General features: G+C 59.8%; 91 protein-coding genes (1 of these 91 cut by a window edge). 42 read left to right on the top strand and 49 right to left on the bottom strand.

Translation table 11 applies throughout. The features are described from left to right. Both BMZ66_RS02890 and BMZ66_RS02885 read left to right on the top strand, forming a co-directional pair. Positions 1 to 1,715, top strand: the 3' portion of a protein-coding gene (locus tag BMZ66_RS02890) for a TonB-dependent receptor (protein ID WP_092670232.1). It extends 640 nt beyond the left edge of the window; the window shows 1,715 of its 2,355 coding nt (coding positions 641-2,355); its start codon lies off the left edge, out of view; the stop codon is at positions 1,713 to 1,715. Between the two features lie 10 nt (positions 1,716 to 1,725). After that, entirely contained in the window at positions 1,726 to 2,634 is a 909-nt protein-coding gene (locus tag BMZ66_RS02885; RefSeq protein WP_177204570.1) for a DUF4249 family protein, read from the top strand. Between the two features lie 73 nt (positions 2,635 to 2,707). On the opposite strand, the gene BMZ66_RS02880 is transcribed toward BMZ66_RS02885, so the two are convergent. Beyond that, entirely contained in the window at positions 2,708 to 3,943 is a 1,236-nt protein-coding gene (locus tag BMZ66_RS02880; protein ID WP_092668771.1) for a PQQ-dependent sugar dehydrogenase, read from the bottom strand. A 324-nt stretch (positions 3,944 to 4,267) separates the two neighbouring features. Continuing rightward, positions 4,268 to 4,972 (bottom strand): RibD family protein, encoded by a 705-nt coding sequence (locus BMZ66_RS02875; RefSeq protein ID WP_092668769.1) that lies wholly within the window; start codon positions 4,970 to 4,972, stop codon positions 4,268 to 4,270. A gap of 160 nt (positions 4,973 to 5,132) precedes the next feature. On the opposite strand from BMZ66_RS02875, the gene map reads away from it, so the two are divergent. Further along, positions 5,133 to 5,897, top strand: a complete 765-nt coding sequence (gene map, locus BMZ66_RS02870) for a type I methionyl aminopeptidase (RefSeq protein WP_092668767.1) — start codon at positions 5,133 to 5,135, stop codon at positions 5,895 to 5,897. Between the two features lie 75 nt (positions 5,898 to 5,972). Here the strand turns inward: map and BMZ66_RS02865 are convergent, their stop codons facing one another. After that, complete coding sequence (locus BMZ66_RS02865; protein WP_092668765.1) at positions 5,973 to 7,415, bottom strand: OmpA family protein; 1,443 nt, start codon at positions 7,413 to 7,415, stop codon at positions 5,973 to 5,975. 682 nt (positions 7,416 to 8,097) lie between these two features. On the opposite strand from BMZ66_RS02865, the gene BMZ66_RS26390 reads away from it, so the two are divergent. Next, the gene (locus BMZ66_RS26390; protein ID WP_369407583.1) at positions 8,098 to 8,247 is read left to right on the top strand and encodes a DUF2264 domain-containing protein; all 150 of its coding nucleotides are present in this window, start codon (positions 8,098 to 8,100) and stop codon (positions 8,245 to 8,247) included. Between the two features lie 67 nt (positions 8,248 to 8,314). Here the strand turns inward: BMZ66_RS26390 and BMZ66_RS02860 are convergent, their stop codons facing one another. Both BMZ66_RS02860 and BMZ66_RS25000 read right to left on the bottom strand, forming a co-directional pair. After that, entirely contained in the window at positions 8,315 to 9,103 is a 789-nt protein-coding gene (locus BMZ66_RS02860) for an MBL fold metallo-hydrolase (RefSeq protein WP_092668763.1), read from the bottom strand. 14 nt (positions 9,104 to 9,117) lie between these two features. Continuing rightward, complete coding sequence (locus BMZ66_RS25000; protein WP_143080024.1) at positions 9,118 to 9,372, bottom strand: hypothetical protein; 255 nt, start codon at positions 9,370 to 9,372, stop codon at positions 9,118 to 9,120. A gap of 121 nt (positions 9,373 to 9,493) precedes the next feature. On the opposite strand from BMZ66_RS25000, the gene BMZ66_RS02850 reads away from it, so the two are divergent. The 6 genes from BMZ66_RS02850 to BMZ66_RS02825 all read left to right on the top strand — a co-directional run bounded on the left by BMZ66_RS02850 (position 9,494) and on the right by BMZ66_RS02825 (position 17,600). Continuing rightward, positions 9,494 to 10,207 (top strand): GAF domain-containing protein, encoded by a 714-nt coding sequence (locus tag BMZ66_RS02850; RefSeq protein ID WP_143080023.1) that lies wholly within the window; start codon positions 9,494 to 9,496, stop codon positions 10,205 to 10,207. 146 nt (positions 10,208 to 10,353) lie between these two features. Continuing rightward, the gene (locus tag BMZ66_RS02845; RefSeq protein WP_092668757.1) at positions 10,354 to 10,944 is read left to right on the top strand and encodes a DUF4269 domain-containing protein; all 591 of its coding nucleotides are present in this window, start codon (positions 10,354 to 10,356) and stop codon (positions 10,942 to 10,944) included. 312 nt (positions 10,945 to 11,256) lie between these two features. Beyond that, a complete protein-coding gene (susR, locus tag BMZ66_RS02840; protein WP_092668755.1) occupies positions 11,257 to 12,831 on the top strand; it encodes a SusR family glycan utilization regulator in 1,575 nt (524 codons plus the stop codon). A gap of 451 nt (positions 12,832 to 13,282) precedes the next feature. Beyond that, entirely contained in the window at positions 13,283 to 15,481 is a 2,199-nt protein-coding gene (locus BMZ66_RS02835) for a glycoside hydrolase family 97 protein (protein ID WP_092668753.1), read from the top strand. Positions 15,482 to 15,541: 60 nt separating this feature from the next. Then, positions 15,542 to 16,972, top strand: coding sequence for an alpha-amylase family glycosyl hydrolase (locus tag BMZ66_RS02830; RefSeq protein ID WP_092668751.1), 1,431 nt, complete (start codon positions 15,542 to 15,544; stop codon positions 16,970 to 16,972). A gap of 337 nt (positions 16,973 to 17,309) precedes the next feature. After that, positions 17,310 to 17,600, top strand: a complete 291-nt coding sequence (locus tag BMZ66_RS02825) for a hypothetical protein (protein ID WP_092668749.1) — start codon at positions 17,310 to 17,312, stop codon at positions 17,598 to 17,600. A 26-nt stretch (positions 17,601 to 17,626) separates the two neighbouring features. On the opposite strand, the gene BMZ66_RS02820 is transcribed toward BMZ66_RS02825, so the two are convergent. After that, complete coding sequence (locus BMZ66_RS02820) at positions 17,627 to 18,640, bottom strand: alkaline phosphatase D family protein (RefSeq protein ID WP_092668747.1); 1,014 nt, start codon at positions 18,638 to 18,640, stop codon at positions 17,627 to 17,629. Positions 18,641 to 19,085: 445 nt separating this feature from the next. Between BMZ66_RS02820 and BMZ66_RS02815 the strand changes: the two genes are divergently transcribed. From BMZ66_RS02815 to BMZ66_RS02800, 4 genes are all read left to right on the top strand, one after another. Beyond that, positions 19,086 to 20,180, top strand: a complete 1,095-nt coding sequence (locus tag BMZ66_RS02815) for an OmpA family protein (RefSeq protein WP_092668745.1) — start codon at positions 19,086 to 19,088, stop codon at positions 20,178 to 20,180. Between the two features lie 76 nt (positions 20,181 to 20,256). Continuing rightward, positions 20,257 to 21,072 (top strand): polysaccharide deacetylase family protein, encoded by an 816-nt coding sequence (locus tag BMZ66_RS02810; RefSeq protein ID WP_092668743.1) that lies wholly within the window; start codon positions 20,257 to 20,259, stop codon positions 21,070 to 21,072. Positions 21,073 to 21,307: 235 nt separating this feature from the next. Beyond that, positions 21,308 to 22,591: a M20/M25/M40 family metallo-hydrolase gene (locus tag BMZ66_RS02805; RefSeq protein WP_092668741.1), complete on the top strand. Its 1,284-nt coding sequence runs from the start codon at positions 21,308 to 21,310 to the stop codon at positions 22,589 to 22,591. Between the two features lie 44 nt (positions 22,592 to 22,635). Beyond that, a complete protein-coding gene (locus BMZ66_RS02800) occupies positions 22,636 to 23,220 on the top strand; it encodes a pseudouridine synthase (protein WP_092668739.1) in 585 nt (194 codons plus the stop codon). Positions 23,221 to 23,320: 100 nt separating this feature from the next. Here the strand turns inward: BMZ66_RS02800 and BMZ66_RS02795 are convergent, their stop codons facing one another. Both BMZ66_RS02795 and BMZ66_RS02790 read right to left on the bottom strand, forming a co-directional pair. Continuing rightward, positions 23,321 to 26,992: an ABC transporter permease/M1 family aminopeptidase gene (locus BMZ66_RS02795; protein WP_143080022.1), complete on the bottom strand. Its 3,672-nt coding sequence runs from the start codon at positions 26,990 to 26,992 to the stop codon at positions 23,321 to 23,323. 78 nt (positions 26,993 to 27,070) lie between these two features. Then, positions 27,071 to 27,964 carry an ABC transporter ATP-binding protein gene (locus tag BMZ66_RS02790; protein WP_092668735.1) on the bottom strand — a complete coding sequence of 298 codons (894 nt, stop codon included), beginning with the start codon at positions 27,962 to 27,964 and terminating at the stop codon, positions 27,071 to 27,073. A 176-nt stretch (positions 27,965 to 28,140) separates the two neighbouring features. Here BMZ66_RS02790 and BMZ66_RS26230 point away from each other — a divergent pair, with 176 nt between their 5' ends. The 4 genes from BMZ66_RS26230 (at position 28,141) to BMZ66_RS02775 (ending at position 31,958) form a co-directional block, all read left to right on the top strand. Next, the gene (locus BMZ66_RS26230; protein WP_262507565.1) at positions 28,141 to 28,275 is read left to right on the top strand and encodes a hypothetical protein; all 135 of its coding nucleotides are present in this window, start codon (positions 28,141 to 28,143) and stop codon (positions 28,273 to 28,275) included. A gap of 231 nt (positions 28,276 to 28,506) precedes the next feature. Further along, on the top strand, positions 28,507 to 29,139 hold the full coding sequence (bamJ, locus tag BMZ66_RS02785) for a BamJ family beta-barrel-assembly machinery protein (protein WP_177204568.1): 633 nt from the start codon (positions 28,507 to 28,509) through the stop codon (positions 29,137 to 29,139). Between the two features lie 84 nt (positions 29,140 to 29,223). Beyond that, positions 29,224 to 29,883: a hypothetical protein gene (locus tag BMZ66_RS02780; RefSeq protein WP_143080021.1), complete on the top strand. Its 660-nt coding sequence runs from the start codon at positions 29,224 to 29,226 to the stop codon at positions 29,881 to 29,883. 140 nt (positions 29,884 to 30,023) lie between these two features. Then, entirely contained in the window at positions 30,024 to 31,958 is a 1,935-nt protein-coding gene (locus tag BMZ66_RS02775) for a KUP/HAK/KT family potassium transporter (RefSeq protein WP_092668729.1), read from the top strand. A 268-nt stretch (positions 31,959 to 32,226) separates the two neighbouring features. Here the strand turns inward: BMZ66_RS02775 and BMZ66_RS02770 are convergent, their stop codons facing one another. Then, on the bottom strand, positions 32,227 to 34,047 hold the full coding sequence (locus BMZ66_RS02770; protein WP_234794951.1) for a M61 family metallopeptidase: 1,821 nt from the start codon (positions 34,045 to 34,047) through the stop codon (positions 32,227 to 32,229). A 129-nt stretch (positions 34,048 to 34,176) separates the two neighbouring features. Here BMZ66_RS02770 and BMZ66_RS02765 point away from each other — a divergent pair, with 129 nt between their 5' ends. From BMZ66_RS02765 to BMZ66_RS02755, 3 genes are all read left to right on the top strand, one after another. Next, complete coding sequence (locus BMZ66_RS02765; protein ID WP_092668727.1) at positions 34,177 to 35,061, top strand: C40 family peptidase; 885 nt, start codon at positions 34,177 to 34,179, stop codon at positions 35,059 to 35,061. A 702-nt stretch (positions 35,062 to 35,763) separates the two neighbouring features. Beyond that, positions 35,764 to 36,204, top strand: a complete 441-nt coding sequence (locus BMZ66_RS02760) for a DUF2147 domain-containing protein (RefSeq protein ID WP_092668725.1) — start codon at positions 35,764 to 35,766, stop codon at positions 36,202 to 36,204. Between the two features lie 326 nt (positions 36,205 to 36,530). Continuing rightward, positions 36,531 to 37,103, top strand: a complete 573-nt coding sequence (locus BMZ66_RS02755) for a hypothetical protein (protein WP_143080020.1) — start codon at positions 36,531 to 36,533, stop codon at positions 37,101 to 37,103. A 93-nt stretch (positions 37,104 to 37,196) separates the two neighbouring features. Here the strand turns inward: BMZ66_RS02755 and BMZ66_RS02750 are convergent, their stop codons facing one another. Next, complete coding sequence (locus BMZ66_RS02750) at positions 37,197 to 39,281, bottom strand: M1 family metallopeptidase (RefSeq protein ID WP_092668701.1); 2,085 nt, start codon at positions 39,279 to 39,281, stop codon at positions 37,197 to 37,199. Positions 39,282 to 39,489: 208 nt separating this feature from the next. Between BMZ66_RS02750 and BMZ66_RS02745 the strand changes: the two genes are divergently transcribed. Further along, complete coding sequence (locus BMZ66_RS02745; protein WP_092668699.1) at positions 39,490 to 41,796, top strand: T9SS type B sorting domain-containing protein; 2,307 nt, start codon at positions 39,490 to 39,492, stop codon at positions 41,794 to 41,796. 22 nt (positions 41,797 to 41,818) lie between these two features. On the opposite strand, the gene BMZ66_RS02740 is transcribed toward BMZ66_RS02745, so the two are convergent. The 3 genes from BMZ66_RS02740 to BMZ66_RS02730 form a co-directional block, all read right to left on the bottom strand. Then, entirely contained in the window at positions 41,819 to 42,472 is a 654-nt protein-coding gene (locus tag BMZ66_RS02740) for a cytochrome c oxidase subunit 3 (RefSeq protein WP_092668697.1), read from the bottom strand. Positions 42,473 to 42,554: 82 nt separating this feature from the next. Continuing rightward, positions 42,555 to 42,893 (bottom strand): hypothetical protein, encoded by a 339-nt coding sequence (locus tag BMZ66_RS02735; RefSeq protein WP_092668695.1) that lies wholly within the window; start codon positions 42,891 to 42,893, stop codon positions 42,555 to 42,557. Next, positions 42,886 to 43,149: a hypothetical protein gene (locus BMZ66_RS02730; protein WP_092668693.1), complete on the bottom strand. Its 264-nt coding sequence runs from the start codon at positions 43,147 to 43,149 to the stop codon at positions 42,886 to 42,888. The genes BMZ66_RS02735 and BMZ66_RS02730 overlap by 8 nt, the downstream gene beginning before the upstream one ends. A 165-nt stretch (positions 43,150 to 43,314) precedes the next feature. On the opposite strand from BMZ66_RS02730, the gene BMZ66_RS02725 reads away from it, so the two are divergent. Then, on the top strand, positions 43,315 to 44,127 hold the full coding sequence (locus BMZ66_RS02725; protein ID WP_092668691.1) for a TapB family protein: 813 nt from the start codon (positions 43,315 to 43,317) through the stop codon (positions 44,125 to 44,127). A gap of 51 nt (positions 44,128 to 44,178) precedes the next feature. Here the strand turns inward: BMZ66_RS02725 and BMZ66_RS02720 are convergent, their stop codons facing one another. Then, positions 44,179 to 45,555: a M23 family metallopeptidase gene (locus BMZ66_RS02720; RefSeq protein ID WP_177204567.1), complete on the bottom strand. Its 1,377-nt coding sequence runs from the start codon at positions 45,553 to 45,555 to the stop codon at positions 44,179 to 44,181. Positions 45,556 to 45,701: 146 nt separating this feature from the next. On the opposite strand from BMZ66_RS02720, the gene BMZ66_RS02715 reads away from it, so the two are divergent. Further along, the gene (locus BMZ66_RS02715) at positions 45,702 to 46,553 is read left to right on the top strand and encodes a hydroxymethylglutaryl-CoA lyase (RefSeq protein WP_092668687.1); all 852 of its coding nucleotides are present in this window, start codon (positions 45,702 to 45,704) and stop codon (positions 46,551 to 46,553) included. Positions 46,554 to 46,564: 11 nt separating this feature from the next. After that, positions 46,565 to 47,323 (top strand): (Fe-S)-binding protein, encoded by a 759-nt coding sequence (locus BMZ66_RS02710; protein WP_214606943.1) that lies wholly within the window; start codon positions 46,565 to 46,567, stop codon positions 47,321 to 47,323. 277 nt (positions 47,324 to 47,600) lie between these two features. On the opposite strand, the gene BMZ66_RS02705 is transcribed toward BMZ66_RS02710, so the two are convergent. Together BMZ66_RS02705 and dapA are read right to left on the bottom strand one after the other, a co-directional pair. Then, the gene (locus tag BMZ66_RS02705) at positions 47,601 to 49,328 is read right to left on the bottom strand and encodes a T9SS type A sorting domain-containing protein (RefSeq protein WP_177204566.1); all 1,728 of its coding nucleotides are present in this window, start codon (positions 49,326 to 49,328) and stop codon (positions 47,601 to 47,603) included. Between the two features lie 879 nt (positions 49,329 to 50,207). Then, positions 50,208 to 51,092 (bottom strand): 4-hydroxy-tetrahydrodipicolinate synthase, encoded by an 885-nt coding sequence (gene dapA, locus BMZ66_RS02700; RefSeq protein ID WP_092668681.1) that lies wholly within the window; start codon positions 51,090 to 51,092, stop codon positions 50,208 to 50,210. Between the two features lie 131 nt (positions 51,093 to 51,223). Here dapA and BMZ66_RS02695 point away from each other — a divergent pair, with 131 nt between their 5' ends. After that, a complete protein-coding gene (locus BMZ66_RS02695; protein WP_092670228.1) occupies positions 51,224 to 52,150 on the top strand; it encodes a polysaccharide deacetylase family protein in 927 nt (308 codons plus the stop codon). Between the two features lie 106 nt (positions 52,151 to 52,256). Here BMZ66_RS02695 and BMZ66_RS02690 read toward each other — a convergent pair whose 3' ends face one another. Beyond that, entirely contained in the window at positions 52,257 to 52,460 is a 204-nt protein-coding gene (locus BMZ66_RS02690; RefSeq protein ID WP_092668679.1) for a hypothetical protein, read from the bottom strand. 338 nt (positions 52,461 to 52,798) lie between these two features. On the opposite strand from BMZ66_RS02690, the gene BMZ66_RS02685 reads away from it, so the two are divergent. Next, the gene (locus BMZ66_RS02685) at positions 52,799 to 54,973 is read left to right on the top strand and encodes a bifunctional alpha,alpha-trehalose-phosphate synthase (UDP-forming)/trehalose-phosphatase (protein ID WP_092668677.1); all 2,175 of its coding nucleotides are present in this window, start codon (positions 52,799 to 52,801) and stop codon (positions 54,971 to 54,973) included. Positions 54,974 to 54,998: 25 nt separating this feature from the next. Here BMZ66_RS02685 and BMZ66_RS02680 read toward each other — a convergent pair whose 3' ends face one another. From BMZ66_RS02680 to BMZ66_RS02660, 5 genes are all read right to left on the bottom strand, one after another. Beyond that, positions 54,999 to 56,780, bottom strand: a complete 1,782-nt coding sequence (locus tag BMZ66_RS02680; protein ID WP_143080019.1) for a serine hydrolase domain-containing protein — start codon at positions 56,778 to 56,780, stop codon at positions 54,999 to 55,001. Positions 56,781 to 57,318: 538 nt separating this feature from the next. Next, positions 57,319 to 59,136 carry a glycoside hydrolase family 15 protein gene (locus tag BMZ66_RS02675; RefSeq protein WP_092668673.1) on the bottom strand — a complete coding sequence of 606 codons (1,818 nt, stop codon included), beginning with the start codon at positions 59,134 to 59,136 and terminating at the stop codon, positions 57,319 to 57,321. 186 nt (positions 59,137 to 59,322) lie between these two features. After that, positions 59,323 to 60,030 (bottom strand): rhodanese-like domain-containing protein, encoded by a 708-nt coding sequence (locus tag BMZ66_RS25945; protein ID WP_234794950.1) that lies wholly within the window; start codon positions 60,028 to 60,030, stop codon positions 59,323 to 59,325. A gap of 308 nt (positions 60,031 to 60,338) precedes the next feature. Then, positions 60,339 to 62,099, bottom strand: a complete 1,761-nt coding sequence (locus BMZ66_RS02665; RefSeq protein WP_092668671.1) for a right-handed parallel beta-helix repeat-containing protein — start codon at positions 62,097 to 62,099, stop codon at positions 60,339 to 60,341. 729 nt (positions 62,100 to 62,828) lie between these two features. Further along, positions 62,829 to 65,228: a glycosyltransferase family 2 protein gene (locus BMZ66_RS02660; RefSeq protein ID WP_234794949.1), complete on the bottom strand. Its 2,400-nt coding sequence runs from the start codon at positions 65,226 to 65,228 to the stop codon at positions 62,829 to 62,831. A gap of 382 nt (positions 65,229 to 65,610) precedes the next feature. On the opposite strand from BMZ66_RS02660, the gene BMZ66_RS02655 reads away from it, so the two are divergent. Further along, a complete protein-coding gene (locus BMZ66_RS02655) occupies positions 65,611 to 66,948 on the top strand; it encodes a glycoside hydrolase family 2 TIM barrel-domain containing protein (RefSeq protein WP_092668669.1) in 1,338 nt (445 codons plus the stop codon). A 40-nt stretch (positions 66,949 to 66,988) separates the two neighbouring features. Here BMZ66_RS02655 and ligA read toward each other — a convergent pair whose 3' ends face one another. The 8 genes from ligA to surE form a co-directional block, all read right to left on the bottom strand. Then, positions 66,989 to 69,094 carry an NAD-dependent DNA ligase LigA gene (gene ligA, locus BMZ66_RS02650; protein WP_092668667.1) on the bottom strand — a complete coding sequence of 702 codons (2,106 nt, stop codon included), beginning with the start codon at positions 69,092 to 69,094 and terminating at the stop codon, positions 66,989 to 66,991. A 141-nt stretch (positions 69,095 to 69,235) separates the two neighbouring features. Beyond that, the gene (locus tag BMZ66_RS02645) at positions 69,236 to 69,859 is read right to left on the bottom strand and encodes a DUF4920 domain-containing protein (RefSeq protein WP_092668665.1); all 624 of its coding nucleotides are present in this window, start codon (positions 69,857 to 69,859) and stop codon (positions 69,236 to 69,238) included. Positions 69,860 to 69,952: 93 nt separating this feature from the next. After that, the gene (locus tag BMZ66_RS02640; protein ID WP_143080017.1) at positions 69,953 to 70,573 is read right to left on the bottom strand and encodes a hypothetical protein; all 621 of its coding nucleotides are present in this window, start codon (positions 70,571 to 70,573) and stop codon (positions 69,953 to 69,955) included. Positions 70,574 to 70,734: 161 nt separating this feature from the next. Then, positions 70,735 to 71,460, bottom strand: a complete 726-nt coding sequence (locus BMZ66_RS02635) for a hypothetical protein (protein ID WP_143080016.1) — start codon at positions 71,458 to 71,460, stop codon at positions 70,735 to 70,737. A 41-nt stretch (positions 71,461 to 71,501) separates the two neighbouring features. After that, positions 71,502 to 73,337, bottom strand: a complete 1,836-nt coding sequence (locus BMZ66_RS02630) for a S8 family serine peptidase (protein WP_177204565.1) — start codon at positions 73,335 to 73,337, stop codon at positions 71,502 to 71,504. A 148-nt stretch (positions 73,338 to 73,485) separates the two neighbouring features. Next, complete coding sequence (locus BMZ66_RS02625) at positions 73,486 to 74,949, bottom strand: M20/M25/M40 family metallo-hydrolase (RefSeq protein ID WP_092668657.1); 1,464 nt, start codon at positions 74,947 to 74,949, stop codon at positions 73,486 to 73,488. Between the two features lie 221 nt (positions 74,950 to 75,170). Then, the gene (locus tag BMZ66_RS02620) at positions 75,171 to 75,698 is read right to left on the bottom strand and encodes a SixA phosphatase family protein (protein ID WP_092668655.1); all 528 of its coding nucleotides are present in this window, start codon (positions 75,696 to 75,698) and stop codon (positions 75,171 to 75,173) included. Positions 75,699 to 75,759: 61 nt separating this feature from the next. Beyond that, a complete protein-coding gene (gene surE / locus BMZ66_RS02615; RefSeq protein ID WP_092668653.1) occupies positions 75,760 to 76,617 on the bottom strand; it encodes a 5'/3'-nucleotidase SurE in 858 nt (285 codons plus the stop codon). Between the two features lie 161 nt (positions 76,618 to 76,778). Here surE and BMZ66_RS02610 point away from each other — a divergent pair, with 161 nt between their 5' ends. Together BMZ66_RS02610 and BMZ66_RS02605 are read left to right on the top strand one after the other, a co-directional pair. Then, on the top strand, positions 76,779 to 77,204 hold the full coding sequence (locus tag BMZ66_RS02610; RefSeq protein WP_092668651.1) for a DoxX family protein: 426 nt from the start codon (positions 76,779 to 76,781) through the stop codon (positions 77,202 to 77,204). A 222-nt stretch (positions 77,205 to 77,426) separates the two neighbouring features. Further along, positions 77,427 to 79,193 (top strand): M14 family metallopeptidase, encoded by a 1,767-nt coding sequence (locus tag BMZ66_RS02605; RefSeq protein WP_092668649.1) that lies wholly within the window; start codon positions 77,427 to 77,429, stop codon positions 79,191 to 79,193. A 61-nt stretch (positions 79,194 to 79,254) separates the two neighbouring features. Here BMZ66_RS02605 and BMZ66_RS02600 read toward each other — a convergent pair whose 3' ends face one another. Beyond that, positions 79,255 to 79,674 carry an STAS/SEC14 domain-containing protein gene (locus tag BMZ66_RS02600; protein ID WP_092668647.1) on the bottom strand — a complete coding sequence of 140 codons (420 nt, stop codon included), beginning with the start codon at positions 79,672 to 79,674 and terminating at the stop codon, positions 79,255 to 79,257. Between the two features lie 267 nt (positions 79,675 to 79,941). Next, positions 79,942 to 81,462, bottom strand: coding sequence for a sigma 54-interacting transcriptional regulator (locus BMZ66_RS02595; RefSeq protein ID WP_092668645.1), 1,521 nt, complete (start codon positions 81,460 to 81,462; stop codon positions 79,942 to 79,944). A gap of 296 nt (positions 81,463 to 81,758) precedes the next feature. Between BMZ66_RS02595 and BMZ66_RS02590 the strand changes: the two genes are divergently transcribed. Continuing rightward, positions 81,759 to 82,727 carry a c-type cytochrome gene (locus tag BMZ66_RS02590; RefSeq protein WP_092668643.1) on the top strand — a complete coding sequence of 323 codons (969 nt, stop codon included), beginning with the start codon at positions 81,759 to 81,761 and terminating at the stop codon, positions 82,725 to 82,727. 50 nt (positions 82,728 to 82,777) lie between these two features. On the opposite strand, the gene BMZ66_RS02585 is transcribed toward BMZ66_RS02590, so the two are convergent. Next, positions 82,778 to 83,884, bottom strand: a complete 1,107-nt coding sequence (locus BMZ66_RS02585; RefSeq protein WP_092668641.1) for a vWA domain-containing protein — start codon at positions 83,882 to 83,884, stop codon at positions 82,778 to 82,780. Positions 83,885 to 84,088: 204 nt separating this feature from the next. On the opposite strand from BMZ66_RS02585, the gene BMZ66_RS02580 reads away from it, so the two are divergent. Then, positions 84,089 to 84,367 (top strand): DUF427 domain-containing protein, encoded by a 279-nt coding sequence (locus BMZ66_RS02580; RefSeq protein ID WP_092668638.1) that lies wholly within the window; start codon positions 84,089 to 84,091, stop codon positions 84,365 to 84,367. A gap of 92 nt (positions 84,368 to 84,459) precedes the next feature. Here BMZ66_RS02580 and BMZ66_RS02575 read toward each other — a convergent pair whose 3' ends face one another. The 5 genes from BMZ66_RS02575 to BMZ66_RS02555 all read right to left on the bottom strand — a co-directional run bounded on the left by BMZ66_RS02575 (position 84,460) and on the right by BMZ66_RS02555 (position 90,848). After that, the gene (locus BMZ66_RS02575) at positions 84,460 to 85,440 is read right to left on the bottom strand and encodes an acyl-ACP desaturase (RefSeq protein ID WP_092668636.1); all 981 of its coding nucleotides are present in this window, start codon (positions 85,438 to 85,440) and stop codon (positions 84,460 to 84,462) included. A 175-nt stretch (positions 85,441 to 85,615) separates the two neighbouring features. Beyond that, positions 85,616 to 87,325 (bottom strand): hypothetical protein, encoded by a 1,710-nt coding sequence (locus tag BMZ66_RS02570; RefSeq protein WP_143080015.1) that lies wholly within the window; start codon positions 87,323 to 87,325, stop codon positions 85,616 to 85,618. Positions 87,326 to 87,434: 109 nt separating this feature from the next. Next, positions 87,435 to 88,379: a glycosyltransferase family 2 protein gene (locus tag BMZ66_RS02565; RefSeq protein WP_177204564.1), complete on the bottom strand. Its 945-nt coding sequence runs from the start codon at positions 88,377 to 88,379 to the stop codon at positions 87,435 to 87,437. A gap of 64 nt (positions 88,380 to 88,443) precedes the next feature. Beyond that, complete coding sequence (locus tag BMZ66_RS02560; protein ID WP_143080014.1) at positions 88,444 to 89,736, bottom strand: MATE family efflux transporter; 1,293 nt, start codon at positions 89,734 to 89,736, stop codon at positions 88,444 to 88,446. A 98-nt stretch (positions 89,737 to 89,834) separates the two neighbouring features. Next, the gene (locus BMZ66_RS02555; RefSeq protein WP_092668627.1) at positions 89,835 to 90,848 is read right to left on the bottom strand and encodes a hypothetical protein; all 1,014 of its coding nucleotides are present in this window, start codon (positions 90,846 to 90,848) and stop codon (positions 89,835 to 89,837) included. A 209-nt stretch (positions 90,849 to 91,057) separates the two neighbouring features. Here BMZ66_RS02555 and corA point away from each other — a divergent pair, with 209 nt between their 5' ends. Next, positions 91,058 to 92,230 (top strand): magnesium/cobalt transporter CorA, encoded by a 1,173-nt coding sequence (gene corA, locus BMZ66_RS02550; protein ID WP_234794948.1) that lies wholly within the window; start codon positions 91,058 to 91,060, stop codon positions 92,228 to 92,230. An 88-nt stretch (positions 92,231 to 92,318) separates the two neighbouring features. Here the strand turns inward: corA and BMZ66_RS02545 are convergent, their stop codons facing one another. Next, on the bottom strand, positions 92,319 to 93,365 hold the full coding sequence (locus BMZ66_RS02545) for an AAA family ATPase (RefSeq protein WP_092668622.1): 1,047 nt from the start codon (positions 93,363 to 93,365) through the stop codon (positions 92,319 to 92,321). 120 nt (positions 93,366 to 93,485) lie between these two features. Then, a complete protein-coding gene (locus BMZ66_RS02540; protein WP_092668620.1) occupies positions 93,486 to 96,254 on the bottom strand; it encodes a hypothetical protein in 2,769 nt (922 codons plus the stop codon). 432 nt (positions 96,255 to 96,686) lie between these two features. Between BMZ66_RS02540 and BMZ66_RS02535 the strand changes: the two genes are divergently transcribed. Beyond that, positions 96,687 to 98,171 (top strand): APC family permease, encoded by a 1,485-nt coding sequence (locus BMZ66_RS02535; protein ID WP_092668618.1) that lies wholly within the window; start codon positions 96,687 to 96,689, stop codon positions 98,169 to 98,171. A 132-nt stretch (positions 98,172 to 98,303) separates the two neighbouring features. On the opposite strand, the gene BMZ66_RS02530 is transcribed toward BMZ66_RS02535, so the two are convergent. The 3 genes from BMZ66_RS02530 to BMZ66_RS02520 form a co-directional block, all read right to left on the bottom strand. Continuing rightward, on the bottom strand, positions 98,304 to 99,029 hold the full coding sequence (locus BMZ66_RS02530; protein ID WP_092668616.1) for a carboxypeptidase-like regulatory domain-containing protein: 726 nt from the start codon (positions 99,027 to 99,029) through the stop codon (positions 98,304 to 98,306). 436 nt (positions 99,030 to 99,465) lie between these two features. Next, the gene (locus tag BMZ66_RS02525) at positions 99,466 to 99,894 is read right to left on the bottom strand and encodes a hypothetical protein (protein WP_092668614.1); all 429 of its coding nucleotides are present in this window, start codon (positions 99,892 to 99,894) and stop codon (positions 99,466 to 99,468) included. Positions 99,895 to 100,172: 278 nt separating this feature from the next. Then, a complete protein-coding gene (locus BMZ66_RS02520) occupies positions 100,173 to 100,928 on the bottom strand; it encodes a DUF547 domain-containing protein (protein WP_092668612.1) in 756 nt (251 codons plus the stop codon). A gap of 174 nt (positions 100,929 to 101,102) precedes the next feature. Between BMZ66_RS02520 and BMZ66_RS02515 the strand changes: the two genes are divergently transcribed. From BMZ66_RS02515 to BMZ66_RS02500, 4 genes are all read left to right on the top strand, one after another. Continuing rightward, a complete protein-coding gene (locus BMZ66_RS02515) occupies positions 101,103 to 102,440 on the top strand; it encodes an NAD(P)/FAD-dependent oxidoreductase (protein WP_092668610.1) in 1,338 nt (445 codons plus the stop codon). 10 nt (positions 102,441 to 102,450) lie between these two features. Beyond that, positions 102,451 to 102,684, top strand: coding sequence for a hypothetical protein (locus tag BMZ66_RS02510; RefSeq protein ID WP_092668608.1), 234 nt, complete (start codon positions 102,451 to 102,453; stop codon positions 102,682 to 102,684). 219 nt (positions 102,685 to 102,903) lie between these two features. Next, a complete protein-coding gene (locus BMZ66_RS02505) occupies positions 102,904 to 104,265 on the top strand; it encodes a 4Fe-4S binding protein (protein ID WP_092668606.1) in 1,362 nt (453 codons plus the stop codon). A 95-nt stretch (positions 104,266 to 104,360) separates the two neighbouring features. Beyond that, a complete protein-coding gene (locus tag BMZ66_RS02500; protein ID WP_092668604.1) occupies positions 104,361 to 104,672 on the top strand; it encodes a hypothetical protein in 312 nt (103 codons plus the stop codon). A gap of 194 nt (positions 104,673 to 104,866) precedes the next feature. Here the strand turns inward: BMZ66_RS02500 and BMZ66_RS02495 are convergent, their stop codons facing one another. Continuing rightward, complete coding sequence (locus BMZ66_RS02495; protein WP_092668602.1) at positions 104,867 to 105,787, bottom strand: DUF808 domain-containing protein; 921 nt, start codon at positions 105,785 to 105,787, stop codon at positions 104,867 to 104,869. A 555-nt stretch (positions 105,788 to 106,342) separates the two neighbouring features. Between BMZ66_RS02495 and BMZ66_RS02490 the strand changes: the two genes are divergently transcribed. After that, the gene (locus tag BMZ66_RS02490) at positions 106,343 to 107,419 is read left to right on the top strand and encodes an adenylate/guanylate cyclase domain-containing protein (RefSeq protein ID WP_092668600.1); all 1,077 of its coding nucleotides are present in this window, start codon (positions 106,343 to 106,345) and stop codon (positions 107,417 to 107,419) included. A 111-nt stretch (positions 107,420 to 107,530) separates the two neighbouring features. Here the strand turns inward: BMZ66_RS02490 and BMZ66_RS02485 are convergent, their stop codons facing one another. The 4 genes from BMZ66_RS02485 to BMZ66_RS02470 all read right to left on the bottom strand — a co-directional run bounded on the left by BMZ66_RS02485 (position 107,531) and on the right by BMZ66_RS02470 (position 110,595). Next, complete coding sequence (locus BMZ66_RS02485; protein WP_092668598.1) at positions 107,531 to 108,109, bottom strand: Crp/Fnr family transcriptional regulator; 579 nt, start codon at positions 108,107 to 108,109, stop codon at positions 107,531 to 107,533. Beyond that, positions 108,106 to 108,669 (bottom strand): SRPBCC family protein, encoded by a 564-nt coding sequence (locus tag BMZ66_RS02480; RefSeq protein ID WP_092668596.1) that lies wholly within the window; start codon positions 108,667 to 108,669, stop codon positions 108,106 to 108,108. The genes BMZ66_RS02485 and BMZ66_RS02480 overlap by 4 nt, the downstream gene beginning before the upstream one ends. A 164-nt stretch (positions 108,670 to 108,833) precedes the next feature. Beyond that, the gene (locus BMZ66_RS02475; protein ID WP_092668594.1) at positions 108,834 to 109,532 is read right to left on the bottom strand and encodes a hypothetical protein; all 699 of its coding nucleotides are present in this window, start codon (positions 109,530 to 109,532) and stop codon (positions 108,834 to 108,836) included. A gap of 130 nt (positions 109,533 to 109,662) precedes the next feature. Continuing rightward, on the bottom strand, positions 109,663 to 110,595 hold the full coding sequence (locus BMZ66_RS02470) for an NAD-dependent epimerase/dehydratase family protein (RefSeq protein ID WP_177204563.1): 933 nt from the start codon (positions 110,593 to 110,595) through the stop codon (positions 109,663 to 109,665). Positions 110,596 to 110,733: 138 nt separating this feature from the next. Between BMZ66_RS02470 and BMZ66_RS02465 the strand changes: the two genes are divergently transcribed. From BMZ66_RS02465 to BMZ66_RS02455, 3 genes are all read left to right on the top strand, one after another. Continuing rightward, positions 110,734 to 111,336: a Crp/Fnr family transcriptional regulator gene (locus tag BMZ66_RS02465; protein WP_092668590.1), complete on the top strand. Its 603-nt coding sequence runs from the start codon at positions 110,734 to 110,736 to the stop codon at positions 111,334 to 111,336. 101 nt (positions 111,337 to 111,437) lie between these two features. After that, positions 111,438 to 112,397, top strand: a complete 960-nt coding sequence (locus BMZ66_RS02460) for a TIGR01777 family oxidoreductase (RefSeq protein ID WP_234794947.1) — start codon at positions 111,438 to 111,440, stop codon at positions 112,395 to 112,397. A 79-nt stretch (positions 112,398 to 112,476) separates the two neighbouring features. Further along, positions 112,477 to 113,700, top strand: a complete 1,224-nt coding sequence (locus tag BMZ66_RS02455; RefSeq protein ID WP_092668588.1) for a putative sensor domain DACNV-containing protein — start codon at positions 112,477 to 112,479, stop codon at positions 113,698 to 113,700. A 501-nt stretch (positions 113,701 to 114,201) separates the two neighbouring features. On the opposite strand, the gene BMZ66_RS02445 is transcribed toward BMZ66_RS02455, so the two are convergent. Next, positions 114,202 to 115,215: a M28 family peptidase gene (locus tag BMZ66_RS02445; protein ID WP_092668586.1), complete on the bottom strand. Its 1,014-nt coding sequence runs from the start codon at positions 115,213 to 115,215 to the stop codon at positions 114,202 to 114,204. Positions 115,216 to 115,343: the final 128 nt, after the last annotated feature.

Below are 115,343 nucleotides of genomic sequence, written 5' to 3'. Positions count from 1 at the left end.
TAGACTTGTATAAATCGGGCTTTCCGGCGCAGTTTGGCGGGCGCCTTTCCTCCGTGATTGACGTGAAGATGCGTGAAGGCAGCCGCGAGAAGTTTACGGTGAACGGCGGCATTGGGCTTATTGCTTCGCGCCTGAGCCTGGAAGGGCCCATTAACAATGGCAAAGGCTCGTTCCTTGTGAGCGGACGGCGCACCTACTTCGACATTTTTACCCGCGCCCTCAACCGGGCTAATGCCTCTGACGAAAGCTGGCGGCCTATCCCCGACTACTATTTTCACGATTTCAACGCCAAGGCCAACTACACCTTGGGCGAGAAAGACCAGGTATTTGCTACCGCTTACTTGGGGCGCGACGTATTCGGGTTCAACTCGTTTGGCAACCTGTCGGCCAACTTTTCCTGGGGCAATACCCTGGGCACACTGCGCTGGCAGCACACGTTCTCGCCCCAGCTCACGGCCAATACCCAGGTGGGCGTGACCAGCTACCGCTACAAGCTAGGCAGTGCCTTTGACATTGCCTCCTTTGGTCTGACCTCCACCATTCGAGACTACAACGCCCGCGTTGATTTTGACTATGCCCCGCACCCGGCGCACCAGGTCCGCTTCGGGGGCAGCGTCACGCATCACACCTTTGGCGTGGGCCGCCTGCAGGTGGAAACGGGCGACAATTCTCTGAACATCGACGACGACATTTCCTACCCCGCATTGGAAGGAGGCCTCTACGCCAGCGACAGCTGGAAGGTGAGCGACAAGCTGCAGGCCGAGGTGGGGCTGCGCCTGAGCGGCTTCAGCAGCGAGGGGCGCGTGTATGGCGGGATAGAGCCCCGGGCGGCGGTGCGCTACTCGCTCTCGGACAATCTGGCGTTAAAGGCCAACTACGCCTTGATGTACCAATACGCCCACCTCGTGAGCAACACGGGGGCCTCGCTGCCGACTGATATTTGGTACCCCACCCGCCTGAGTGTGAAGCCGCAACGCTCGCAGCAGGTAAGCACGGGATTTAGCCTGCTGCTGTTTGGCGGCAAGTTTTTGCTCACAGATGAGGTGTACTACAAGTGGGCTGCCAACCAGGTGGACTTCCGCGACGGGGCCCAGATTTTTGCCAACCCCAACCTCGACCAGGAGTTTCTGTTCGGCCGGGGCTGGAGCTACGGCAACGAGCTGTACCTGGAAAAGAAGGAAGGCAAAACCACCGGCTGGATAGGCTACACGCTGGCCTGGGCGTGGCGGCGGTTTCCGCCCCAGCGCGGCACCGACGGCATCAACGACGGCCGCGATTACTACCCCAGCTACGACCGTCGCCACAACCTCAACGTGGTGGTGCTCCACCAACTGAATACCCGCCTCAGTCTGACGTCCAGCTTTGTGTACACCAGCGGCGCGCCGGCCACGCTGCCGGCCGGCCGCTTTCCGCTGCAAAACGTGCCGGGGGGCGACCTGCTGGCCGTGCCCGTGTACCCCGACCGCAACACCTACCGCCTCATCCCCTACCACCGCCTCGACCTGGGCGTGGTGTGGAAACTCCGGCCCGTGCGCTTCGGCACCGAGCGCGACCTCACCTTCAGCGTGTACAACGCCTACGACCGGCGCAACGCCTACTTCGTGTACTTCGAAGTGTCGCGCGACCAGACAACCGACGTAATCAATGGCTTCACGGCGCAGCAAGTGTCTCTGTTCCCCATCATTCCGTCGGTTACCTACAACTTCAAATTCTAATCCTGACCGCATGAAAGCCAAACAGCTAGTCGCCGCCATTGGCTTGGGAAGCCTGCTGCTTGCCGCCGCCGGGTGCAACCTGGAAAAGGAAGTCGACGTCGTCCTGCCCGCCTACACGCCCGAGCTCGTGGTGGAGTGCTACTTGCAGGCGGGCCAGGTGCCGCGCCTCACGGTGGTGGAGTCCGGCGCGTACCTGCCCACACGGGTGGACACCGGCCAGCCCACCATCACGCTGCCGACGGCCACCACGCCCACGCTGGGGCTAGGCCTGCCCAACGGCATCACCATTCAGCTGCCCGTAGACGTTACGGCCCGTCTCACGCTGCCCAGCGGCCAAGTGGTGCCCCTGCGGTTCGCGCCGGGCATCGACCCGGTTACGCGCAAGGTATTCACTCACATCGGCACCACGCCCTTGGCGATGCAGCCCGGGCAGCGGTTCGCTCTGGACGTGCGCGACACCCGCGGCCACAACGTCACGGGCACGGCTAGCGTGCCTACTTTCATTCCGATTGACACGGTGCGCTACGGGTTCAACGGCCTGAGCGGCGGCGACCGACGGGCCAATGTGGTTACCCGCTGGACCGACCCGGCTGCTACGGCTAATTTCTACTACTTGCTCCTGAACAACTCCCGCGAGCCCAACGACGACGCGGGCGACTACTTGCTCAACGACCAGCTGTTCAACGGGCAGACCTACACGGCCCTGACCACCTTCCGCTTCATGCCCGGCGACACCATGACCGCCACGCTCTTCCACATGGAGCCTCAGTATTACAACTTCCTGCAGAGTGTGGAAGGGGCCGTCCGGGCCAACGGCAACCCTTTCGCGCAGCCGGCCCGCATCCGCAGCACGGTGCAGGGCGGCCTCGGCGTGTTCACGGTGCTCGTGAGCGACCGCCGGACGGTGATATTGGAGTAGCCCAGGAAGCTCGCCGCAGCTGCCGGGGCCGCCGAATCTTACTTGGTCCGTGGCAGCTGCGGCGAGAAAAGAGTTACGGCCGGTCGATGCGGTAGAGGCGGCCCTGGTCCGTGATGGCGTAGAGGGCGCCATCAGTGCCCTGGGTTACGTCCCGAAAGCGCTGGGCTTCGCTGGCCAGCAGCCGCTCTTCCCCCACCACTTGGTTGTTGTCGATGACCAGGCGAATAATGTGCGTGCCGCTAAGGGCGCCGATAAACAGGTTATTTTGCCATTCCGGCACCCGGTTGCCCGCGTAAAAAGTCATGCCGCTCGGCGACACCACGGGGTCCCAGTAGTAGACGGGTTGCGTCAGGCCGGTGCCTTGCTGAATGCCGCTGCCTATGGGCTGGCCGCCGTATTCGATGCCGTAACTAACGGTCGGCCAGCCGTAGTTGGCACCCGCCTGGATGCGGTTGAGTTCATCGCCTCCCCGGGGGCCGTGTTCGCTTTGCCAGACCTCCCCCGTTACCGGATGGATGGCCAGGCCCTGCGGGTTGCGGTGGCCGATGGAATATAGTTCGGGCCGGGCACCCGCCTGCGTAAACACGGGGTTGCCGGGGGCGGGTTGCCCGTCTCGGGTGATGCGCATGAGCTTGCCCAAGCCGGAAGCCACCGACTGCGCCTGAGGCCGCGTGGCCAAATCCGAACGTTCGCCGGTGCTCACCACCAGGTGACCCGTGCGGTCGAACACCACCCGGCCCCCGTAGTGCAGCGTGCCCCCGTACGCAGGGTCGGCTCGGTAAATAACAGTAGCGCCTTCGATGGTGCGCTCGTTATCGGCCAGCCGGCCCTTGGCTATGGCCGTTAGGTTGCCGCCCGGGCGGGCTTCCGCGAACGACCAGTACACCATGCGGTTGGTAGCAAAATCGGGGTCGAGGCACACGCCTAGCAGGCCGCCCTGCCCACCCGCATTCACCGCCGGCAAGCCCGTAATGGGCTCGCTGACCGCGCCGGAGGAAGTTACAATCCGCATCCGGCCGGTTTTTTCGGTTACCAGCAAGCGGCCGCCGGGCAGTGTCACGACGCCCCAGGGGCTGCTTAGCGAAGAGGCAATAACCGCCGAGCGGTAGCTGCTGGCGGGCGTCGTGACACTGCCAACACGGGTCTGGCCCGCAAAAGCCGGACGATAATCCGCATTGGGGGCGTTGGTTTCCACCGGGGCCCCGGTTGGGGCGGGCGTAGTCGTTGTATCAGGCACCGCTGGCGCATCGCGGGTGCACGAGAGCACGGCCGCAGAGCAACCAAGGAGGAGAAGGAGGTGCTGTTTCATAGAGTTTGTGTTGGTAGGAGGATGAGGGTGTGCGCGGCTGAGATACGCCTCTGGCAGAAGCAGTGGCTTACAGATAGCGAAGGGGCTTAGTGTTTAGTTCCAAGCTGTTGCTTTTATGGAGGAGCAGTTGAAAGTGGCTGATGGTGGCCAAATCAGTTGGGAAAGTCTAAGAGGTTGTTTAAGTTAATTCCGATGGCGCGGGGCTGTGCCCCGCGCAAGTTGGGGGGTGTCAGGCGGTCTTATTCAACGACCACAGGCCAGAGGCTTGCTAATAGCCCGTCACGGGGCACAGCTCCGCGCCATCACAATTAGCTTAAACAGCCTTTAAGAATGAGCAAACCGGTATTTCAACCAGACCACGTCGTCATCCAGGCGCTGCACTTCGGTCAGGTTTAGCCGCGTTGCTGGGCCTTTGGTTAGGTAGTCGCTGACCTCAAAGGTGGTCGGCGACTTGGGGGTGCCGTCGGCAATGGGCAGCAGCAACAGGCTCAGCTCATCGATGAGTCCGGCGTTCAGCAGTGAGCCGTTTAGGTGGCCGCCGCCTTCCAGCATGAGGGTTTCAATGGGAAACAACTCGGCGAGCTGTTGCAGGGCCGATGCAAAGTCGACCTCGGTCTTGCCAGCAAACAAGTAGGAAATGTTTTGCCGCTGCAGGTAGTAGAGGTATTCGTCGCTGACTTGCTCGGTCAGGACTTCAATAAGGTGGTCGCCTCCCGTCTCGTTGCTGTCCCAGCCCAGCTTGCCGTGGGCATCGACGGCAATGGCAAAGGAAGTGGCGTTCTTGTCCCCGATGAAGGGTTCGCGGGCAATGGGGTGTGGGACCGCGCGCAACTCTGGCTGTACGCCATCGGAGAAGTCGCGCTCCATAGTAATGCGTCCGCACATCCAGGCTTGGCTGGTGAACGTGACGTGGTACTTCTCAAAATAACCGGCGAAAGTGCGGGTCAACTCCTCGTCCTGCCAGTTGGAAGAGAGGATTTTGCCGTCCACTGAGGACATCATGTGGCAGATGATATAGGGTCGTTTCATGCGCCGTTATACGGCCTGGACAGCCGTGCGGCGAAAGCAGCGGCAAGGCAACGGAAGCGGTATGCAGTAACCGGCAAGCGTTATCTTTCGCCCCGACCCTGCGCATCTGCTCAAGATGCTGGGTTATGGCGTTGCCGCTCACCCTTACTCCTCTCTTCTTATGTCCATCACATCCCAAGCGGAGTTCATCGGGCTCCAACGTATTAGCCAGGCCGTTGGCATCACGCTTCGTAAAATGCGGGAATACGCTCGTCCGGGCATGAACACCCAGGAATTGGACGAGTACGGCGGGGGCTTGCTGGCCGAGCTGGGCGCCAAATCAGCCCCGAAGCTTACCTATGGCTTTCCCGGCTGGACGTGCATCAGCGTCAACAACGAGGTGGCGCATGGCATTCCGTCGCCGCTGCGAACGCTGCAGGAAGGCGACCTGGTCAACATCGATGTGTCGGCGGAGCTGAACGGCTACTGGGCCGATAACGGCGGTTCGTTTGTGCTGGGCGCCGACGTGCACCACCACCAGCCCCTGGTTGATGCCTCCCGGCAAATCCTGCGCACGGCCCTCGACCAGATTAAAGGCGGGGTGCGCATTGCCGAAATCGGACGCCTGATTCAAAGCGAAGCCCGCAAGGCTGGCTATCAGGTTATCCGGAATCTGGTGGGGCACGGCGTGGGGCGCAGCCTGCACGAAGAGCCGAAGGAAATCCCCTGTTTCTACGACCCCTACAACCGGAAGCGCTTCCAGAAGAATTCGGTGGTGGCCGTCGAAACCTTCATCTCCACCCGCGCCAAAATTGCCCATCAAACCAGCGACGGCTGGACGTTGGTGACCAAGGACGGCAGCTTCGTGGCCCAGCACGAGCACACCATTGTGATTACCGACGGCCGGCCCATCATCCTCACGGAAGCCAACAACATCTGGGCGTAGGTGAAAGCCAAAGCAGCTGAGCGAAACGTTGAAATCAGCGTTTCGCTCAGCTGCTAGCCGTATGCGTCAGGTTCTTTATTTCTTCACCACCCGAATACTCACGCGCCGGTTGAGCGACCGGTTGACGGGGGTGTTGTTGGGCATCACGAAGTAGCGGGGGCCATAGCCCTTGGCTTGCAGGCGGATGGGGTTTACGCCGCGCTTGGCCAAGGCGAGCATGGCCGTGTGGGCGCGCTCATCGCTCAACCGGTAGTTGAGTTCGGCATCGCCGGTGCTATCGGTGTAGCCGCCAATCTTGACCATGGAATTCGGGAAGGAATTTAGAATCACCGCCATGTTGCCGAGCTGCTCCGCCGACTCGGGCGTAAGCACGGCCTTGCCCGCTTCGAAGTTGACGCGGTCGAAGTTAATCCAACCCTTGGTGCGGTTCACCGAATCGACTTCCTCCGAGGAGCTCAGGAAAGTATACAGGCGGTTTTCGGTAGAGTTGGAGCCCACTTGCTGGCGGGTGCCGTTGGGCAGGGTGAGCGTAATGGGCTGGCCGGTGTCGTAGATGTAGCGGTCGCTGGCTTTGTCGTAGCGGCCCGCCTGCATCACGGGTGCCGGCGAGGCTTCCCGGCTGGCCGTGCTTGGTGCGGCCGAACGGCTCGCGTCGGCGTCGGGGCCAACGGGGCCGGTGCTGCCACTGCCGGTTCGGGAGCCGGGGGTCAGGCCGGCCAGGCGCTGGCTGCCGCCCGTGGCCGTGGTCTCGTCCTGAATGAAAGCTTCATCAGATAATTTTTTGCTGGCTTGCCCGGTGCCGAAAATATACCCCAGACACACTGCCAGCAGAATCAGCGCGCCCCACTGCCACCGAAAGGACGAAGAATCGGCCGGGGCGGGCTCGGCGGCTTGGGGGGCCCAGGGGGCAGCCGCCTGCAGGGCTGGCACGCCCGCGATGGGCTGCCGGACCACCGCGCGCTCGGGCTCAACCTCGGGCACCTGACGCGCGCCGGGCGGCGACACCAAGGCGGATTCGATGGCATCTTTCAGCAGGGCCGACCCAACGGTGGAGCTCTGCTCGCGCAGCCACCCCGCGAGCTCGGTGGGGCCAAACTCGTTTTCCGCAGCGGTTTTGCCCAGCACGCCCAGCACAGCCGTGGCCACTGCCTGCAGGAGTGCGCCGCTGGCCGAGGGCCGAATGCTGGTGCCCACGGCAATCTGGCTGACGTTGGCCCGATAGGAATCGCCGAGCAGGTCGGGCAGCAGGTTAGTGCCCGACTCGCTCCAGACCGTGTTATGGGCGGTGGCCAGCTGTTTGAGAACATCGGCGGCGTGGGCGGCCTGCCCCAGCTCAAACAGAACCTCGGGCGCAAACCCGCGGTCCAGTCTGTTCAACAAGCCTTTTAAGACCAGCGGCACCGATTTGTTAGTGGCTTTTCGTACGTTGGGCTCCGTCTCGTCGACCTGGATGCTGAGCTGCGCGATTACATTACTGGTAAAGCACGCTTTGACCGTTTCAACGACGTCGTTTTTCATAACTATAGAGTGATAATAACGGCCAACGAACCATTGCGCCGCACACACAGGGTAAAGAAAGAATTAGGCAGCTGCTTGCCAGGCAGTAATTCCGCTTCCTACCATACGTGCACGCCTGGAGCAGGGAGGCCGGTTTTGAATATATAATTTTCTAATTTTCGCGCAAGATTATTACAAGAATAATACACGAATCGGGATTCGGACCTTATACTCTAATTTACGCTTTAGGATGCTGAGTTGCTACTGATGCTAATTGCCAACAAGAAGATTCCACGGTTTTCGCTGCCTAAATAGTAGGTAGGCAACTCTATGATTGGCTACGCTACGTTCGTCCTTTCGGCCGTTTCGCCTCTTGGCGGGTAGCCAGATGAACCCGGCAGGCTAAACTAAATCGAACTCCTGGACCTGTAGAAATCGCAGGATGTAGAAACCGCGGAATGAGCCGAGCGTGCACCCACTAAACATACACCATCGGAAAGGCGGCTTGGCCCGCAGGCCCTGCACCATGTTAATTTCCCACTAGCTGCCCCCGCGTAGAGGCCCCGAAAAGTGTCTGCTTTGAAAAAATACTCCTGGTTGAAGATGAAGTAAGCTTAGTCTCTTTTATCCGCCAGGGCATAGAAAGCGAGGGCTATGAGTTGGAAGTGGCTTACGATGGCCAGATGGGGCAGCGGCTGTTTGAATTTTCATCGGTGGCCTCTACCTCTGCACCACCGCGTTTCTGCCGCTGGGGTTGCCTGCCAGCGACGCCTTTTGGGCTCCCCCTGCCCAGGATTGGACCGCCCGCCAGATTTGGTCGGGCCAGAATGTAAAATCTGACCACGCCTTATGAAGGCGAGGCGCATTCCTGTAGTATAGTTATTCCCCCTCGGCGCTAACTGCTTCAGCCAGTTATCAGCCTATTTGGCCGCCGGATACCAGTTGCGCAGCCGCACGTCAATTTTCTTGTTGGCTGTGTTCACCGTTTTCTTGAAGGCGCCTACGTCGCTCAGGCCGCTTTGGCCGCGGTAGTGGTACGGGTACACAATGCCCGGCTTAAAGGCCAATACTCCCTGCGCGGCCTGGTTCACGTCCATAGTATAAGGCAGGTTCATGCACACAAACGCCACGTCGATGCCCTTGAGGGCGCGCATCTCGGCAATGTCTTCGGTGTCGCCGGACAGGTATACGGTTTTACCGCCCAGGGTCAGCACATAGCCGTTGCCCCGGCCTTTGGGGTGTCGGGCGTCGGCCGCTTCGGGCAGGTTGTACATCGGAATGGCCGAAACCACCATGCCCAACGTGTCGAGCCGCTGACCATTGTTGAGGATGCGCACCTGCGCTTTATACTCCGCCGGCAGCTCATTGGCCACGGCTTGGGGCACCACCATCAGGGCCTTGCCCACGGAGAGGCCCGCCAGCGTCTTGGGGTCCATATGGTCGCCGTGAATGTCGGTGATAAGGATAACATCGGGTGCGGCCAGCCCGGCGTAGGCCTCCGCACCGCCGTAGGGGTCCACGTAAATGGTTTTGCCGTTCCAGGTAAATACCACGCTGCCGTGCGTGATGGGCTGCATCGTGAGAGGACCTTTTTTGGTGGCAATTTGGTCGGCGGCCGCGCGTGGCGCGGCGGCAGTAGAGGTGGTTTGGGCCTGCGCCGGAATTGCAAAAGCAGCTAGCACAGCCGCGAGAAGAAGGGTCGATTTCATCAGTTTACTGCCTGTTAATTAAACGTTTTTACCAGCTGTTTCCAGCAGCATGCCTCCCCATAAGTGGAGCCGCCGAAAACCGTGACCATAACCCAGTCGCCCCGCACAAGTTCAGCCCTGCTACCAACCATGCGCAATGGCGGCACCAGCGCAACCCGCGTGGCCCAGATGCGCTGGCAGGCAAGTTCGGGCTTCATGCCCAACTTCTTCAATACTCTGGGCAAGCGGGGAAGGTTGGCCAGGTGCGGAAGCAGGAGGCTCAATTCCATAAGGGCAAGCGAGTACGGCCACCTGCCGGCAACCAAGTCGGCAAACTCCCGGTACAACCGGGTTGCTTGGAACCAGTGCGCTGTTATGCACTGACTTTCCTGCGTTACTACTCCTTCCTCTATGTCTGACTCTGCCAATCCCCTGTTGCCCGACGAAGAATCGGAGCGCCTGCGCAGCTTGCGGGCCCACGACGTGCTGCCAACCCTTATCGAGCCCCTGTTCGATGAGTTCGTGGCCCTGACGGCTCAGGTGTTTAGTCTGCCCATTTCCCTTATCGCAGTGGTCGAAGAAAGCGAGGTGCTCTACCCCGCCAACTTTGGTATGCCCGGCAACGACCGCCAGCCCCGCATGGAGGCCCTATGCGCCACGGCCGTTGAGAAGGCCCGCGCCGTGGTTTACCACGACCTGGCCGTCGAAACCAGTGCCACGCTCCCGACCGAAGCGCTCCACGCGGCCGAAAGCAACGAACTGCGCTTTTATGCCGGGGCCCTGCTGCGCCTGCCCGACCAGCGCCCCCTGGGCACGCTCTGCATCATCGACCGCCAGCCCCGCACCTTCAGCGCCGCCGAGCAGCAGGGCCTAGACCACCTGGCCGCGCTGGTGAGCCAAGCCATTGGCGTGCGCCTTGCCTGCCAGGCCCAGCCCCCGGCCGGCTTAGAGCGCTGGGAGCAGCTGCGCACCCATCTTCACGACGAGCTGCGCGAGCTCACGGCCCTGGTGCGCTACCTCTTCACCCGAAACGGCGTGCAGATTCCCGTGCCCGCCGACTTGCTGGCCCAGGTAGAGCGCCGCCTGCTCGACATGAGCCGTTATCTAAAGGAACAGCAGTGCTAAATCCCGCGCTTACGAGGGGTGCGAGTCAACGTCGTTTGTCCGAGCGCCATCAGGTACTATTCTTTATAGGACAACCTGGTTCCCTGATTGAGTCACGGAGTAAACGGCAGCGGATTCTAGCATGTAAAGCTCTAACCCTGATGTAAATGCAAGACTGGAAGAACCCGCATTACTTGCAAAAGGGCAATTGTCGACAACAGCACGCTTACCAAGTTCTGGAAGAGCTTGCGGTTTGGTCTAGGCTACTCCCCTTCGACCCGGTATTGGCTGGCACCATTCCACTAGCTGTTGATGTGCCAGACAGTGATTTAGATATCATCTGCGAAGTGAGTCTCTCAAGCCAAGCTAGCTTCACAATCTTGCTACAAAACCTCTACGGCCACTTAGACAATTTTCACATAAAACACACTACAAGTAGAGGTTATGAGTCCATTGTGAGCAGTTTTCGCTACGACGGTGTAGCAATAGAAGTATTTGGCCAGGCCCTTCCCACGAATCAGCAATACGCCTTCCGCCATTTGGTAGTGGAAGCAGCCATTTTGGAGGTAGGCGGCGAAGCTTGGCGCACGGCAATACACCGCCTCAAGCAGCAAGGATTGAAAACTGAGCCCGCGTTTGCGCGCCTGCTCAACTTACCGGGCGACCCTTACGAAGCTTTGTTAGCCTTAGAAGGGTTGTCTCCTTCTGAGCTAGCGGCACAGTTGGCTCAGTGTCCACTTTCGCCAACAGGATATTAAGAATTCAGGTCAGGACAGCCAAGTGAGAATAATCTGCTTAGCCACTCATCGAGCTAGCGCGTGTGGACCGTGTAAATAAGGAAGTCATGCAGAGCGCAAACAACTACTTATTCGCTCACTGTTCACACGCACCTGTTAGTGTAGCCAAGATTACGATTCGCTCGCTCTTGCAGTAAGCAGGCACGTACCCAGCCAGTCCTCCCCAATTCATTAGTTTTGTTGAGTGCCCGCTTCCATGATGGGTGCTCTCCCTTGGTGAAGTGTTTTTTTGTTCTGTGTTGCCTTCTGCTCAGTGCCTTGCCAGCTTATGCAGTGTCCAAAGAAGCATCCACCGACAGCTTATTAACGGAGTTAAACCAAGCCCTGACGCACAAAGGAGAATACGATGGGCAACGCTTTAACCGCATTGCAGTGCTCACGGCCGATTTTGCGGCGTCGGAAGTAAACGACAACACGAAGTTCGACCTAGGCTTGCGCATCTATGAGGAATACAAGGCGTTCAAGTACGATTCGGCATTCGTGTACAGCCAGAAAATAGCCCTGCTGGCCGAGCAACTCCAAGACCCACAGAAAGTTGAGCTAGCCAAGCTGAAGCTGGCTTTCGTGCTGCTCTCCTCCGGGCTGTTCAAAGAAACCTTCGACGTTCTGGAGCGCCTGAGCCCCAGCCAGCTCACCGCCGCCGACCGGTACAGCTACTATTTTCTGAAAGCCCGCGCCTACAGCGACCTGGGCGCTTTCAACGGCGACTTGACCTACCGCCCCATCTATAACCGCCGGGCGCTGGCGTACGCCGATACCGCCCTGCAATTTAGCCGGCCGGGCACCTACGACTACTTGTCTGTGCAGGCGTTTCGGGCCCAGAAAACCAACAACCTGGCGGGTGGGACGGCCGTGTTCAAGCAAATCCGGCGCCTGCCGCACCTCACCCTGCACCAACTGGCCGTGAGCGCCAGCACCACGGCCTACCTCTACGAGCTGGCGGGCCAGCCCGAAAAGGCTTTGGAGCTGCTGCTAATCTCGGCCATTGCCGACCTGAAATCGGCGACCAAGGAAACAACCGCCATTTACAAGGTTTCCGACTACTGCTACCGGCGGGGCGATTTGAAAAACGCCTACGCCTTCATCAAAGAAGCCCGCGAAGCGGCCACGTTTTACAACGCCCGGCAGCGCCAGATTGCAATGAGCCAGCTCTCCTCCGTGATTGAAGGACAGAAAATCAACATCATTGAACAACAGCGCAAGTCCTTGCAAACCTTTGCCATCATCATGTCGGCGCTTGCGGTGGTGGTCATTGGGTTTGCAGTGGTTAGCTTCCGGCAGCTGCGGCAGCTGCGTCGGGCGGGCCGGCTCATTGCGGCCACCAACGGGGAGCTGCGCGAGCGCAACGACGAGTTGCGCCAGCTTGTTCAGGGCCTGAACGAAGCCAACAAGATTAAGGAAGAATACATCGGGTATTACTTCCACAACAACTCCCAATACATCGACAAGCTGGAGTCGCTGAAAAAGCGGGTCGACGGCCTGCTCGGTAGCAAGCAATACGCCGCCGTGCAGAAGCTGGCCGACGGCATCAACATCAAGACCGAGCGCAACGAGCTGCTCAAGGGGTTCGACACGGTTTTCCTGCGGCTGTTTCCTCAGTTCATTGCCCAGTTCAACGCCCTGTTTCGCGAAGAAGACCGCATCCGCCTGCCCGACGACCAGCTCCTGACCACGGAGCTGCGCATCTTCGCCCTCATCCGGCTCGGCATCGACGACAGCGAGCAAATCAGCCGGATGCTGGGTTACTCCATCAACACGATTTACACCTACAAAACCCGGGTCAAGAACCGGTCCCTCCTGCCCAACGAGGAGTTCGAAGCGCGCATCCAAGCCATTCAGGCGGTTTGATAAATGCCTCCCATGGCGGTGCATCTTGTGCCTATTTACGCTGTGTTATAATCGGACTCGGAAGTAGAGCTGAAACGCTCACGATGCGCCTGGCGCCAAAGGCACGGCGCCGGTTGGCACACTGCCTGAACTGTGACAATCAATGAAGGTTTTGGGGTGACAGGCAGCAGGCCTGGGTCACTGTTTTTGGCAAATATTACGCCCCGCTCAGCCATATTGACTTCATATTTCGACGCATAATTCTTATCATAACTATCTATAATTCATGGTAATAATGGGCTTATTGGTTAATATTTTTCATACTCCGCTTTGACAAGTATGCCTGCGCGGGCAGGACCCATACTTTTGCTGATAACAGCGCCGCAAACGATTGATGGAAGCCGCCATAATCGCGAACATCGGGTTCCGGCAGCCGTTACGACACCACGCATTCTTCTCTAAAATCCCGCCCATGCTGCCTCGTTTGCTGCCGCTTTTTCGCTTCCCTTTTCTCCCGAGCAAAGCGCTGATTCAATCTTCGCCCCTGCCCACCCACGGCATAAACTTCCTGCTGGTGCTGCTACTGCTGGCGGCTGGTTACGGCGCCTGGGCGCAGGCTCCTACCGCCCTCACGGCCCGTCTGGACAAGGTGAGTCTGACGTTTGCCCTAGGGCCCACTGGCCAGCCCACTTACTCCATCACTTACGGCGGCAAGCCTGCCATCAACCCTTCGCGGCTGGGAGTTGCCTTCGCCGATGGCCAGGGCTTCGATGGGCCATTAACCGTGGTGAGCAGCGAAACCAAGGACGTGGACGAAACCTGGCAGCCGGTGTGGGGCGAGGTGAAAAACATTCGCAACCACTACCAGCAGCTCACGGTGCACTTGCGCCAGCCAACACCCAACGGCCGCCTGCTAGACGTGGTGTTTCGGGTGTTTGCCGACGGCGTGGGCTTTCGCTACGAGTTTCCCCGGCAGCCCAACTTGGCGTATTTCACAGTGCAGGACGAGCAAACGGAGTTCAACCTGCCCGCCAACCACAAAGCTTTCTGGATTCCAGGCGACTATGATTCCAACGAGTACGCCTACACCACCAGCCGGGTGAGCGAGGTGAATACCACGCCCATTGAGGCCATTCAGCTGAAAGCCGCCCCCCTCCGAATACAGACGCCATTGATGTTGAAGTCGGACGACGGGCTGTACCTCAACATTCACGAGGCGGCGCTGGTCAACTACCCGGCCCTGATGCTGGACGTGAACCCCCAAACCTTCGGCCTGCGGAGCCACCTCGTGCCCGGCGCCACCGGCGCCAAGGCCTACCTGCAAACGCCCGAGCACACGCCCTGGCGCACGGTGGTGGTAGCCGACAACGCCCCCGCCATCCTGGCCTCCAAGCTGATTCTGAACCTGAACGAGCCGAGCACCATTGCCGAAACGGGTTGGATTCAGCCCCAAAAATTCGTAGGCGTGTGGTGGGAAATGCACGTCAACAAAGCCAGCTGGAACTACTCCGACGCCAGCAACCTCAAGCTCCGCGGCACCGACTGGGCCGCCCTCAAGCCCAACGGCCGCCACGGCGCCAACACCGCCAACGTGAAGCGCTACATCGACTTTGCCGCCCAGCACGGCCTGCAAAGCGTGCTGGTTGAAGGCTGGAACGTGGGCTGGGAAGACTGGGCCGGCAACTGGAAAGAGGAAGTATTTGACTTCGTGACGCCCTACCCAGACTTCGACGTGCAGGAGCTGCAGCGCTACGCCGCCAGCAAAAACGTGAAGCTGATGATGCACCACGAAACTTCGGCTTCGGTCACCAACTACGAGCGGCGCATGGACGCCGCCTACCGCTTCATGAAGCAGTACGGCTACGACGCGGCCAAAACCGGCTACGTGGGCCGCATCGTGCCGCGCGGCGAGCACCACGACGGGCAGTGGATGGTGAATCACTACGTGCACGTAGCCGACCAAATGGCTCAAAACCAACTCATGGTGGACATGCACGAATCCGTGCGCCCCACTGGCCTGCACCGCACCTACCCCAACTGGCTGGCCAACGAAGCCGCCCGCGGCAACGAGTTCAACGCCTGGAGCACCGGCAACCCGCCCGAGCATGAAACCATCCTGCCCTTCACCCGCCTCATGGGCGGCCCCATGGACTACACGCCCGGCATCTTCCAAATCAAGCTCGAAAGCTGGAACCCCGCCCAGAACAAGGGCCGGCAGGTGCACACCACCCTGGCCAAGCAGCTGGCCCTGTACGTGACCATGTACTCGCCCCTGCAAATGGCCGCCGACCTGCCCGAAGCCTACGAGCAGCGCCTCGACGCCTTCCAGTTCATCAAGGACGTGCCCGTGGATTGGGACGACACCCGCATTCTGGCCGCCGAGCCCGGCGACTACCTCACCATCGCCCGCAAAGCCAAGGGCAAGGACGAGTGGTACCTCGGCGCCATCACCGACGAGCAGGCCCGCCGGCAGCCCGTGCAGCTGGACTTCCTCACGCCCGGCACGCGCTACGCAGCCACCATCTACGCAGACGGCAAAGGGGCTGATTGGGAGAAGAACCCCACGGCCTATCAGATTCGGAAGGTCACGGTGACCAGCAAGTCGGCGCTGCAGCTGCAGCTCGCAGCCGGCGGCGGCGCGGCTGTGAGCTTCAAGCCTTTGAAAAAATAATGCGTCGGCCCGCTTTTGCGGCCCGCTTAGTCTTCCTTGAACGAGTTTATTCGTCTTATTATGAGCAATAATAGCCTGGTGCTGTTGCTGGCCGCCACGCTGCTGGGTGGCTGTAAAAAAGAGTTGCCAACGGTCGTGGTCCCGGTTGTCGTCCCGCCAACTACCGGCACGCCTACGCCGCCTCAGTACGGCACGCCCTTCGCCGGCGTACCCAACCGCGAAGACGCTGTGATGTACCAGGTAAACATGCGGGCTTTTAGCCAGGCCGGTAATTTTACGGGCGTCACGGCCCGGCTCGATTCCATTCGGGCCCTGGGCGTGAACGTGCTGTATTTGATGCCCATTTACCCGGTTGGCAGCCCGGTCACTTACGCAAGCGGCCCCGCCGCCGGCCCCCACCCCGCGTTCAATTCGCCCTACGCCGTGAAGGACTACCGCGCGGTAGGCGCAGAATTCGGCACCCTGGCCGACTTGCGCACGCTGGTCGACGGCGCGCACGCCCGCGGCATGGCCGTGATGCTGGACTGGGTGGCTAACCACACCGCCTGGGACCATCCCTGGGTGAGCACCCACCCGGAGTGGTACCAGAAGAACGCGGCGGGTGCCATCGTGCCCCCTTCCAACAACGGCACCACCTACAACGACGTGGCTCAACTGAATTTCACAGTGCCAGCCATGCGCCTGGAGATGATTTCGGCCCTCAAATCCTGGGTTTACACCGCCAACGTCGACGGCTTCCGCTTCGACTACGCCGACTTCCAGCCCGCTGATTTTTGGAAGCAGGCCACTGACACCCTGCGCAACGTGCGGACCCACAAGCTGCTGTTGCTGGCCGAAAGCACCCGCAGCGCCAACTTTGCCGCAGGCTTCGACTACAACTTTGGCTTCAACTTCTACGGCGGCATCTACAACGTGTACCGCAACGGCCAGCCTGCCACGGCGTTCGACGCCCTCAACACTAGCGAATACGTGGGCGCTACGGGCACCCAGGGCGTGGTGCGCTACACCACCAACCACGACGTAAACGGCTCGGATGGCACGCCCCACACCTTGTTTGGGGGCGAGGCGGGCGCCATGTCGGCCTTCGTCATCGCGGCCTTATATAAAGGAGTGCCGATGGTGTACAACGGCCAGGAAGCCGGCATGACCCAGGCCATTCCCTTCCCCTTCACCTCGGTGAAAGTGGCCTGGGGCGCCAACCCCGGCGTGACGCGGGCCTACAAGCAGCTGCTAGCCGCCCGCGCTGCCAGCGCGGCACTGCGCGTGGGCACGCCCACCCCCTACAGCACCGCCAACGTGTGCGCCTTCACCAAAACGGCCGGCGCCGAGCAAGCCCTCGTGCTGGTGAACGTGCGCAACTCGCCCACGACCTACCCGGTGCCCGCCGCCCTGGTCGGCACTACTTGGACCAACGCCCTGCAGAGTGGCTCCGTCGCGGTGGGCACATCGGTGTCGCTGCCGGCTTATGGCTACCTCGTGCTGAAGAAGTAGAAGGAGCAGCGGAAAGCCGCAGGCGGCGGTTTCTGCTGGCCCTGTTAGCACCGGCCCCATGCCCCTGATTGGTGCACGGGACCGGTGCTTTTGGTTGGTTAATCGTCCTACCCTTTCAGGTGGCGCTAGGTATGTACATACGCAGGGGCAACAGCTTGTTATGGCGTTTTTCTACGACTCATTAACATTATATCTGGTTGCTGCTGAACAGGGAGTTAGCGAAGGAATACATCGGAAAAATATATAGTGAATACGCGGTATAAAACGGGTCGATTTATTGCATCGATGAGCGGGAGCCACTTACCTTTACCCTGTTTTATCGCTATACTTTGTTTTCGTGCAAACTCTTACTTTACCTGCTCTTTATAACCGGGCCGCAAAGGTCCAGCAAAACCTGATTCTTCGCCACGACCTGCCGGCCAATGCCCAGCGCGTGGTGCTGGAGTCCCGGCGCGTGGAGAGCGTGCTGGGCGTGTGGTACGTGGGGATACTCACCTGGGAAATGCACCGAGTGGTAACGAATTTCAACGAACGCACGTGGACCTCCGAGCAGCAGGTAGAGATAACCCCCTACACCCGGAACCTCGGTGTATCGGCGGTAGACTGGCGGCACGAGGCCTTGGCCTAAATTCGGAGCTGTGGGGCCGTTAGGCCTCACTTCGGCCCGATGTTTTCAACTACCAGTTCCTGGCCCGCTGCGCCCTTAATGGCCGCCGTGACAACCAAGTGCCCCCCGCGCTGGCGAAAGCGCAACAGGGCGTAGTGCATCTGATTGACGAGCGGGCCCACGCGCAGGGCGTTGGGTTCGCCGGTGTTGTGAGTAGCAGGGTGCGTCAGGCCACTGGAGGTAATCTCATAGACCGGGTAGGCCACGCCGGGCACGCGCAGCCGGGAAATCTCGCCGATGTGTCGGTCGCCGCTGAGCAGCACCACACCCTTGGCCTGCGTGCGGGCCAGCAGGGCCAATAGCCGCTGCCGGGCCGCAGGAAAGTTGGCCCATTTCTCAAAGGCGTGCTCCTGCGGCAGGAACTGAATGCCCCCGGCAATGATGTGGGCGTCGGCGGTGCTGCCCTGCAGGTGCTGCTCCAGCCACTGCCACTGCTCCTCGCCCAGCACGTCGCCGGTGGCGTTAGGCTGGTAGCGCTGCTGCGCGTCGCGCGAGAGGGTATCCTGGAAATAGCGGCCGTCGAGCAGCAGCACTTTCACGGTTTTCTTGCCCACGGCGTACTCGTAGGCGGTGTAGAGGCCCTCTTGCTGGCGCCGGGCACTGGCCGCGGGCTCCTGCAAAAAATCCAGGGCTGCTTGCTGGCTCTGACGCTTGAATGGGTAGGTTTTGTTGCCGTCGTTGCGGCCGTAGTCGTGGTCGTCCCAGGTGCCAATGATGGTGGGAATCTGCGCCCGAAACTGGGCGTAGCCCGGTAGGTTGAACTGCGTATCGTACTGCCGGCGCAGCACGGCCATGTCGTCGGTGTCGCCGTACACGTTATCGCCGAGCCATAGCCAGACGTCCGGCTGGTCGCGGGCAATCACGGGCCAGAGTGGCTGCGGCAAATCCACGCGGTTGCACGAGCCGAACGCTAGCGTCAGCTCTTTTTGGGCCTGGGCCTGCGCTGCCGGGCCCCACAGCCATAACCAGCTGAGCAGCGCGAGCAACAGAGATTTTTTCATCCTGCAAATATGGGCGAGCGGCCGCCGGCATTCTTCAGTACAGACAAGATGGTTAGGGTCGGAAAAGTATCGGCAATGGGATGTTTTACTATGCAGCCAGCTGCCTTACTCGTACTATGCAAAGGTTGGTGACGGCTACTAAGCGGGATAGTTCCCTTCCTACTGCCCCCCTTGCCAAAGGACGTCTTGGCCTATGTAAGCACTATGAAGGGGGCCGTGTAGCCGAAATTTAGCTGAGCGCCCAGGACATAGCATAGTTGGGGTAGCAGGCTTTGCGCCGTCTGCCATGCTGAGCCAGCGAAGCATCTTATTGCTGCAGAACAATTCGTTAGGGCATGATAAGGTGCTTCGCCAGCTCAGCATGACAGACGAATGATAGAAATAATCACAACCCAAAACAGGCTCGACTCTGGCCTTTTTCAGGTTAGGATATAATTTTGGTAGCATGAAGAGCAGCTTTTGGTTTGGCGTATTGGCTCTGCTGTTGGCGGGCCCCGGGCAAGCCCAATCCCTGACGGGCGTATGGCAGGGCGTGGAGGCCGACACCGGCGAGGAAGAAGACTACTGGCCGGCGGTACTTCGCCTGCAAAAGAGCAAGAGCGATGCGCTCTTTGGAGTGCTCTACCAAGAGGTAGGCGGCAATCCGGATGTATCCGTCACATTCCAGGTGCGGGGCACCCAAACGGGGGCCGCGATGCGACTGGAGCATCTGCGGAAGCTCAACGAAACCGGGCGCACTCCCACCAGCCACTGGTGCGATGGCGCCATCTCGTTTACCTACGACGCCAAGCTGGAGAAGCTAACCGGCCGGGCCACCTACCGCCCCGTGGGCACCTGCGACCTGGGCACCTTCACGTTTTACCGCATTAAGCTCAAATCGGCGGCTACCGTGAAAGCCGGAGCCCAAACCACCATCCGGGTGTCGGGCCGCAACGTAATGTGGTACGCCGACGCCGAGAGGAAAGAACTAGTGGCCACCGGCAACACGTACCCCACCAGGCTTCGCAAAACCACCACCTTCTACCTCACCCAGGGCTACTACCCCACCAACGAGAGCCCGGTGGTGCCCATCACCATTCAGGTAACGGGCAAGGCACCGGCTCTTAAGCCAGCGCCTCCCAAAGCGGTGCCGAATCCGCCTCGCCCCGCGCCGCCCGTTGCCGCCCGACCAGATACCGCAAAGCCGGCACGTCCGGCACCTATTATCGCTCCTACCCCGGTGGTACTGCCCACCGTGCTTTTCAAGCTGGGCACGGCTGAGCTCTTGGCGGAAGCGCTGCCCGCGCTCGACCAGCTGGCCACTGAGCTCAAAGCCCGGCCCACTTTGAAGCTGCGCGTGGCCGGGCACACCGATAAGATTGGAGAACCCCAGAAAAATCTGGTTTTGTCGGAGCAACGAGCCGAGGCGTTGAAAACCTACCTAGTGAATGCAGGAATTGTCGCTGACCGGATTGTCACCGTTGGCTACGGCGATGCGCGCCCGCTCTACCCCTCGCCCGATGCCCGCAACCGCCGCGTAGAAGTTGAAGAGGTGAAATAAACCGCCTTACTTCGCCAAGGGCTTGGCCGCGGTGTTTGCCCTTGTGATGTTGACAACTCAATAAGCCCATCCTTTCATGAACTACCCCCGCAGGCTGCTAGCGCTGGCCGCTGCTTACTCTCTCTTGTTCGTTGCTGGGGCACACGCCCAAGCTGGCGGCCCCTGGAACAACAAGCAGTGCGCCGTGGTGCTGACCTACGACGATGCCATCGACGTGGACCTCGACAACGCCGTGCCCGCGCTCGACTCCCTGCAGCTGCGCGGCACGTTCTACCTGATTGGGTCGTCGCCGGTGGTGGCGCGCCGGCTTCCGGAATGGCGACAGGCCGCCAAGCGTGGGCACGAATTGGGCAATCACGCCTTGTTTCACCCCTGCGACGGCAGCCTGCCGGGCCGCAGCTTCGTCACGCCCGACAACGACCTGAGTAAGTACACCGTCAGCCGGGCCGTGAGCGAGATTCGCACCAACAACACCCTTCTCACGGCCATCGATGGCAAGACCAAGCGCACGTTTGCCTACCCCTGCGGCGACCTGAAAATTGGGAACGTGGCCTTTTACGACCAGCTGCAAAATGATTTCGTGGCTGCGCGGGGCGTGAGCGCGGGCCTGCAGACGCCCGCGCAGGTCAACCTGGCCAACATCAACAGCTACATGATAAACGGCCAGTCGGCCGAGTACCTAATCGACTTGGTGAAGAAGGCCCAACAGTCGCGCACGTTACTGGTGTTTCTGTTTCACGGCGTGGGGGGCGGCCACGGTCTGAACGTAGACCTGCAGGCGCATCGCCAGTTGCTCCGCTACCTCAAGGCCCACGAAAAGGACATTTGGGTGGCCCCAATGGTGGAAGTGGCTGAAAACATTCGGGGGCTTCGGCAACCTGCAGTGAAGTAAGACTAGACGCACTGCCCTGCGCAGCTTCAGCAGCATAGCATGCCTGCCGGTCCGACGCCCTAGGCGTCCGACCGGTTATTGCCAGCACATCCGTGCCCAAAGGCCTAATAACAACCGGTCGGACGCCTAGGATGTCGGACCAGGGGCGAAACTGTAGTGCTTTGTCATATCACAAGCACAAGCTGGGTATTGCTTTACTTTTGAGCAAATACGGTAACCCCTGATTTATCTGTTTGTGAAAAAGTTACTCCTAGCTGCTGCCATAGTCTGCAGCCACGCCGCATTGGCGCAAAAACTCACGGCCACCGAGCGCAAAATTGTGGCTTCGGTGCAGCAAAACATGCCGCAGTCGGAGAAGCTGCTGGAGCAGGTGGTCAACATCAACAGCGGTACGCTTAACGTGAAAGGAGTGCGGGAAGTCGGCACCGTTTTTCAGAAAGAGTTCGACGCCATTGGCTTCAAAACCGAGTGGGTGTCTATGCCTGAAACCATGCAGCGGGCCGGCCACCTCGTGGCCCAGCGCAAGGGCAAAAAGGGCAAGAAGCTCTTCCTGATTGGCCACCTCGACACGGTGTTTGAGCTGGACATGCCTTTCACCAAGTTCACCCGCCTGAATGACTCCACGGCCACCGGCCAGGGCGTGAACGACATGAAGGGCGGCAACGTGGTGATACTGGCCGCCCTGCAGGCTCTGCACGCCAACGGCCTCATGAAAGACGCCAATATCACCGCCTATTTCACTGGCGACGAAGAGCGCGGCGGCAAGGGCCCCGAAAGCCGCGCCGACTTTATTGCTCGCGCCAAGCAGGCCGAAGTAGCCTTAGCCTTCGAAACCGCCACCAACCTGCACACCGTAGCCACGGCCCGGCGCGGCTCTAGCACCTGGCTGCTGAAAACCTACGGCACGGCCGCCCACTCCTCGGGCGTTTTCAAGCCAGCTGTGGGCGATGGGGCCATTTACGAAGCCGCCCGCATTCTCAACTCCTTCCGCGAAACCTTGAGCCAGGAGCAATACCTCACCTTCAACCCCGGCCTGATGGTGGGGGGCTCCGAAGTGAGCTACGACGAAGCCAAGGCTCGCGGCGAAGTGGTGGGCAAAACCAACATCATTGCACCCGGTGCTACCGTAACCGGCGACTTGCGCTTCCTAACCGAAACCCAAAAAGAGGCCGCCCGCGAAAAAATGCGCGCCATTGTGGTCCAAAGCCTTAACAAGACCCGGGCCGAAATCACTTTCACCGACGGCCTGCCCGGCATGGCCCCCACGCCCGGCAACCAAAAGCTGGCCGCCCTCGCCGACCAGGTAAGCCGCGACCTGGGCTACGGCGCCGTGGCGGCCGGCGACCCCGGCTCGCGCGGCGGCGGCGACATTTCCTACGTGGCCCAATACGTCGATTGCCTCGACGGCCTGGGCGTGTCGGGCAAGGGCGCCCACGCGGCCGGCGAAACCATCAACCTTAAGGAATTTCCGCTGCTGGTGCAGCGGGCGGCCCTCATGATTTACCGCCTCACCCTGTAAGTAGTTGCGCTACTTCCGCCGCAGGTGTTTCACTTAATGCTTCCATGTCTCCCCAAACAGAGCCATCAACCCACCGCCATTTCCTCATTCACAAGCCCTACGGCTACCTCAGCCAGTTTATTGGCGAGGCCAAAAAGAAAAAGCTGGGCGAATTCCATGACTTTCCCGAGGGCATCATGGCCATAGGCCGACTCGACGAAGACAGCGAAGGCCTCCTCCTGCTCACCACCGATGGCCGCATGAGCGAATTGGTGCGCAGCAAAAAGATTGAGAAGGAATACTACGCCCAGGTCGACGGTCTGATTGAAGACGCTGCCATTAACCAACTCCAAACCGGCGTCGAGATTGGCATTCACAACGTGCGCTACCTGACCACGCCCTGCACGGCGCGCCGCCTGGACCCCGCCCCTGCCTTTGCCCCGCGCACCCGCAAAATTCGCGACGACCGCCACGGCCCCACCAGTTGGGTTTCCATCACCCTTACCGAAGGCAAATACCGACAGGTCAGGAAAATGACGGCGGCCGTGGGCTTTCCCACCCTGCGACTAATTCGGGTTCGAGTAGGTGATATTTGGCTCGGTGATTTAGCGCCGGGTGCGGTGCGGGAGGTAGCAGGCTTTGGAATGTAGCGCGGACTCTGCGAGTCCGCGTGACGGGCGCGCAATCTTCCCGACCCCAATGCGGACTCGACCACACGCCGACGCGGACTCGCAGAGTCCGCGCTACGGGCTACTTCAGCGCTACTGGCTTCGAGCTTGGTTTTTGCTCATCCAGCGGCTTCACATTGTCGTAGTAATACCGTTCAATCAGCTTCTGGTAGGGGTCTACGCCGGCTTTGGCAGGTTTCTCATTCACCACGAAATGAAACGTGGTTTCGGGCTTGGTGAGCTTCACTTTTTTGAGGAACAGCGGCTTCCCGCGCACATCCCAGGCTTCGCCCAGTGACTTATCGGGTCCGAAAATGCCGAGGTCGATGTAGTCGGCCATGGCGATAGACTTTTCGTTGCCCAGGCTGTCGGCCCGTAGCTTTTCGGCCTTGATGGTGAGGCTGACGTCGAACTTGCCATCGGGGCGCGGGGTGTAGGTAGCGGTTTTGAGCTCGTTTTTGTAGAGCGTGATGGTCTCGAACATGTCGTGCAGCAAATACTGCAGCGAATCGGGCGTGGCCTGGTGCAGGTAGGTCATCAGGTCGGCCGAGTTGGGGTACGGGCGGGTCTGGTAACGGTTTTTAGTGATGAATGCCCGCAGGGCACCGTTCAGTTTATCCTCGCCGATGTAGTCCTGCAGGGCGTAGAACACCATGCCACCCTTGTAGTAATGAATGTAGGGCTGCGACTCGCAGAGCATGAGCGGCTGCTCCTTCTTGCGCTCCTGGCGTCGGCCCCGCAGGTAGTTGTCGAGCTCGCGGCGCATGAATTGCTGCATCTTTTCGGGCGTGAACTCGTGCTTGGCCGTCATGATGGCGGAGTATTCGGCCAACGATTCTACCAGCATGCTGCTGCCCTGCACGTTGGCGCCCACCAGCTGGTGGCCCCACCACTGGTGGGCCAGCTCGTGGTTGGTGATGAAGAAGGCCAAATCGGGCTTGGTCGGGTCGCGGAGGTCGTCGATAAAACCGGCGCCTTCCGAAAACGGCACCGTGTTGGGGAAACTCTGGGCAAAGGACTTATAGCGCGGAAACTCCAGCACCCGAATCTGTCGGTACTGGTAGGGGCCAAAGGCGGCCGTGTAGTACGGCAAGGCCTTGCGCAAGGCCTCGGCCATGCGCTTCACGTTGTAGGCGTGCTTGGGGTCGTGGTAGATTTCGATGGCCACGGGCGGGCCGCCAGCGGGGTTTTGCCAGCTTTCGCGGTGCACCTGGTAGCGGGCCGAGAGCACCGAAATCATGGGCAGCATGGGCTGGTCCATCTGGTAGCGGAAGTAGCGGCGGCCGTTTTGCAGCCACTCCTTTTGAAGGTAGCCGGGCGTGATGGCAATCTGGTCGGGGTCGGTGCTGACGGTGGCCTGGTAGCGCACGTAGTCAAACTCAGGGCCGAACTCGCACTCGGAGCGGCCGCGCGGGTCGTTGAGCGGGAGGGCGCGCTCCTTGGGCTTGAGGCCGTTGCGCTTGCGCACGTCGTCGTCTTCCATCTCGGCACCCCGCAGGTAGCCTATGCGCAGGCCGGGGTCGTCGAGGAAAGTGCCGTTGGCCGTGAGCCGGTCTTCGGGCGAGATGGAGGCCCAGTTGAACACGCCGTTGTCTTTGAGGCGCGAGGTAAAGCCGTTGGCCCAGTACGATACATCGTATTGCAGGTCGAGCGAGTCGCCGGGCGCCAGGGGCTGGGCCAGGCGGTAGAGGCGCACGCCGGCCACGGGGTCGTCCGTTAGCACCTTGGCGGCCCGACTCAGGCTGAGCTGGTTCCGGACGCTGCGACTGGGGTTGTAGTTGATGAAAAGGGTATCAATGCCCCGGCTGGCCTTGTTACGCAGCGTGTAGGCGCCGTGCATACGGTAGCCGCGCGGGCTGGCCGTGGGGTACAGGTCGGCGTTTAGGGTTACGGCCACCATTCTGGGCTGCAGTAGGTTTTCGTAGCGCTTGTACTGACGCTCGGCATTGGCCTGGCGGGCCTCCAGGGCCTTGGGCGTCACAAATTCGTTGATGATGTTGGCGTTATAGAACACCCAGCCACCGGCCACAAACAGCACCACCAGCCCCGCGGCCAGGGCCGGCCGCATGCCCGCCCCGCGCAGCCGCTGCCCAAACAGCCGGCCACGGGCGCGCAGGTCGGTATCGTTGCCGCGCACCCAGAGCAGGCCCGTGAGCAGCACCAACACCAGCGCCCCGGCCAGGTAATATGCGTTGATGGCCAGCAGCGGCGCTACCAGGTGCCCATAGCCGTTCATGTCGGAATAGGTGTAGGGCACGGCGGCCCCAAACTTCAGCAGCCCATGGTGCAGGCCCAGCGCATCGGCCAGCAGAAACACCACGCCGTAGTACACCATCATGATGGCGTGGCCCACGTACTTGTGGTTCACCACCGTTTGCACGGTCATGGCTAGGGCACAGAGCACCGTCAAATTGGCCAGTTGCAAGGCGAAGTCCTTGAAATAGAGTAGAGGCTCGACCAAGGCGGGCGCCCGGTAAAGCTGAATGGCAATGCCCACGCCGTCCATCACCAGGGTGAGCACCACCTGCACAGCCAGCAGCGCCAGCAGCTTGCTCAGAAACGGCACCCAGGTCGAAAACGGCAACGCATCGAATACCAGTTGCAGCTTGGTGTCCCGCTCTCGCCACACCAGCTCGCCGGCGTAAATAATAACAATGAGCAGCGAAAACAGCGTGTAATTGCTGTTCAGCATGTTCAAAATCAGGTAGGTTACTGGCATCTGAATGCCGCGCGTGTCCTGATACGTGTAGTAGGCATTGAAGAGTACAAACACGATACCTAGCAAGGCCAGCACCCGAAACGGCCAGGCCCGCACCACGTTCAGAAACTGCACCTTCGTCAACTGCCGCAGCTGCCACATTGCTAGTCCGTTGCCAAACTGTTGGGGCGACCTACGCAGCCCTACCGCGCCGGTTGGTATCGGTGCTAAATCAGCAGCTTGCTTTTTCACCCGGGTCTTGGCCTGGCCCAACCGGAAAAACGCGCAAGCCGCGAACAGGATTACCAAGCCCACGCCGGCCCAGGTTATTCGGTTTTGCAGCAATTCGCCACCAAGAAAATTCGCCAGCTTGCTGTTGCGCTCAGCCACCGTCCAGTAGTTGGCATCTATGTTTTTGGCCACCAGTCCAAACGGGTCGAGCTGCGAAAAAAGGTGGTCGCTGCTCACCCGGCTCGAAAACGTGAGCGAAACCTGGTAGAGCACAAATAGCACAATGCCACCCAGATACACCACCAGCGGCGAGCGAAACAGCAGGTACGCCGCAAAGAAGATGCAGCCCGCAAAAAAGGCATTTACCCAAGCCCCGGCCACCAGCGGCGCCAACAGCGCCAGCGGCATCACTGGGCCCAGCTTTTCGGCGTCGACCCAGGGCATGAGCATGCCCAGCAGCGCGCCCACCGAAATGCCGCTCATAATGAACCAAATGGCCAGCAGCGACCCCAGAAACCGCCCGCTCAAATAAGCGGGTTTGGTCAGCTGCGTGGTGTACACGAGGCCCGTCATGCCCTCCTTGTCGTCGCGGTAGATGGGCGTGCCTAGGATGGCCGCCGTCACAAACATGCCCAAAATAGAGGCAATGAAGTGCAGCTGCGCCAGCGCATCGGGCGAATTGACGTGCACCTTGGCGCTGGCAAAGCCGAAGTCGTTTACTGTCTGCGACAAAAACCCAAACAGCGCAAATACGCCGAAGTACAGATAGGTGCTGGGCTGCGTGAAGCGGTAGCGCAGTTCGAAAGCGAAAATGTGTGCGAACATGGTTTTCAATTGACAATGAGTAATGAAGAATGAGCAATGGACTTATTGCTCGCGTACCCTCCGCCCTCCTCCCATTGCTCACTGCTCATTGTTCATTGCCAATTGCTTCCGTGCCAGGCTATGGAAATACACGTCTTCCAGTGTGGCCTCGGCGGGCTGGAACTGCCCGTTGATGGGCTGCTCGCTAAACACCCGCACGATGGGCTGGCCGGCAACCAGCTTCGAGGAAATCACCTCATAGTCGGATTTCAGCTGTGCCAGGGCCACTTTTTCCGTTTTGGTGCGGTAAACTTTGCCTCGGATTTCACCAATCACGTCATTGGGCGAGCCCGTGGCCACCACTTCGCCGCCCGCAATGATGGCCATGTTGGGGCACAGCTCGGTCACATCTTCTACAATATGGGTGCTGAGAATCACCACCACGTTCTCCCCTATCTCGCTCAGCAAATCCAGGAAGCGGTTGCGCTCGGTGGGGTCGAGGCCGGCCGTGGGCTCGTCCACGATGATGAGCTGCGGCGAGCCCAGCAGCGCCACCGCAATGCCGAAGCGCTGCCGCATGCCGCCCGAGTAGCCGCCCACGGCTTTCTTGCGGGCCGCCCACAAGTTGGTTTGGTGCAGCAGGCTTTCCACCGCCAGCTTGCGTTCCTGGTTGTCGCGAATGCCCTTGAGGCCGGCAAAATAATCGAGCAGCACCTCGGCCGAAATGCTGGGGTAAAGGCCGAATTCCTGGGGCAGGTAGCCCAGCACCCGACGTACAGCGTCCTTTTGCGTCAGCACGTCGATTTCGCCCAGCATGATGCCGCCGCTGTCGGGCTCCTGCAGGGTGGCAATGGTGCGCATCAGCGAGCTTTTGCCGGCGCCGTTGGGGCCCAGCAGCCCAAACATGCCACTCGGAATGGTGAGCGAAACGTTGTGGAGCGCACGCACGCCATTGGCGTACGTTTTGGAGAGGTTACTGATGCGTAGAGTCATGATGCAGAAGAAGATGGTGATTAATAAGAAATGTATTAACTTTTTTTGATATTATGTCATATTACCATTGATTATGAGTTAAGTGAATATTAATTTACGCTGCATGCATAACATTTTTGGCTTGATTTTCGTATCTTTGCACAGTAATCACCATTAAGGCTTTTTTGCCCTTAGAAATGAAAAAGACCACCGCATTATCGTTTTCCTCGCTGCTTTTACTGGGCGGCGTAAGCTACTTAGCTGCCAAAGTGGCCGACCTGGACCTGACCTTCTTCTTCCACGGCGACGACGACCAGCATTTATACTGCTAAGCATTATTCTATCGGCTAACCCCGTTTTAGCGCAATTATTTTAGGTAAGAGCCCGGCCCATTGGCCGGGCTTTTTGTTGTGGGTTCGGCCATTACGGCGGTTGCAGCGGTTCGGCGCGGCTTTTGGAACTTCGCCCCGGCAACGGCGTAATCCATTGAGCAATTCTTTCACCCGCTGCCGGACCACGTTTCGGACTGAAACCGCCGCAGCTTTACCTACACACACCTGCCCATGAACCTCGATTCCCACCAGGCTCAAGTGAGCTACATCATCGGCCGCGACCTGGCCCGCAACTTTGCCCAGCAGGGCCTCGACCTTGACATCGATACCCTGGCCGGCGCCCTAAAAGAAGGCTTGCAGGGCCAGCCCAGCCGCCTCACCCAAGAGCAAATGCAGGCCGCTATGCAGCAGCTGCAGGAGCAGATGGGCGGTGCCGAAGACGACGACCAAACCCAAGACCCCAATTCCATGAGCAACAACAAAGCCGAAGGCGAAGCCTTCCTCGCCCAAAACGCCAGCAAGTCGGGCGTGACCACCCTGCCCAGCGGCTTGCAGTACGAAGTACTGACCCAGGGCACGGGCAAAACCCCCACGCTGGGTTCGTCGGTGACGACGCACTACCACGGCACCCTCATTAACGGCACCGTGTTCGACAGCAGCTACCAGCGCGGCCAGCCCGCCACCTTCCCCGTCAACGGCGTGATTGCCGGCTGGACAGAAGCTCTGCAGCTGATGCCCGAAGGCTCGAAGTACCGCCTCTACATTCCCTCGGACCTGGCCTACGGCAAGCGGGGCGCAGGCCGCGACATCCCTGGCGACACGGCCCTCATCTTCGATGTGGAGCTGATTAAAGTAAATAACTAAGGCGCCGTGGGGGTGGAAAATCCATTCACATCTTCTACCCCCACCCGCCCTGGTGCGCCCACTTGGTCGCGCACCACTAGCACAATGGCTGTTTCTGAGCACATGAACGACCTCGAAGCCCAGCCACCCGCTGACCCCACCCCACCCGTGGCCCCGGAACAACCTTCCGGGGCCGCTTTGGTATCGGCACCTTTCTATGAGCCCGGGCCGCCTCCCAAAATGGCGCCGCCCGAACCGCCACCTCCGCTGCCCACCATGCAAAGCGAAGACGGGCGCGTGGTGCTCACCGACACCACACTCACCGTGCGCGGCCGCTCGTTTCTGCTGCTGGAGCTGGAGCGGGCCGAGCTCACGCCGGTGCGCTGGATACTGTGGTATCTGCTGGGCAGCATCGGCCTGGCCAGCGTGATGATTGCCTTTTTGCAAAACTGGCTGCGCACAGGGCCTGCCATGATAGGCATGACCCTGACCGCGCTGCTGCTCGCCTACGGGCACCGCGGCACCAACCGCCTGCGCCTGCACCGACTGGGGCGCGAAATGGTCAACTTTGCCCTGCCCGGCGACACCGCGGGCTGGCAGCGCCTCACGGCAGAGGTAAACCGCCGCATTTTTCGCGTCCACGACTGGGCCGCCCGCGAGGCGGCTTATGTGCTGGCTGCCGCCGACGAGGCCACCCGCCAGGCCGCCGAAGCCGCCCAAGCCGCTGCTCAGGCCGAAGCCGAAGGCCTGCAGCCGGATAATTAACTCAACAATTCGCTATTGCTCAGTGAGTAGCCCGCACAGCAGGCCGCGCCCAACGTCACACTCGAAGAGTTGGCTCCTACCTTCGCGCGCCAAATTTTAATAACAGCACTGGCCCGGCTACTTACAGTTGCTAATTCTTCATGGACTCTAAACATTCGCATACCGCCGTTTCGGGGGCGGGACTGCTGATTGCCCTCGGCATTATTTACGGCGACATCGGGACCTCGCCGCTCTATGTGATGAAAGCCATAGTGCCCGGGCTGATTGACCCGCGGCTGGTGTACGGAGGCATTTCCTGCGTGCTGTGGACCCTCACACTGCAAACTACAGTCAAGTACGTGCTGCTGACGCTGAATGCGGATAACAACGGCGAGGGCGGCATTTTCTCGCTTTTTGCCTTGGTGCGCCGCCGCGGGGCGTGGCTGTCGGCCGTGGCCATTATCGGGGGCGCGGCCCTGCTAGCCGATGGCGTTATTACCCCGCCTATTTCGGTGTCGTCGGCCATTGAAGGCCTGCAGGCCGTGTACCCCAGCATCCCGACGGTGCCCATCGTTATTGCCATTCTGCTGGGGCTTTTCTTCATGCAGAGCTTTGGTACTCAGATTGTGGGCAAGGCCTTTGGCCCCATGATGCTGGTGTGGTTTTCCATGCTGGCCATATTGGGTATAAAAGGAGTTGCCATGCACCCCGAGATACTCAGGGCCATAAACCCCGTGTACGCCTACGAGCTACTGGTGCAGTACCCGGGCGGCTTCTGGCTGCTGGGGGCGGTGTTTCTGTGCACCACCGGCGCCGAGGCCCTGTACTCGGACCTGGGCCATTGCGGCAAGGGCAACATTCGCGTGAGCTGGATATTTGTGAAGACCTGCCTGCTGCTCAACTACTTCGGGCAGGGCGGCTGGCTGATTGCCCACCAGGGCGAGCAGCTGGACGGGCGCAATCCCTTTTATGAGCTGATGCCGCCGTGGTTTCTGCTCATTGGGGTGGGCATTGCCACCATTGCGGCCATCATTGCTTCGCAGGCGCTTATCACGGGCTCGTTTACGCTAGTAGCCGAGGCCATACGGCTCAATATGTGGCCCAAAGTGAAGCTCAACTACCCTACCGATGTGAAGGGGCAGCTTTTCGTGCCCAGCATGAACCGGCTGCTGCTGTTGGGCTGCGTGGGCGTGGTGCTGTATTTCCAGAAGTCGGAAAACATGGAGGCGGCCTACGGCCTAGCCATCACCCTCACCATGATGATGACCACCATTCTGCTCACCATGTGGCTGCGGGCCAAGCGGGTAGCCACGCCGCTGGTGTATGGTTTTGCCATCATCTATGGCATCATTGAGAGCTCGTTTCTTGTTGCCAACCTCATCAAGTTTCCGCACGGGGGCTGGGTGTCGCTGGCCATTGGGGTGGCCCTTATTGGTGTGATGTACGTGTGGCTGAAAGCATTCTACATCAAGCGCCGCCTCACCGAATTTGTCCGCCTCGAACCCTACGTGGACGCTCTCAAGCAGCTCAGCGACGATGAATCCATTCCCAAATACGCGACCCACTTGGTGTTCTTGACCTCGGCCGAGCGCAACTCCGAGATTGAGCAGAAAATCATCTACTCCATCTTCCAGAAGCGCCCCAAGCGGGCCGACATCTACTGGTTCATCCACGTCGAAACCACCGACGAGCCCTACACCATGGAGTACAAGGTTACCGAAGTGGCCAAGGACGACGTGTTCCGCATCAACTTTCGGCTAGGATTCCGGGTGCAGCAGCGCATCAACCTTTACTTCCGCAAGGTGATTGAGGACCTAGTGCGCAACAAGGAAGTGGACATTACCTCGCGTTACGAGTCGCTGAGCAAGCAGCACGTCACCGGAGACTTCCGATTTGTAGTGCTGCAAAAGTTTCTGAGCGTTGAGAACGACTTCCCCACCCTGGAAAAGCTCGTGATGCAGGCGTACTTCTACATCCGGCAGTTCATTGCTTCGGAAGACCAATACTTCGGCCTCGATACTTCTTCAGTGAAAGTAGAGAAAGTGCCGCTAGTAATTGCGCCGGTGCGCGAGGTGGCGCTGAAGCGCATTATCTGACCTGCTGACTTGGTGTTTAAATCATTCATAAGGTTGTTTCTGAGTAAAAAGAACGTCATGTCGAGCGCAGCCGAGACATCTCGCTCGCATCGTCCTCATGATTTAGTTACTACCCCACGCGAGATGTCTCGGCTGCGCTCGACATGACGTTCTTTTCACTCAGGAACAAGTCTACTATAAATACAAAAGGCCCCGTACAGCTTTGTACGGGGCCTTTTGTTTTACCCTAACTTAGAAGCTGGGCTAACCAAGCTAGCGAATCAAGCCGCTATTTTGTTGAGCCGAGCCAGCGGGCCAGCACGCGCTGCTGCGCAGCGCTGGGACTGGCTACGGGCTGAATTGTGTACTTCCGGTCGGGGTCAGCTACGGCTTTGAGGGCGATGTCGCGGGTGAGGCCGTCGCGGCGCACCTGTAGCTTAACATCCGTGCCTACCGGGCTGCCGAGCAGCTGCTTGATGGACTCCTCATTGGGGGCCGTGCCGTTGACAAGCAGCACTTCGTCGTTCACGTTGAGGCCGCTGTTCCAGGCGGCGCCGTCGCGCTTCACACCCACTACCACAATGCGGCCCGCGCGGTTGGCAAATGATGCGCCGAGGGTGCCGTTTTCGTTGAGGGGCGCCACGCTTAGCGTGAGGCCGGCGTAGCCGAGGGCAGTCGCATAGTCCAGGGTTTTGGTGCCGTACACACTGGTTTGAAAGAAATCGTCGTAGCGACGGCCGGCCACGGTAGCCACGGCATCCTGAAACTCCTTATCGGTGAAGCCGCGGTTCGCTTTCTTATAATATGTATCGTAGAGGAAGCGGAACACGTCGTCGAGGTGCTTCTCGCCTTTGGTAGCTTCGGCAATGTTCAGGTCGAGCATCGCACCAATAAGGTCGCCCTTGGAGTAGTAGCTGATTTCGCTGTTGCTCGAATTTTCATTCTGGCGATACCCCTTAATCCAGGCATCAAAGCTCGATTCGGCGGCCGACTGTACGCGGTTGCCGGGCGTGTTCTCTACCTGCGTAATGGCGTTGCTGAGCTTGGCTAGGTACGTTTCCTGCGAGATAAAGCCTGCGCGTTTGTTGATAAGGCGGGCGTAGTACGACGTCATGCCCTCGCTCACCCACAGCATGTTGGTGTAGTTCTCCTGGTCGTAGTTAAACGGCCCCAGGGCCACCGGCCGGATGCGCTTCACGTTCCAGAGGTGGAAGTACTCGTGCGCCGCCAGGTCCAGAAACGACTGGTAGCCGGCTTCGGTGCCGTAGGTAGTGCGGCTCACTTCCAGCGTGGTGGAGTTGAGGTGTTCGAGGCCGCCGCCGCCGCGCTCCAGGTTGTGCACAATGAAAAGGTAGCGGTCGAGCGGGTTCTGGCCTACCACGCGGTGGGCTTCCTCGCACACCTTTTTCAGGTCGGCCGTGAGCTTGGTGTCGTCGGCGGTGTAGGTGCCGTACATGGCTACCTGGTGGGGCGTGCCGTTAACGCTGAATTCCAACACCTTGTGGTTGCCAATTTCAATAGGCGAGTCGGCCAGCTCGTCGTAGCTGGCGGCCTTGTAGGTAAACTTGCCCGGGGCGGGCTTGAGCGCCGTGCTCACCTTGGTCCAGCCCGCGGCGGGCTCCACCACCACGGTGCTGCCCAGCATCTTGTTGTCGGCGGGGTACATGAACACGCTGGTGCCGTTGAGGTAGCCGTGGTCGGCGTCGACAAACGAGGTCCGCACAGTCAGTTCATAGGCATACACCTTGTAGCTCACCTGAAAATCGGCCTGCTTGGGATGGCGCACCCGCCAGGTATTCTTGTTAAGTTTTTCCACGGCCAGGGCCTGGCCGCCGGTGGTGCGGGCCTGGAAGCCTTCCACGTTTTTGGCAAACTCCCGCACCAGGTAGGAGCCCGGCGCCCACACCGGAATTTTGACGTCGGTATACTCAGCAGGGAAGCCGCCGAGGTCCATTTTCACTTCAAAGTAATGGGTCTGGGGTGCGGGCATGGCCAGCGTGTAGCGGAGCGTGGGCACCACTGCAGTGGCCGTGGCCGCGGCGGGCAATGCACTGGCCAGCAGCACAGCCAAGGTAGCCTGACAGAAAAACGATTTTGAATTTTTGAGCATTAGCACTGTTTTAGGATGTATCAAGGTCACAAAGTAAGTCCTTGGGGTTGGCACCAACCTAGCAGTTAGCTGCGCCGTTAGGAGCGAACGGACGTATAGAACGCACCGGCACCATTTTCCATTTTCATTATGCGTTTTCTCTGGCTGATTTTCGTGGTACTGATACTGGCCATGGTGGGGCTTCTGCCCCGCCTGAAGTCATCGGAGCCCAAGGCAGCTCAGGAGGCGGCCCATGTCAGCCACTCCGCGGCTACCGACGATAGCCGCTTGGAGGCCGTGTTTACCTCGACACGGGAGGCTAGTGAGCTGGTGGGCGAAGCATCCCAGCGCGACAGCATTGTGCGCTATGCCATGCAGCAGCTCGGCACCAACTACTGCTATGCCGGCAACACGCCCGAAACGGGCTTCGACTGCTCGGGGTTTGTGCAGTTCGTGTACAGCCGTTTCGGCATTGCCATGCCCCACTCCACGGCCTTGCTTATTAGCGTGGGGCAGCCTGTGCCCCGCTCCGATGCCCGGCCCGGCGACATCGTGGTGTTCACCGGCACCGACAAAGCAGCTACTACCCCGGGGCACGCGGGCATCATCACCACGGCCGGCCCCAGCGGGCCCATACGGTTTGTGCACTCATCTTCGGCCCGCCGCGAGTCGGGGGTGAAAGTGAGTCAGGTGGAGGGCACTGACTACGAACGCCGCTTCATGCAAGTGCGGCGCGTGGTTGGGCCGGGTGCTCCGGCCGTGGCGCGCACGGGCCCCGCAGCTCGAAAAGCATCGCCGGTAGCGGCCTTGCCCACCCTGCCCGTAGCCGTGGAAGCAGATGATGCTCCGGCGGCTGCTCCACCCAAAGTGCTGCCCCGCCGCAAGAGTGTTGCCCGAAAGAGCACGGCCACTGTGGCCAAGAAGAAAGTCGTCGCTCAAAAGAAAACGGTTGCGAAAAAGAAGCCTGCCCCCACGGTACGGCGCAAGGCGTCCGCCAAAAGCAGCGCTCCGGTCAAGAAGCGAGCAACGAGGTAAACAGCTCTTTTGGGGATAGCAGGCAGGTCAGGATTAGGACTTGAGCGCTTGGCGACCATTAGCTACAAGTAAACTATCAACCTTTCCAACCCTCTTATCAAACCCCTTAAACGAAGCGATGCCCGGTTCGCCTCTGCCGGCCCACTAAAGGGCGGCTGGGCTAACCGGGCATCTAATCCTTCAAATCTTACCGAGCGGCGAAACTGGGGTACAGTTCCGGCGTCCACTGCTGAGAGTAAGACCTGGCCGAATGTGGGAAGCCTTAGGAGCTACCCCACGAAGCTGTTGTTAGGCGCGTACTGCGGTGAAGCGTACGACATTCGACAGGCTGGGCAGGATTTGTTTGGGACTACTAGACATTTTGTACCTCCTTTCTTTACGTTCGACATAACCCCCCTCGCGCGGCCCAGCACCTTAGGGCTGCTTGGGAGGGGCCGTAGCACTCACTACTGGACGGTAAAGTTAATAGCCGATACTAAGGTTCAAAGTCGGGGGACTTAATTTTTCACAAATCGGCCCCCATGGTAGCTTGAAGCCTGATTTACAGACCTATTTTTTTTGCAATTTTCATCCTGCCAGGGCATCCTTCCGTATCAGCACGCAACTTGGCCGTAAACTTGCCAAAGTGCCTTTGCCGCACTGGCCCATGGCTTGCCAATAATTGCCCTTACTTTTTAATCAAACTCCTCCCTTCCTTCCGAGATGAAAAAAACCCTGCTCTTACTTGTTGCCATCGTTTTGGGAGTTGCCGGCATGGCTTCGGCCCAAACCATGTCTCCGCTCGGAGTCTGGACGCCGGCCGACAAGAAAGCGACGTTTGAGATTTTTCAGTGCGGCAGCAAGCTGTGCGGAAGAATCATGAGCTTGGCCACTCCGGACGACCCGGATACCGGAAAACCCAAAACCGATACGCAAAACCCCGACCCCAAGCTTCGCACCCGTCCGCGGCTGGGGCTGGTGTTTATGGAAGACTTCACCTACGACGAGGGCAACAAGTGGGACGATGGCAAAATCTACGACCCCGAAACGGGCAAGTCGTATTCGTGCTACATGAAAATGCAGAACGCCAACACCATGGAAGTGAAAGGCTACATCGGCTTCTCGCTCATCGGCAAATCCCAAACCTGGACCCGCGTAAAATAGCCGCAGCCGTCGACACAAAACCAAACGGCAGGCCGGCTTCTGATGGAGGCCGGCCCTTTGTTTACAGCCTGCTAGGAACTGGCCTGAAGTGTGCAGGAGCTGCCGCTATATCAGAAGCCTAAAGAAGCCCGGGGTGCAGTTGAGCAGCTTCCTGAGCAAGCGTATTCTTGTGCTTACCGGGTGCTGAAAAGGTCCATCGCCAGCGAGGCGCTCAGAAACTATTTGCCCAGCCGGGTGTTTTGACTTCAATAACTTTCCACGTTTTGTTCGATTTTATTCAAAACCTTTTCCGTTCCAAAGACGGGGTTCCGGGCTCTTGGCAAGCCGTGAAACTGTCGCCCGCCCAGGCGCAGCGGCACGCGCGCTGGGTAGAGCAGCAGGTATACCTGAACTGGCTGGGGCCTTACTTCAAGGCATACCACCTGCGGAAAGGCGGGGCGGCGGGCTCGCGTGGTTTTCAGGTGCAGCTGATGCAGGAAAGCGGCCGCCAGGGCGCCATGCTGTTGTTTGACCAGAGCATTGGCCCCGGTAACTTTCGGCACTTCTACGAACACCTCGGCGAGCGCCTGCTCACGATGGGCTACCACCGGGCCTGCGCCGACCAGTGCACCCGCCAGCACGGCTCGCACCGGGAGCTCACGCTCAAGCAGCTCTTCAAGCCCGACCCCACCGACTGCCCCAAAACCGGCCATTGCAACCAGCGCTTCGGCCTGGTCACGGTAGACCTTGTGGCCATCAACGAGCAACCGGTGTTTATCCGGGTTTCCAGCAACGCCGTGCTCCAAGAAGGGTTCACTCCTGCTCGCTCGTTCGACGACCTGCTGAAGGCCCTGCTGGACGCTCCGCCTGCCGACGACGCCATTGAAGCCCGCATTCAGGAATACCACGACGTATTCTAAAAACTAGCGGGCTGCAAACTTATCCAGTTTACTAAGAACAACAAAGCCGCTCCTTGGCAAGGAGCGGCTTTGTTGTTCTTCACGAATAGGCATTTATTCTCGCACAAAGCGGCCGTGACCCACCAACTCCCCTCCTGTGCTTAGCAGTCGCAGATAGTAGAGGCCCGGAGCCAGCAAACGGGTGTCGACTTGCGGTTGGGTGGTGCCGATGGCCTGCCGCAGCACTACGCGCCCGGTAGCGTCCAACGCTTCGGCCCTGACACTGAAGGCGGGCAAGGCTGCCAGCCACAGCTCTTCGCGGCAAGGGTTGGGGAAAAGTGTAAGCGGCAGCAGGCCGGCGCCGGCACGGGTGGCCAGCAGGGTGTTGTCGCGCAGGGGCGTAACACTGCGGTCGAGCAGCCATTGGTCGGGGTCGACGGCCACGCTGGCCACGGTGCCGTTCACGGCCAGCTGAAACGTTTCGGAAGCCTGGCCTTGGCGCAGGCGCACGGTTTGGGTGGTGCCGTTGGTGAAGGTGAGGCGGTAGTCCACATCGGTTTCAAAAAACGGCGTGAAAGTGGGCTGCGACACCGTTTCGTCTACCCGCAGCACCACATTGCTGCCGCCCTGGTTCCAGCGCACTTCAAAAGCGGGGTAGCCGCGCCCCCGAAACCACTGCTCGAAGAAGTAGCCGAGTGGCCGCCCAGCCTCGGCCTCGAAAATGGCCTGCAGGTCGGCGGTGCGGGCCGTGGAGCCGCGAAACTGGTTTTGAAAGGTCCGCAGTGCCCGGAAAAACTTGGTATCGTCGTTGAGGAGGTAGCGCAGCATGTGCACCACGCCCGCTCCCTTTTTGTAGCTGAGGGAGTAATCGAAAATACGATTGACGCTGGTGGTGTCGGCCACATACACGCTGCCGGAGTTGAGCAAGGCGAGACGGTGCGCTTCATTCATCCACCCCCGAGCGTTGGCTGGCGTATCAAAGGCCTGCAGCGCAAGGTATTCGCCGTAGGAAGCGAAGCCTTCGTTCAACCAAATATCCTCCCAGCTGGCGCAGGTCACGTTGTCGCCAAACCACTGGTGAAACAGCTCGTGCGCCGTGAGGGTGAAGCTGAAGCCGTCTTGCGTGGTCATGGTCTGGTGCTCCATGCCGCCGAAAAGGGGCGCGTTGGCGTGGCCGTACTTCTCGTCGGCAAATGGGTAGAGGCCGGCCAGGGACGAGAAGTTCTCAATGAAGCCAGGCGTCAGGTCGATGCGCGTTTTCCAGTAGTCGAGGTAGGTTTGATTGTAAACGTAGTTGACGATGGGAATGCGAGGCCCGCCCGCCGGGTTGGCGTAGTTCACGTATTCCTGGTAGGGCGCCACCGCCACCGAAATCAGGTAGTAGGCAATCGGATGCCGGGATTTCCACTCGTACCGAACCTTGTTGCCAGCCACGGGCACGGTGCGCACCAGCACGCCGTTGGAAGCCACTTTGTTGGGCAGCGTGGTGGTCACCCACACATCGGAAGAGTCGGCCTTGTCGGTGAGCACCTGCTTGCACGGAAACCACTCGTGCGCCGAAAACGGCTCGGAGAGCGACCAAGTCACGTTATAAGGAAAGGTGGGCGCGCCGTTATAAGTATCAATGTTCACGGAGCTGCGGTTGCTGAGGCCATTGCCGATGGCTGCCGAGTTACCGCTGGGGGCCGTGCCGTGGTAGTAAATGCGGGCATCGACGAGGGAGTTTGCAGCGGCCGGTTGGGCCAGGCTGGCGGTGGCATCGGGCCCGGCGCGCCGCACGCCCGGCGAGCGCCGCCCGTTCACGACTACTGAGTCGATGCGCAGCGTGGCCACGTTGGCGCCCGAGCCCGTGGGTGCCTGGTACAGCTCAAAGGCCAGCGAGTCGAGGGCCTGGCTGCCCACCCGAACGCGCATCCAAACCGAGCCGGATACATTGAGCGAGGTGTTTTCCAGCGCCAGGTCCAGCTTGTAGTACTTCACGTCGTACCGCTCCATCTTGGCGCGGTGCGTGACCGAAGCGGTGGCCGGGCGCTGGGCGGCCTGCCCGTGAGCGGCCGCACACAGGCGCCCGCCCTCTAACTCGGCCTGCGTGAGGGAGCGCGCATACGTGGCGGGGGCTGCTGCGGGCTGCTGAGCTCGCACCGGCGAAGAGGCTAGCAGTAAGCTACAGCTTAGCAGCGCGTAAAGAATATGACGCATAGGGATTAGTGCAGTGTCAACAATTTATTTCTAACCCAGGTTAGACATTCGGGATTCAGAAATCCGAAGGTAGACCGGGCATCGCCCAAAACGCTGCCTGCCTAAGGGCGCCGGGCCATTTGGAAACGCTCAGCCAAGGCTATAAGTTGACTGCTGCATCCGTATATTTCGGCTTAATCTGGAATAATTACGCTTTTTCCTCTACCCGATGCCATTTCGCCTTTTTCCCCTGCGTCCGGCGTGGCCAGCAGTGCTGCTGTTTTTGTGCACCTGGCTGCTGTTGGCCGGGCCAGCACAAGCCACCCACATTGTAGGGGGCGAAATGGAACTGGTGCATAACACCGGCGACTCGTACACCCTGATACTTAATCTGTATTTTGATGCTGCAAACGGCAGCCCCAGCGCCCTCGACGCCGACCTGACGGCCAGCATCTTCGAGAAAGGCTCCAACCAGCGCGTGACTAACGTGCTGCTTCCCCTCACCGCCAACACCTTCGTCAACTACACCAACCCGGCCTGCGCCAAGCCCACGCTCAGCACGCGGCGCTTGGTTTACAGCAAAAACATTACCCTGCCACCCGGCACCTACAACAACCCGCAGGGCTATTACGTGGCCGTGGAGCGCTGCTGCCGCAACAACAGCATCAACAACATCGTGTCGCCCAACAGCGCCGCCCAAACTTTTTACCTGGAGTTTCCGGCTGTAGTGCGGCGCGGGCAGCCTTTCATCGACTCGACGCCCCGCATTTTCCCGCCGCTGGCCGATTATGCCTGCCGCGACGAACTGTTTTACTACGACTTTGGCGGGCAGGACGCCGACGGCGACTCTCTGGTGTACGACTTGGTGACGCCGCTCAACGGCAGTTCCAACTCCAACGTGCCCAAGCCCGCCGCCGCATCTGCGGCGCCCTATTCACTAATTACCTGGCTGCCGCCCGCGCCCACCATTCCGGGTGTGCCCACTCGCCCCCCCCTGAGCACGCTCAATCAGATTCCGGGCTCCCCCACCCTGAACATCGACCGAAACACGGGCCGCCTCACGGTGCGCCCCACCGACATGGGCTTGTTTGTGTTTGGGGTGCGCTGCTCGGAGTACCGCAACGGCGAGAAAATTGGCGAAGCCCGCCGCGACTTCCAGCTCATGGTGCTCAATTGCCCCACCAACGCCAAGCCCAGTATGGTGCTGCTGCCGACCCCCAATAGCGCGGCCCCCTACCGGCCGGGGCGCGACACCCTGCGCCTGGTGCAGGGCGGCAATCGCTGCGTGCGCGTGCGCTTCACCGACCCCGACCCCAACTCGCGTTTGTCGCTGTCGCTGAGTGCAGTTAACTTCACGGGCCTCATGCCCAGCTTTACCACTGCCACAAGCGGTGCGGTGCGCACCCCCGGCGCGCCCGATACCCTTACGGCCACGCTGTGCTTCCCGGAATGCATCAATACCCAGGGCCGCGTCTTTCTGTTGGATGTGGTGGTGGGCGACGACGGTTGCAGCCTGCCCAAGCGCGACACAGTGCGGGTGGCCTTCACTGCTTCGCCGCCCGCCAACTCGTTGCCCACGCTGGTGAGCACGGCGGGGCCTCCCCTGCCGCTGCGTGTGCGGGTGGGCGATTTGATAACCTTTGATGTGACAGGCACCGACCCCGACAACGACCCCATACAGCTGGAGATGAGCGGGCAGGGCTTCAACCCAACCAACCTGGGTGCCACCTTGTCGCAGGGTACGGTGGGCAACCAGCAGCGCGGGCGCTTCACGTGGCGCGTCGACTGCCGGGCCGTGGGCCCCGACTCGGTGCGCAACTTCCAGTTTACGGCCGCAACCTCGCCGTGTAACACCCGGCAGGCCGTCACTATTACGGTGCCCATTATTGTTCGCTACGACAACCGCCCGCCTACCCTGGCCTCAACCCTGCCGCGGGTAGTGCAGCCCAATACCATCCCGCTGGTGGAGCTGCCCTTAGGCCAGACTTACACCGCCACTTTCACCGGAGCCGACGTAGACCGCGACGGCCTGACCCTATCCGCTACCGGCTCCACGGAAGATGGCTCCGAAGGCTTTGACCTGGCCGCCGCTGGCATGCGCTTTAGCGCGCAAAACGGCGTCGGAGTAGCCACTGGCACCTTTCAGTGGGACGTGAGCTGCGCCGCTGCCAACCTGCGTCGCAACTTGGTCGTGACCTTCCGGCTCGTGGATGCCACGTGCCGGCCCCTGCCGCAGGAGCAGCGGGTGCGCCTGCTGGTGAAAAACCCCGATACCCTGGCGGTGAAGCTCTACAACATCATCACCCCCAACCGGGACGGGAAGAACGATGAATTTCGGCTGCCCGACCTGCCGCCAAACTTTTGCGAATCGCAGTTCAAGAGCGTTCAGGTTTTCACGCGCTGGGGCCAGCAGGTTTTCAGCTCAACCGACCGGGAGTTCCGGTGGCCGGGCGAGGGCAGCGCGGGCGTGTATTATTACTTCGTGACCTACACCGACGGCCGACGCTTCCGGGGCTGGCTCGAAGTGGTTCGGTAGCCCTGCTTGCCCTGTGCAGGGCTTAGTACATGAACAGGAACACCGCAAACAGCACTATCCAGAGCACGTCGATAAAGTGCCAGTAGGTTGCCAACAGCTTGAGGTGGCGGCGGTGGTAGGGGTTGCGGATGAACACCAAGGTCCGCACCGCGTCGCGGTCGGCGTGAACTACGCGCAGCATTATTACCAGCAAAAACAGCATGCCGCCTACCAAGTGCACCACGTGCAGCGCCGAAATCAGGTAGATGAACTGGCCACTGCTGCTGCTGGCCACACCCTGGAAGGGCACGCCGTTCGTCATAAGCTCGCGCCAGCCTAGGATTTGCAGCCCCGAAAACACGCTGCCCATGAGAAGCGTAGCGCCCAGGCAACGGGCAAGGCCGCCCAAATCGTCCTGCGCGTACAAGCGCTGCGCATGCGCAATAATGTAGCTACTGACCACCAGCACAATGGTACTCAACGAGAAGTAGCGCGGCAGCGAGTACAGGCCTGTAGGCGCCCCACTCCGAAGCCGGGTGGCCACGTACGCCACCACCAGTATCAAGAACATTACCGTGATACTGAGCAACGCAAAGTATAGCGCTACCAGCACGGGGGGCATGCCCTCAATGCGGCCAAAAGGCGAGGAGCGGTGCCGGGCCCCAACCTGGTTTTCGTGTTCGTGTTCGGATTTCATCGGGTGGGTAGAGTTTACACCCTTGCAAACTAAACGGAGCAGAATTAGTTGCACTTCCGCCCCGGTTTACCCGAGGAAAATGCTACCGAAAAAACGAGCCGATTTTGCCAAGCACGGCATTAAGCGTGATTTTGGGCGTGCGCTGCACCCCAAAGGTCACGTAGGTTTTGCCGGCCACCCGCAAATCGAGCACCCAGCCCAGCTGTCGGGCCAAGTCGTTGATTTGCTGCATGGGGTCGGGCCCGGGCGGCTTGGGGGCCTTTGGCGCGCCCGGCGGCTTGGGCGGGCCCGCCGTGAGCTGGTCGAGCACTTGCTGGCTGGGAATGTTCAGAATGAGGTAAGTGCCCGCAGCGGCAAGCTGCAGGGCATGGCCGTTCCAGGTGATGACCAGCTGGGCCTCAATTTCGAGGCTACTAGGCACCGGCTTCGGGAGGGCTAGGCGGCAGCTGGTGGATGGGCTGCGGGGCAGCAGCTCCGCTTGGTTGCTGCTCGCCGCGGGTCCGGATGCGGAGCGAGCCGTTTAGTTTCCAGGTGGCCGCGGGGGCGTGGGGGTTTTGCGGGTTGGGCACCTGCAGTTCCATTTGTTCGAAGGCGCAGCTAAGCTCAACACCGCCCGAGAGCTTGCCGAGCAGCGAGGCGGCCATGTCGGCCCAGTTGGAAGAGGAAGAATCAGCCATGGTTGCTGTTGGGTATGGAAGGACGGAGTTCCGGGCTTGCCCCGGATGGCCGCAAAGTACGACCTTGCCCCTGCTAACGCAACGAAACGACTTGGGTTGCCAGCTATGGTGGCTACACGGCCCAGCTTGTACCTTGCTGCATCTTGTCTTTTTTGCTCCTTCGCCATGCGCGTTCCCCTCTCCTTCCCGGTTTTTGTGGTGGCTGTTTTCAGCCTGGCTAGCCAGTCCGCCCGGGCGCAGGCCCTGCCCGATTCGGCGCGGCTGCCACGCCCGGCCGCCGTTTCGCAGCTCGCTTTCGAGAAGACCACCCGTTGCGCGCAGCCCTTTGGCATGCACGAAGGACAGTTTTTTGAATATCAACTGCTTGATGGCCGGGGCAAGCCGGCGGGCACCTGGCGCTATCGGGTGGTAAAAATCAAACAGGATTCTGTGGCCGTTAAAAAGAAAAAGCCCGTGGCCATCACAACGGTTTTGCTGAAAAGCGGCCTCTACGACCTCTCCAACCGCGTGCTGGCCCAGCAAGACCTCACCCACTTTTGCCGCAACGACACCACCTTCACCGACGGCCTTGCTTACATCAACTACGAAAGCCTGAAATCTTTTCGGGGCCGCCGGCTAGCGTACCAAGCTACCCCGCTGGCCTGGCCCACCCAGCCTACTGCTGGCACCAGCCTGGCCGAGGGCGGCGTCGCCATTCAGGTGAGCAGTCCGTCGGTGGCCATCGCCAAGGTGCGCACGGTGGTTCGGCAACGTACCGTCATGCCCGGCACCACGCTTATCACTGTGCCCGCCGGCACGTTCAGCTGCTACACGGTGGAGGGCCAACAGGAAGCCTCCACCGCCGCCCGCGCCGACCTGGTCTTTAGAAACAACGGGCGAGAGGTGTGTTATTACGACCCCGCCGTGGGCATTGTGAAAACCGAGCTTTACGACAAGAACCGCAAGCTGGTGCAAACCAAGGTGCTCACCAAACACTAGCCTTCAGTTTTGGCCTCAGCGGCCCGCCTCCTTGCGCGATGTTTATATACTCTAGATAACGGCCCAACCGGTCTCACCCTCCGGGCCCCGCAGCAAGCTAAAGCCTTCGGCTTGCCCTAGCACTGTGACGGCCGTCTGGGCATTCAAGGCGCCACCGGCTGGCGCTGAGGCGATGGGGTGGGTGCGCAGCTCGGTGGCTGCGGGCAGCACCAAGCGGCGCAGCGGAGTGCCCGCAGCGGCTACCACGGCCTGCGTTGCCACGTAGCCAATCTCGCCGCTGGGAGTTTGCACCCGCAACGACGTGCCCTGCTGGCCCACCACCAGCAACGGCATTTGCTTGGTGAGGCGGGCACCCGCGTTCGATGCCTTCCCCTTTTCCGTGCCGGGCACTGATCGCAACAGCGCATCGGCGCGCAGCCGCACGAACTCGCCCCGGCGGTCGGGCCCGGTGGGAAGCGTGGTTGCCTCTGCCGGGCGGCGCACAAACGGAAACGGGTCGACGGCTCCCTGACCGCTACGGTAAATGCCAAAGTGCAGGTGAGGCACCGTGCCGCGGGCATTGCCCGTGTTGCCAACCAGCCCGAGCGTGTCGCCGGCCTGTACGCGCTGGCCGGGCGTCACCAGCTGCTTGTCGAGGTGCGCATAGTAGATGTGATTGCCGCGCTGGCCATCAGCCAGCCACACCACCCGCCCACCAATGGGGGTTTCGCCGGTGCGGGTGATGAGCCCCGAAGTAGCCGCCACCACCGGCGTGCCGCGCGAGGCAAAAATGTCGATGCCCTCGTGCCGGCGGGCGCCGGCGTCGCGGGCGGCCCCCCAAAAGCTACCCACTGCGGCATCGTTGCGGCCCAGCACGGGAAACACGCTCAGGCTGGGCTCCCGGTTCACGCGCAAGGTGTAGCGGCCCGTGGCCAGCAGCTCGGGCTGCACCCGCAGCAGGTGCTGGCCGTCGGATTCGGCCTGGTAGCGGAAGTCCAGCACCAGGGTATCGGCGCTGGCCAGGGGAGCCGGTGTGCGGCCAGGCACAACTTCAAAGGCATCGAGAAAGACCCGCACGGCGGCTCCGGCGCCCAACGAGAGGCTAACGTGCACCTGCTCGCCGGCGCGCACGGCGTAGCGGTAGCTGGCCGCACTGGGCCGCTCGGGCCGGAAATAGCCGGTTTCGGCAAAGGGTAAAGTCACCACCAGCGAGTCACGCAGGGCTTGCTCGGCGGCCTTAAGCCACGCCCTGCCCGCGGGGCCGCGGTCGAGGCCAGCCTGCTGCAATTGCCGGGCATAAGCCTGGTGCGGAGTCGACTTTTGGAAAAGCGCTTTCAGGCTTTGCTGCTTGCTGCAGCCGCTCAGCACCAGCACGGCCCCGAGCAGCAGGGGCCAAGAATATCCCGGGAGCGGCCGCTTCACCAGCCGCTGAAAAATAGCATCCATCATATAAAGCATGGTTGTGAAACAATGAATAAGCAGGACGGGTTCGCTAGCTATCGAACGCCGGCCCCAACGCGCCTGGCAACGGCGCACGTGCGCCAGGGCTGGGCTGCTACCTTTATGGCCCAGTTCTTACCCCTCCTCCTCCCGCCATGAAGCTCATCGAATGCCCCCGCGACGCCATGCAGGGCCTGCCCGATTTCATTCCGACCGCCACCAAAACCGAGTACCTCAACACGCTGCTGCAGGTCGGCTTCGACACCCTGGACTTCGGTTCCTTTGTTTCGCCCAAAGCCATTCCGCAGCTGCGCGATACCGCCGAAGTGCTGGCGGGCCTGGACCTGAGCAGCACCCCCACCAAGCTGCTGGCCATAGTGGCGAACCTGCGCGGCGCCGAAACGGCGCTTCAGCACCCCGAAATCAGCTATTTGGGCTTCCCGCTGTCGGTGTCGGCCACCTTCCAGCGGCGCAACACCAACCAGTCGACGGCCGAAGCCCTGGCCGATGTGGCCGCCATGCACGAACAGTGCGAACGCAGCGGCAAAACCTTGGTCACTTACCTATCGATGGGCTTTGGCAACCCCTACGGCGACGCCTGGAGCCCGGAAATTGTGACCGATTTCACCGAGCAGCTGGCCGCACTAGGAGTTCGTATTGTGGCGCTTTCAGACACCATTGGGGCCTCCACGGCTGCTACTATCACGCCGTTGTTCTCGGCCCTCATTCCGGCATTTCCCGCCATTGAGTTCGGGGCGCACCTGCACACCACCCCTACAACCTGGCACGAAAAAGTTGCGGCAGCTTACGAGGGCGGCTGTCGTCGTTTCGATGGTGCCATTGGCGGCATTGGCGGCTGTCCCATGGCCGCCGATGAGCTCACGGGTAATATGGCCACTGAAAACCTGCTCCGTTTCATGGCCGAGCAGGGCCAGGACTCCGGGCTAGACATGGCGGCTTTTGCCCGGGCACAGGCTGCGGCAGCCAGCGTTTTTGCTTTCCACTAATGCCGAGCCTCATGCCTGCCACCGTCGACATCTTCATCCCCTGCTTCGTCGACCAGCTCTACCCCGCCACGGCCATGAACATGGTGAAGGTATTGGAGCGGGTTAGCGTGCAAGTGAATTACAATCCCAACCAAACCTGCTGCGGGCAGCCGGCCTACAACGCCGGCTACCACCCGCAAAGCCGGGCCGTGGCCGATAAATTCCTGCAGGACTTTGCAGCCCCGCCGGCCGCGGCAGCCCAAAACACCCTCCCCCGCTATATCGTCAGCCCCTCGGCTTCGTGCGTGGGCATGGTGCGCAACAGCTACAACGAGCTTTTTGCGGGCACGCCGGAACACGGCGCCTGCCAAAAGGTGCAGGCCCGCACCTACGAGCTGACCGAATTTCTGGTGGACGTGCTAGGCATAACGACCATACCCGGCGCCCGTCTGGTGGGCAAATACACATACCATGACTCTTGCTCGGCGCTGCGCGAGTGTGGCATTCGGGCCGCACCGCGCCAGCTGCTTGATGCCGTCTCCGGGCTCGAACGCCTCGAAATGGCCGAAACCACCACCTGCTGCGGATTCGGCGGCACATTTGCAGTAAAGTTTGAAGCCATTTCGGTGGCCATGGCCCAGCAAAAAGTGGAGCATGCCCTCGAAACGGGCGCCGACTACCTCGTAAGCACCGACGTGAGCTGCCTCATGCATCTAGAGGCCTACATCAAAAAGGAAAAGCTACCACTCAAGTGCCTGCACATTGCCGATGTGTTGGCAAGCGGCTGGTAAGCGGCTGGTAAGCGGCTGGTGAGCAATAGGCATAAAAAGGACGTCTTTCTGAGCGGAGCCCCACCATTTGACGTGTGGTACTAACCCACTCGTCTGTCATGCTGAGCCTGCGAAGCATCTTATCACGTCTCAACGATTCGTTCTGCAGAGATAAGATGCTTCGCAGGCTCAGCATGGCAGACGAGTGGATTTAATACCCCACGCGAGATGCCTCGGCTCCGCTCGGCATGACGTTCTGTTTGCCTTTAAGAGCGCTGATTTATCAGTTGCCGCTCCATTAGTTAGCTATGACCAAACGGGTGCTCTGGGCCCCGCTACGCACAATGTAGATTCCAGCTGGGAGCCCGGCTACGGGCAGGGTGGCAGTTCCGTTAGCGCCCACGGCAACAGTCTCCACCAATTGCCCACGCACGTTGAATAGCTGGATGCTGGCACGGTCAGCACCTTTCACGGCTACCGTGGTGCCGGCCACCGCCGGGTTGGGCAGCACCTGCAGGGAGTTAGCTACCGAATTAGCCGCCGAGTTGACCGAAAGAGTGACAACGGGCGAATAGGTTGTTTTCTCATCCAGGTCGACCTGGCGCAGGCGGTAGTAGACCGTGTTGGTTGCGTAGCGTGCCAGGTTCTGGTCGGTGTATTGGTAGGTCTGGAGGCGCGCGCTGTTGCCGTAGCCAGATACCAGGTTCAGGGCGGTGAAGGTTTGGCCGTCGCGGCTGCTCTCGACTGCGAAATATGCGTTGTTCTTTTCCGTTGCGGTGCTCCAGCGCAGCAGTGCGGCAGTGCCCTGCTGCTCGGCTGTGAAGCTCACCAGCGTCACGGGCAGCGGCGCAAATACTCCTGTCTCGAGGGCTCCGATGTTGCCAGCAGCAGACATGGGCGGCGTGGGGTTGCCGGCAAAGTCCCGGGGACCGTGGCTCAGGTTGAACTCCGCCTGCAGGTTGAGGCCGGCGCCCCGGGCGGGCGAGGTTGGCAAAGGCTGGTAGGTGGATGTAGCGCTCGGCAGCTCGGGGTCGGCATAGATGCCGGTGGCGCGGCCGTTGGCTAGCTTCTCCTGGCCGGTGGCGTTGCGCCAGCTGGCAAGGTCGGTATATGTGGTGCCATTCCACTGAACAGACAGCGCCCGCGAATCGCTCCAATACAGGTTACCCTGCAGGCGTACACCAGTTGAAGTACGACTTGTAACAACAGGCAATCCATCACTCGTTTTCAGCACATTGTTGCGGAGCGAAACCTCACTGATGCCGTCGCTGAGAATGCTCACCGCGCGGGGGTACGAACCGTTGGCGGGGCGGCTCAGCAGCACGGTGTTGTTGTGGATGACGGCCCGCTGAATGCCGCCATTTGAACCCGTCGACCAGATGGCGATGGCGCCTTGGTGGTCGCGGCGGGCGTCGTTTTTGCTCACGTTGTAGCGCACAATAAGGTCCGTCATGGGCGGGGCACCGGGGTACTGAGCCAGCAAATAGCCAGGGCCGCCGTTGTCGTGCGAGTAGTTGTATTGCAGCACCGAGTTGGTGCAGCCCCCGTCCAGGTCAAACCCGCCGCCATCGATGGCAGTGCCGGAGCTGTTGTGGTGCGACTCGCATTTCTGAATCACGAGGTTGTTGCAGCACCAGCCCCAGATGCCCACCGGGCCGCCATCGGTGCAGGCATTCAGCCAGCCGTTGTTGTAGGCTTCGCAGTTCTCAACGAGCGCGCCGTCGATGCCCGAGAGCACGATGCCGCTGCCCGTGTGCTTGTTGGGCATGTCGGCACGGCCCGAGTTTTCATAGGCTTTAATATTGCCTACGTACCAGTTGCGGTGAGCCGCCAGGTCTTGCGAAGCCGAGGTCAGGCCGTTTTCACCATTCGCGAAAACTTGGGAGTTGGTGATGCGAACATCGGTGTAGCCGCTTTTGCCCTTCCAACTACTGATAGTAATACCCGTTTTTTGGTAGCCGCTCACGTTCAAGCTGTCCAGGCGCAAGTGCCGCAGGTTGGTATTTGGCGTATCCAAGTAGAACACAACGCCCGAAGCAGCATTTGTGAGGCGGCCACTGCCCTCAAAATTGAGGCGACGAAGTTCGATGCCAGCATTGTTTTCGGCGAAGAACCCAAAAGCCGTTCCGCTGGAAATGGTAGCCCGGCCTGCCCCGTACGTGCTAACTACAAGGGGTAGGTTAGGTGTACCAAAACTCGCCGCCTGCAAGTAGATGCTCCCGTTAAAAGTTTGACCAGCCTCAAACAGTATTTTATCGCCTGGCCGGAACGTTGCTGAGTTTACCCGGCTTATCGAGCGCCAAGCAGTCGTAATAGAAGTACCCGCATTGGTATCGTTTCCCCGAGCGCTGATATAATAGGTTGCGGCACTAGAGGGGTAAACAAGTGCAAATACAAAAAGTGAGAAAAGTATAATTTTTGTCATAATCTAACTCTTGTGTAAATTCAATACACAAAGCTACAATAGAGCCGTTAGATTAAAATATCAACATTTAAGCAGCTTTTTTATAATAATTCAAGACATTTAACTTCATAAAGTTTAAAATTGAATTTCTACTAGGCAAACTTACATAATTGAACCTTTTCATAATAAGTGCAAAAACAGAACACCATTTCATTTTCATACTTATTGGCAACTATCAACTTTATTCTAATAGATATAATATTTTAAATTTCATATTTATAATCACAATCAATTGTTTAACAATTAGTTATACATCTGAGACCAATCGTATTAGTTGACTATCTAACTTCTCTTGGTTCAGCTCATTCAGAACCCTCACGCAAATGCTTGCCAGCACAAATGAAGAAGCCCCGGCAGGCTGGCCTACAAGGGAGCCAGCCCACCGGGGCTTCTGTGTTGATATGCTTCGGGCGTGTACCCTGCCTGGGTTGCGGGCGGTGCCTAAAGTAATTTCCCGATGCGAGCCTTGAGACCCGGCGTGGCCTCGAGCAGCGGCAGGCGCACGGCGCTGCCGCATACACCCAACGCTTCGAGCGCTGCTTTTACGCCCACCGGGTTGGCCTCTTCGTACATGAGCGGATTGAGCGGCAGCAGGTAGAACAGCTCGCGGCGGGCAGCGGCAAAGTCACCGGCCAGGGCCGCACGGGTCATGGTACCAAAACGATGTGGGAAGGCATTGGCCAGCACTGAAATGATGCCCTCGGCACCACAGGCGATGAGGGCGGGCGTGAGCATGTCGTCGCCGGAAAGCAGCATGAAATCGGCTGGCTTGCCCGCAGCAATGGCCATGCACTGCTCCATGTTGCCGCTGGCTTCCTTAATACCGATGATGTTGGGGTGCTGGGCCAGGCGCAGGGTAGTGTCAGCAGTGATGTTGGAAGCGGTGCGGCCGGGCACATTATATAGTATCACGGGCACCGGGCTGGCGTCGGCCAGGCGTTGGTAGTGGGCCACGAGGCCGGCCTGGGTGGGCTTGTTGTAGGCGGGGCTGGCCGAAAGCACAGCCGCAATGCCGGTGAGGTCGGTGCTGCGCAATAGGTCTACGGCGGCGGCGGTGTCATTGCTGCCAATGCCGTACACCAAGGGCAGCCGGCCGGCCACGTGTTCTTTGGCCACGCGCAGGAGCTCGGCTTTTTCATCGGCCGTGGTGGTGGGCGACTCGCCGGTGGTGCCGTTCACCACGAGGTATTCCACGCCGCCTTCTATGCAGAAGTCAAGCAAGCGGCGCCACCCGGGGTAGTCCACTGCAAAATCGGGGGTGAAGGGCGTGACCAGGGCCACGCCCGTACCATGAAAAGCAGGAAGACGGGTGCCAGAGTTGTTCATGCAAAAGGATGGGGTTAGTTTTGTACAAAGGTAGGGGCGCGTCGCACGCGCCCGGCGCAATGCCCACGCTGCACTTCTCCAATTTTATAGCTGCCCCGCCCGGCGGACGCGTGCGACGCGGCCCACTCCCCATGAAATTTACTTCTGCTTCCCTCCTTCTGGTGGCCCTTGCCGTGGCTGCCTGCGATTCCAAAACCGCCACCACCGGCGAAGCGGCCGTTAGCTCCGCCACCGTTGAAGCCATTGCCGGCACCGACCCCGCCGAGGCCGGCACCTCGGGCACCCGCGCCACCGCACTCGACGAAGCCAACGCCACGCCCGCGCCCGACCCCAGCACCATTCCGGTTGCCAACACCCGCAATGCAACCGCTATTCTGGCCCGCCCGCAAGTGCCCATCTTGTGCTACCACCAAATTCGCGACTGGACAGCCAAAGACTCGAAAGGCGCTAAGGACTACATCATTCCAGTGGCTCAGTTCAAGGCCCAGATGAAGATGCTGGCCGATTCCGGCTACCACACTGTGCTGCCCGACCAGCTCTACGCCTACCTCACCACGGGCGCCCCGCTGCCGAGCAAGCCCATCATGCTCACCTTCGACGATACCGACCTCGACCAATTCACGGTGGCCCGCCCCACGCTGGAGCAGTACGGCTACAAGGCCGTGTACTTTGTGATGACCGTGAGCATTGGTCGCCCCCGCTACATGACCAAAGCCCACATTAAGCAGCTCGCCGACGAGGGCAACGTCATCGGTTCGCACACCTGGGACCACCACAACGTGAAGAAGTACCAGGGACAAGACTGGGTGACTCAAATCGAGAAACCCACCAAAACGCTGGAAGACATCACGGGCAAGAAAATCAAATACTTCGCCTACCCCTTCGGCCTCTGGAACCCGGAAGCTTTCCCGGAGCTGAAGTCGCGTGGGTTTGTAGCGGCATTCAGCCTAGCCGAAAAGCGCGACCAGAACGACCCGCTATTCACCATTCGGCGCATCATCGCCAGCGGCTACTGGACCCCCAAGACGCTGCGCAACAACATTGTGCAGTCGTTTTAGCATTGGGTTAAGACAGCATCGTTCTTAATCGAGCACGAAAAAGGCTCCGTCCTACTGGGACGGAGCCTTTTTCGTGCTTGCTCCTTAGCAGGCTAGCGTCGGTCAGCTAGCGCTTTTCCCAGCGCTGGGTAAACTCCTGCTTGCTGCAATACATCCACCCCTTGGAAACCGGGTTGATGATAACCACCTCGGCGGGGCGTTCGTCGTCGGGGGGCGTCATGCCTAGTTCAAGCTCGTATTCCTGGCCATGGCGGAAGCCGGCATAGCCGTCCATGCCGCGAAATGTGTACTTCTTTTTCTGAAATTCCATGTCGCAAAGGTAGGGGCGCCTGACGAACCTTTTCTCCCCTTCTCACTGAATATGGGCATGGTGAAGGTCCGCTTCCAAGCCATTTTGGATGAGGAAATCATAACAATAACCGGCTCCAAAGCTGTTTGTCAGTAACAGCACGAGAAGCAAGGCTCCGCTTCACCCAAGGCAAGCGGCCACTTCTGATTTCAGGCTGCCGAAGCTGAATTGGCTGGCCTACTGGCCATGCCCGGCTGAGCAGAACGGATGCCGCAGAGCCTGATGCTGCTAGCCCTAGAATTCGGCTAAATGCTCTTCTCTACCGTAAGCTTAAGCATTAACCATCTGTCCAGCGCACTATGCCAAGAACCGTAATCGTCTCCAACCGCCTGCCCATTAAAGTCCAACGTACCGAAGACAACCTCACTTTTCAGTCCAGCGAAGGCGGACTGGCTACGGGGTTGGGCTCCATCTACCGGGCCGATGGCAATGTGTGGGTGGGCTGGCCGGGGCTCTACGTGCAGGACGAATCGGAGGAAGAATACGTGCGGGCCCAACTGGCCGAAGACAGCATGGCGCCGGTGTTCCTGACCGAGTCCGAAATCCGGGACTACTACGAAGGCTTCAGCAACGGCACCCTTTGGCCCACCTTCCACTACTTCGCGCAATTGGCCGTGTACGACGATGCCCTTTGGCAGGCCTACGTTGCGGTAAATGAGAAATTCTGCAAGGCCGTGCTGGCCCAAACCGGCCCCGAGGACACCATTTGGGTGCACGACTACCAGCTGCTGCTGCTGCCCGAAATGCTGCGCAAGGCGCGGCCCAACGCCACCATCGGCTTCTTCCTGCACATTCCGTTTCCTTCCTACGAATTGATTCGGGTGCTGCCCTGGCGCGATGAACTGCTGCGCGGCATGCTCGGGGCCGACCTCATCGGCTTCCACACCTTTGGCTACATGCGCCATTTTCTCAGCGCGGTGTCGCAGTTGCTGGGCCTGGCCAACCACAACGGCCAGATTGAGACTCCCACCCGCACGGTGCTGGTCGACGCCTTCCCCATGGGCATCGACCACGCCCGCTATGCCGAAGTGGCGGCGTCGGCCGCGGCCCAGGCCCACGTGAGCGAATACCGCGAGGCCCTGCGCGAGGTGCGCGTGATTCTGTCAATCGACCGGCTCGACTACACCAAGGGCATTGCCCAGCGCCTGCGCGCCTTCGAACTGCTCCTCCAACGCTACCCCGAGTGGCGCTCGCAAGTGAGCCTGCTGATGGTGGTGGTGCCCTCGCGCGACCAAGTGGCGCAGTACGCATCTCTTAAAGAGGAAATTGACGAGCTGGTGGGCCGCATCAATGCCCAATACCGCACCATCAGCTGGAACCCGGTGCACTACTTCTACCGCTCCTTCCCGCTCGATGAGTTGGCGGCGCTCTACAGCATGGCCGAGGTAGCCATGGTGACACCCATGCGCGACGGCATGAACCTGGTGGCCAAGGAGTTTGTGGCGAGCAAAGCTGACCAGCGTGGGGTGCTCATTCTCAGTGAGCGGGCTGGGGCGGCGCGGGAGCTTTCCGATGCCCTCATTGTTAACCCCACCGACACCGGCCAGCTGGCCGAAGCCCTGCATGAGGCCCTGGTGATGCCCGAGGAAGAGCAGATTACCCGCATGGCCAACATGCAAGCGCTGGTGCGCCAATACGACATCTTTGCCTGGACCAAGCTGTTTATGGACCGGTTGGCCTATGCCAAAACTCAACAGCTCTCGCTGGCTACTTCCATGCTGTCGCCTACGGTTGTGCAGAAGCTGGAGCAAGCCTACCAGCAGTCTCAACGCCGCCTGTTATTGTTCGACTACGACGGCACGCTGGCTCCCTTCCACAGCAACCCCCAGCGCGCCCAGCCCGACCAGGAACTGCGCCTGCTGCTGCGAGCCCTCAGCGACAACCCCCAAAATCGGGTGGTCATCATCAGCGGGCGCGACCGCGAGACGCTGGAAAAGTGGCTGGGCCACCTGCCCATTGACTTCATTGCCGAGCACGGCGTGTGGCTGCGGTCGGCCGGCGACGAGTGGAGCCTGTTCCAGGAGCTGCGGGCCGATTGGAAGCGCGACATCCGGCCGGTGCTGGACTTGTACGTGAGCCGGACTGCGGGCTCCTTCATCGAGGAGAAAGACTACTCGCTTGTCTGGCACTACCGCCGCGCCGATGCCGAGTTGGCCGCCGGCCGTGCACGTGAGCTCACGAGCCACCTCACCTTTATGGCTTCCAACACCGACTTGCAGGTGCTGGAAGGCAATAAAGTGGTTGAAATCAAGAACGCCGGCATCAACAAGGGCACGGCGGCGGCGCGTTGGGTCAGCACCCACCACCCCGACTTTATTCTGGCCCTGGGCGACGACCGCACCGACGAAGACACGTTCCGCGCTCTGCCCGCCGATGCTTACACCGTGAAGGTGGGCAGTGCGCCGCGCTCCCTGGCCCGTTTCCACGTGGCCGGCACCACCGAGGTGCGCAACTTGCTGCGGAAGCTACTATAAGGAGTACCGCCGATGTCACTGCCGCCTACTGCCGGGCCAGGCGCAGGCTGCTTTCCCGACCCGTGCGCCGCACGTGCAGCACCGCTGGGCTGGGCGGCTGCTGTCTCGTTGGCACGTTGCGCACAGGCTGCACGTCGCCTGCCACATGGGCTTGGCGGGGCGACTTGGCGACTGACGAAGGCCGCTGCGGACGGCCACTAGCCCCCGTAACTCCCTGTACGGGGCCGGTATACACGGCAAGCTGGGGCGGCTCTTGCGCCAGTACTTGGGGTTGCAGCACCAAGGTGGCGTTGCCCTCCAGTGTGTATACGGGGCGGTTGTTGGTGGTGGAGTCCTGGCGGTATTCCACCACCCGGGCATAATAGGTAATACTCGGCTGTAGGGTGGGCAGCAGGGCCGCGCTGGCGGTACCGTTGGCCACCACCAGCGTTCCGTCGCTTAGCACTTTACCTTCCGGATACACCGTGCCATCCACGGGAAAGGCTGTGCTGCAGCCATTGGGCTTGAGCAGGAGCAGACGATGGGAGCCGTTGCCGTTGGCCCAGCTGATATGGGCGTGGGCCGAATCAGTAGCGCTGGCATCGAGTTGGGAAGCATTGCGTTCGGGCGCAAAAAGGTTGTGTGCTGGCCACTTACGCGCCTTATCAACCCAGTTCCACCCCAGGGCTTTGAGCTCGTGCCAGAATTGAGTAGTGTTGTTGTCAGTGTTCAGCAGAATGGCCCAGGTGTAGCCCCCGGCCGAACGCATCACCAGGGTAGAAGTACCATCGAGCAGGCCAGTGTGCCACCAGTTGTGGCCATCTACCATCCAACCCTTGCTGTACCAAGGCGTAAGGGCCGAGGGGGTAGTCATGCTTTTCAACGTGGCCGGCGCCAGCAAGTCGGGCCGGGTGTCGGAGCCGTCGGCCGCGAGAATCAGCCGCACTAGGTCGCGGGCCGAGAACATCCAGCCGCCGTGTGCGTTCATGGCTTCTACCTGAAATCCGCCGTAGGCTGCTGGCACTTTCAGGCCAGTGTTGTAGCACGAAATCATATTCGACCGGCTGAGGTAGTCGCTTTCGCGTTCGCGCCGGGCGGTGGGCAGGTTTTGGGCAAGGTGGGCTTCGAGCACGCCGCTGGGCTCGAGCACGTTTTGGCGCACCCAAGTGCCATAGAGCTGGTGCGTGACGGCTTCCACCACTTTCCCCAACACCAAATAGCCAATGTTTGAGTACGCAAACCGGGTGCCTGGGGCGTAGTTGAGGCCTTGCCGAAGCATGTACCGGATGATGGTGGAATCGCCCACGGGGTTGGGCACGCGCATCACCTTGGCCACGTGGGTGGGGAAATCGATGGGGTCGCAGCCGCCGTAGCCGTCGCAGCCAATGTCACGGTCCCAGCCCCCGGTGTGCTCCAGCAGTTGCTGCACGGTCACCTCGTGCAAGCGCAGGTCTTTAATCTCTTTGTTATAAGCGGCGCCTTTGAGGTAGCCAGTCGGGCCGAATACTTTGTGAGAAAGCGTAAGCTTGCCTTGCTCCACCAGCTTCATAACAGCCAGCGCGGTCACGCTCTTCGAGATGCTGGCCACCCGCATCAGGTGGTAGGGCTGCAGCGGCACGGTGCGGTCCACGTCGGCGTAGCCAAAAGCACGGTCATACACCAGCTGCCCGTCCTTTGATAGCGCGACCGAAGCCCCCAATACCTTCCAGCGCCGCATGAAATCCTGCATCGATTCGTCGCAGTGTGCCAGCTCGGGCACCGCAATTCCCGTTTGGGCCATGCTGGTAAAGCATAGCAGCCCCAGAAGAAGAGTAATTAATGCTTTCACCTAGAATAAATAGATAAGTCAAAACACCGTTAGTAGCTATTAATTAGCTGAGCGGTTGACTAAGCAAATTTATTGCATTACCCTAAGTTTAAAAAATTGAACGTTTCCTAAATTTTTATGATTATTCCGATTTAAACAAGATGAATGCTATATACTCCAAATGTTATTTGACCCTACTCATCAAGCCATTTAATTGATTTACAGATAATTAAAATCATTCTGGATTTCGCTTCCTTCTCAACCAAAGAGTTTGATTCAGTAAATTTTATTTTTAGCAGGTAATTATATTATTTGCCGACAACCTTCTAGCAAAGCATCGCTAGACTGCTCAACTATTTGGAGTCTTTCAACATTTGCTTCAACAACCTTAAGTTATACCTATAGCCTACTTATTTTGAGCGCATTGCTGCCATTTTCCGAGGCAAATACGACCGCATTTAGGCGCAAAAAAGAGCCCCTCGCTTGGGCAAGGGGCTCTTGGCTTAAGTGGCAGCCTTAGCGTGGCTACAGCCACGAGGCAGTAGACACTTGAAACGGCTTACACAAACCCGGGCCGGTCCAGCTTTTTGGCAATGCGATACGCGGCGTTCATCAGCCCAACGTGGCTGTAGGCCTGAGGGAAATTGCCCCATTGCGACCCGGTTTTGGCATCTACATCTTCGCTAAGCAAGCCAAGGTGGTTGGTGTAGCCGATTAGCTTCTCAAACTCCCGGATGGCATCGTCGACACGGCCGACTACAGCCAGTGCTTCCACGTACCAGAAGGAGCAGATGAGGAAAGTGGTTTCGGGCGTGCCAAAGTCGTCGGCGTGGCGGTAGCGGTAAAACAGACCTTCTTTGGTTTTTAAGTCTTTCTCCAAGGCTTCGAGGTGCCGGCGCGCCCGCTCAGAATGCGGGTCGAGGTAGCCCATGAGGATGAGCTGCAGAGTGCTGGCATCAAGGTGAGGCGAGCCAATGGCGTTGGTGTAGGCTCCTAGCTCAGGGCTATAGCACTGCTCGATGCGGCGGGCTGCCTCTTCGTTCAGCTCGGTCGCAAGCGACTCCATGGCGGTGTTGCCAAGGGTGCGGGCCACCTTGCGGGCGGCGTGACTGCCAGCCCAATGAAAGAGATACGTGTAGCAGTGGTACTGAGCCAGGTTTCGGAACTCCCACAGGCCCGCGTCGGGCATGTCCATGGTGGCCTTTATCAGCCCCAGTGCCTCGTACATGAGGGCTTCGGGGTTGGTCCGTTCGGGGTCGACAAAGCGCTGGTCGACGTAGAGCGGCAGCAGCGCCACCAGCACCTGCCCGTACACGTCGTTTTGCACATGGGTGTAGGCATCGTTGCCAATGCGCACGGGCTGGTTGCCCATGTAGCCTTCCAAATCAAGCTCCTGCTCTACCAGCTCCGAGGCGCCACTGATGCCGTACAGAGGCTGGTACTTGCCCTTAATTTTCGACGAAATGTTGGCGATGTAGTGAAAATACCGCTCCATTTCCTCGAAGTGACCAATGTTGTTGAACGCCGTGAGGATGTAATACGTGTCGCGCATCCAGCAGTAGCGGTAGTCCCAGTTGCGGGTGCTGCCGGGGGCCTCGGGCAGGCTCGTGGTGCTGGCCGCAATAATTGCACCGGTGTCCTCGTACTGGTGCACCTTCAGGGCCAGGGCCGAGCGGATGACTTGCTCCTGGTGAAAGTTGCCAATGCTCATATTTTTCACCCACTTGCGCCAGTACTCAATGGTGCTGCGCAGAAACCGTTCGGCCGTGCTCTCCAACGGAGCTTCCAGCGGAGCGCCATAGGTCAGCACCAGGTACTTGGGCTCGTTGAGGGCAAAGTCCTCTTCATCCAGCACGTACGTGAGCGGAATGTTGGTGGTGAGGCGGATTTCCTCTTCCAGCCCGAGGTAGGCAATGTGGTTGGAGCTGCGGCGGCGGCTCAGCTCCTTGCTGCCGTATTCGCCCACGGGGTTGCAGGTTACCCGCACGCGGGGAGCGCCTTCCAGCGGCTCCAGCTTGCGGATAAACATGAGGGGCTTGTAGTAGCGCTCGTATTGCGAGAAGCGCGGGGCAAAGTCCGTCACGCGGTAGCGGCCGTCGTCGGTTGTAATTTCGGTGCACAGCACATTGGTATTTTCCAGGTAGTACTGCTCAGAGCTGAAGTTGGCACCAGCGGCCGGCAGGATACTGCATTCGCCCCCTTTACGGGAATCGAGCAGGCTGCCAAACACAAAGCTGCTATCGAAGCGCGGCCAGCAGAGCCAGGCCACCGACGTGTCTTTTCGGATGAGGGCGAGGAAGGCACAGTTGCCCACCAGGCCCATCTCATAGATGTGTTTTGTGGGAGTGGGCGAAGGCAGCAAGGTTTCAGCAGTCATATATTTCAAGTAAGTACGCGGGTTGGGCCCAGCCGTTTGGCTGCCGGGTATCAAGCAAAAAGACCCGGCAGCCACCTGCCGGGTCTTTTTGGTTACATAGAAATACGCCGGAATGCGGCCGAGGTTACTGCTTTGCTTTAGGGGGCAGTCCCGCCCGGCAACCCGAAGGTGCCTGACGCGACTGCATTAGTTGACGCCCGCCGCCTTCAACTGGCTGTAGCCACCCACGTTGGTGACCGTGCCAATGCCTTGTGCCTGCATGAGCTGGGCAGCTTGGCCGCTGCGGTTGCCAGAGGCGCAATAGAGCACGTAGCGCGCATCAGGGTCGAGCAAGCTCAATTGCTGGTGAAAGTTTGGCGAACGGAAGTCTAAATTTTGGGCACGCTCCAGGTGCCCGGCGGCAAATTCCTCGGGCGTGCGCACATCAAGCACCAAGGCCTGCGGGTCGGCCAGCAGCTGAGTGGCGGTAGCGATGTCTACAGCGGGCAGCGGCGAGCTCACCTTCGCCCCCGATTTGATGCCGGAGCCTTTGGCGGCTGGGTCCTGAACAATGGTAGCTGATTGGTGCACCACCACCACAAAAGGATAATCGCCCTTCATCTGGCTGTAGATGGTGGCCTCATAATCTGGGCCTTTGAACCGAACGGCCTCGCAGCCGGCACAGGTCACGGGCTGAGCTTCGAGCTTTTGGCTTTTGAGTTCGCTGCGCAACTGCCGCACGCAGGAAGCCTGCGTGGTCTTAAGTACTACGTCCTGGCCGGGGCGCTGCGGGCGCACCGTGAGCCGGGACAGGGCCAGCGCCCCTCCTGCTGCCACAGCGGGAGTCCAAAACGCCTCGCGCGAACCGGCCGCAGGGGCATTAAATGTCCACCCGGAGGACAGGTGCTGTGTCACGACTTGCGGCGCAGAGAGAGCCGTAGCCTCAGCTCCTATGGCTAGCAACTCCGACAAACTCAAGCACTGGCCTTGCACAGCAAGCGGAGCCGCAGCACGCAACAAAAAGAGAAACAATAGTATTGTTATTCGCATGGATGGGAAAAATAGAGGAACAATATCGGTATTTAAGTCCGGTACACAAAAATGCAGCCGAAAATATTCCTCAATATTTCCTTTAAAACAAAACATAATCCAGCCCTTTCCGCTGCACAGAAGCATGTGCAGCGGAAAGGGCTGGATTTAGCACCTACTTAGGCAATAGGCTCCTAATTTGTGAGGGTGAGGCGGGTAGATTTCAGTCCGCACCGAACCACATAAACCCCCGGCGCCAAGCCATCGGCCGGCAGTCCGGCTATCCCATCGGCTGCTACCAGGGCGCTGGCAAGCAGGCGGCCCTGCGCGTCGAAGAGGTGGGCCTGAGTAGCCGGCTCGCCTTGCACGCGCACCACGTTGCCGGGCTGGGCCGGATTGGGCCACACGTGCAGCCGGGTTTCTCTGGCCGCCAAGCGGGCCGAAAGTGTGCGGACTGGCGAATAAGTGGATTTACCGTCGGTGTCGACTTGGCGCAGGCGGTAGTACACCGTATTGGCTGCGTAGCGCGTCACATTCTGGTCGGCGTACTGGTAGTGTTGGGCCCGGGAGCTGTTGCCTTGGCCATGCACTTGGTGCAGGGCCGTGAACGTTTGGCCGTTAGTGCTGCTTTCCACAACGAAGTAGGCGTTGTCTTTTTCGGTAGCGGTGGTCCAGCGCAGCATAGCGCCGTTGCCATCCTGCTCGGCAGTAAAGGCAGTAAGCTCCACGGGCAGCGGCGCAGCAACCGAGGTCAGGTTTCCTTCAAAGGCGCCGATGTTGCCGCGAGCTGGGGCTTGCACCGTGGGGTTGCCAATGAAGTCGCGGGGCCCGGGACTGATGCTGAACTCTGCCTGCAAGTTGAGGCCAGCAGCCTTAACCGGCGACGTAGCCAAAGGGGCAGCAGTTGCGGAACGAGCAAGCAAGGGGTCGGCATTGAGGCCGGTGGCATTGCCGTTGGCGAGCTGTTCCTGGCCGGTAGCGGCGCGCCAGGTCTGCAAATCGGGGAAGGCGGTTCCGCCCCATTCTACTGTTAGGGGAGCATCGGCGCTCCAGTAGCAGTTGCCCTCCAGGCGCAGGCCGGCGGCCGAAAGCGTTGTTAAAACAGGCAAGCCACCGCTGGTTTGCAACACGTTGTTGCGCAATGTGATGTCGGAGATTCCGCCGCTCATGATGTACACGGCCCTCGGCCGCGTGCCGTTGGCGGGTGGGCTCATTAGCACGGTGTTGTTGTGGAAGCTGGCGCGCGCAATGCCGCCGTTGGCTCCTGACGACCATACGGCCAGGGCACCTTGGTTGTGCCCGCGGGCGTCGTTTTCGCTGATGTTGTAGCGCACGATGAGGTCGTGCATGGGGGCCGCGTCGGGAAACTGCGCCAGCAGATACCCCGCGCCCTGGTTGTCGTGCGAGTAGTTGTACTGCATTACCGAATTGGTGCAACCTCCGTCCAGGTCAAAACCGCCGCCGTCGATGCCAGTGCCCGACTGGTTGTGATGCGACTCGCAGAGTTGAATCACGAGGTTGTTGCAGGCCCAGCCCCAAATGCCAACCGGCCCACCCGCCGTATTGCCGTTGAGCCACCCATTATTATAAGCCTTGCAGCGCTCGACGATTACGCCGTCGATGCCGGCCAGCACGATGCCGTTGCCGGTGTGCGTATGGGTGATGTTGGCCCGGCCGGAGTTGTCGTACGCTTCACAGTTGCCCACGTACCAGTTGTGGTGGGCTTGCCCTTGCAAAGGAAAAAACTGATACGAGCTCAGCCCGGCTTCACCATTGGCGTGGAAGCGGCTGTTAGTAATGCGCACGTCGCTAAAGCCGCTGGTGCCGTTCCAGCTGCCTATCAAAGCACCCGACTTCTGGTAGCCGCTCACGTCCAGGCTGTCCATACGCAGGTGCTGCAGGTGGGTATTGGCTTGGTCGAGGTAGAACGTGACACCTGAGGTAGTATTTATCATCCGGCCAGCGCCGACAAAAGCCAAACGACGGAGCTCAATGCCAGCCGTGTTATAAGCATGAAACCCAAATGAGTTGCCGCTAGCTATGGTGGCGCGCCCGGCCCCATATGAGCTAAAAACGATGGGTTGCGCGGGCGTTCCTTGGCTTGTGTGGGTCAGTGAAATACCACCAGCAAACGTCTCGCCTCCTTCAAACAAGATTTTGTCCCCGGGCTGAAACGTCGTGGCATTCACTTTAGCTATGGTGCGCCAAGCCGTCGCTACAGACGTGCCGGCCTGCGAGTCACTACCGCCAGTACTTATATAGAAAGTTGAAGCCTTTGAAGGACGACCAGCAACCACAGCAATAAATAGTAAGAGTATAATTTTTAATTTCATGTAGCATCATTAAAAAGTGACGCTACAAAACTAATTCATCCGACCTTTATTAAAATATCAACATTAGGTCAGTCTTTTTATAATAAAACAAGAACTTTTCAGGTTAAATATTCAATTCTTGAGCTGGCATTCTTTTCAGAATAAAATTGTATTCTCAAAAAATGAATACAAAAACCAAATTTGCTTTGGCCCGTGAGGAGGAGAAGCCAGCTTGTAGGTTTTGTAAATAAAAGTTGCCAAGGCGATGCCCCGCGCACTTACTCTAATCTCAGGTACTAAAGTTTTCCTTCTAACCTTAGTGACGCAAGCCAAGGTCGAAGTAGGGCAATATCCGGCAAATAAATCAGGAGATTACCCTTTGGGATTGATAAGAGTAACCTGTACGTCAGTCGCTGGTTCTGTACTCTGGGAGAGGGGAAAATTGCTCCTCAAATCTTGGCCTACGGAGTGGTGCAGTGGCAAAGAAGTAATGTTTACCGGTGCGTAGCTGTCGTAAACGACAGCTCGTATCTCAGGGTATTGAGAAGCAACCCGACGCGCCAGCACGTTGGGACCAGGAGCGTTGGCTGGCAAAGTTGCCAAAAGCAGTACTGGCTTCCGGTGCAGTTCGAACTGCTGCGCTGCCTGCAGGCGCATGCTCGAGTACTCATCACTGCCCTCTTCCCCTGTTGGGTGGTCAGCTACCATCCAATCAAAGTACGCCCCCCCAGGGCAATAGTCAGCTACCGCATCTAGGCGGGGCGGTGTCCAAAGCCATACAATATTGTGTACGTTCTCTGCTCCGAACGCAGTAATCATATCACGCCAGGCGCGGCGGTAGTCTACCGGTGATTTTGTTGCAAAGAGGGGGCGTAACATGATTGGCCGGGTGGCTCCTCGCTTAAACTGCCGTGCGATGTACTGCCATTGCTTCACACTGTAAGCCTGCGCTGGCACGGGCCAGGTCAGCAACGGCACTTCGTTTGCCCGCAGCTGGCGCAAGGCCTCTGGAGGACCGTGTAGTAAACTACTGGCATCCACAACAAAGGGCTTAATGTCGTTACCCTTGTAAGTGGACAACACTGACCCTGTCGCCACAGCGGCAGGTGCATTCGGCGCCAAGTCCAGCCCGGTATGCACGGCGAGGCCGCCACTTTTCGCCCAGGCTATTTGGGTTATCGGCTTGATAACATCCGTCAGCATAAGCAACTGTAGTAGGGCCACTGTGCCCCCTACACCCAGCGACAAACCAACGGCAGACTGCCGCAATCCCCCGCCCACAATCCGAGCGATTGCCGCGTACTGACGATTTAGCCAAAGCACCAAGGGGCGATAAGGCGCAGAAGCCATGTCGCGCACAAAATTACGGAGGGCATCGTGCTGCCCCATGACGGCGGCAGCTAGTAGAATGGCCGCTAGCAACAGCGACAGCGCCACCATCAGGTGGGTATAGGTGGTGAGGGACTGCATGCGACCCACCTTGCAGGCGCCGAGCAGCAACACGGCGGCCAGTAAGTTGGGCAGCGATACGCGCCACTCGTTGGGCAGCCGTCCTTCGTCTTTGGGTGTTGGGATATAAGGCACTCGCACCTGGAACAAGGCATAAACAAAGCCCAAGGTGTATACCCACCACGTGCCAACCCGCAAAAAGCCCCCTACCAGGTGCAGGCCACGTTCGTGGGGTTCGCGCAGCCACTGCTGCGCGTAGCACCGAATAAGCAAGCTAATGCCCCACAGCGGAATCATGTGGATGGCAAATTCCTGCAAGGGCACATACCATGGAAACTTTGCCAGCAGCAAAGACGCTATAGGCACCGCGATGTCTATAAGCGTGACCACGCCCGAAAAGAAATACAAAGGCAACGTGAGGTAATGCAAGCGCTGCGGCCACGTAAAGCGGCTCCACAGCTTGGGATATACCCGCAGCAGCAGGTCGAAGGCGCCCCTTGCCCACTTCAACTGCTGGGCATAGAATGCGCCCAGCGAAGACGGTACCAATCCGCGACTGAGCACCTTGGGTACGTACACAGACTTCCAACCCTCGGCGTGCAGGCGCATGGCGGTGTGCATGTCTTCGGTGAGACCGGCCGCATGCCCTCCAATAGAGTCGAGCGCCTCACGGCGGAAGGTGCAGTTGGCACCTATGGCTTGCACCGTGCCGTAGCCATTCATGCCCATCATGAGGGGGCCGTAGAAATGGTAGGTTTGCTCGGCTGCGCCTTGGGCTACGAGACTTTCTTCCTGATTGCCGTAGGCCTGCACCACTTGCACAAAGCCTATTTTCTCATCTTCAAAAAAAGGAATTACCTGGTCCAGAAAATCAGGTGCCAACACGTGGTCGGGGTCGAGCACCACGCAGAGCTCTCCGGTGGCCTGCCGGAGCGCATTGTTGATGTTTCCTGCTTTGGCGTTTGTTTTTTCCTGACGTGTGACATGAATCACGCCTAGCCGCTCGCACTCGCGCCGCAGCAAGGGGTCGTTGCCTTCATCGCACAGGTAACTAGTGTGCGGATAAGTCAGTGCTTGCATGGACTCAAGCGTGCGCACAATCATGTCGTGGGGCTCCCCGGGGCAAGCAGTTGTCAGCACATCCACAGTGCGCAGGCTAACCCACTCCGGGGCAGGTGCTACAGGCTCTTGCACCTGAACGTAATGCGCCCACTCGTGCAGCATACGCAGCATTTTGAAGCCCAATGATACAGCCAGGAGCCAAAACAAAGGTGCGTACCCAATATGCTCGGGGTCAATAAACCATACCAAAAAATAGAGCATGGCCGCTAGCCCTAAGCCCACCAGCACACGCATAGCCCGTACGCCCGCCACCAGCCTAAACCCTACTGAATAAGCAGCAGTATTATCAACTGGAATACTTACCAATTGGGGTTTAGTGCTCTTCTTCTTTTTTATGGGCTGATTAGGACTACTATAAACGAGCATAACAAAATAATTCTCCGGAAACCTAGAATCACTCTAACGACCAACTTCTATAATCGTTCCGTATAACGAATCATTGCAAGACTTTTACTTTTCCCCTCTTGTCACTTAATATAAGATACCGCAACTTGTTTTGACCTTCTTAATTAAACAATAATTATTCGTTATTAAATACTTAAATATAAAAGTATTTTCAATAATCAAATACCATAACTCCTTAATGTTCAATTCAATAAAAATCATAAATACTATTATTTCTCAAAAATTGAGAACAACTCTATTTCGACTTTGTATCCTGCTGCCATTAGCGAGTTGCGGAGGTTCAACCACTAGCACACCCGACGAGGCAACAAAGGCTACTGTGCGAGTAGTAAAAACGTCACAAGGGTTCCATCTGGAACGCAATGGGAAACCTTATAGACTTCGCGGCGGGGGCGGCACCCAATACTATGACCGTCTTAAAGAGGCAGGCGGTAACACAGTCCGACTGTGGAGTGCCGAGTATGCAGATGCCCTGCTAGATGAAGCTCATCGTAACGGCCTCACCGTCATGCTTGGCCTCTGGCTCGAGCCTGAAGGCAAGAGCATTGATTACTATGACCGCACTTCCGTGCAAGGCCAGCTTCAACGGCTGCGAGAGCAAGTGCTGCGGTTCCGCAACCATCCAGCGCTGCTAATGTGGAATGTGGGCAATGAACTTGACCTAGCGAAGCCGAACCCTGAACTGTACAGCGCAATCAACGAAGTGGCCTTAATGATTCGTGAGCTCGACCCCTACCACCCTATCACTACCTCTTTGACCTACCCTGCCTCGGCGTCTTACGTGGCACGCTGGGCCCCGGCAATTGACATTGTCTCCATTAATTCTTACGCTGGTCTAAGCGACTTGCCTACCAAAATCCGCGAAACTACTTGGACAGGCCCCTACATCGTCACAGAATTCGGACCAATGGGTTACTGGGAAGCAAAAAAAAGCCCTTGGGGCGCTCCGCGAGAGCAAAGTAGTGCGCAAAAAGCAGCATTCACTGCTACTCGTTACCGCCAAACGGTTATTAAAGACTCGGCTCGCTGCCTTGGGTCTTACGTGTTTTTTTGGGGCAGAAAGTTTGAAAAAACTAACTCATGGTTTAGCATATTCAATGAGGAGGGCGAAAAAACTTTGCTTGTTGATAGCATGCAATATTTATGGTCAGGCAGGCGGCCCGCCAATTGTGCTCCCTCAGTTGTTAGGCTAGAGCTGGCCGGTATGCGCGATGGAAATTTTCCACGGCTACGCCCCAACACCAACTACACATTAACGGCAATTGCCACCGACCCGGAAGGCGACGCCTTGACTGCAGTATGGGAACTATGGCCTGAGCTCGCGCCTGAGTCCAGTGCGGAAGAAAGAACGGAAGCCCTCTCAGGCTACATTAGCACTGCCACGGTGCGAGGAGCCACCTTACGCACACCCATAAAGCCCGGCGCATACCGCTTGCTCCTGACGGTGCACGATGGACACGGGGGCATAGGAACTGCCAACATTCCTTTTTTCTGCGGGTCAGAAGCCGACCTCTAAAACACTGGTTTATTTAGTAAAAAGCTCAACGACGCGCTTACTACCCAAACAGCTGGCCCTGGCTGCCTGTGTTAACTACCGGCTCTGGTGCATCTAAAGGGCCTTCAGCTGCTGCCTCAACTGGCGCGGGTAGCAAGGCCATCAACTCGGTTTCAGAGACGATAGGCACTTTGAAGCCCAGCGCTTTCTCTCGCTTGGCCGGGCCCATGTTGTCACCAGCCACCAAGTAGCTCAGCTTCTTGCTGATGGAGCCCGTAATCTTGCCACCGTTGGAAATGATAAGCTGCTGGAGCTCGTCGCGGCTGTGCTGCTCAAAAACCCCGGAAATAACGAACGTGAGGCCCGCCAAGCGGTCGGAAGCTGGTACGGGTGCTTCGCCGGTCACGGCTAGCTGCACCCCGGCTTGGCGCAGGCGCTCAATAATTTCTATGTTTTCGGGCTGACGGAACCAGTGGGCAGCGGCCACGGCTATCACCCCTCCTACTTCTGGTACGGCAGCCATTTCTTCGGCGGAGGCTGCCATCAGCGCATCAATGGTGCGGTAGTGGGCCGCTAGCTTCTGGGCTACGGTTTCGCCTACATAGCGAATCCCAAGGCCGAAGAGCACCCGGGGAAAAGTTACCTGCTTGCTGGCCTCGATGCCGGCGAGCAGGTTGTCGATGCTCTTTTGGCCCATGCGTTCCAGGGTCACCAGTTCGGTGCGGCGGGCAGGCAGGTCATAGATGTCGGCGGGCGTATTTACTAATCCCAGGTCGAAGAAGCGGCCCACCGTTTCGGCGCCCAGGCCGTCAATGTTGAGGGCTTTGCGCGACACGTAGTGCTCCAACCGAGCCTTGAGCTGGGGTGGGCAGCCACGCTCGTTGGGGCAGCGGAAATGAGCCTCGCCCTCGGGGCGCACTAGCGCGGTGCTACATGCCGGGCAGACGGTGGGGTACTCAATGGGAATGGCTTCAGCCGAGCGTGCACTCAGGTCGACTCCAGTGATTTTGGGGATGATTTCGCCGCCCTTTTCCACGTACACCATGTCGCCGAGGCGGAGGTCGAGCAACTCAATCTGGTTGGCATTGTGCAAGGTGGCGCGCTTTACCACTGTGCCGGCCAGCGGAACAGGCGTGAGCATGGCCACTGGCGTCACCGCTCCGGTTCGGCCCACGTTGTAGATAACCTCGTTGAGGCGGGTGCGGGCGGCTTCGGCGGGGTACTTGTAAGCTATGGCCCAGCGGGGGCTTTTGGCAGTGTAGCCCAACTGGTCTTGCTGCCGCAGGTCGTCAACTTTGATAACGATGCCATCGGTGGCGACGGGCAACTCAAACCGCTGCTTGGCCCACTGATGCACAAAATCAAGAACTTCAGCAATGTTGGCACAGCGGCGCCAGGTGTCGGACACCGGCAGGCCGTAACGCGTCAGGGCTTCGAGGGCGGCGCTGTGGCTGGGGAAGTGCCGGCCCGGGGTGAGCAGCGAATAGGCGTAAAAGCGCAGCTTGCGGGCGGCGACCAGTGTAGAATTTTGCAGCTTAAGCGTGCCACTGGCCGCGTTGCGCGGGTTGGCGAGCAACGGTTCTCCGTTTTGCTCGCGCTCAGCATTGAGTTCGTCGAACACGGGCAGCGGCATAAAGACTTCGCCGCGCACTTCGAAGTCCTCGGGGCGGTCCAAGCCAGCGCGCAGGGCCAGCGGCAGCGTGCGGATGGTGCGCACGTTGGCCGTTACAACGTCGCCGCGAGTGCCGTCGCCGCGGGTCACACCCTGGGTTAGCTCGCCGTGCTCGTAGCGCAGGCTCATGGCTACGCCGTCTATCTTCAATTCGCAGACGTAGCTGTAGGGCGCACCTTCCAGGCCGCGCTGCACTCGCTCGTCGAACTCCCGCAAGTCGTCCTCGGAGTAGGTGTTGCCTAAGCTGAGCATGGGAAAGCGATGAGCCGCCGTGGGAAACTGCTTGGTAATGGTGCCCCCTACCCGCCGCGTGGGCGAGTTGGGCAGAGCCAAGTCGGGGTACTCGGTTTCAAGCTGCTGCAGCTCAGCCAGCAGCTGGTCAAACTCCTGGTCGGAGACTTCCGAGATATCGAGCTGGTAGTATTGGTGGTTGAGGTGGTGCAGCCGCTCGGTGAGGGCCTGAATGCGTTGCTGAACGGCGGAAGAATCGGACATGAGCAGAGAGCCGGAAGCGGCCAGGCGGGTCGTGGTAACTAATGGCGCAAGCTACGCTAGCGTTTTAAAAAGAGTTTTGAAACCAAAAAGGCCACCTCAGCAGGCGGCCTTTTCATCAACTTCAGAATCAGTGCCTAATGTTTATTCCTGCACTAGTACGCCGTCGGCCATAAAAGTAAGCTGTTGCTCATCTTTAGTGATAGCGGCTACTTCTTTCTCCGACTTACCGGCGTCGCGCAGGTAGTGCTGCTGGTCGGCGGCGGTCACCGTGCTGCGGTGGGCCCAGCCACTCACCACCACGTTGCGGCCGCTGAGGTCCTTTGGCACAAAAAACGCGTAGTCCTTGAAGCGCACGCGCATCTCCTTGCCATCGGCGGTGGTCAGGGTCATCCAGCAGCCCTTGGCCTGGCATACGGCTTTGGCCTTGCCCATCAGCTTAACCTGGGCCGAGTCGCGGTCGCCGAGGGCGGTGCTCAGAGCGCTCATTGGCAGAGCGCCGGCGGGGGTGATGGCTGCGCCGTAGGTCTGGCCGGGGCCGGCGGCGGGCACGCGGGTGCTGGGCCCCTCGCCTTCTTCGCCTTCTTCTACCGCCTCAGGAGCAGTGGTGTTTTCTTCACTACCGGGGGGCACTTCGGCATTGTGCCCATTCACTTCAACCTGAGCCTCTTCTACAGGCAGCACGGGGTTGATGGGCGCCGATGGCACGAAGCGAATGTAGAGCAAAATGGCAACCAGTACGCCAAGGAAGGAAAGGAAAAACTTCATAACTCAAAGAGGTAAAATGTATGCTTGAATTTAAAAAACACCAACCGATAAAGCAAGTGGGCAGCTCATCGATTTTGAGCGCTAACTAACAAGTTAGTGATTAATAACCACAGCTTTGCGCAGCTTACGCACGTATGCCATCCGGCGCTCGGCCCCGCCTGCACCAATGTAATCGAAGCCGACGATGGAAGGGTCTTCGCGGAGGGCAGCCCAGGTTTTGGTGTCCAGCTCAGCGGGCTGCACGGCGTCGGCAGGCACGGCGGGCTGGCTAAAGCGGCCATCGGCAAAGAAGTTGTTCATGCCTTGCAGAATGGCAATTTCCTTTTCCCGGACGGTGGCGGCCTGCGGGTCGCTCAGGGCTTTTTCGCTGAGCAGGGCGCGGGCCGGCAGCACCTCGTGGCGCAGGGTGTCGCCGGTGCTGCTGGTCACAATAAAGTGCGCTTGAGCGGTGAGCACGCGGGGCCCGCGTAGCTGCAAAATGAAGTTGTCCTTGGTTTTGGGGTCCGAGAAGGAATGGGTGCGGCTCACGGTGTTGAGCACGGTTTTGGTTCCTACCCGGGTGCGGTCGCCGGCCACTGGCGGCTTGTAGGTAGAACGTGGGTCGACGGTGGAGTTGCTGACTTCGCGCTCGGTGCTCACGCAGGACGAGAGCTGCAACGAAAGGCTGGCCGCGACCAAGGCCAAGCCAGCGAGTTTAATAGAAGAGGATTTCATGATGGGGAAGCACAAGCAACAAGGAAGTTGCCGCACGAAGGTAAGGTGGGAAAAGCACGCATACTTACATGCTTCCAGGCAAGTATAGAAAGTCGTGCTCGCAATCATCGTTTTTTACGAAAAAGCCTGAGCAATGGGTTTGCCCTAGTGCCTGCTCGCTGCTAGAACAGGCCTATTTCCAGGCCCAGCACCAACCGGGGCAGTTCGGGCCAATTGGCGTAGCTGCTGCCGAAAACGGGCGTTAGCCGGTAGCGGCCCACCAGCGCGTACCGGTCGGCCCCGAGGCGGGCGCCGACGCTGCCCGTCCAACGCCGCAGGTACGGCAGGCCGCGCTCAGTTGTTTGAACGGAACGAATGCCCGGGGCGGGCTCGTCTTCGGTTACGCGGTTGGTGCCTACCACCCAGCCGCCGCCAGCCAGCAGGTCGAGGTAATTGCCAATGGTGTTGCCACGGCGGCCGGCGTTCAGGCGCAGGCTGGCTTCGGAATAGAGCTGGTGCAGCCCGAGGCTCTCGCGGCGGTGCAGGTCGGGCGTGGGCACAATTTTCTGACCATTCTGCGCCAGCTCGTAACGAATGTAAGAATAGCCAAGGTCGAGGTTGAGCGCCAGGGTCTGGGTGAAGCGAAACTTCAGGCGTCCGCCCACGCGCAAATCGGAGGAGCCCACGCCGTAGCGCACCCCGGCCCCGGTGCCAGCCGGCCCCGCCACCAACCCGTAGCCGGCGTAGAGATGGCCAAAATAGCTGCGGTTGGCGCCAAACATGGTTTTCACCGTGTCGTCGGCTACGTTGGCTTGCACCAGCACTTGTTGGGCGGCAGCCAGTTGGGGCAACGTGGCCAAACCAGCGGCAGCCAGAATAACACCAGCCAGCTTTTTGGGCAAACGCACGCAGCGAGAATAAAGGCTGGGAGTAGCTGTGTATGAATTCATTATTCCGAATACGTCCCGGTATAGCCTTTAAAGTACACCTTTAGCACATCGCCGCTCTGCAGCAGGCGGCGCGGCACTTGCACCACCAAGCGCTGGGTCACAGCGCGGGTCTCGTAGCGGCGGAGCACGCCGCGGCGGTCGGCCAGGTTCCAATACAGATAGGCCGGGTAGTGCGGCTCAGGCAAAGGAGCCAGGGGCGGGCTGCCGCCCGGGGCCGGCTGCTCGCGGCCCACGGGTGGCACAGGGGTTGCGGCCGAGGCCTTGGGGTCGGTTAGCTCCGCGGCTACCTGGGCCGCAGCTTCGCCCTGCTCCACCATCAACGGAAGCATCTCGGCGGGGCGCAAGGCGGCTTCGGAGCGAATGACAATGGCAATTAGGCTGTCGTGCGGCACAAAATCGAAAGTAGGCGTGAGCGCAACGGCCGGCTTGAGAGCGGGCTTGGGGGCAAAATGCTGGTAGCGCGGCCGCCCATACCCGTGGGCATAATCGAAATAAGGGAAAAGCTCAGCCGATTTTTCCATGCCCTTAAACAGTTGCATGGCCGTCAGCTGGCGGTTCTTTTGCCAGAGGCACGCGGCAAACCCTGCCACCAGCGGCGCCGAAAACGAGGTACCCTCCAGCCGCTCGTAACCCTTGGGCGTGGTGGTGAGCACTATGCCAAAGGCCGCCAGGTTGGGTTTGGCGCGGCGGTCGGCGGTCGGGCCATAGGAGCTGAATTCGGCATGCAAGCCCGTTTCGGGGTCGAGCCCGCCAATGGCCAGTACGGAGTCGGCATCGGCGGGCGTGCCGATACGTACCCAGTCGTTGTCGCCGTCGTTGCCGGCAGCACTCACCACCAATATGCCTTTGCGGGCGGCCAGGTTGGCCGCGCGGGAAATGAGGCTGCGGCGGCCGTTCATCTGTTCCGGAAAATAGCGCTGCTCGGTGTAGGCCAGCGAGGAATTGATAATATCAACCCCCAACTTGTCGGCCCATTCCACGGCGGCCAGCCAGGCTTCTTCTTCGGCGTAACGCTCCCGGCCCAGCTGCTCGGTGCGGGCCAGCAGATACTCGGCCGCAGGCGCCAGGCCCAAGGCCGGGCCGGGCACACCGCCCAGGCCAGCAGGCAAGCGGCCAGCAAGGCAGCCCATCACCTCGATGCCATGGCTGCCGGTTTGGTAAACGTCTTCGCGATTTTTCAAGAAATCATGGGTGGCCACGATGCGCTTGCTCTTCACCAGCTCCTGAAAGGCGGGGTGTTCGGGCAGGCCGCGGAAGCCAACGTCGAACACTGCAATGCGGAGCCCGCGGCCATCCAGGCCATCGGTGCGCAGGGCCGCGCCGTCGAGGTGAGCCGTTTGGCGGCGGGCCAGTAAGTAGTCATTGGCCGAGATAGGTTTGGTCGGCGGCACCACTGGTTGATGCTCTGCCAAGCCTCCCAGCCGGCGCGATGCCACCGAGCCAGCGGCCTGGGGCCAAGCCTCTACTGCCGTCACCCCGGGCAAGGTGCGCAGCTTGGTCGCTTGCGCTGGTGTGGCCCGGCACGCCACGGCATTGAACCAGCGGCTGATTAGCGTCACAGTATCGACCGTAGCTGTTACACCAGCCAGATAATCGGCACGCACCGGCAGGTCGCTAACCTCGTAGGCCGGGAGGTGCTGGCGCGCGCGCCGCGCCTGAGCCTGGGGAGTGAAGTAGCGGACCGGGTCGAACCGGACGCCGTTCTTGTCACTTAGCCTCACCCAGTAGCGGGCCGTTTGGGCGGCATGGCTGCCACTGCTTTGCGCAGTGGCCTGCGTTGCCAAGCCTGGCAGCAGCCCCAGCCCCCACAGTATGCACAGCCAATAGTTGTTCAAAATTCTGAATATTTCGCTAAAACCTTACTCCTAACCGTTCTCGCGATTGCTAATAAGCCGCTGGTTCTTCTGGCGGTTCTCAGCTTTCGCGGCGTACCAGAAGTCCCAAAACAAGCCTTGCAGCCCTGTTGTTGCCAGCCGCAAGCTGCTACAACCCGTACTTGCTGAGCAGGTAGATGAGCGAGGCCATGCTGGCGCCGCCCAGCTCCAATTCGCGGCGGTTCACTTTATCGAAGGTGTCGGCGGCGGTGTGGTGAATGTCGAAGTAGCGCTGGGAGTCGCAGTCGTAGCCAATAAGTGCTTTGGGCTTTACGGCTTCCTTTAACGGGCCAATGTCGGTGCCACCGTGCCCTACCGTGATGCTGGAGGCATGGTAGGGGCGTAGCAGCGGGCCCCACTTGGCCAGCTTGGCCACCACGGCCGGCTCGGCCTCTACGTTAAAGCCGCGGGGCGTGAAGCCTCCTCCATCCGACTCGATGGCCGCGAGGTGGTTCTCGTTGTTTGCGGCTGCCAGCCGGGCGTATTCAATGCCACCGCGGTTGCCATTTTCCTCGTTCATGAAGAGCACGGCGCGCACGGTGCGCTCGGGTTTAAAACCAGTAGCGCGTAGCAGACGCAGGGCTTCCATGCTCTGAACCACGCCTGTTCCGTCGTCGTGGGCACCTTCAGAAAGGTCCCAGGAGTCGAGGTGGCCGCCCACGGTGATAATTTCATTAGGCAGCTTTGAGCCCTTAATTTCCCCCACCACGTTGAAGCTTTTTTCATCGGGCAGGGTCTTGCAGGCCATTTCCAACTCAAACTGCAGGTCGGGGCTGGCTTTGAGCAGCAAGCTCAGGCGTTCGGCGGCCAGGGTGCTGAGGGCTGCCCCGGGCACTTTGGGCACGGCAGGGTCGTAGGCCATCATGCCGGTGTGCGGGTTGTCGTCGCGGGCGCTGGTAAGCGAACGTACCAACGCGCCCACGGCCCCGCGCTTGGCGGCCTCAATGGCTCCGCTGCGGCGCTGGTCGCCGGCCCGGCCGTAGGCCATGCCGGGTTCAATGAGGGCATCGTCGAAGGGGCGGTTGAAGAATACGAACTTGCCCTTTACAGCGGCGTCGGGTAGGCTCCGCAATTCGTCGAAGCTTTTCACTTCTACTACCCCGGCCTTCAATTTGCCGTCGGTGCCCACCGAGCCGCCCAGGGCGCACACCGCCACCTTGATGCTTTTGTCTTTATTTCCCACAATTTCGCCTCGCTCTCTGGGTCCGCGCACCCAGTGCGGCACCATCACCTCCTGCAGGTAAACCCGTTCGAAGCCGGCTTTTTCCATGGTGAGCTTGCCCCACTCCACAGCCTGCTGGGCCTGCGGTGAGCCCGCCAACCGGCCCCCAATGGTGCCGGTGAGGTAGCGCAGGTTTTCGTAGCTCTGGCCGCGCAGCAGGGCCTCATCAAAAATTTTGCGGAGGGCCAGGGAGTCGGCTTGGTCCACCCGGTTGGTGGCAACGGCTTTTTCGGTGCTCGCTTTGGTCGTTTTAGTGGCACGCTGCGCCTGAGCCGGCGCCAGGCCAGCCAGCACGGCCAAGGCTGCCAGGGCAGAACGGCGACCCCAAGCGGCAGAATTGATACGATTCATAGAGTAAAAGTTGATGCTCCAAACAAGGGGCTTGACACGAAAGTACGCGGCCCTGCGCAGCTAGCGCTTGTTGGCGTAGACAGCATCACGAGTTCGAAATCAAAATCGTATCCGAACGCCACATAACGGCAACGAGTATAACTTAAATCGCTACTTTGAAAACAGCCCAGCCATAAGCTGATTAGCAATTTATTAAGCGTCTCATTCTATGAAGTCCGCATTTAGCGTGCGCCGTATTGTGTCATCTTCACTGTGGGCGTGCCGTTGCCCTCAATACGAACCTCAAACAAGTAACTATACTCCTCGTCTTTGATTTCGCTGAGCGGCGCTTGGGCTCCCAGGGCGGCTACCAGCGGCAGCAAGGTGTTGGAATGGCCCACTACCACCACGGTTTTGCCCGCGTAGTCTCGCCGGATTTGCTCGGCCAGCGTGGCTTGCTGGCGGGGGTCGTACACCTGTGGCGTGAGCTTGGTGGCTTCGGCCAGGGGCGCCAGCGTGGCGCGGGTGCGCTTGGTGTCGGTGGTAAAGAGCGCGGCGGGCTTGGCGCGGCGCAGCTGCTGGTGCAGGGCACGGGCACGGGCTTCACCGGCGGGCGTGAGCAAGGGGTCGGCCAGGCCGGGGGTCAGGTCTTTCTCGGCGTGGCGCACGATGTAAACCTTAGTGACGGGTGGTTTGGCCGCGGGCACGGCCGCAGCGACGGCCAGCAGACCGACCAGAAAAAATATCCAACTAAAACCAAGAGTACGCATGAGCAAGCCGAACTAAGTGAAATTATCGCAAGGTCGAAAAACCAAGCGGCGCGTTGCAGGCCTAGGGGTTGGCCGGGCCGTAGTCTTCCGACGACACGGGCTGCGGCGGGTTGGCCACGGCGTTGGCTTCGGGCAGGGGCATGCCCCAGGCGGCGCTCATGGTTTCGAGGCCACGGTAGGCAGTGAGGTCGAACTGGCAGGGCACTACCGACAGGTAATTATTGGCCAGGGCCCACTCGTCGGTGTCGGTGCCGTGGTCTAGGTTTACGAACGAGCCAATCAGCCAGAAGTACGGGCGGCGGTACGGGTCCTGGCGCTCATCGAACTCTTCCTGCCACTTGCCTTGCGCCTGCCGCGCTAAGCGAATGCCCGCAATTCCTTGGGGCGAGTTTTTGGGAATGTTCACGTTCAGGGCCGTTCCGGCGGGGATGCCTTGGTCGAGGGCATGGCGGCAAATCTGGGTGACCCACTCGGCTACGTGCGAGAAATCGGCCTGCACGCCGTATTCGCACAGCGAAAAGCCAATGGACGGCAACCCTTCAATCGCAGCTTCAATAGCTGCCGACATCGTGCCCGAATACAGCACGTTTACCGAGGCATTGGACCCGTGGTTGATGCCCGAAACCACCAAATCGGGCGTGCGGTCCTTCAGGATGTGGTGCTTGGCAATTTTCACGCAGTCGGCCGGGGTGCCCGAGCACTGGTAGGCTTCCACATCGGGTCCAAAAACCGGGTTTTTCTCGATGCGCAGCGGCTCGCCGATGGTGATTGCGTGCCCCATGCCCGACTGCGGCGAATCGGGGGCTACTACCACAACTTCGGCGCCCAGGGCCTGTACAATGCTGACCAGGTGGCGAATGCCGGGAGCGGTGATACCATCGTCGTTGGAAACCAGAATAAGCGGGCGAGAAGCTGTCATGAAAGCGAAGGAAAGTAGGGACGAAGTTGAAGCCGGACACAAAGGTAGGCTCCTCGCCTACCGCTTTCCGCCCCGAATTGTTTCGCTGCCCTCGCGGCTTCGTTTTGGCCGCGCTTGCGTAATTAGGGCTCTCAAATCATCATTCACCTTCTTTAGCCTCCATGAAGCTTACCAACCGCTACCGTTACCACGACCTGGGTTTATTGCTGTTGCGCGTCGGCATCGGCGTCATGTTTATGGTGCATGGTTACCCTAAGCTGGTGGGCGGTCCCGCGGCATGGGCGGGCGTAGGCGGCGTTATGGACACGGTGGGGCTGGGCTTCGCGCCGGCATTTTGGGGTTTTCTGGCGGCGATAGCTGAGTTTGGCGGCGGGCTACTGCTGGCCCTGGGGCTGTGGTTCCGGCTAGCGTGCCTGGGATTGCTCTTTACCATGATAATGGCCACTGTGATGCACGTGAGCAAGGGCGACGGGTTTAGCGGCTACTCGCACTCGCTGGAATCGGCATTTGTGTTTCTGGGGCTGATTTTTGCTGGCCCGGGCCGGTATAGCCTCGATGAGCGGCTGTATGGCAGCCGGTTGCGGTAGTTTGTAAGGAGCAGGAGCTAAGAATTATCTTCCTTGATGAGGCTGGGGTGTTTGCGCTTTTGCGTGGACGGGGGTTGTCAGGCTTACTGAATTGGGGAATGGCTTATATAACTAGACATGCGCGACCCGTACTCGCAGCGCGGACGGCACAACCACCCCAGCCACTGCTAGCGCGGCGGCGTCCCCTCCTTGATAAGGAGGGGAGTGTGTTCTTTTGCACCCATGCTTCTAATTCTTTTTGCTTCGCTGATGGCCCTCTCTCCTACCCCACCCGCCCCTGCTCCGGAATGGCGCACTCCGTTTGAGGCTGGCGGGGGCAACACCACGGCCACTTACGCCGAGTGTGTTGCCTATTATCAAAAACTGACGGCCGCGTACCCCAAACAACTGCACATGGCCGAAGCTGGCCCTACTGATTCGGGCCAGCCGCTGCAAGAGGTGGTGCTTTCATCCGATGGCGACGCCGACCCCACCAGCACCCGGCAAAAGAACCGCCGTGTGCTCTTCATTCAGAATGGTATTCACCCCGGCGAACCCGAAGGCATCGACGCCAGCATGATGCTGGCTCGCGACCTGGTGCAGCAGCCCAAGCTCCGGAAGCTGCTCGACGGCGTGACGATAGTGCTGGTGCCTGTATACAACGTGGACGGCATGCTCAACCGTAACTCTACCACCCGGGTAAACCAGAACGGACCCGCGGCCTACGGCTTCCGCGGCAACGCCCGCCACCTCGACCTGAACCGTGACTACATCAAGCAGGACTCACGCAATGCCCGCTCGTTTGCGGCGCTGTTTCAGAAGTGGCAGCCTGATATTTTCGTCGAAACCCACACCTCCAACGGCGCCGACTACCAGTACACCATGACGCTCATTGCCACCCAGCACAGCAAGCTGGCCCCGGCGCTGGGCGCCTATCTGCAAGGGCAGCTGCTGCCAGCCCTGTACAGAGGCATGGAAAAGAAAAAGTGGCCCATGACGCCCTACGTCGACTTTGAGGGCCAAACGCCCGAAAGCGGCCTGCGAGCTTTCCTGGAAACGCCGCGCTACTCCACGGGTTATGCGGCGCTGTTCAACACCATCGGCTTTATGCCCGAGACCCACATGCTTAAGGCCTTCGCGCCCCGCGTACATTCAACCTACGACTTCCTGCAAACCATGCTGGAAACCGTGGGCCAGCAATCGGCGGCCCTGGCCGCAGCGCGGGCCGCGGCCAGCACGGCCCTGGCGGCCCAAACCACGTTCCCACTGGCCTGGGCCCTCGACGAAAGCCAGCACGAAACCGTGCAGTTCCGTGGCTACGAAGGCAAAACCAAGCCCAGCGAAGTAAGCGGCCAGCCGCGCCTGTACTACGACCGCGCCGCGCCCTACACCCGGCCCGTGAAGCATTTCAATACTTACAAAGCCACTACCACAGCCCGCCGGCCCAATGCGTACCTTATTCCGCAGGCATGGGGCGAAGTGGCCGACATCCTGCGCCGCAACGGGGCCACGCTTGTGCCCTTGAAGCAAGATGTAACCGTGCCAGTGGAGGTGTATTACCTGGAGGACTACAAAACCAGCCCGCGGGCTTATGAGGGCCACTACCTCCACACCCAGGTGAAAGTGCGACCCGTGACGGAAACCGTGGCCTACCACAAAGGCGACCTGCTGGTGTACCTGAATGACAAGGCTCCCATCCGCTACCTCGTCGAAACGCTGGAGCCCCAGGCAACGGACTCCTTCTTTGCCTGGGGATTTTTCGACAGCGTGCTACAGCAAAAAGAGCATTTCTCGGACTACGTGTTCGAAGACCTGGCCGCCGACCTGCTACGCCGCGACCCCCAGCTGCGCGAACGGCTGGAGAAACTGAAGAAGCAGGACGCGGCCTTTGCTGGCAACGGCGCCGCTCAGCTGGAATGGGTGTATTTAAACTCGCCGCACCACGAGGCGGGCTTCAACCGCTACCCGGTGGCACGATGGCTGGGCGAAGGCACGCTCCCAGCTAAATAAAAGCTTCAGAAAACCCCGTTTTGCGCCTCTGCAGACAGGCAGTTGCGCGGCCAATCGCCGCCTAACTTATTTGCCCTTGCAGCCAGCCCACAGCCGCGGCTTCGTCGGTGAAGGTGCGGAGCTCAAAGGGATGAATGGGGGCGTAAGCGGCCGCCATAATATCGCGCAGGTCGTCGTCGGCGCGCAGGTGGTCGGCTCGGACGGGCGCCACCAGGAACGCCAGCCGCAGGTTGGCCGGGCGCACCAGCGCGGCTGCACGGGGCAGCCAGTTGGTAGTAACCCAGTGGGCGGCCTCGGCAGTGGTAGTGGGACGGCGGCGCACATCAAACAGCCAATAAGGCGTGCCCTGCGCTTCGGGGGCCTGCAGCACTGCCTCATACTCGGCCCGCTCAGTACTATTGGAATGAGAGGTTAGCCAGCGCGCCGTGAATACATCAAGGTCGGGGCAGTAGTCGAATTGAAAAGTAGACGAAGGGGACATAGGGGAAAAGCGTGGCGTCAAAACTACAATACTGGCTTCTATCTAGACTACTGATGTCAGCATGAAAATCGTGCACACCGCCCGGAAATAAACTTATAATACTCTGCTGTTGGACAAAGCCTTATATTCAGGAAAGCCGAGTCTACAACCCCCGGTATTCTTTAAGCTATGCAACAAAAAAGCCCACTGATTAGCGGGCTTTCTTGTTACAATTTTTCGGTGTACATCTTAGGCCACGCGTTTACATAACGCGTGGCCCTTTGCGACTTAGCGCCGGCGGCGCGGCTTCTCGTCCTCTTCCTCGTCGTCGTCTTCGCCAAAGGTTGGCATAGTGAACATCGACGACAATAGGTCCTTGAACTGCGCGCCCGACGTGAGGCGATTGCGCGAAATCAGGCTGTGCTCGGCAAGGCCGTGCAGCAGGAACTCCATCAGGAAGTAAGTGTGCTCGGGCGTTTCCTTGGGGTGCAACTCGGTCACGATGTCGCGCAGGCCGGGCACTTGGTCCAAGGCTTTGCGGTAGTCCTCGACACTGGTGTCGTGCAACAGGTCCAGCGTGTTGCCGTTACCAAACCACTCCTGCACCGTTTTGTAGGGCGAAGGGCGGTTTTTGAGCTTTTTGGACTTGTCGGGGTCGGGGAAGAACTGCAGGAACAGCGTGCGAACGGCTTTGCCCATGAGCTTCTCGGCCACAATGCCGGCTCCCTCCTGCTCGCCTTCGTACACCAGCTCTACCTTGCCCGTGATGGCGGGCACGGCCGAGATGAAGTCGCCGATGCGAACGTAGGTGTTCTTCTCGCCATTGACCAGAGCGCGGCGCTCGGCCCCGGCAATTACCTGCTCGTAGGCCGAGATGGTGAGGCGGGCCGACACGCCCGACTTGGCATCCACAAACTCGGAGCCGCGGGCTTCCACTGCCACTTGCTCCACCAGGTCATGCACCACTTCGTTGCTGGTCACCATGCCTTTCTGCTCGTCCTTGATGCGGGCTTCCTGCTTGGTGATGCGCTTGCCAATTTCGATGCTCTTGGGGTAGTGCGTGATAATCTGCGCGTCAATCCGGTCCTTGAGCGGCGTCACGATGCTGCCGCGGTTGGTGTAGTCCTCGGGGTTGGCCGTGAATACGAACTGGATATCGAGTGGCAGCCGCACCTTGAAACCGCGAATCTGGATGTCGCCTTCCTGCAGGATGTTGAACAGCGACACCTGAATGCGGGCCTGTAAGTCGGGCAATTCGTTAATCACGAAAATGCCGCGATGCGCCCGGGGAATCAGGCCGAAGTGAATCACCCGCTCGTCGGAATAAGGCAGCTTGAGGGTAGCGGCTTTGATGGGGTCGGCGTCGCCAATGAGGTCAGCTACCGACACGTCGGGCGTAGCCAGCTTCTCAGTGTAGCGGTCGTCGCGGTGCATCCACGCTACGGGCGTGTCGTCGCCGTGTTCGGCAATGAGGTTTTTAGCAAAAACGGACAGCGGCTGCAGCGGGTCGTCGTTGAGCTCAGCACCGGCCACTACGGGCATGTACTCGTCGAGTAGGTTGATGAGCAGGCGGGCAATGCGGGTTTTGGCCTGGCCGCGCAGGCCGAGCAGGTTGATGTGGTGCCCGGCCAGAATGGCGCGCTGCAGGTCCGGAATCACGGTTTCGTCGTAGCCGAAAATGCCGGGGAATACTTCCTCTTTGTTTTTGAGCTTGGTAATCAGGTTTTCCCGGAGTTCGGCTTTCACGCTACGGGACTTATAACCGCTGGCGCGAAGCTGGCCTAGGGTTCGGATGGTTTCGTGCTTCATAAAGGGAGTTGGTGGGAAACTGGCTTCCCAAGGTCTTTAACCGTGAAAGGCGCACTCAGGTTCAGGTAATAGGCTCAAGGAGGTTTCGGGAGCCGGCAACAGCGTCCAGTGGGCTTGGCCAGGGGTGTCGATACCCGTGAAGGCAGTAACACACGGTTTGATGCAATTAAGGCACTACTGCCAAACCTCCCCAATAATAGGGAGGCCAAGATGATTATATCCAAAAACAAACCAGTAAATTCATATCAAGCTTTGGCCGCTGACTCATCTCTTATTAACCTGTATTCTGCAACGTCATGAAGAAAAGTTTACGCATCCTGGGATATGTGGTGGGGCTGCTGGTGCTCGCCGTGGCTGGTTTTGCCACGTATGTTGCGGCGCGGGGCATTCCCAACTACGACCTACAGCCGGCGCCTTTGGCGGCAATAGAAGCCACGCCGGGCCGGGTTGAGCTGGGCGAAAAGCTCGTGCTGGCGTCCTGCGCCGACTGCCACCGCAACGCCAAGACCAACTCGCTGTCGGGGCAGCAGTTAATGGACCTGACGCCTGATTTCGGCAAAGTCTATTCCGCTAACATCACGCAGGACAAAACCCACGGCATCGGCAACTGGAGCGATGCGCAACTAGTGAGCCTGCTGCGCACCGGCGTGGGCCCCAACGGCCGCTTCCGCGTCATCATGCCCAACTTCGTGCATATGTCGGACGAGGACATGGCCAGCGTAGTAGCCTTTCTGCGCTCCGACAATGCTCTGGTGCGCGCAACCCCCACGCCCTCGCACGCGCAAGAGCCCTCCTTCCTGCTGAAAGCCCTCACCAACACCGTGATGAAGCCCACGCCCGCTCCCACGGCCCCCATTGCTGCCCCGCCAGCCACCAACGCCGTAGCCTACGGCAACTACTTGGTGGTGGGCCGCTACAAGTGCTACGAGTGCCACTCCAAAGATTTCGGAACCAACAATTCGCTAGAGCCCGCCCGGTCCGAGGGCTACCTGGGCGGCGGCAATGCGCTGCTGAATATGCAAGGCGAGACGGTGCTCTCGCGCAACATCACCAGCGAGCCCGAAACCGGCATTGGCGACTGGACGGAAGCACAATTTGCCCAGGCCGTAAAGTTCGGCATGACGCCCCACGGCCCGCTGGCCTACCCCATGCCCAAGTATTCGCGCCTGACCGATGAGGAAGTCCACGCCCTATACGCCTACCTGCAGACCGTTCCCAAAATCAAAAACGCCACCCCGGAGGATGGCGTAGTTGCGGTGCGCTAGCACACCATTGCTTTCGGATTAACTCGCTGAGCCGGTGGCTCGCGGCGGGCCTATAAGGTTTTGCGGCGGTTTTTCTTGTAGTCTTCAAACACCAAGTGGCCCAAACCTTTCAGGCCCGAGTAGTAAGCCTTGCCCTGGTTCACCTCCGTGAATTCCTCCACGAACTTCTGCAAATAGGGGTCGGAGGTAATCATGAACGTGGTGATGGGGATTTTCACGCGGCGCGCGGCCGCAGCCAAGTTCAGCGTCTTGTTCACCACCTTGCGGTCGAGGCCAAAAGAGTTTTTGTAGTAGCCGTTGCCTTCTTTTAGGCAAGTAGGCTTGCCGTCGGTAATCATGAAAATCTGCTTGTTGGGCGTCTTGCGCTTGCGGAGCAGGTCCATGGCCAATTCCAGGCCAGCCACGGTGTTGGTGTGGTAAGGGCCCACCTGCAGGTACGGCAAGTCCTTCACCTCAATCTGCCAGGCGTCGTTGCCGAACACGATGACGTCGAGGAAGTCCTTGGGGTACTTCTGCTTCACCAGCTCGGCCAGGGCCATGGCCACTTTCTTGGCCGGCGTGATGCGGTCTTCGCCGTAGAGAATCATGGAGTGCGAGATGTCTATCATCAGGACGGTACTGGTCTGGCTTTTGTGCTCGTTTTCGCGCACTTCCAGGTCGCCCTCGGTCAGCATGAAGTTGTCGCCTTCCATGCCGTGGTTGAGCTGGGCGTTGCGGATGGACTCCGTCATCTGGATAGACTCCAGCGAGTCGCCGAACCGGAACTCGCGCAGGTCGGTGCTTTGCTCGTCGCCCTGCCCGGTGTGGGGCGTGCGGTGGTTGCCGGTGCTGCTTTTTTTCAGCTTGCCGAAAATCTCTTCCAGCGCCGATTTGCGGATGCCCTGCTCGGTTTTGGGGGTAATCTTAAACTCGCCCTTCTCCTGCTCGTTTTCATCGATGTAACCCTTCTTCTTCAGGTCATCGATGAAATTGCCCATGCCGTAGTTGTCGTCGGTGAGGCCGTACTGCTTGTCGAGCTCATTGAGCCACTGCAGGGCCTCGCCCACGTCGCCAGAGGTGATGGTAACCAGCTGCATAAACAGCTTGAATAGCGACTCAAAGCCCTTTTCGGGCTGGTCTTCGGGAACAAAATCGCGGAATCGGAAGCCAACGGCCATAATATCAGTGAACAGTTATCGGGTAGCAAGTAACAATGCCCGGGCTTATAATAGCGGTACTTATTGGCCGGTTGCTGTGCCCGAAAACAACAGTGAGGGGGGCAATGTTCAATTGTGCAGCTTGTGTGCTACGCTTTGGCATGCCACGTGGCTTACACAGCATAGCACCCCTTCATAACCAAGCCCATACTTCGTACAAACCCCATGAAAGCTATTTGGAACAACACCGTCGTGGCAGAGAGCAACGACACGGTAGTGGTCGAAAACAACCACTACTTCCCCGCCGACTCTATCAAGAGAGAGTTTTTCGAGGACAGCATTGCCCACACCTCCTGCCCCTGGAAAGGCCAAGCCAGCTACTACTCCCTGCGTGTGAACGGCGAGCAAAACAAAGATGCCGCCTGGTACTACCCCGAGCCCAAAGACGCCGCCCAGGAAATTAAAGGCCGCGTGGCGTTCTGGAAAGGCGTGAAAGTCATTTAACAGTTAGCATTTAACAATTAACAGCCGTTCTAACTGCGCCATCTGGCCAGTCGGAACGGCTGTTAATTGTTAAATGCTAACTGTTAAATGACTTAGCTAATCCACTTGAACTTGTATTCGAGCTTGGGCACGGGCATACGGTCGGCTACGCGGCGCAGGCGGTTGGGCAGGGCCATGATGTAGTCACGGGCCTTTTCAGCCTGGCCGTTGAGGTCGGTGATGTGCTCGATTTTCCAGTCCTTGATGAGGGAGTCGAGGATGTCGGTGTAGTCGGAGCTGGTGTACACGCCGATGCGCTGAGCGGCGTCGGTGAAGTGGCCGAAGGTCTTGCCCATTTCAATGCCCATTTCGCGCATGTAGTGAGCGGGCATCACAATTTTCTTGCGCATCATGTCTTCGAAGGCCAGCATCATTTCGCTGGGGTCGACTTCGAAAATTTTGCTTACAAACGTCTTGTAGACGCGGGCGTGGCGGTTCTCATCGCCGGCAATCATGCCGCAGATTTTTGAGAGCTGGTCTTCGCCGGCGGTGCGGGCCAGCTGGCCCACGCGGCGGTGCGAAATGTTGGTGGCCTGCTCCTGGTAGCTGGTGTACACGAAAGCGCGGTACGGGTCGTGCGCGGTGCCGAGGTCGAAGCCGTCGTTGATGAGGTACTGGGTGCTCACTTCAAACTCGCGCATGTTCACGCGGCCCGAGAGGTAGAGGTAGCGGTTGAGCAAATCGCCGTGGCGGTTTTCTTCGGCGGTCCAGCCCCGAATCCACTGGGCCCAGCCGTTGTCAGGGTCGCGGTTCAGGTCGTCGAGCTCGTGGAACCAGGCTTCGTAGTTCGGCAGGGCTTCCTCGGTGATGGTGTCGCCGATGAGCACGGCTAGCAGGTCGTAGCTCAGGCTTCCGGCCTTTTCACGCAGCTCTTTTACCTGGTCAAAAAACGAATCGAGGCGCGAGTCGGGCAGGAAGTCGGCGGGCTGCCAGCTGTCTTCCACACTCTTGAGGAAGGAGCTCATGTTGTCTTTCAAAAAGCCCTCCATGTGTTGGAGAACTTCGGCGCGGGAAGTCATGGTGGAAGAGAGCATAAGATGGGGCAGGTAAGCGTGAATAATGTAAGAAGAACCGCTTTTGCCGGGGCAAAGGTCCGCGGTGAGAGCACTGGCTTGGGTATAAAATTATGGCATTACTGGAATGCAGAATTTCTATCCTACTGCCTAGGTTTACGCAAGCCGCGGGCCGTGGGTAGTCGAGCTTGATTTCTCAACGAATCACGACGCGATAATAATGCAGGGAAGTGTCGGCCGCCAGCGCCCGCACGGGCACGAGTATGAGTGCCGGTTGCCCGCCTGCATCAAAGTAAAAACGACGGTTTAGCCAGTAGGCAGATTCGCCGGTCAGCAGCCACTGGGTATTAGGAGCATTGCGCGCTATTTGACGCAGGCTGGCTATGGATTGCGGAGTACCACCAAGTGCCTGAAAAAGATGCGCCTGCGAGGGGTCATGCGACTGCCATCCCGAGAGCATCACAACGGGCCCCGGCCCAAGAGAATAGGTTTTAAATGGAGATAAACTTTTCAGTAAATCACTAGTACCAGCCAACACCCGAATGCGCGCTCGGTTGCCCACGGGCAAAGAGTTTTCTGCAATCTCACGCAACGCTAACTCGTGTTGTTTTTGCTCCTTTTGTAGTACTTGGTATCGGTGCAAATTTTTTACTCCGTAAAGTGCCACAATCAGCACGGCGAGCCCCGCTCCTACCCAGCGAGAAGCTAGCGACTTTGGCAGGAAAAAATCAGCTTTTTGGGTGAGGTTATCTTGGGTGGATTTTGCACCATCTGAAGCAAGAAAGTGAACTGCTCGGCACCAGAAAACCAGGTTGGTTATCAACCAAAAATCAAAAATGGGCAAGGCTATTCGAGGCGGCAGTTTGAGCAACCCAGCAAAGACAAAAAGTATCCCTCCAAACCCGATTTGAGTTAGCCAAAAACCAGTAGTCGCCTGTCTCTGGCGCAGCACCCCGAATATGATTGCAGCCAGTGCCAACAGTATGGGAAAATAATCGCGCGCCACCAGCCCCGCCCGCAGCCGCAGCTTGGCCGGCAGCGTTCGACCCAAAAAATCAGTTGAATTAAACTTATAGGCTCGCTGCACAAACGCAGTGTTTACCAGCGTAGCGTCGCCCAGCAGCCACTGCTCTACGGCGGCTGTGCCAAGGCTGTCGGCGGTAGTGCGCGGCACGGGGCGCAGCTGGTCAAAATCGAGGATGCGGGCCAGGTAGTTGTCACGCTGCCGCATCTGCGATTCGGCATCGGTTTGCAGGGCGCTTAACATCACTGTGGCTAGGCCCAAACCTAGTGCCGCGGTGCAAAGGATTGGCACCAGACGCCGCCAGTTGTCAGCTAGGAGCAGCGCCGCCGGCACAGACAGGCCAAACCCGAACAACGCAAGGCTGGGGCGTATGAGCCAGGCGGCGCCTATCCCGGCCACCCCCAGCATAAGTGCGCTGCGATTGGCGGGCCGCTGCGCTACAAACAACAGCACCGCGCCGGCCAGCAGAATGCTCACTCGGACGTGGCTAAACCACAACCAATGCTCGAGCCAAGCCAGAAAATAGAAGGCCACCAATGCCAGCACCAACGCCCTCGGCTTTAGGTAAGGCCGCAGCAGCTTATCGAGCACCGCAAAGGTGAGCGTGGTGGCCACTGCCAATAAGCTTGCAGTCAGCAGCCCCAGCCACGGCACGTGGGGCGCAGCCGTGTAGGCAGCAGCCAGCGCGTGCCCGTAGCCGTGGAAAAACAGCGGCAGCGAGACCACCGGCTTCAGCGCCAACACCCCCGAGAATAGCCAGGCAAACGAGGTATCGTCGCTGGTTTCGTAGTAGCTGCCCAGGGTAGCCACCGTGGCCAGCACCAGCGCCAACGGTAGTACCACCACGCGGCCCAGAACAGCTAAACGAGAATGGCTTGGCACGGTGGCAGCAATGTTTGGCTCCCGGCTTTGAAACCTCGGGAGCGGGAAGGCTTAGAAAAAGCCGATAGATAAAAAAATCACGAGCAAAATCCCCTTGAAAATAAGCTCCTCAAGCATTCCGGGAAAATTGCAGCGCCACGCGACTTGCGGCAGCCAAAGTTAGGTCCAGCAGCGCGGGGCGGCTCGTGTGGCGCAAGATGTTGAAAAGCAATTGTGCCTCGGCAAAGCGGTGGCGGCGCATAGCCTGGCGCATTTCCCAGCGTGCACGCGTGGCCAAGGCCTGGCGCTCATCGGCAGTGCGCACTTGGGCCAGGGCTTTTTCGCACACGCGAATGGTGGAAGCCAGGTATGGGTCGTGCTGCTGGTAGGCGCGGCTGCTCATGCTGCGCGGGTGCTTGCGCTTGCGGGTGGTCACGGCGTCGAGGTACAGAAACTGCCAATTGCGGCTGGCTCGCACCCAGAAGTCGAAGTCCTCGTAGGCCAGCGTTTCGTCGTAGCCGTTCAACTCAGCCAAGCAAGCACGGCGCATCATCATAGTAGGCGTGCTGATGAAGTAGCGCCGCAATACATCGGCAAAAACCCAACCGCTGGCTGGAGCCGGCGTGAGCGCGCGACCAGTACCGGGCCGGTGGTGCTGGCCCAGCAAGGTGCCGTCTTCGGTAATTAGTTCGGCGTTGGTATACACTACGCCAACCTGGGAATCGGTGGCCTTAAAGGCGGCAACTTGCTGCGCTACCCGTTCGGGCAGCAGCACGTCGTCGGTGGCAAAATCGATAACAAACTCGCCGTGGCTTTGCCAAAAGGCGGTGTTGAAGGCCCGGCAATTCCCTACGTTTTGGGGGAGCAGCAATAGGTGCCACTCCAGATGCTGAGCCGCGTATTCACGCAGAATGTCGGGGCTGCCGTCGGTGCTGGCATCGTCCACGAGCCAAACTTCCAGGTGCGGATACGTCTGGCTGAGAATGGAATCCAGCGCCTCTCGCAGGAAGGGGGCGTGGTTGTGGCATAGCGCCACAATGGTGACCGTGGCCGCACCCGCCGAAGCTACTGGCATGGAAAAGGGAATATTGGGCATGATACTACAGCAGCAAATGAAGCAAAAAAAAGCCCTTGGCTCTTCACTTTCCGTTCTTCATTCTGGCCTGAAAAGCCACGCAGGCCACTAGCTGCAAGCCGTAACAAGCAGCGTGGGCAAGTACTGCGCCCTCGAGGCCAAACCTAGGCAGCAACACCGCAAGCAGGGCGGCAAAAACAAGAGCAGCGCAGCCTTGCACGGCGATGTAAGTTCCGGTACGGGCCTTTACTTTGAGTTGAAAAAGGAATACCCAACTCAGAAACTTGGCCCAGTCACCAATTAGCTGGGGCGCCAGGAAATCGCGAGCACCCAGTTGCTGGGGGGCAAATAGCAATGGCAGTAGCCAGTCGCGACAGGCAAATATCAGCCACAGTCCCACTGCCAGCACGGGCGCCAGCAGCCCCAACACTCCGTACAGGTAGTGTCGTGAGGCCCGAGGCTGACCAGCCAGTGCCGACAACCGCGGATAAAACACGCTGCTCATCACAGCCGCAAACACCATGGTGTAGTTGTCGGACAGCTTGGCTACTACCTGCCACAAATCGGTGCGGGCGGCTCCATAAGTAGCGAGTAAGTAGTCGCGTAATACATAGTCCACGGCTTTGCCAAAGAGCAGCGTGCTCACGGCCATTAGCAAAAATTGGCTGAGGTGACGCAGGGCCACGAAGCTAATGGGGCCAGATGCCCGCAGGTGCCGCAGCAGCCCGGCGCGCGCAGCCAGACCCAGAGCGAGTAGCACCGTGAGCCCCTGCGCCAGCAAATACGACAGCATTACTATGTGCAAGGGAAGCTGGCGCAACAAGGCTGTTGCCGCAACGCCAGTGCCCAGCACCGCGAGTGCTACCGACAAGCCTATATAGGCCCGCAGCCGGCCGGCCGCCAGGAGTGCTGCACCGATCAAGCCCTGGCCAGTAAGCAACGCAATACCGGTCATGAATACGCCCAGGCTGCCCCAGCCCCAGCCTAACAGGCCTTGAGTTGCAAGCACCGCGCCACCAAGCAGTAGGACGGCAGCATTTAAAGCTGCAGCCGCGCCCAGCCAAAGGCGATAACGGGCACTGCCCGGCTGTAGCGGCGCGAGGTACTTTACTAGGCCCACCTGCACCCCCTCACTGGGTAAGGTAGTGAGCAGAGCCATTAGACTCTGAAACTGCGCAAACAAGGTGAGCCCACCCGCTGGAGCATACACCGCAAACAGCTTATTTAGAATCAGGGCACCTGCCGCCCGGGCCCCCACTGCCACGCCTGCGCCCAAGGACCCGCGCACAAAGCTCCGCCACACCGGGGCTGGAGCAGGCGGTTGTGTGGGGGGCGTTGTTAGGGAGCCAAAGGTCACGAAGGGAATAGGAGAAAGGATTTATCGGGCGTAAAGAACGTCATGCCGGGTGGTCTCAGCGCCGGCTAGTTGCAGCTGTCCGTCCTGCCTGGCTCCCTTCAACCAATTTCCTTCTCCCAGCTCAGGCGCAAGCCGGCCACGCCGCCCAGATGCCGCTTGAAGCGCAGCAAAGAAGCATTAGGCCCTGAGTCAAGAGTGGAAGTACCCAAGTCGAGCACGCGCATGTCGCTGGCTTTGGCAAAGGCGTGCAGGCCTTCATTAAGCATCACCACTGGGCTAAAGGCGTTGCAACGCAGCGGACTGGCCGGATAGAAATTATAAAGCACCTGCTCGTGCACCCGAATAGCCACCGTGAGAGCCGCCCAGTCGCCGTTTGGCTGGCGCACTGAGAACAGAAAATGTTCGCGTGGGAAACGGCGAAAGAGCTCCTGCACCCGCTCCAGCGGGAGCGAAAGCTCCTGCCCCCGCTCCTGCCGGCAGGCCTGTATGAACGCGTAAGCAGCCGGCAGCAAAAAGGGCGGCTCCTGCTCGAAATGCAGGCCGTGGCGGCGGCACTTCTGCAGCCGGCGCCGCTCCGAAGGGTGCAGGCTGCTTTCGTAAGTGCGCTTTGGGTCGAGGTGGTAGTTCTGCTCGGCCAGCGTGACGCGGTAGTGGCGCTGCCGCAGGGTTTCGGCTAGCACGGCGGCCCCGGCCGGGTCGTAGGCAAAGGGGTAGCTGCGCAGGTGAAGGGCATGAATGCCGCGCTGGTGCAAGGCCTTATCAGCCTCATTCAACAAGGCGTGCACTTGGCTGGTGCTCAGGCCCGGGGCCAGCTGCACGGCTCCGAAAGGTGCCTGCGCGGGGCTGCGGGCCGTGCCCTGCTCCGGCGCCAGCGCCAAGTGCAGTTGGGCCACCGTGCGGCCAGCCTCTAGGTCTTCGAGGTAGCAGCTGAGCACCGGCCCGCCGTCCGGCTGCAAAGCCTGGTGGGCCGGCTGCAGGTAAAGAAACGACTCGAACGCCAGCGGCAGGCGGGGCAGCGCGGGCCCCTCGGGTCCGCTTTCGACAACCCAAACCTGACCCGCGTGGCGGTGCGTGCCGGTTTCAGGAGTAGCTAAGGAATCCGTACTTTTCAAACCTAATTTTCGTGCCTTACAGGGCAAAGTACGGCACAGAATGGGCGGCTTGCTAGCGCAGGGTGGTGCAGGCACCTCGTTCGCCCCCAAATGCCACCTTGCATCGGCCTTCACGTATCATTGCCGTGCTTTGGGGCCCTGGCCCCTCCTTCCCCATTTATTCTCGTGGCATGAATTCGACCAACTCCGTTCCCCATACCCCCCCAGACTTGGACCAGGACGATGACGACGATGACCTCAATTCGGCTTATGGTGTCACGGACCGCGAGGCCACGCAGCAGGCCCGCCAGCAAACCGAAACCCTTGGCCAGCGGCCCGGCGCGCTCGTCATTCGCGAGGGTGCCCTCAAGCCCCGCATGTTTCTTTATTCCTACGACGACACTACTTTGGCGGAGGCCGAGTTCAGCAGCTATGATGATTTGTGGGCCAGTTTCGAGGCCCAACCCGAGCGCAAGCACTGGATAGACGTGCGCGGCTACGGCGACCTGGCCCTGATGGAGCGCATCATGCAGGACTTCGATTTGCACCCCCTGCAGATGGAAGACGTGCTAGGCGACTACCAGCGAGCCAAGGTTGATGTGTTTGGCGACAACCGCCTGTTTTTGGTGTCGCGCATGACTGACTTCACCGCTGAGCTGGATATTGACGACGACCAGCTCTCCATCTTCACGGGCCCCAACTACGTGCTCACCTTCCAGGACGACTACGAGGACTGTCTCGACTCGCTCCGCAACCGCCTCCGCGGCAACTTCAGCACCACCAAGCGCAAGCCCTCGCTGTACCTAGCCTACGCCCTCACCGATGTAGTCATCGACCATTATTTCCCCACCATGGCGGCCATCGGCGACTACATCGAAGGCCTGGAAGACCGGATTTTCTCCGAGCGGCGGGAGCGGCGCATGCTCAACCGCATTCTGCGCATCAAGAAGGACATAGTGCGCTTTCGGCGCCTGGTGTACCCCGAGCGCGACAAAATCAGTGAGATACTGCGGCTGCCCGAGGAGGTGATGCCCGAGGAAGTGAAAGTCTACTTCAAAGACGCCTACGACCACGCCATGCAGGCCCTCGACCTAGCCGAGAGCTACCGGGAAAACATCACCAGCCTCACCGAACTCTTTCTGTCGGACCAAAGCAACCGCATGAACGAGGTGATGAAGGTGCTTACCATCATCAGCGCCATTTTTATTCCGCTGAGCTTTGTGGCTGGTCTCTACGGTATGAACTTCCAGCGCGAGGGCCCACCCGAGGGGCCCAATCCGCTCAACATGCCCGAGCTCTACCACCCGTGGGGCTACCCCGGAGTTCTGGCGCTAATGACCCTGATGGTCGTTGGTCAACTTTATTATTTCTGGCGCAAAGGATGGCTCTCGAAGCAGCGGTAAACAATTGTCATTTAACAGTTATCATTTAACAATTAACAATTAACAATGAAGACGAAGCGTATCACTACTCATTGTTGAATGATAATTGTTAACTGTTAATTGTTAAATGATTTTTCACTTGCTCTACGCGCTGGGCTACTGTGCCTTCCACTAAAGTGTAAGGGATGCCATAAAAGTCAAGCTGCATCAGTATCATGCCGTGCTGGAAGCTGCGCAGAGCCTCGGGCCCACGCCAGCCGTCTTGCTCGAAGGGCACGGTGGGCGCGCACACAAACGTGTGGGCGTAGCGCTGGCCGCACACTGCCGCCATGGCTTGCAGTATGGGGTCGCAGCGATGGAAATAGTAGTAGGAATACAGTGCCGTAGTGGCCGCGTTGGTGTCGCAAAAAAGCACTTGGTTGGCTTCAGCGGCGGCCGCATCTTCCAGCTCAGCGTGGCGGCGGGCAATGTAGAGCAGGTCTTCGTAGTCCAGGTTGCCGCTTTTCTGCTCGTGCAGCGTGCGGCCGTATTCTGGTACCCAAACGGTATTGCAGGCCTTGGACAGGGCCTCGCATAAAGTTGATTTGCCGCTGCTTTCAGCCCCCAGAAACACCACCCGCGGCACCTGGGCGGGCGGTACCGCGCCCAGGTGGGCCGCAACCAACGGATGTAGATATTGGGCAAGCCCGGCTGCATCTGCCCGCAACTGCGTGCCCGAAACCGGCACTTGCTGGCGGGCATTATCCACGGCGACATGGGCAACTCCAAGATGCTGAGCAAAGCCGGGGCCATAGCCTTCGCTGCTGAAAACAACATCAACCACAATGCCCTGGCTAGCCAGCCAGCGGTGCACAAATTCCCGGTGCACTTCATCCGGGGCTGCGTCAGGCGGCACGCCATCGGCTTCAGCGGTTAGGGCGAATACCCGCAAGCGGGTCGAGCCTATGCAGATGCCAGCAGACAGTTCATCGCCCCGGTACAGCTCCTTAATCCAACCGGCACGCACGGCCGCTGGCATAGTAGGCGAATCGGGGCTGGCATAAACCAGGACCACCAGCTCCGCAACCTGAGCCGCAGCCGTTTCGAGCAGCAGCTGATGGCCCTTGTGCAGTGGCCAGAACTTACCAACGACCAAGCCAGTGGGAAGCATTTCCATCAAAAAAGTATTGGGAGTTTAGTAGGACTAATGTCCAAAACATATTGAGTTGAGCACAGCGGCCGAGAGCTTATAGTCAAAGCAACAACAGCTACGTGGCGCCTCGGAGTGATAGGCTTGCTACGGGAGCGTCACCTTGAGCTCGGTGCGCCGCAGCTCCCGTCCCACCACGCGCACCAAGTGGTAGGTGTCAGTGGTGGCATCGTGGCTCAGGGCCACGCCGGAACCGGTGCTGGGCACGGGGTCGCCGCCGAGCAGGCGCCCCTTGCCATCGTAAAGAAATACGTGGCCCGGGCCAGGCTCGGTCACAGCCACTAGCTGACGCCCTTTCCCGAAGTCGAAGAATTGCACAGGCTTGGTGCCCGAGGTCACGAAGCGCTGGGTTAGCAGCGGGGTCTTTTGATTAGGCAAGTACACGTCGAGCTGATTGCCGTCTTCCCGGGTCACCACGAAAGACCGGCCCTTGGGTTCGGGCACGAGGCGGAAGCGGGCGGTCCGGCTCCAGGTAGCCACGCGGGTGCGGCTCACGATGTCGCCGCTCAGGTTGAAGGCAATCAACTCGCCGTGCTGGTTCACTAGGGTGAGGCGGGTGCGGCTTAAGGTGCTGGCGGTCTGCACCACTACATCGCCCGCCAGCCGCCCACCCATGCTCAGGGGGAAGCCCGGCAGCAGGCTGCCTAGTGGGTCGAAAGCATACACGTAGCCATTCTGCAGGGGGGCCAAGACTATGTCGCGGCCGTTCACGTTGAAAAAAGCCGGCTTGCCCGCCAGCGGGAAGTCGAGGCGCTTGGGCTGCCAGCCGGGGTACAGGCGGCCCCGGGCGTCGAGCAGCAGCAGGTCGTTGCCAGCCGTCACGACCAGCAGGCGAGCGGGCACTTTGGTTCCGATGGCGGGTATGGCCAGCAGGGCGGCTACGCGCAAGGTATCGGGCAGGTTCAGGGGAAAGGGCAGCACTTCGGCGCCCTCATTGCCCAGCAGGTGCAGACGGTTGGCGGCGCCCAGCAGCAAGCCTCCTGCCACGCCGCCGCCGCTGGGCAGCAAGCTCACGCCCCGGGCAAGCCCCGCCAGCGTATCGGACCAAAGCACGGTGTTGTCGGGGCTCACGTAGTGCATGGCCCCCACCGAGTCCTGCACCACCACGGCCGGAATGCGGGTGCCCAGAGCGGGCAGCAGCGTGGGCTGCCCCACCAGCTCGTGGTTGAAGGTGAGCACCCGGCCGTTGGCGGCGCGCCCCCCGGGCATGGTAGAAGCCGGGCCCAAGGCCGGATGCCGGAGCAGCAGCTGGGTAAAGTATTGGGCGCTGGGGTCCGCCTCGTTTTCATCAGGCACCAGCTGCATGGCTACCTGCGGGAAGCGCTTAAACAGGGCTTCGTTGCGCAGCAGGCCTGCCCGGCGTTCTTCGGTGAGCGCCCCGAGCAGGGCATTCCAGCTGTTGCGGGTATCTATGAAAATGCTTAGCCGGGCTCTCGGCAGGGTTTCCTGCAAAAACGAGACTTGCGCCGGAGTCTGGGCCCAGGTGCGCCGCGCCACCACATCGGCCAGATAGCCATTGAGCGTCAACTCGTCGGAGAACACCAGGTAATCGCCCACCAGCACGCCCGCGGCGGGCCGGGCTTCCACGGCGTAGGGTTGGGCGGGGGCCAGCAGCGGCCCTAGCACCATGGATTCCGGAAAGCCCACGGGGTGAATTTGATAAGCCCCTACCCTGGTGAAGGCGGGCGAGTTGCCATAAACGCGGCGCAGGCGGGCCAGCCACTGCTGGGTGCGGGCGGGCGTGGGGCAATGCACAAAAGCCAGGCGCCCGGGCTTGCTACCGGCCGTAGTAGTGGCCAGGTAGGCAATGGCCATTTCGCCGCCAAAGGTGGCGCGCAAGCTATCGAGCGCCGCGGTGCGCCCCTCCAAATCGGCCGCGGAACCACCGGGCTGGGGCCAGGTGCGGCTAGGGTTTGCGGCTAAGTGCAGCAGCATGGCCGTGCGGGTGCTCAGCCAGGGGGCAAGGCCCAGCGGCACGGCGCGCTGCCCTTGCAGGCGCTGCTGCATGGTACCCCTGGCGGTTTCGGGGTTCGAAAACCCTTGCAGCTGCGCCCGGTTGCCGGCCAGCCTCACCCCTAGCAAACCCTCCGAAACCATGCCCGCCAGTTGGTCGAACTGCCCGTGGGCATCGGGCCGAAACAGCACGTCCAGAAACTGGGGAAGCCGGCGGTAGTTCACCATCAGGGTGGCATCAACGCCACTCACCCGCAGCAAGTCAGTAGGCCCGAAGGAGGTCATCACCGTGGGGGCATCGGGGTGGGCTGTGCGGCGCACCACGGCCTCCACCAGCCCGGCGTTGGTGCTTAGCAGCAGGTGGTTGCGGTAGTTGAGCACTGTGAGGCTGGTTTCGCTGTTGCGCTCGGTGAGCACCGTTAGCTCGTGGGCCTCGTAGTTGCGGGTGCTGAGGCGGTAGCGGGCGTCGCGGCCCAGGGTTTCGAGCAGGCCGCGCACCTGCCGGTACTCGCTCACGCGGGTCAGCGGAATTTGGTAGAGCACGTCGAACACGCCCGGGCCGGTTACGTGCACGGAGGTTATTACCAGCTTGCGGCCCAGCAAGGTCATCACACCGCTACGGCGGCGGACCGTGCGGCCGGTCAGGCTGTCGGCCAGCGCCAGGTGCCCGGCCGACTGCTGGAAGTAGCGCACCGCCGTAAGGTTGTCCCAGAGGCCGGTTTCCTGCAGGTGGCGCACTAGGGCGGGGTGGTCATGGGTGCTCAGCACCAGCACCGCATCGTTGGGCACCAGGGCATACGGGTCTACGGGTACGGCCGCCAGGGTACGCCGGTAGTAGACGTAAGTCGCCAGCGTGAGCAACAGAAATAGCGCCGTTAACAACGCCAGGAGCTTACGGGACATGCGAAAGGAAGCGGATGACGGACGGCGAAAGTACGGCCGAATGCCGGGATGGGCGAATCAGAACAGTTGTGATGCTGCTTTCGCTTTCCGCGCAACGTTGACATAGCGTAGCTGGCTCTGGCAGCCCGTTTTTCATAGCGCCTACCGGTTGCGCTTGTTTATGGAAAGTTGTTCGCTCTACGAATTTGCGGCGAGCGCAGCACCTATTCAGCGCCGGGCCCTCTCTTCCGACCTCACAGATTGCGTGGCGGCAGGAAGAATATCACCTTATCGGTGGCGATGGCAACCGCAACAGCGGTGCTTATGCCAACTCAGTACGGCTCGGGTTTGAAATATCAAACCCCTTCAGCCCAGCCTCAATTACCCCTACTCTTACTGAGCAGGCTTTTCTTATTCTATCTTCCGGCCAAAATACCCTCACTTCAGATTTGCATGTCCGAACCTCAACCCCCATCCACTCAGCCCCATTTCCAACGGGCCATCACTCTCTTCGATGCCATTATGCTGGTGACCGGCAGCATGATAGGCTCGGGCATTTTCATTGTTTCGGCCGACATTGCCCGGCAGGTGGGCAGCTCCGGCTGGCTGCTGGTGGTGTGGCTGCTCACCGGCTTCATCACCATGGCGGGGGCCATCAGCTACGGCGAGTTGGCCAGCATGTTCCCCAAAGTGGGCGGGCAGTACGTGTACCTGCGCGAGGCCTTTGGCCGCCTCACCGCCTTTCTCTACGGCTGGTCGCTTTTCCTCGTCATTCAAACCGGCGTGATAGCCGCCGTGGCCGTAGCCTTCGCCAAGTTCACCGGCGTGCTGATTCCTTTTTTCAGCGTTAAAAACTTGTTGTTTCAGGTTGGCAGCTTCGAGTTTAGCAGCGTGCAGTTGCTGGCCATCGTGCTCATCGTCGGCATCACCGCGCTCAACGCCCAGGGCGTGCGCACCGGCAAGCTCATTCAGAACGTGCTGGGCAGCACCAAGCTGATTGCGCTGGGCTTGCTCATCGTGTTTGGGGTGGCCCTGGGGCTGAACCACGAAGCCATTCAGGTCAACTTCGCCGACCTCTGGAGCGCTACCCGCCACCCGGCCCCCGGCGTGGGCGCAGCCATCATCCCCATCAGCGGCAGCGCACTCGTCATCGCCATCGGCATGGCCATGACCGGTTCGCTGTTCTCCTCCGACTCCTGGAACAACATTGGCTTTGCCGGCGAGGAAATCCAGAACCCCGAGCGCACGCTGGTACGCAGCATGGCCATCGGCACGGCCATCGTCACGGCCCTCTACATTCTCATAAACGTGGTGTACCTGTTGGTGCTGCCCCTCAATGGCTCGCCCGACGCCACCACCGTGGCCGGCCGCGGCATCATGTATGCCACCGACGACCGGGTTGCCACCGCCGTAGCCGAGTCGGTGCTCGGGCCGGCGGGTGCCTACGTGCTGGCGGTGCTCATCATGCTCAGCACCTTTGGGGCAAACAACGGCATCATTCTCAGCGGTGCCCGCGCCTACTTTGCCATGGCCAAAGACGGCTTGTTTTTCCCCGGCCTTGCCCGCCTCAACCGCGCTGGCGTTCCCGGCCGCGCCTTGTGGGCTCAGTGCCTATGGGCCAGCCTGCTCTGCCTGAGCGGCTCCTATGGCCAGCTGCTCAACTACGTCATGTTCTCGGTTATTCTGTTTTACGTGGTCACCATCATTGGCATCTTTGTGCTGCGCCGCACCCGGCCCGAGGCCCCGCGCCCCTACCGTGCCTGGGGCTACCCAGTGGTGCCAGGCCTCTACATTTTGTTGGCCAGCACCTTCTGCATTATTCTCCTGATTGCGCCCGATACGGCCGAGTTTTCACGGCGCGGCCTCGGGCTCGTGGCCCTGGGCCTGCCGGTGTACTTCCTGTTTGGCCGTCGGTTCGGCAATCGCACGCAAGGGTAAGCACGCACTACATCGTGCCGAGCTTCTTGACGGCCGGTTCTCTACAGCACAAAAAAAAGGCCTCCAATAGGAGGCCTTTTTTAATGAATAGCTTAATAATTAATAGCGTCAAGTTGGGCAACGGCCGATGGCTTAGCGACGCTTGCGGCCCGACTTAGCGCGGGGCGTTAGGGTCACGTTCACAGGGCGGGAACCGCTGACGTGAACCACCTCGTCGTCGTAGCCGCCATAGCCGAAAATCAGGCTGTGGTCGTTGCCGCCGGGTACTTCCAGCGCGTAGCTGCCATTGGCGTCGGTGCTGGTGCCTTTGCTGCTGCCTTTCAGCAAGACGGTGGCGCCCACCATGGGCCGGCCGCTCTCGTCCAGAATGCGGCCGGTTAGGGTAACGTTGGAGGGGGCAGCGGGCTCGGGAGCCGAAGGCGCTACCTCTGCTACTTCAGGCTCGGGCGCCTGCACGGGAGCCGCCGTGGGGGTTACCAGGGCCACGGTGCTCACCGGCGCCGTGATTTTGGCACTAGCCGCAGCCTTATCCGACGATTTGGAGGTTGTTTCCTCGGTTTGTTTGGCAGCAGCCACCGTTGCGGATTTTAGACCTGCCGCAATGCTGTCGGCCGAGGTGGGGGCTGTGGCTGTGGCCGTTACGGCCGCATCATCGAGCAGGAACGAAGGCGTAGCCGACGCCATGCCCCCGCCGCTGCCCTTCGGCAACATCAGGTAGCCAACCACCAGCGCCAAAACCACCGCCACCAGCACGTACGTCAGCCGGTTGTTGCCGCCCGAAACTACATCCTCGTCCTGGGCATCCAGGTTGGGGTCGTAAGGCTGTTCTTCTACTTTGGGTAAATTTTCTTGACTCATAATTTTAACTTTTAAAGTGATTGGAGAAGATGTTAGAAATTCATTAAGAATCAGCCGATAATTCAATCCACTATCCCTGATATGGCTCGCAAGTTAAGCTTTTGTCGGGTTATCCATGCAAGTACTTGTTTTTTTTCTTAACCAACTGAGAAAGTGTAGCCCCAACCTCATTACGGCTTGCACTTGCAACCTCGTTTTAAGCTAATGAGACACTAAAATTACTTATTTGCAAAATGCAATTTCTACACCTCTTCCGATGCGGTTATTTTCGCATCCTACTTAGGGCCGGGCACTTACTGGCCGCTACGCTCAGCCCGTCAAAGAGCAGTTGAGCACGGTGCTGCTTCAACCCATAAAAAAAGCGGGACCGACGCTGAGCAGTTGGCTCGGGCGTCGGCCCCGCACGGGGCAATCTGTTAAGGCGTCAGCTCAGGCGTTAGTCGCTGATGGTTTCGTTGTTGCCAGCGGGCGTTGGTTTGCCACTGGGCTCATCCTCGCCAAATTCCTGGTGGCGGGTCCGAATGTTGTGGTCCAGCTCGTAGGTGCCTTCGGCCTCAAAGCCGGGGCCCTGGGCTTGTTCGCCGGCGCTGGAGTGGTCGTTGCCGCCCTGAGGCTCCAGCTCTGAGCCGCCAATGTGGAGGTTTTCGAGCTGGTCCTTCTGGTTGCTGCGCTGGTCGTAGCCATTGGCGCCAGTATTGCGAGCCGCCGTAGGGTCGTTGCTGGACTTGTTATTGCTCTGGTCCTGGTCGTACTCCTTTTGCTTTTCCAGCTCTTCGTTTTTGGGGAAGTTCTTGTTCTCTGTAATCTTGGCGTTTTCGCCTTCGTCGGAGTCGGTACCGTTGCCGAAAATATCGTCGAGTATCATAAGCGGGTGGGGTAAGGTAAATGTGGAAAGGGATGCGCGAGGCACTGGTCTTATTAGACTTACGCAGGGGCTCACCATACGTTGCTGGGTGTGAAGGCGCGCACTAGCCAAGCCCCAGACGACTAACAACTCAATTAATCAGACGCTCTGCTTGTTAACCACTGCTTAGCCGGTAAGGTTGTGTTGCGGTAGCCGCTGCCCGCTGCAGCAAAAGAAAGCCGAGCCACTGGTGAGTGGCTCGGCTTTCTTGCTGTGGTGGTCCCGTTAAGGTATTCCGTCTATTTGCGGTTGTTCAGGCTCCAGTCGTAGGGGTAGTAGTCAACGGTGTAGGTTGCGGGGATGGTTTTGCCCTCCCGGAACTGATTGACGTAGGCCACCCCAGTTTTGCCGCTGGCTTTGAAGTCGGCCTCGTACCACTTGAAAATCTGGGAAATTAACACCTTGCGGCTCTTGTCGTCGACCCGGATGAAGGTGGGGTCTTGCAACACTTTTTGCGCCTGAATGGTCAGCTGCGTGTCGAGAGAATTGGGCAGGTAGGCCGCCCGATTGAGCTTGGGGCAGCCTTTGGCGCCGCACACCAGCGCGAAGTGAACCCGTGGGTCGTTGTAAGGCTCGCGCAGCTTTTTGGCTTCAAGGTCGTTGAGGGTAAGCTTCTCCCCGGCTACGCTCACCAGGTTCTTATCGAAAAAGCCGGGCACTTTCTCCACCGATTCGAGCGGGAAGCGGGCCACTACTTCGCCAATCACCAGCAGGTTGTAGGCGTTCAGGTAAAAGGCCTTGCGGTCGTCGGGTTGGGCAGCAGCGGCATCGTAGCTCGCCACCCGCTTCAGCAGACCTTGCAGCTCCAGGGGGTTGCGCTTGATGGCGCCGTAGTTAACGTTGCCGTCGGCATCCACAAACTTGGCTAGGAAAGCCGAAGTGGCAGCGGGCAACGTAGGTGGCGCGGCGGTAGCAGCGGCAGCGGGAATTAGGAACAGGCCCGCCGCAACGGCCAAACCGGTAATGAGCCGGCGCGAAAAATTAAGTACCATCATTATGAAGGGTATCGGTATTGAAGGAAAAAAATAACAACAGCAAAGTTGTCAGGTTGACACCATTTCTAGTCAATCATTAGGCCACAAACGTAGGAGGCGGGCCCGGCGCCTTCTGCCCCGGCCCCACTTACATTTGACGGGAAGCCCCTTTCATTCTTACAGCTGTCTAAGCAAATGCACCTGGTTATCATCGGCAATGGCATTACGGGCGTGACGTGTGCGGTAGCAGTGCGCCGACTACAACCGGACGCGCAAATCACCATTATTTCTTCCGAAAGCGCGCATCACTATTCCCGCACGGCGCTCATGTACGTGTACATGGGCCACTTGCGCCCCCAGGACATCAAGCCGTACGAAGACTGGTTCTGGGCCGAAAACCGCCTGACCCTGGTGCACGCTACCGCTACCGCCCTCAACACCGTTAAAAACCAGCTGACGCTGGACAACGGCACCACTCTTACCTACGACCACCTGCTGCTGGCCACTGGCTCGGAAAGCAAACGCTACAACTGGCCCGGGCAGGACCTGGCCGGCGTGCAGGGCCTTTATGGCCTGCCCGACCTGGAGGCCATGACCCGCGACACCCACGGCATCGGCCGGGGCGTGGTGGTGGGCGGCGGCCTTATTGGCGTCGAGCTGGCCGAAATGCTGCACTCCCGCGGCATCGACCCTCTGGTGCTGGTGCGCGATTCGCGCTACTGGGCCGGCGTGCTGCCACCCGAAGAAGCCAACCTGGTAGACCGCCAGTTTGAAGAAAACCACGTGCCGGTGCGCTACAACACCGAGCTGCGCGAAATCCTGGGCGATGCCAACGGCCGCGTGCGGGCCGTGGTGACCACCGCTGGCGAAGAAATTGCCTGCCAGTGGGTGGGCCTGGCCACCGGCGTAGCGCCCAACCTCGCCCTGGCCACAACCTCCAACGTGGAAACCGACCGGGGCATTCTTGTCGATGAGCATTTGCGCACCAACGTACCCAACGTGTACGCGGCCGGCGACTGTGCCCAACACCGCCAGCCCGGGGCCGGCGAAGTGGCCATTGAGCAGTTGTGGTACACGGGCCGCATGCAGGGCGAAACCGTGGCCCACACCATTTGCGGGCAGCCCACGCCCTACCGCCGCGGCGTGTGGTTCAACTCGGCCAAGTTCTTTAACCTCGAATACCAGACCTACGGGCAGGCCCCGGCGGGCCCCACTCCTGGCCTGGATAGTTTTTACTGGGAACATCCATCCGGTCGGGTGGCGTTACGCATTTATTTCCGCGCCGAGGCACCCGCCGCCGTGGTGGGCTTCAATAACCTGGGCCTACGCCTGCGGCAGGCCGTCTGCGAGCAATGGATTCAGCAAGCGACGCCCGTGGCCACTGTAATGGCTCACCTGGGCGCGGCTAATTTTGACCCGGAGTTCTTTCCGCAGCACGAACGGGCCATTATAGCGGCCTTCAACCAGCAGTTTCCTCAGTATTCCGTAACGCTGAAGCAGAAAAAAGGCCTTTTTGCCCGCTTCACTCACTAGCATTTTTCCCGTGGACTTATCCAAACTTTACCGCCCCTCGGCCCTCAATAGCTTCCAATTCATCGCCCTCACGGGCCTTCTGATGAGTGCCGGGGCGCATTTGATTCTGCATTTTTTTGTAGACCGCATGCCCGCAGGCTTCAACTGGCTGTACGTGTGCTGGACGGTTTTTTACCTCATCGGCACGCTCATTAACCTGTTTGGCAAGCCCGATGAGCCGCACGACCATCATCACCATCATTAAAGTTGGTATTCAAAAGGGCAGAGGCATCTCGTTCTGGCGGGCGCCTCACCCCCCGGCCCCCTCTCCGAAAAAGAGAGGGGAGCCTGACGACGCATGAACAAAATCGTTCGGCTCCCCCTCTCTTTTTCGGAGAGGGGGCCGGGGGGTGAGGCGCCCCGCCAGAACGAGGTGCCTGATTTCTCTACTTTAGCACGAAACACAATTACCAGCCGCATCCCCATGACCCCAACGCTCGCTACGCCTCCCCTGCCCACTTCCTCGCCAGCCGAAAAGCTAACCCTGGCGGTGGTGGCTGGCGGCTTACTGGCCCTCCTGCTCGGGCTGGCCGATGGCGACGCCGGCCGCCAGCAAACCTGGCTCTACCTGGCTCTGGGCCTAGTAAGCGCCGGCACGCTGGCCTGGAGCTGGCTGAAATTCGGCAGCAAGCCGGCCGGGGTGCAGCAGAACAACCTGTGGCTGCGCAGCAGCACCGGGCGCGGCGGCGTGGCCTGGGTGACCGGCATTGTGCTCACCGGCTTCTACGTGGTGCTGTATTGGTACAGCAGCGATAACGGCCAGGGCAACTTTGGCCCGCTCAACAACCTCGTGCACGGCCTCGATAGCTTCAGCCAGTGGCTGCGCGCCCGCCCCGCCGACCAATGGTTTCTCTACGGCACGTTCTACACGCTGGCCATCCTGCTCATGGGCGGGCGCGTGCTCTGGAAATACCGGCACTCGCGCTACCACCTCATTCGCACCGTTTCGGTAATGTTCTTCCAGTTGGGATTTGCCTACATCATCCCAGGGCTGCTGCAGTTCTTCCAGCAGCCGGAATTTTACTTCAGCTACTTCTGGCCGCTGAAGTACGATTACCTGTTTCCCGGCACGGTCACGTCATTGGTGCAAAATGGCGGCCTGGGCGTATTTATGGTGTTTTGGGGCGCGGTGATGTCGTTGCTGGCTACGCCGGTGCTCACCTATTTCTACGGCAAGCGCTGGTACTGCTCGTGGGTGTGCGGCTGCGGCGGCCTGGCCGAAACCGCCGGCGACCCGTACCGCCACCTCTCCGACAAAAGCCGCGAGGCCTGGCGCTGGGAAGTCCGACTCATCTACCCCATACTGGCCCTCATCATCGCCATCACGGTGCTGCTCTGGGTGAACTTTGCCACGGGCAGCACCCTGCTCGGCGAGGTGGGCGACGTGGCCGCTAAATGGTACGGCTTTGCCATTGGGGCCGTGTTTTCGGGCGTGATAGGCGTGGGCTTTTACCCCATCCTGGGCAACCGCGTGTGGTGCCGCTTTGGCTGCCCCATGGCCGCTTACCTGGGCCTCTTGCAAAAGCACTTCTCCCGCTTCCGCATCACCACCAACGGCGGCCAGTGCATCTCGTGCGGCAACTGCTCCAATGTGTGCGAAATGGGTATCGACGTGAAGCAGTACGCCCAACGCGGCGAGCCCATCATCCGGGCCTCCTGCGTGGGCTGCGGCATGTGTAGCACCGCCTGCCCCCGTGGCGTGCTCAACCTGGAAAACGGCCCGCGTGAGGGCCGCTACCAAGGCTCGCAGCTGATTCACGCCGATTCACTGCGAATCTTAAGCTAGTAAGAACCTAGCTTTTGGCGCTGAATCTGGGGCCGTTAGGCGAGCGGCAGCGGCCAAAGTTGCGTATACGCCACTTTGCCCCCTCAACTTCGCCCATGCTACAAGATACCGACTCCAACAATAAAGGCTCTTTTTCCACGGGCCCGGCGGGCGTATTCGCCGCTGTGGAACACCGCGGCCAGCAGCTCACCGTGGTTAAGCTGCAGGAAACTTCGGTGCGCCAGCCGGCGGCCCTGGAGCCCTTTCTGCGCGAGCGCCTGGGCCTGCCCGCCGACGCCCTGCTGCTAGTGCTGCCCAGCGAGGGCGCGCCTCTGCTGGGCCAAGGTCCGGCTGAGCAGCTTTATAACGACTTTCTTTCTACGAACACGGCCGCCGTGGTGGAACAGCCGTGGCAACCGCTGACCTAACTCTGGGGCCTGTTCCTATTTATGGGTGGCCGTCGAGGCTCTTCTCCTGGTGAGAGGCGAAGTAGTGGGCCAGTACCCTCGCTCCTACCAGCCAGCGCACGACCGAAGTAAGGAAAACTAAAATGGGCCCGGATTGCCGGGAGCCCATATAAGGCACCTGGCCCAACCAAACCAAGCAAGTAGTTGGCTGCGCGCTATTTCTTACCCACAACCTTCTTGAACAGCAGCACTAATTTTTCAACCACGAAGCCAATTACTAAACCGGCCAGCGCACAGGCCAGCGCCTTCAAAACCCAGGCCACTGCCGGAATATGGGCTAATGCTTCTTCCAGATTGTGCAGCAGATGACTGGTGAAAGGTATGCCGTGGCCAATGATTTCAGCCCCCACCCACAGCATGGCGGCCGTGCCCACGTAACTTAAAATCGTCAGAAAGCGCGGCATAAACTTGACGATGCCGCGCCCCAGCTTCTGAGCTGCGGGGTGGAAGTGGTCCTGGGCCAGGTGGACACCAAAGTCGTCGGCTTTCACAATCAGGCCCACAAACCCATACACGGCCACGGTAATAAAAACAGCCACCGCCAGCATGACGGCAATCTGGTTGACCAGTGGCTGTTCAGTGACCTGGCTATAAGCAATGGCCATGATTTCGGCCGACAGAATGATGTCGGTTCGAACGGCCCCTGCTACTCGTTGCTTCTCTAGCTCCTCCGGCGTAATTACCTCTACCTGCTCGCTTTCAGCGTCTACCTCGTGGGATGTACTAAACAGCGAGTGCACTTTTTCATACCCTTCGAAGCATAAATACGCCCCGCCTATCATTAGAATTGGCGTAATGGCCCACGGGGCGAAATACCCGAGCACCAAGGCCGCCGGCGTCAGGATAAACAGCTTATTGATTAGGGATTTTTTGGCTATCTGATAAATGATAGAAAGCTCCCGGGAGGGGTCGAGGCCTACGACGTACTTGGGCGTCACTGCCGTATCGTCGATTACAATGCCGGACACTTTACCGGTGGTTTTGGCCACCTGCGCCGGCACGTCGTCCAAGCTGGCCGCGCTTGCTTTTACCAAAGCGGAGATGTCATCCAATAGCGCAAAAAAACCTGAAGCCATGTGCTGTATGTTCGTAAATTAATTTCTAAGGGCGAGGCTTTATGCCTCTCCGGTTGGGCGCAAGTTATAGCGGTATCAAGGCCGGGTTCTTCGCTTCCTGTTGCTGGCAGGGCGGGTTAGGCGCCATGGTTCACGCAGCTCAGCGGGTTCTGACCGCTCATCCAACGGCTAGCTTCGTATCGGGTTGCATACTACTGGCGCTTGCTGAGTTCGGGCCTCGTACTTGGGCGCAGCGTGGTGCCAGCACCATGCGAGCGTCCTCCCTGAGGAAGTGTTCCGCTACCACAGGGTGAATGGGCAAATCAGTTGCTGGACAACGCATGCTTTCTTGGGTTAGGAAATGGTAATAAGAATGCCCCTAGTAAAGGGTTGATTCGAGTTATGGCGGCAGTTCGGGGGCATAGCGCCCCGCCGCTTGATGGAACAAGCTAACGTCATTGCCCTGGCTGGTTAACCGCCGCCGTAGCAGATGCTGGTCACTAGGTGCGGGGTCTAGTAAATGGCCATCTTTGCGCTGATTCCGATGCGCCGTAAATTAATTACCACTCGCCAACTATGTTCCTCACCGCGTCGCGCCGCCAGCTGCTCTTTCCCCTCATTCGCCGCTACGCGCTGCAAGGCGTCGTGTGGGGCGTGGTGTATTCGCTGCTGCGTTTCGGCCTGCTAAAGCAGGAGTTGGGCTTGCTGGTACGCCATGCGTTCATCGGGCTGGGCGTTGGATTGCTGGTTGGCTTAGGCGAAGCGTTTGTCATCGGCAGCAACTTTCGCTATAAGTCATTCCTGTTTCTGCTGCTCGTTCGCACGGTGCTCTACACCACGGTAGCAGCCCTGTGGCTACTATTAGCAGCGAGCTTGAAATGCCTGTTATTTCAACAGTTAAGCTTTGAGGCAGTGTTCCAGCAGTACGTGCTGCACGGCACCTTTGCCCTGGATGTCGGAGCCTCGCTGCTGGTGTGCCTGCTCATCATCGCGCTGCAGCAAATCAGTTCCTTGCACGGCCCTGGCCAGCTGTTCAACTTAGTTCGTGGCAAGTATCATAGGCCGCAGGAAGTGGACCGTATTTTTATGTTCGTCGACGTAAAATCTTCCACGACGATTGCCGAGGAGCTGGGCAACCTGCAATACAGCCAGTTCATTCAGGACTTCTTCCTGGATTTAACGGACGGCATTGTGCTCACCAAGGCCGAGGTGTACCAGTACGTCGGCGACGAAGTTGTACTCACGTGGTCCCTGCCAATTGGGCTGAGCAAAGCGCAGTGCGTGCGGTGTTTTTTCCTGATGCAGCGCAGCATCGAAGCCCGCAAAGACAGTTACTTGCGGCAGTACGGGCATTACCCGCACTTCAAAGCGGGTTTGCACGGCGGGCGCGTGGTAGCGACCTGGGTGGGCGAGGTGAAGCGCGAAATCGTGTACCACGGCGACGTGTTGAACACCACAGCCCGGATTCAGAGCCTGTGCAACGAGTTGGGACAAGACCTGCTTATCTCCGAGGAATTATTGACCCAACTGCCGCCTTTATCGGGCGTTGTGGCCACATTCGTTTCTACACTGAATTTGCGGGGCCGGCAGCAAGCAATCAGCCTGCACGGCTTGACGCGCGAACTACGGCCAGCGGAGAAAGTGTACACCTAACGGGAGTCGTAGGATACTGCCGCTAAGTTGCTATAGGGAAAGGCGGGGCAGCCGCCCGGAGTGTCCTGTGAAATAATTTCTGCCTATTGCTGACCGCTACGATTGGCTGACTCAGCCAGGGACTTGCTTACGGATTCTGCTGAGGCTTTGGGGAGTAACGCCAATGTACGAAGCCAGGTAAGCCAGGGGAATCCGATTGGCCAGCGTGGGGAACAGCGTTAAAAAAGCCTCGTATTTGGTGCGCGCATCTTGCTGGACGAGCGGGCTGAGGCGGTCCACCTTCGCTAACAAAGCCCGGGTAATCAGAATGCTTTCGGCTTGCGACCAGTTCGTAATCGTCTGGCTCAGGGCTTGCCACCGGCTCGCTTTGAAGACCAGCAGCTGCACCTCCGTCACGGCCTGGATATACTCGGCCGACGGCAGGTGGTACTGATAGCTGGGTAGGTCCACCACGAAGTGCCCTTCTTCAATGAAGTATTTGGTCAAGTCCCGCCCGTCTTTGTCATAATAACAGACGCGCAAAATGCCGCTCACCACGAAGCCGATTTCGCGGGCCACCCGGCCGGCTTCGGCAAAGTAGGCGCCGGCCGGGTAGTGCTTCTCTTCCGCCTGACTGCTGATGAGGGCGAGCTGTTGGGGCGTGAAGGCGGCTACTTGCAAGAGCAGGTTCTCGAGGGCTGGATGCGTCATGGGGCCGGGGCGCTGGGAGGAGTAAGTTGCTGAGCAGCATCTTGCTGGACGCGAGTCATGGCGGCCTGCATGTAAGGCAACCAGCGATATCGGATAAAGAGCGCCAGAAAGGGCCGGACCAGCACGTTTTTGGGTACAAACGTATAGCGCCACCGAATGGTCGTTTGCCCCGCCTGCTCCGACCACCACCATTCGCCCACCGCGTACTTGGCCACGTATTTGGCTCCCAAGGTGAATTCGGACACCCGATAGGCAAAGTAACGGCCCGGTTCGTAGTGGGTGATTTCCTCGCGGGCCGAATCGCCGGAGGCAAAGAATACCCGACGCGACTGGCCCACCGCGTTCCAGGGGGTGACGACGCTCGTGCCGGTAATGGCGGGAATGCCTCGCCCGGCCTGAAAAATCTGTTGCAGGGGTATCGGCACCACCCGCAGGAAAGAGGCTAAGGGGTCTTGGCCAACGTGTGTTTCCACCGTCGCGGATAGCCCCTTGGGAGAGGCTTGCGCATAGCTGGTGAACGCAACAGGGAGGGCAGCGAATAAAGAGAACCAGGAGAGCATAGGGCGTTACGTTTAGAGATAAGTGCCGCAAAGCTCCCCCAAGGTGAACGGGTACTTTTTACCATATGGTAAAAAGTAATTCAACCTAGTACGGGGTGGGTACCATCGGCCGCGGGAGGTAGAACGCGTTTTTATGTTCGTGGTGGAGAGATATCCTGCTCGCGCTAAGAAACGACCGGGACAGCCGCCCGGAGCGGTTCGCCATCCGGCAGGCCGCTCACTTCGCGGTTGCGGTCCACCCAATAGGCCAGCAGCACTATCACCCAAAATAGCTGCCCCGACCACCCCAATGCCTCCACCGAAGCGGGCGGCGGGCCGAAGAGGCCGCCCACGTGTATCAGCACCAGGAATGCCACCAGCCCCAGCAGGCCGTAGCGGCCCACGCCATTGCGGGCCGTGGTGCGCCGCGTATAAAGCCATAAGCCCGCACCCAGCAGCGCGAATTCGACCACCTGCGTCAGCGCAATCTGGTTCCAGAGCCCAAACCCGAACATCGGCGACGGGCCGGGATACAGCGGCAAATCGGGGGTGTGCACCACCAAATCGAGCAGCCAGTGGCTGGGCACGAGCAGGCCCACCAGCAGCGCCCCTTTTGCGTTGCGCTTTACCAACCAATAAATCAGACCTAGCAACAGGCCCGCTACCAGCTCGCCCACCAAGCTGTGCGTGAAGGGGTAATACACGAATTCAAACGCGTTGGTGGCCGTGGCCTGCGGCACGATGTTCACGCGCTCCACGCCCAGCAGTAGCAGTGTGGGCCACACCAAGTCGGCCAGTTGAGCGGCCAGAAAGAAGGTGCCTAATGACACCTGGGGTTGCAGCTTCTTGGCGCCAAAGCCGACGCCGAAATGTCCGAGAAACATAGGATTAGGGTTGAGAAAAGTGATGTGAAAGCAGCGTACAATGGTTCAGGCAGGCGGTAGCTCAGGGCTTGTGTTCCTTGCAGCGCGTTGCAGCCCCGATGGCCAGCACCCTGAGCGGCGGCATCAGTATTTAATTCTTCAGGAACCACTCTGCCGTGGTCCGAATGCCCTCTTCGTAAGGGGTCGGCGTGAAGTCGAAAGTTTGGTTGAAGCGCGTGGAGTCCAGCACGTACCCGTTTTCGTCCTGGTATATCACTTCGTGCGCTTCCTTCATAAAGGGAACGAACAGTCCCATCACCCCAAATAACCACTTGGGCAGCACCTGCACCTTTTCGTTGCCCTGCATGTATTGCGCCGCCAGGGCGCTAAATTCCTGCCCGGTCAGCGTCGGCGAGGCCACGGGCAGTATCCAGGTTTGGTTGAAGGCCTCGGGGTGCTGAGCCAGCACGTAGAGGGCCCGGCCGATGTCCGGCGTGAAGGTGTAGGTGCGCGGCACGCGCGCATTCACTAGCCACTGCGGGGTTTGCTTCTTTTTCAGGCGGCTGAACACCAGCGAGCCGGACCAGCTTTTCTCAACCACGCCCGGCCCGTAAAAATCGGAGGCTTTGGCGATGATGGCCGGCAGCCCGCCACTGCGGCGCTCGGCCAGCAGCAGGCTTTCGATTTCGACCAGAATCCGGCCTTTTTCACTCACCGGCCGCGTCGGCGTGGCTTCCGTAATCGCGCCCTCCACGCGGCCGTAGGTGTAGAGGCTGTCGAGAAAAATCAGCTGGGCCTGCGTGGCTTTGCAGGCGGCAATGACGTTGCGCATAATCACGGGCCAGTCGCGCCGCCACACCTTCGCGCTGTATTCCAGGCCCACGAGCAGGTACACGATGGCGGAGCCGTCCACGGCCAGCCGGGTCTGTTCGGCGTCCAGAAAATCGGCCGACCGGGTTTCGGTTCCGGCCACCGGCTTGGGGTGGCGCGAAACCAACCGGATGTTTTCGCCGTGCTGTTGCAGCACCGGCAGCAGCTGCGTCGTGATGGTGCCGTTGGCACCCAGGATGGTGTGGAGTCTCATGCGGTTTCGAGAGGTAAGTGACGATGCAAAATTCCGCCGCTCCACCAGCCCAAAACGATAACAAACGCTAAGAAATGCGGCGCCGCCGGTATCTTCCCCGGTCCCTTTATCTACTGCCATATCACTGCCTGCTCTTTCATGCTGCCCTCCCTCCCCGAATCGGCCCTGCGCCTGCGCCAGCACCTCACCCAGTTTGCTCCCCTGAGCGACGACGATTGGAACTTGCTGGAGCCGCACCTGCGCCTGGTGCCTCTGGCCCGGCACGCCGTATTTGCCGAGCAGGGCCGGGTCGCGGCCGACGTGGGGTTTGTGCTCGAAGGCATGTTCCGGCAGTATTATACCAAAGACGGCGAGGAGCGCACCAGTTACTTCTTCTTCGAAGAACAGCTAATGGGCGCCTACTTCAGCAGCCTGACCGGCCGGCCCTCGCTGGTCACCATCGAAGCCCTGAGCACGGGCTGCTGCCTGACGTTTCCCTACGCGGTGCTGGCCGACTTATTTGACCAGCGCATGGCCTGGCAACAGTTCGGCCGGCGGTTTGCCGAATACCTGGCCGTGGGCCTGGAAGAACGCATGGTGAGCCTGCTGCTGCTCAGCCCCGCCGAGCGCTACGAGGCCCTGCTGGTCAGCGGCAACCCCAATATTCTCGCGCGGGTGCCCCAGCACTACATCGCCAACTTTCTGGGCGTAACGCCCGTGAGTTTGAGTCGCATTCGCAACCGCACCTCGCGGGGGCAGTAGGGCCGTCATTTCTTAGCGTTTGTTATCGTTTGGGCGCGTGGGCCGCCCGGTCTTTTGTGATGTTCTGGTTCTCTTCGGCCGGAACCCCAAAGTCCCTGCCCATGAACGTCCTCATCACCGGCGGCACCGGCCTCGTCGGCACCCGCCTTTCCGGCGTGCTCACCGAAGCCGGCCACCGCGTGGCCCATGTGAGCCGCACGCTGGCGCCCGGGAGCCCCTGCCGCACGTTTCAGTGGGACCCCGCCGCCGGCACCATCGACCCGGCCGCCGTGCCCTTCGCCGATGCGGTGGTGAACCTGGCCGGGGCCAACGTGGGCGAGGGCCAATGGACCGCCGCCCGCAAACAGGAGCTCCTGGCCAGCCGCGTCGACGGCCTGGCTCTGCTGCGCCGCGAGCTGGCCAAACCCGGGCACCGCGTCCGCACCGTGGTTTCGGCCTCGGCCATTGGCCTCTACGGCAATACCGGCGACGCGCTGGTAACGGAAGACACGCTGCCGGTCGGCCACGACCTGCTGGCCGACCTAACGCAGGCCTGGGAGCAGGCCGCTGTGCCCCTCGCCGCCCTGGGCCTACGGGTGGTCGTGCCGCGCATTGGGGTGGTGCTGAGCCTGGCGGGCGGGGCCCTGCCGGCCCTAGCCGGCCCGGTGAAGCTCGGATTTGGGGCGCCCCTGGGCAGCGGCCAGCAGTGGCTGTCCTGGATTCACATTGATGACCTGTGCCGCCTCTTGCTCGCTATGCTAACCGATGATATCTGGCAGGGCGCCTACAACGCGGTGGCTCCCAACCCGGCCACCAACGCCGCCTTCACCACGGCGCTGGCCGAGGTGCTGCACCGCCCCTTGCTGCTGCCCAATATTCCCGCCTTCATCCTCCAGTTGGCCATGGGCGAGCAGAGCGAAATGGTGTTGACCGGCAAACGCGTGAGCGCGGCCAAGGTGCTGGCTCAGGGCTTTGCCTTCGAGTTCCCCGGGCTGCGCGAGGCCTTGCAGGCGCTTTACGCTACGGCCCCGCAACCAGCCAAGTCCCTGGTGTATGGTGCCGAAAGCGCGCGGTCTGAATAGCTGACTGCATTGCTTTAAATTGCCCCGCCCGGACCGCTGCCGGGCAAGTAGCCTTTCTTTTTTCTAGCACCTCTCGCCCATGGTCACCGCGTACTATCCTGCTGAAATAGCCCACGCGCTGCGGGAGCGCTGGGTCCAAACCGAGGGCAGCCCGCTGCCTGAGCACGCCGTGCTGACCCAATTCCTGTCCATCATTTACCAGGCCAGCCTGCTGCGGGAGGAAGCCCGGCCCGTGGAATGCCACGTCGTGCTCGCCACGTCGGCGCAGCTGACGGCGGCTCCCGGGCCGCTCGCCACCGGCCCCCATGTGGTGGCTTTTGGCACGCCCCGGCCCTGGAACGAACAGGAAATCCGGCGGCTTAGCCCGGCCGTGGCGCGCCCCGCCACGCTGCTCGCCGTCCGGCAGACCGAGGCCGGCGAGTTGGTGCTGTGGGGCCTGCTGGTGACGGACATGCCCTGGGACCGGCTCCCCGGCAGCCCCGCGCCCACCGCCGAGGAAGTGCCCCCGGTGCTGGTGGTGCACGTGCAGGGCCCGGGCCTGCTGACCTGTTACTGCGGAGCCACCCGCGTGCTGACGCTGCGCGCGGGCCGCATCGACGGCCACGGCTTTTTGCAGTTCCCCACCGCCTGGAGCCGGGGGCGCTTCGGGGAAATGGTGGCCGCCAACCCCCAGTTGGGCCCGGCCGAACTCAACCTCATTGCCATGCTCGGGCACCATGTGCAGCGCCGGGCCGTGGCGCGGGTGCGGGCCGGGGGCCACGGCGGGCTGTTGGTGTTTGTGCCGCCGGGGGCCGTGGCCGAGCTGCTGGCGCCCGGCGGACTGCTGCGCCCCAAATACCCCACCCAGGAGCTGGGCAGGGAAGGGCGGTGCAGCCAGCTCATCCACGCCATTATTGCGCGGCAACAGGCATTGGGCGATGTGAGCTGGCCCTATTATCAACAAGCCCGCGACCCCGAGCTCCGCGCCCTGGCGGTGGCCCTCGACCACTTCGCCGACCTAATGGCCGACCTGATGGCCGTAGACGGGGCGCTGGTGCTGACTCAAAACCTGGAAATAGTAGGCTTCGGCGTTGAGATTCGGGCGCCGCACATTGCGCTGGACCACGTCCATCGGGCCCTGGACCTGGAAGGCGAGCACCTGCAGGCCGAGCTCGCCGACCAGGGCGGCACCCGCCACCGGGCGGCCTACCGGCTCTGCGCGGCGGCCCCCGCGTGCCTGGCCGTAGCCGTCTCCCAGGACGGCGGCGTGCAGCTGGTCCATCAAAATGCTGGCCGGATTATATTCTGGAGCCAGCTGGCTTAATCTGCCGGTATCAATGGCCCGGGCATTACTCGTGTAATAGGTGGCCAGCTCTTTTAATAAAGGCTTGCTTGTTCCCGTTACACGGCGGGCCAGGACGGAAAACATACAAGCAGGTTACGCCATGTACAGCCCGTGCAACGGATATACCGCGTGGCGTTAAGTATGTGACGTGAACTGTAATGACGTTTGCGTTGCGTAGGAAGAGCCGTTCCCGTGGGTGTCGAGGCTGTTGTAGCTCTGCCACGTGACGGAGAGTTGTTGCATGCGAGAAACTACGTTGTCCGGTGCTTATCGGTAGAGGAAAGGCTCGGTGCGGCTCCACAGGTGCCGACAGGAAAAGGGTAAAAAGTTAAAACGTGGTGTTCAGCGAAACGGTCAGAATCGCAAAACAAGGGTATCAACAATGCTTCGGCTCACGGTCGTTTGTTACCTTTTCAAAGGCGCGTCGGCGCATCTCCAACCCAGCAAACAGGGAGGCCCCCGCCCCAGCACGCCGGCCAATTACTCGGCGTAGAGGGTGTGGAGCATCGTTTGTCCGACCGCGTGCAGGCTTTTCCGGTCGATGAGGCCCAGGTTGTCGGCGGTGGCGTGGTGGTAGGCGGGAAACACGGCCCCGGAAAAATCGTGGTGATAAACGTCCACCGTCGGCACGCCCGCCTGGTTGGTGTAGACGTGGTCGTCGGTGATGGCCGTCGTGGTGTCGTAGCGAAAGAAATCGGAGTACCCGAGCCGGTGGGCCGCAGCCCAGATTTTGTCGAGCACGAAGCCGGCTCGTGCGCGCGAGACGCCTTCGCGGGTAAAGACGGCGCCCTTCGCCCCCACCATGTCGAGCAGCACGCCGTACTCGGCCTTATAATTCTTGGGCAGCAGGTTTTTGGCCCAGTACTGCGAGCCCAGGCACCAGGAATCGGTGCCGCTGCCTTCGAGTTGGTTTTTCAGGTCGGCCTGCGTGGCGGTGTCGTGGCCCCAGTCTTCGGCGTCGAAGAGAATGAAGTCGACGCCCACGTTGGGCGAGAGGCTGTCGGGCTGCTGGCTGAGCACACGGGCCATTTCCAGGGCCACGGCCACGGCGCTGGCCCCGTCGGAAGCACCGTCCATGGGGGCGTTTTTCTTCTCCTTGTCGTTGTCGGCGAAGGGGCGGGTGTCCCAGTGGCCGAAGATGGCCACCCGGCGGGCGGCCTGCGGCTGGTACTGCACAATAATGTTGCGCGCCTTGATGTAGGTGCCGTCGAAGGTCATGGCCTCAAACGGCTGTTCCATCACCTTCAGGCCGTAGCTTTTGAACTTGGCCACCAGCCAGTTGCCGGTTGCCACATGCGCTTTGGAATTAGGCACGCGCGGCCCGAAGGCTACTTGCTTGGCGGTGAAAGCATAGGCTGAATCGGCGTTAAACGCCGGCGAGGTGGGCCGCGGCTCTTCGGTTGGAGCGCGGGCTGCCTTTTCTGAGGCCTGGTTTTGACAGCCACTAAGTAACAGGATGAGAACAAGTCCTGCGAGGCCGATGCAATTAGTCATGTACTATTTGATAAAAGACAGAGTTTGCGAGCCCTGGCGGGCACCAACGGTTCAGGTACTCACTCCTTGCAAAGTACTATGCCGGCGCTAGGTCGTGCAAAAGTGCTTCAGGGATGAACTCCAAGGCC

This window comes from Hymenobacter arizonensis, assembly GCF_900115775.1.
Taxonomy (GTDB): Bacteria; Bacteroidota; Bacteroidia; order Cytophagales; family Hymenobacteraceae; genus Hymenobacter; species Hymenobacter arizonensis.
Note: the sequence above shows the minus strand (reverse complement) of the source record. Positions and strands in the feature narration are given on the sequence as shown.

Bases quoted from the DNA above. Each gene is read 5' to 3' on its own strand.
- BMZ66_RS02845 (WP_092668757.1), top strand. From the start codon at position 10,354: ATGCAAGACTGGAAGAACCCGCATTACTTGCAAAAGGGCAATTGTCGA.
- ligA (WP_092668667.1), bottom strand. From the start codon at position 69,094: ATGTCCGATTCTTCCGCCGTTCAGCAACGCATTCAGGCCCTCACCGAG.
- BMZ66_RS02595 (WP_092668645.1), bottom strand. From the start codon at position 81,462: ATGAAGCACGAAACCATCCGAACCCTAGGCCAGCTTCGCGCCAGCGGT.
- BMZ66_RS02815 (WP_092668745.1), top strand. From the start codon at position 19,086: ATGAAGAGCAGCTTTTGGTTTGGCGTATTGGCTCTGCTGTTGGCGGGC.
- BMZ66_RS02465 (WP_092668590.1), top strand. From the start codon at position 110,734: ATGCTGCCCTCCCTCCCCGAATCGGCCCTGCGCCTGCGCCAGCACCTC.
- BMZ66_RS02445 (WP_092668586.1), bottom strand. From the start codon at position 115,215: ATGACTAATTGCATCGGCCTCGCAGGACTTGTTCTCATCCTGTTACTT.
- BMZ66_RS26230 (WP_262507565.1), top strand. From the start codon at position 28,141: ATGAAAAAGACCACCGCATTATCGTTTTCCTCGCTGCTTTTACTGGGC.
- BMZ66_RS02750 (WP_092668701.1), bottom strand. From the start codon at position 39,281: ATGCGTCATATTCTTTACGCGCTGCTAAGCTGTAGCTTACTGCTAGCC.
- BMZ66_RS02820 (WP_092668747.1), bottom strand. From the start codon at position 18,640: ATGAAAAAATCTCTGTTGCTCGCGCTGCTCAGCTGGTTATGGCTGTGG.
- BMZ66_RS02790 (WP_092668735.1), bottom strand. From the start codon at position 27,964: ATGACTCTACGCATCAGTAACCTCTCCAAAACGTACGCCAATGGCGTG.
- BMZ66_RS02800 (WP_092668739.1), top strand. From the start codon at position 22,636: ATGTCTCCCCAAACAGAGCCATCAACCCACCGCCATTTCCTCATTCAC.
- BMZ66_RS02695 (WP_092670228.1), top strand. From the start codon at position 51,224: ATGAAATTTACTTCTGCTTCCCTCCTTCTGGTGGCCCTTGCCGTGGCT.
- BMZ66_RS02485 (WP_092668598.1), bottom strand. From the start codon at position 108,109: ATGACGCATCCAGCCCTCGAGAACCTGCTCTTGCAAGTAGCCGCCTTC.
- BMZ66_RS02875 (WP_092668769.1), bottom strand. From the start codon at position 4,972: ATGAAACGACCCTATATCATCTGCCACATGATGTCCTCAGTGGACGGC.
- BMZ66_RS02490 (WP_092668600.1), top strand. From the start codon at position 106,343: ATGTTCCTCACCGCGTCGCGCCGCCAGCTGCTCTTTCCCCTCATTCGC.
- BMZ66_RS02880 (WP_092668771.1), bottom strand. From the start codon at position 3,943: ATGAAACAGCACCTCCTTCTCCTCCTTGGTTGCTCTGCGGCCGTGCTC.
- BMZ66_RS02600 (WP_092668647.1), bottom strand. From the start codon at position 79,674: ATGTCCCCTTCGTCTACTTTTCAATTCGACTACTGCCCCGACCTTGAT.
- BMZ66_RS02740 (WP_092668697.1), bottom strand. From the start codon at position 42,472: ATGAAATCCGAACACGAACACGAAAACCAGGTTGGGGCCCGGCACCGC.
- BMZ66_RS02645 (WP_092668665.1), bottom strand. From the start codon at position 69,859: ATGAAGTTTTTCCTTTCCTTCCTTGGCGTACTGGTTGCCATTTTGCTC.
- BMZ66_RS02690 (WP_092668679.1), bottom strand. From the start codon at position 52,460: ATGGAATTTCAGAAAAAGAAGTACACATTTCGCGGCATGGACGGCTAT.
- BMZ66_RS02660 (WP_234794949.1), bottom strand. From the start codon at position 65,228: ATGCTCTATTTTTTGGTATGGTTTATTGACCCCGAGCATATTGGGTAC.
- BMZ66_RS02710 (WP_214606943.1), top strand. From the start codon at position 46,565: ATGCCTGCCACCGTCGACATCTTCATCCCCTGCTTCGTCGACCAGCTC.
- BMZ66_RS02765 (WP_092668727.1), top strand. From the start codon at position 34,177: ATGCGTTTTCTCTGGCTGATTTTCGTGGTACTGATACTGGCCATGGTG.
- BMZ66_RS02850 (WP_143080023.1), top strand. From the start codon at position 9,494: ATGTCTGACTCTGCCAATCCCCTGTTGCCCGACGAAGAATCGGAGCGC.
- surE (WP_092668653.1), bottom strand. From the start codon at position 76,617: ATGACAGCTTCTCGCCCGCTTATTCTGGTTTCCAACGACGATGGTATC.
- BMZ66_RS02620 (WP_092668655.1), bottom strand. From the start codon at position 75,698: ATGCGTACTCTTGGTTTTAGTTGGATATTTTTTCTGGTCGGTCTGCTG.
- BMZ66_RS02795 (WP_143080022.1), bottom strand. From the start codon at position 26,992: ATGTTCGCACACATTTTCGCTTTCGAACTGCGCTACCGCTTCACGCAG.
- BMZ66_RS02665 (WP_092668671.1), bottom strand. From the start codon at position 62,099: ATGATAAATACTACCTCAGGTGTCACGTTCTACCTCGACCAAGCCAAT.
- BMZ66_RS02585 (WP_092668641.1), bottom strand. From the start codon at position 83,884: ATGGCCGTTGGCTTCCGATTCCGCGATTTTGTTCCCGAAGACCAGCCC.
- BMZ66_RS02780 (WP_143080021.1), top strand. From the start codon at position 29,224: ATGGCTGTTTCTGAGCACATGAACGACCTCGAAGCCCAGCCACCCGCT.
- BMZ66_RS02745 (WP_092668699.1), top strand. From the start codon at position 39,490: ATGCCATTTCGCCTTTTTCCCCTGCGTCCGGCGTGGCCAGCAGTGCTG.
- BMZ66_RS02480 (WP_092668596.1), bottom strand. From the start codon at position 108,669: ATGCTCTCCTGGTTCTCTTTATTCGCTGCCCTCCCTGTTGCGTTCACC.
- BMZ66_RS02760 (WP_092668725.1), top strand. From the start codon at position 35,764: ATGAAAAAAACCCTGCTCTTACTTGTTGCCATCGTTTTGGGAGTTGCC.
- BMZ66_RS02610 (WP_092668651.1), top strand. From the start codon at position 76,779: ATGAAGCTTACCAACCGCTACCGTTACCACGACCTGGGTTTATTGCTG.
- BMZ66_RS02675 (WP_092668673.1), bottom strand. From the start codon at position 59,136: ATGACTGCTGAAACCTTGCTGCCTTCGCCCACTCCCACAAAACACATC.
- BMZ66_RS02495 (WP_092668602.1), bottom strand. From the start codon at position 105,787: ATGGCTTCAGGTTTTTTTGCGCTATTGGATGACATCTCCGCTTTGGTA.
- BMZ66_RS02885 (WP_177204570.1), top strand. From the start codon at position 1,726: ATGAAAGCCAAACAGCTAGTCGCCGCCATTGGCTTGGGAAGCCTGCTG.
- BMZ66_RS02685 (WP_092668677.1), top strand. From the start codon at position 52,799: ATGCCAAGAACCGTAATCGTCTCCAACCGCCTGCCCATTAAAGTCCAA.
- BMZ66_RS02535 (WP_092668618.1), top strand. From the start codon at position 96,687: ATGTCCGAACCTCAACCCCCATCCACTCAGCCCCATTTCCAACGGGCC.
- BMZ66_RS02605 (WP_092668649.1), top strand. From the start codon at position 77,427: ATGCTTCTAATTCTTTTTGCTTCGCTGATGGCCCTCTCTCCTACCCCA.
- BMZ66_RS02590 (WP_092668643.1), top strand. From the start codon at position 81,759: ATGAAGAAAAGTTTACGCATCCTGGGATATGTGGTGGGGCTGCTGGTG.
- BMZ66_RS02835 (WP_092668753.1), top strand. From the start codon at position 13,283: ATGCTGCCTCGTTTGCTGCCGCTTTTTCGCTTCCCTTTTCTCCCGAGC.
- BMZ66_RS02580 (WP_092668638.1), top strand. From the start codon at position 84,089: ATGAAAGCTATTTGGAACAACACCGTCGTGGCAGAGAGCAACGACACG.
- BMZ66_RS02640 (WP_143080017.1), bottom strand. From the start codon at position 70,573: ATGAAATCCTCTTCTATTAAACTCGCTGGCTTGGCCTTGGTCGCGGCC.
- BMZ66_RS02540 (WP_092668620.1), bottom strand. From the start codon at position 96,254: ATGTCCCGTAAGCTCCTGGCGTTGTTAACGGCGCTATTTCTGTTGCTC.
- BMZ66_RS02655 (WP_092668669.1), top strand. From the start codon at position 65,611: ATGTTCAATTCAATAAAAATCATAAATACTATTATTTCTCAAAAATTG.
- BMZ66_RS02505 (WP_092668606.1), top strand. From the start codon at position 102,904: ATGACCCCAACGCTCGCTACGCCTCCCCTGCCCACTTCCTCGCCAGCC.
- BMZ66_RS02470 (WP_177204563.1), bottom strand. From the start codon at position 110,595: ATGAGACTCCACACCATCCTGGGTGCCAACGGCACCATCACGACGCAG.
- BMZ66_RS02730 (WP_092668693.1), bottom strand. From the start codon at position 43,149: ATGGCTGATTCTTCCTCTTCCAACTGGGCCGACATGGCCGCCTCGCTG.
- BMZ66_RS02720 (WP_177204567.1), bottom strand. From the start codon at position 45,555: ATGATGGATGCTATTTTTCAGCGGCTGGTGAAGCGGCCGCTCCCGGGA.
- BMZ66_RS02725 (WP_092668691.1), top strand. From the start codon at position 43,315: ATGCGCGTTCCCCTCTCCTTCCCGGTTTTTGTGGTGGCTGTTTTCAGC.
- BMZ66_RS02515 (WP_092668610.1), top strand. From the start codon at position 101,103: ATGCACCTGGTTATCATCGGCAATGGCATTACGGGCGTGACGTGTGCG.
- BMZ66_RS25000 (WP_143080024.1), bottom strand. From the start codon at position 9,372: ATGGAATTGAGCCTCCTGCTTCCGCACCTGGCCAACCTTCCCCGCTTG.
- BMZ66_RS02520 (WP_092668612.1), bottom strand. From the start codon at position 100,928: ATGATGGTACTTAATTTTTCGCGCCGGCTCATTACCGGTTTGGCCGTT.
- dapA (WP_092668681.1), bottom strand. From the start codon at position 51,092: ATGAACAACTCTGGCACCCGTCTTCCTGCTTTTCATGGTACGGGCGTG.
- BMZ66_RS02715 (WP_092668687.1), top strand. From the start codon at position 45,702: ATGAAGCTCATCGAATGCCCCCGCGACGCCATGCAGGGCCTGCCCGAT.
- BMZ66_RS02545 (WP_092668622.1), bottom strand. From the start codon at position 93,365: ATGGAAATGCTTCCCACTGGCTTGGTCGTTGGTAAGTTCTGGCCACTG.
- BMZ66_RS02770 (WP_234794951.1), bottom strand. From the start codon at position 34,047: ATGCTCAAAAATTCAAAATCGTTTTTCTGTCAGGCTACCTTGGCTGTG.
- BMZ66_RS02525 (WP_092668614.1), bottom strand. From the start codon at position 99,894: ATGATACTCGACGATATTTTCGGCAACGGTACCGACTCCGACGAAGGC.
- BMZ66_RS02625 (WP_092668657.1), bottom strand. From the start codon at position 74,949: ATGAATCGTATCAATTCTGCCGCTTGGGGTCGCCGTTCTGCCCTGGCA.
- BMZ66_RS02810 (WP_092668743.1), top strand. From the start codon at position 20,257: ATGAACTACCCCCGCAGGCTGCTAGCGCTGGCCGCTGCTTACTCTCTC.
- BMZ66_RS02775 (WP_092668729.1), top strand. From the start codon at position 30,024: ATGGACTCTAAACATTCGCATACCGCCGTTTCGGGGGCGGGACTGCTG.
- BMZ66_RS02565 (WP_177204564.1), bottom strand. From the start codon at position 88,379: ATGCCAGTAGCTTCGGCGGGTGCGGCCACGGTCACCATTGTGGCGCTA.
- BMZ66_RS02865 (WP_092668765.1), bottom strand. From the start codon at position 7,415: ATGAAAAACGACGTCGTTGAAACGGTCAAAGCGTGCTTTACCAGTAAT.
- BMZ66_RS02830 (WP_092668751.1), top strand. From the start codon at position 15,542: ATGAGCAATAATAGCCTGGTGCTGTTGCTGGCCGCCACGCTGCTGGGT.
- BMZ66_RS02575 (WP_092668636.1), bottom strand. From the start codon at position 85,440: ATGCTCTCTTCCACCATGACTTCCCGCGCCGAAGTTCTCCAACACATG.
- BMZ66_RS02860 (WP_092668763.1), bottom strand. From the start codon at position 9,103: ATGAAATCGACCCTTCTTCTCGCGGCTGTGCTAGCTGCTTTTGCAATT.
- bamJ (WP_177204568.1), top strand. From the start codon at position 28,507: ATGAACCTCGATTCCCACCAGGCTCAAGTGAGCTACATCATCGGCCGC.
- BMZ66_RS02530 (WP_092668616.1), bottom strand. From the start codon at position 99,029: ATGAGTCAAGAAAATTTACCCAAAGTAGAAGAACAGCCTTACGACCCC.
- BMZ66_RS02455 (WP_092668588.1), top strand. From the start codon at position 112,477: ATGGTCACCGCGTACTATCCTGCTGAAATAGCCCACGCGCTGCGGGAG.
- BMZ66_RS02500 (WP_092668604.1), top strand. From the start codon at position 104,361: ATGCTACAAGATACCGACTCCAACAATAAAGGCTCTTTTTCCACGGGC.
- map (WP_092668767.1), top strand. From the start codon at position 5,133: ATGTCCATCACATCCCAAGCGGAGTTCATCGGGCTCCAACGTATTAGC.
- BMZ66_RS02475 (WP_092668594.1), bottom strand. From the start codon at position 109,532: ATGTTTCTCGGACATTTCGGCGTCGGCTTTGGCGCCAAGAAGCTGCAA.
- BMZ66_RS02460 (WP_234794947.1), top strand. From the start codon at position 111,438: ATGAACGTCCTCATCACCGGCGGCACCGGCCTCGTCGGCACCCGCCTT.